Annotated in this window: 101 protein-coding genes and 3 pseudogenes (1 of these 104 cut by a window edge); 59 read left to right on the forward strand and 45 right to left on the reverse strand. The window is 72.1% G+C overall.

All coding sequences use genetic code 11. From position 1 onward, the window contains the following. Positions 1–494 precede the first annotated feature (494 nt). A complete protein-coding gene (locus tag STBA_RS25345; protein WP_077061434.1) occupies positions 495–1,460 on the reverse strand; it encodes an NAD(P)-dependent alcohol dehydrogenase in 966 nt (321 codons plus the stop codon). Between the two features lie 108 nt (positions 1,461–1,568). Between STBA_RS25345 and STBA_RS25350 the strand changes: the two genes are divergently transcribed. Continuing rightward, the gene (locus tag STBA_RS25350; protein WP_077061435.1) at positions 1,569–2,249 is read left to right on the forward strand and encodes a TetR/AcrR family transcriptional regulator; all 681 of its coding nucleotides are present in this window, start codon (positions 1,569–1,571) and stop codon (positions 2,247–2,249) included. Between the two features lie 490 nt (positions 2,250–2,739). On the opposite strand, the gene STBA_RS25355 is transcribed toward STBA_RS25350, so the two are convergent. Together STBA_RS25355 and STBA_RS25360 are read right to left on the reverse strand one after the other, a co-directional pair. Continuing rightward, positions 2,740–3,888: an arabinogalactan endo-1,4-beta-galactosidase gene (locus STBA_RS25355; RefSeq protein ID WP_253194984.1), complete on the reverse strand. Its 1,149-nt coding sequence runs from the start codon at positions 3,886–3,888 to the stop codon at positions 2,740–2,742. A gap of 46 nt (positions 3,889–3,934) precedes the next feature. Next, positions 3,935–5,347 (reverse strand): beta-galactosidase, encoded by a 1,413-nt coding sequence (locus tag STBA_RS25360; protein ID WP_253194985.1) that lies wholly within the window; start codon positions 5,345–5,347, stop codon positions 3,935–3,937. Between the two features lie 286 nt (positions 5,348–5,633). Here STBA_RS25360 and STBA_RS25365 point away from each other — a divergent pair, with 286 nt between their 5' ends. Then, on the forward strand, positions 5,634–6,791 hold the full coding sequence (locus STBA_RS25365; protein WP_366510879.1) for an extracellular solute-binding protein: 1,158 nt from the start codon (positions 5,634–5,636) through the stop codon (positions 6,789–6,791). A gap of 91 nt (positions 6,792–6,882) precedes the next feature. On the opposite strand, the gene STBA_RS25370 is transcribed toward STBA_RS25365, so the two are convergent. The 3 genes and pseudogenes from STBA_RS25370 to STBA_RS36765 form a co-directional block, all read right to left on the reverse strand. Beyond that, a complete protein-coding gene (locus STBA_RS25370; protein ID WP_253194987.1) occupies positions 6,883–7,299 on the reverse strand; it encodes a leucine zipper domain-containing protein in 417 nt (138 codons plus the stop codon). Between the two features lie 23 nt (positions 7,300–7,322). Then, a complete protein-coding gene (locus STBA_RS25375) occupies positions 7,323–9,014 on the reverse strand; it encodes an ABC transporter substrate-binding protein (protein WP_077061437.1) in 1,692 nt (563 codons plus the stop codon). Positions 9,015–9,190: 176 nt separating this feature from the next. Next, a pseudogene (locus tag STBA_RS36765) lies at positions 9,191–9,960 on the reverse strand (IS5 family transposase); the annotation flags it as partial. Positions 9,961–9,981: 21 nt separating this feature from the next. Between STBA_RS36765 and STBA_RS35975 the strand changes: the two are divergent. Then, positions 9,982–10,778, forward strand: a pseudogene (locus STBA_RS35975) (IS5 family transposase). A gap of 6 nt (positions 10,779–10,784) precedes the next feature. Here the strand turns inward: STBA_RS35975 and STBA_RS25400 are convergent. Continuing rightward, complete coding sequence (locus STBA_RS25400) at positions 10,785–11,624, reverse strand: enoyl-CoA hydratase/isomerase family protein (protein ID WP_079252158.1); 840 nt, start codon at positions 11,622–11,624, stop codon at positions 10,785–10,787. 95 nt (positions 11,625–11,719) lie between these two features. Between STBA_RS25400 and STBA_RS25405 the strand changes: the two genes are divergently transcribed. Then, a complete protein-coding gene (locus STBA_RS25405; RefSeq protein WP_079252159.1) occupies positions 11,720–12,079 on the forward strand; it encodes a helix-turn-helix domain-containing protein in 360 nt (119 codons plus the stop codon). 209 nt (positions 12,080–12,288) lie between these two features. Here the strand turns inward: STBA_RS25405 and STBA_RS25410 are convergent, their stop codons facing one another. Both STBA_RS25410 and STBA_RS25415 read right to left on the reverse strand, forming a co-directional pair. Next, entirely contained in the window at positions 12,289–13,035 is a 747-nt protein-coding gene (locus STBA_RS25410; protein WP_077061441.1) for a phosphotransferase, read from the reverse strand. A 152-nt stretch (positions 13,036–13,187) separates the two neighbouring features. Beyond that, a complete protein-coding gene (locus STBA_RS25415; protein ID WP_077061442.1) occupies positions 13,188–13,892 on the reverse strand; it encodes a cytidylate kinase family protein in 705 nt (234 codons plus the stop codon). Between the two features lie 201 nt (positions 13,893–14,093). Between STBA_RS25415 and STBA_RS25420 the strand changes: the two genes are divergently transcribed. The 3 genes from STBA_RS25420 to STBA_RS25430 all read left to right on the forward strand — a co-directional run bounded on the left by STBA_RS25420 (position 14,094) and on the right by STBA_RS25430 (position 15,770). Next, complete coding sequence (locus tag STBA_RS25420; RefSeq protein ID WP_143659572.1) at positions 14,094–14,408, forward strand: hypothetical protein; 315 nt, start codon at positions 14,094–14,096, stop codon at positions 14,406–14,408. Further along, the gene (locus STBA_RS38405; protein WP_216355969.1) at positions 14,374–14,685 is read left to right on the forward strand and encodes a hypothetical protein; all 312 of its coding nucleotides are present in this window, start codon (positions 14,374–14,376) and stop codon (positions 14,683–14,685) included. Before STBA_RS25420 ends, STBA_RS38405 begins: the two co-directional genes overlap by 35 nt. Before the next feature lie 425 nt (positions 14,686–15,110). Further along, positions 15,111–15,770 (forward strand): hydrolase, encoded by a 660-nt coding sequence (locus STBA_RS25430; RefSeq protein WP_077061444.1) that lies wholly within the window; start codon positions 15,111–15,113, stop codon positions 15,768–15,770. Between the two features lie 159 nt (positions 15,771–15,929). Here STBA_RS25430 and STBA_RS25435 read toward each other — a convergent pair whose 3' ends face one another. Together STBA_RS25435 and STBA_RS25440 are read right to left on the reverse strand one after the other, a co-directional pair. Beyond that, positions 15,930–16,520, reverse strand: a complete 591-nt coding sequence (locus STBA_RS25435; RefSeq protein ID WP_077061445.1) for a hypothetical protein — start codon at positions 16,518–16,520, stop codon at positions 15,930–15,932. Between the two features lie 43 nt (positions 16,521–16,563). Then, complete coding sequence (locus tag STBA_RS25440; protein ID WP_143659573.1) at positions 16,564–17,883, reverse strand: hypothetical protein; 1,320 nt, start codon at positions 17,881–17,883, stop codon at positions 16,564–16,566. Positions 17,884–18,907: 1,024 nt separating this feature from the next. Between STBA_RS25440 and STBA_RS38005 the strand changes: the two genes are divergently transcribed. The 3 genes from STBA_RS38005 to STBA_RS25455 all read left to right on the forward strand — a co-directional run bounded on the left by STBA_RS38005 (position 18,908) and on the right by STBA_RS25455 (position 23,538). After that, positions 18,908–19,372, forward strand: coding sequence for a hypothetical protein (locus STBA_RS38005; protein ID WP_077061447.1), 465 nt, complete (start codon positions 18,908–18,910; stop codon positions 19,370–19,372). Next, positions 19,359–22,022 (forward strand): caspase family protein, encoded by a 2,664-nt coding sequence (locus STBA_RS25450; protein WP_171987788.1) that lies wholly within the window; start codon positions 19,359–19,361, stop codon positions 22,020–22,022. Before STBA_RS38005 ends, STBA_RS25450 begins: the two co-directional genes overlap by 14 nt. A gap of 85 nt (positions 22,023–22,107) precedes the next feature. Then, positions 22,108–23,538, forward strand: coding sequence for a serine hydrolase domain-containing protein (locus STBA_RS25455; RefSeq protein ID WP_171987789.1), 1,431 nt, complete (start codon positions 22,108–22,110; stop codon positions 23,536–23,538). A gap of 210 nt (positions 23,539–23,748) precedes the next feature. Here the strand turns inward: STBA_RS25455 and STBA_RS25460 are convergent, their stop codons facing one another. Further along, positions 23,749–24,165, reverse strand: coding sequence for an ester cyclase (locus tag STBA_RS25460; RefSeq protein ID WP_077063585.1), 417 nt, complete (start codon positions 24,163–24,165; stop codon positions 23,749–23,751). Between the two features lie 79 nt (positions 24,166–24,244). On the opposite strand from STBA_RS25460, the gene STBA_RS25465 reads away from it, so the two are divergent. Continuing rightward, on the forward strand, positions 24,245–25,105 hold the full coding sequence (locus tag STBA_RS25465) for a LysR family transcriptional regulator (protein WP_077061449.1): 861 nt from the start codon (positions 24,245–24,247) through the stop codon (positions 25,103–25,105). Between the two features lie 93 nt (positions 25,106–25,198). Here STBA_RS25465 and STBA_RS25470 read toward each other — a convergent pair whose 3' ends face one another. From STBA_RS25470 to STBA_RS25480, 3 genes are read right to left on the reverse strand one after another with little or no spacing between them, the layout of a single operon-like run. After that, on the reverse strand, positions 25,199–25,486 hold the full coding sequence (locus tag STBA_RS25470; RefSeq protein WP_077061450.1) for a hypothetical protein: 288 nt from the start codon (positions 25,484–25,486) through the stop codon (positions 25,199–25,201). Continuing rightward, entirely contained in the window at positions 25,479–26,084 is a 606-nt protein-coding gene (locus STBA_RS25475; RefSeq protein WP_143659574.1) for a hypothetical protein, read from the reverse strand. The genes STBA_RS25470 and STBA_RS25475 overlap by 8 nt, the downstream gene beginning before the upstream one ends. A gap of 31 nt (positions 26,085–26,115) precedes the next feature. Beyond that, positions 26,116–27,273, reverse strand: coding sequence for a WXG100 family type VII secretion target (locus STBA_RS25480; RefSeq protein ID WP_077061452.1), 1,158 nt, complete (start codon positions 27,271–27,273; stop codon positions 26,116–26,118). 409 nt (positions 27,274–27,682) lie between these two features. On the opposite strand from STBA_RS25480, the gene STBA_RS25485 reads away from it, so the two are divergent. Further along, complete coding sequence (locus tag STBA_RS25485; protein WP_077061453.1) at positions 27,683–28,717, forward strand: helix-turn-helix domain-containing protein; 1,035 nt, start codon at positions 27,683–27,685, stop codon at positions 28,715–28,717. Here the strand turns inward: STBA_RS25485 and STBA_RS25490 are convergent. Beyond that, entirely contained in the window at positions 28,689–29,651 is a 963-nt protein-coding gene (locus tag STBA_RS25490; protein WP_077061454.1) for an aminoglycoside phosphotransferase family protein, read from the reverse strand. The genes STBA_RS25485 and STBA_RS25490 overlap by 29 nt on opposite strands. A gap of 167 nt (positions 29,652–29,818) precedes the next feature. Between STBA_RS25490 and STBA_RS25495 the strand changes: the two genes are divergently transcribed. Beyond that, complete coding sequence (locus STBA_RS25495; protein ID WP_077061455.1) at positions 29,819–31,294, forward strand: PepSY domain-containing protein; 1,476 nt, start codon at positions 29,819–29,821, stop codon at positions 31,292–31,294. Positions 31,295–31,410: 116 nt separating this feature from the next. Here the strand turns inward: STBA_RS25495 and STBA_RS25500 are convergent, their stop codons facing one another. The 3 genes from STBA_RS25500 to STBA_RS25510 form a co-directional block, all read right to left on the reverse strand. Further along, entirely contained in the window at positions 31,411–32,877 is a 1,467-nt protein-coding gene (locus STBA_RS25500; RefSeq protein ID WP_077061456.1) for an alpha/beta hydrolase, read from the reverse strand. Between the two features lie 90 nt (positions 32,878–32,967). Further along, positions 32,968–33,210 (reverse strand): hypothetical protein, encoded by a 243-nt coding sequence (locus STBA_RS25505; RefSeq protein WP_077061457.1) that lies wholly within the window; start codon positions 33,208–33,210, stop codon positions 32,968–32,970. A 2-nt stretch (positions 33,211–33,212) separates the two neighbouring features. Further along, positions 33,213–33,515, reverse strand: coding sequence for a hypothetical protein (locus STBA_RS25510; RefSeq protein ID WP_143659575.1), 303 nt, complete (start codon positions 33,513–33,515; stop codon positions 33,213–33,215). 153 nt (positions 33,516–33,668) lie between these two features. Here STBA_RS25510 and STBA_RS25515 point away from each other — a divergent pair, with 153 nt between their 5' ends. The 7 genes from STBA_RS25515 (at position 33,669) to STBA_RS25545 (ending at position 43,491) form a co-directional block, all read left to right on the forward strand. Beyond that, a complete protein-coding gene (locus STBA_RS25515; RefSeq protein ID WP_077061459.1) occupies positions 33,669–34,871 on the forward strand; it encodes a histidine kinase in 1,203 nt (400 codons plus the stop codon). Beyond that, positions 34,872–35,549 (forward strand): response regulator transcription factor, encoded by a 678-nt coding sequence (locus tag STBA_RS25520; protein WP_077061460.1) that lies wholly within the window; start codon positions 34,872–34,874, stop codon positions 35,547–35,549. Positions 35,550–35,690: 141 nt separating this feature from the next. After that, complete coding sequence (locus tag STBA_RS25525) at positions 35,691–37,088, forward strand: hypothetical protein (protein WP_077061461.1); 1,398 nt, start codon at positions 35,691–35,693, stop codon at positions 37,086–37,088. A gap of 59 nt (positions 37,089–37,147) precedes the next feature. Beyond that, positions 37,148–38,425 carry an AAA family ATPase gene (locus STBA_RS25530; RefSeq protein WP_079252161.1) on the forward strand — a complete coding sequence of 426 codons (1,278 nt, stop codon included), beginning with the start codon at positions 37,148–37,150 and terminating at the stop codon, positions 38,423–38,425. After that, positions 38,422–39,639, forward strand: a complete 1,218-nt coding sequence (locus STBA_RS25535; protein ID WP_077061462.1) for a VWA-like domain-containing protein — start codon at positions 38,422–38,424, stop codon at positions 39,637–39,639. Before STBA_RS25530 ends, STBA_RS25535 begins: the two co-directional genes overlap by 4 nt. 66 nt (positions 39,640–39,705) lie before the next feature. Further along, on the forward strand, positions 39,706–40,248 hold the full coding sequence (locus tag STBA_RS25540; RefSeq protein WP_077061463.1) for a GNAT family protein: 543 nt from the start codon (positions 39,706–39,708) through the stop codon (positions 40,246–40,248). 141 nt (positions 40,249–40,389) lie between these two features. Then, the gene (locus STBA_RS25545) at positions 40,390–43,491 is read left to right on the forward strand and encodes an NACHT domain-containing protein (protein WP_077061464.1); all 3,102 of its coding nucleotides are present in this window, start codon (positions 40,390–40,392) and stop codon (positions 43,489–43,491) included. Positions 43,492–43,737: 246 nt separating this feature from the next. On the opposite strand, the gene STBA_RS25550 is transcribed toward STBA_RS25545, so the two are convergent. Then, the gene (locus STBA_RS25550; protein ID WP_077061465.1) at positions 43,738–47,097 is read right to left on the reverse strand and encodes a S8 family serine peptidase; all 3,360 of its coding nucleotides are present in this window, start codon (positions 47,095–47,097) and stop codon (positions 43,738–43,740) included. A 170-nt stretch (positions 47,098–47,267) separates the two neighbouring features. Here STBA_RS25550 and STBA_RS25555 point away from each other — a divergent pair. Further along, positions 47,268–47,750: pseudogene (locus STBA_RS25555) on the forward strand (hydrolase); the annotation flags it as partial. Here the strand turns inward: STBA_RS25555 and STBA_RS25560 are convergent. Then, positions 47,738–48,799: a hypothetical protein gene (locus tag STBA_RS25560; RefSeq protein WP_077063587.1), complete on the reverse strand. Its 1,062-nt coding sequence runs from the start codon at positions 48,797–48,799 to the stop codon at positions 47,738–47,740. The pseudogene STBA_RS25555 and the gene STBA_RS25560 overlap by 13 nt on opposite strands. A 143-nt stretch (positions 48,800–48,942) precedes the next feature. Between STBA_RS25560 and STBA_RS36780 the strand changes: the two genes are divergently transcribed. Both STBA_RS36780 and STBA_RS38410 read left to right on the forward strand, forming a co-directional pair. Then, entirely contained in the window at positions 48,943–49,680 is a 738-nt protein-coding gene (locus STBA_RS36780) for a hypothetical protein (protein WP_077061466.1), read from the forward strand. Positions 49,681–49,810: 130 nt separating this feature from the next. Continuing rightward, positions 49,811–50,665: a lamin tail domain-containing protein gene (locus STBA_RS38410; RefSeq protein WP_216355970.1), complete on the forward strand. Its 855-nt coding sequence runs from the start codon at positions 49,811–49,813 to the stop codon at positions 50,663–50,665. 63 nt (positions 50,666–50,728) lie between these two features. Here STBA_RS38410 and STBA_RS25575 read toward each other — a convergent pair whose 3' ends face one another. Beyond that, positions 50,729–52,765 carry a glycoside hydrolase family 97 protein gene (locus STBA_RS25575; RefSeq protein WP_077061467.1) on the reverse strand — a complete coding sequence of 679 codons (2,037 nt, stop codon included), beginning with the start codon at positions 52,763–52,765 and terminating at the stop codon, positions 50,729–50,731. 123 nt (positions 52,766–52,888) lie between these two features. Next, entirely contained in the window at positions 52,889–55,072 is a 2,184-nt protein-coding gene (gene helR, locus STBA_RS25580) for an RNA polymerase recycling motor ATPase HelR (RefSeq protein WP_077061468.1), read from the reverse strand. 666 nt (positions 55,073–55,738) lie between these two features. Between helR and STBA_RS25585 the strand changes: the two genes are divergently transcribed. Then, positions 55,739–56,848 (forward strand): ferric reductase-like transmembrane domain-containing protein, encoded by a 1,110-nt coding sequence (locus STBA_RS25585; RefSeq protein ID WP_077061469.1) that lies wholly within the window; start codon positions 55,739–55,741, stop codon positions 56,846–56,848. 159 nt (positions 56,849–57,007) lie between these two features. Further along, complete coding sequence (locus STBA_RS25590; protein WP_077061470.1) at positions 57,008–58,231, forward strand: MFS transporter; 1,224 nt, start codon at positions 57,008–57,010, stop codon at positions 58,229–58,231. Positions 58,232–58,288: 57 nt separating this feature from the next. Here the strand turns inward: STBA_RS25590 and STBA_RS25595 are convergent, their stop codons facing one another. From STBA_RS25595 to STBA_RS36785, 3 genes are all read right to left on the reverse strand, one after another. Then, on the reverse strand, positions 58,289–59,044 hold the full coding sequence (locus STBA_RS25595; protein ID WP_077061471.1) for a class I SAM-dependent methyltransferase: 756 nt from the start codon (positions 59,042–59,044) through the stop codon (positions 58,289–58,291). A 183-nt stretch (positions 59,045–59,227) separates the two neighbouring features. After that, entirely contained in the window at positions 59,228–59,563 is a 336-nt protein-coding gene (locus STBA_RS25600; protein WP_077061472.1) for a hypothetical protein, read from the reverse strand. 149 nt (positions 59,564–59,712) lie between these two features. After that, entirely contained in the window at positions 59,713–60,171 is a 459-nt protein-coding gene (locus STBA_RS36785; RefSeq protein WP_077061473.1) for a peptidoglycan-binding domain-containing protein, read from the reverse strand. Between the two features lie 388 nt (positions 60,172–60,559). Here STBA_RS36785 and STBA_RS25610 point away from each other — a divergent pair, with 388 nt between their 5' ends. After that, complete coding sequence (locus STBA_RS25610; RefSeq protein ID WP_171987790.1) at positions 60,560–61,321, forward strand: class I SAM-dependent methyltransferase; 762 nt, start codon at positions 60,560–60,562, stop codon at positions 61,319–61,321. On the opposite strand, the gene STBA_RS25615 is transcribed toward STBA_RS25610, so the two are convergent. Further along, on the reverse strand, positions 61,278–61,964 hold the full coding sequence (locus STBA_RS25615; protein WP_077061474.1) for a response regulator transcription factor: 687 nt from the start codon (positions 61,962–61,964) through the stop codon (positions 61,278–61,280). The two genes, STBA_RS25610 and STBA_RS25615, sit on opposite strands and share 44 nt — an antisense overlap. After that, positions 61,961–63,154 carry a histidine kinase gene (locus STBA_RS25620; protein WP_079252166.1) on the reverse strand — a complete coding sequence of 398 codons (1,194 nt, stop codon included), beginning with the start codon at positions 63,152–63,154 and terminating at the stop codon, positions 61,961–61,963. Before STBA_RS25620 ends, STBA_RS25615 begins: the two co-directional genes overlap by 4 nt. A gap of 142 nt (positions 63,155–63,296) precedes the next feature. On the opposite strand from STBA_RS25620, the gene STBA_RS25625 reads away from it, so the two are divergent. The 5 genes from STBA_RS25625 to STBA_RS25645 all read left to right on the forward strand — a co-directional run bounded on the left by STBA_RS25625 (position 63,297) and on the right by STBA_RS25645 (position 67,053). Continuing rightward, positions 63,297–63,833: a hypothetical protein gene (locus STBA_RS25625; RefSeq protein ID WP_216355971.1), complete on the forward strand. Its 537-nt coding sequence runs from the start codon at positions 63,297–63,299 to the stop codon at positions 63,831–63,833. Between the two features lie 48 nt (positions 63,834–63,881). Continuing rightward, positions 63,882–64,598, forward strand: coding sequence for a hypothetical protein (locus tag STBA_RS25630; RefSeq protein WP_077061475.1), 717 nt, complete (start codon positions 63,882–63,884; stop codon positions 64,596–64,598). An 83-nt stretch (positions 64,599–64,681) separates the two neighbouring features. Beyond that, complete coding sequence (locus STBA_RS25635) at positions 64,682–65,083, forward strand: hypothetical protein (protein ID WP_077061476.1); 402 nt, start codon at positions 64,682–64,684, stop codon at positions 65,081–65,083. 317 nt (positions 65,084–65,400) lie between these two features. Next, on the forward strand, positions 65,401–66,294 hold the full coding sequence (locus STBA_RS25640) for a lysozyme (protein WP_077061477.1): 894 nt from the start codon (positions 65,401–65,403) through the stop codon (positions 66,292–66,294). Positions 66,295–66,402: 108 nt separating this feature from the next. Then, positions 66,403–67,053, forward strand: a complete 651-nt coding sequence (locus STBA_RS25645) for a peptidoglycan recognition family protein (protein ID WP_077061478.1) — start codon at positions 66,403–66,405, stop codon at positions 67,051–67,053. 52 nt (positions 67,054–67,105) lie between these two features. On the opposite strand, the gene STBA_RS25650 is transcribed toward STBA_RS25645, so the two are convergent. Further along, positions 67,106–68,020, reverse strand: a complete 915-nt coding sequence (locus STBA_RS25650; protein ID WP_079252167.1) for a glycerophosphodiester phosphodiesterase family protein — start codon at positions 68,018–68,020, stop codon at positions 67,106–67,108. Between the two features lie 363 nt (positions 68,021–68,383). On the opposite strand from STBA_RS25650, the gene leuS reads away from it, so the two are divergent. The 7 genes from leuS to STBA_RS25685 all read left to right on the forward strand — a co-directional run bounded on the left by leuS (position 68,384) and on the right by STBA_RS25685 (position 78,822). Continuing rightward, the gene (leuS, locus tag STBA_RS25655) at positions 68,384–71,248 is read left to right on the forward strand and encodes a leucine--tRNA ligase (protein ID WP_253194989.1); all 2,865 of its coding nucleotides are present in this window, start codon (positions 68,384–68,386) and stop codon (positions 71,246–71,248) included. Positions 71,249–71,400: 152 nt separating this feature from the next. Further along, the gene (locus STBA_RS38415) at positions 71,401–72,264 is read left to right on the forward strand and encodes a hypothetical protein (protein ID WP_077061480.1); all 864 of its coding nucleotides are present in this window, start codon (positions 71,401–71,403) and stop codon (positions 72,262–72,264) included. A 61-nt stretch (positions 72,265–72,325) separates the two neighbouring features. Continuing rightward, positions 72,326–73,177 (forward strand): DegV family protein, encoded by an 852-nt coding sequence (locus STBA_RS25665; protein WP_077061481.1) that lies wholly within the window; start codon positions 72,326–72,328, stop codon positions 73,175–73,177. Between the two features lie 428 nt (positions 73,178–73,605). Next, entirely contained in the window at positions 73,606–74,388 is a 783-nt protein-coding gene (locus STBA_RS25670; RefSeq protein ID WP_253194991.1) for a ComEA family DNA-binding protein, read from the forward strand. 7 nt (positions 74,389–74,395) lie between these two features. Next, positions 74,396–76,846: a ComEC/Rec2 family competence protein gene (locus tag STBA_RS25675; protein WP_077063593.1), complete on the forward strand. Its 2,451-nt coding sequence runs from the start codon at positions 74,396–74,398 to the stop codon at positions 76,844–76,846. A gap of 72 nt (positions 76,847–76,918) precedes the next feature. Next, positions 76,919–77,554 (forward strand): helix-turn-helix domain-containing protein, encoded by a 636-nt coding sequence (locus tag STBA_RS25680; RefSeq protein WP_079252168.1) that lies wholly within the window; start codon positions 76,919–76,921, stop codon positions 77,552–77,554. Further along, positions 77,551–78,822, forward strand: a complete 1,272-nt coding sequence (locus STBA_RS25685) for an MFS transporter (RefSeq protein ID WP_077061483.1) — start codon at positions 77,551–77,553, stop codon at positions 78,820–78,822. The genes STBA_RS25680 and STBA_RS25685 overlap by 4 nt, the downstream gene beginning before the upstream one ends. 300 nt (positions 78,823–79,122) lie before the next feature. On the opposite strand, the gene STBA_RS25690 is transcribed toward STBA_RS25685, so the two are convergent. Continuing rightward, a complete protein-coding gene (locus tag STBA_RS25690; protein WP_077061484.1) occupies positions 79,123–79,581 on the reverse strand; it encodes a pyridoxamine 5'-phosphate oxidase in 459 nt (152 codons plus the stop codon). A 79-nt stretch (positions 79,582–79,660) separates the two neighbouring features. Here STBA_RS25690 and STBA_RS25695 point away from each other — a divergent pair, with 79 nt between their 5' ends. After that, complete coding sequence (locus STBA_RS25695) at positions 79,661–80,476, forward strand: arylamine N-acetyltransferase (protein WP_077061485.1); 816 nt, start codon at positions 79,661–79,663, stop codon at positions 80,474–80,476. A gap of 13 nt (positions 80,477–80,489) precedes the next feature. Here the strand turns inward: STBA_RS25695 and STBA_RS25700 are convergent, their stop codons facing one another. Next, the gene (locus STBA_RS25700) at positions 80,490–80,960 is read right to left on the reverse strand and encodes a hypothetical protein (protein ID WP_077061486.1); all 471 of its coding nucleotides are present in this window, start codon (positions 80,958–80,960) and stop codon (positions 80,490–80,492) included. A 359-nt stretch (positions 80,961–81,319) separates the two neighbouring features. Then, positions 81,320–81,565 carry a hypothetical protein gene (locus STBA_RS25705; protein WP_077061487.1) on the reverse strand — a complete coding sequence of 82 codons (246 nt, stop codon included), beginning with the start codon at positions 81,563–81,565 and terminating at the stop codon, positions 81,320–81,322. Positions 81,566–81,604: 39 nt separating this feature from the next. Between STBA_RS25705 and holA the strand changes: the two genes are divergently transcribed. Beyond that, entirely contained in the window at positions 81,605–82,594 is a 990-nt protein-coding gene (holA, locus tag STBA_RS25710; RefSeq protein WP_077063595.1) for a DNA polymerase III subunit delta, read from the forward strand. A gap of 48 nt (positions 82,595–82,642) precedes the next feature. Here holA and STBA_RS38010 read toward each other — a convergent pair whose 3' ends face one another. Both STBA_RS38010 and rpsT read right to left on the reverse strand, forming a co-directional pair. After that, on the reverse strand, positions 82,643–83,566 hold the full coding sequence (locus STBA_RS38010) for a hypothetical protein (RefSeq protein WP_077061488.1): 924 nt from the start codon (positions 83,564–83,566) through the stop codon (positions 82,643–82,645). A 245-nt stretch (positions 83,567–83,811) separates the two neighbouring features. Then, entirely contained in the window at positions 83,812–84,078 is a 267-nt protein-coding gene (gene rpsT / locus STBA_RS25720) for a 30S ribosomal protein S20 (protein WP_077061489.1), read from the reverse strand. Positions 84,079–84,243: 165 nt separating this feature from the next. Between rpsT and lepA the strand changes: the two genes are divergently transcribed. Continuing rightward, complete coding sequence (gene lepA / locus STBA_RS25725) at positions 84,244–86,103, forward strand: translation elongation factor 4 (RefSeq protein WP_077061490.1); 1,860 nt, start codon at positions 84,244–84,246, stop codon at positions 86,101–86,103. 112 nt (positions 86,104–86,215) lie between these two features. Next, positions 86,216–88,099 (forward strand): AMP-dependent synthetase/ligase, encoded by a 1,884-nt coding sequence (locus tag STBA_RS25730; RefSeq protein WP_077061491.1) that lies wholly within the window; start codon positions 86,216–86,218, stop codon positions 88,097–88,099. Positions 88,100–88,274: 175 nt separating this feature from the next. On the opposite strand, the gene hemW is transcribed toward STBA_RS25730, so the two are convergent. From hemW to STBA_RS25745, 3 genes are read right to left on the reverse strand one after another with little or no spacing between them, the layout of a single operon-like run. Further along, complete coding sequence (gene hemW / locus STBA_RS25735; protein WP_077061492.1) at positions 88,275–89,507, reverse strand: radical SAM family heme chaperone HemW; 1,233 nt, start codon at positions 89,505–89,507, stop codon at positions 88,275–88,277. 31 nt (positions 89,508–89,538) lie between these two features. Further along, positions 89,539–90,369 carry a DUF3097 domain-containing protein gene (locus STBA_RS25740; protein ID WP_077061493.1) on the reverse strand — a complete coding sequence of 277 codons (831 nt, stop codon included), beginning with the start codon at positions 90,367–90,369 and terminating at the stop codon, positions 89,539–89,541. A gap of 22 nt (positions 90,370–90,391) precedes the next feature. Further along, positions 90,392–91,102 (reverse strand): MBL fold metallo-hydrolase, encoded by a 711-nt coding sequence (locus STBA_RS25745; protein ID WP_077061494.1) that lies wholly within the window; start codon positions 91,100–91,102, stop codon positions 90,392–90,394. A gap of 201 nt (positions 91,103–91,303) precedes the next feature. Here STBA_RS25745 and hrcA point away from each other — a divergent pair, with 201 nt between their 5' ends. From hrcA to STBA_RS25775, 6 genes are all read left to right on the forward strand, one after another. Beyond that, positions 91,304–92,320, forward strand: coding sequence for a heat-inducible transcriptional repressor HrcA (hrcA, locus tag STBA_RS25750; RefSeq protein WP_077061495.1), 1,017 nt, complete (start codon positions 91,304–91,306; stop codon positions 92,318–92,320). Beyond that, positions 92,321–93,454, forward strand: a complete 1,134-nt coding sequence (gene dnaJ / locus STBA_RS25755; protein WP_077061496.1) for a molecular chaperone DnaJ — start codon at positions 92,321–92,323, stop codon at positions 93,452–93,454. It abuts the gene before it with no gap. A 61-nt stretch (positions 93,455–93,515) separates the two neighbouring features. After that, positions 93,516–94,262: a 16S rRNA (uracil(1498)-N(3))-methyltransferase gene (locus tag STBA_RS25760; protein ID WP_077061497.1), complete on the forward strand. Its 747-nt coding sequence runs from the start codon at positions 93,516–93,518 to the stop codon at positions 94,260–94,262. A gap of 121 nt (positions 94,263–94,383) precedes the next feature. Further along, positions 94,384–95,682, forward strand: a complete 1,299-nt coding sequence (locus tag STBA_RS25765) for a hypothetical protein (RefSeq protein WP_077061498.1) — start codon at positions 94,384–94,386, stop codon at positions 95,680–95,682. Further along, positions 95,679–96,188: a hypothetical protein gene (locus tag STBA_RS25770; RefSeq protein WP_077061499.1), complete on the forward strand. Its 510-nt coding sequence runs from the start codon at positions 95,679–95,681 to the stop codon at positions 96,186–96,188. The genes STBA_RS25765 and STBA_RS25770 overlap by 4 nt, the downstream gene beginning before the upstream one ends. Positions 96,189–96,196: 8 nt before the next feature. Then, a complete protein-coding gene (locus STBA_RS25775) occupies positions 96,197–98,251 on the forward strand; it encodes a hypothetical protein (protein ID WP_143659576.1) in 2,055 nt (684 codons plus the stop codon). A 16-nt stretch (positions 98,252–98,267) separates the two neighbouring features. Here the strand turns inward: STBA_RS25775 and STBA_RS25780 are convergent, their stop codons facing one another. The 6 genes from STBA_RS25780 to STBA_RS25805 all read right to left on the reverse strand — a co-directional run bounded on the left by STBA_RS25780 (position 98,268) and on the right by STBA_RS25805 (position 104,722). Continuing rightward, positions 98,268–99,629: a serine/threonine-protein kinase gene (locus STBA_RS25780; RefSeq protein WP_077061501.1), complete on the reverse strand. Its 1,362-nt coding sequence runs from the start codon at positions 99,627–99,629 to the stop codon at positions 98,268–98,270. A gap of 28 nt (positions 99,630–99,657) precedes the next feature. Continuing rightward, a complete protein-coding gene (locus STBA_RS25785) occupies positions 99,658–100,527 on the reverse strand; it encodes a protein phosphatase 2C domain-containing protein (RefSeq protein ID WP_079252170.1) in 870 nt (289 codons plus the stop codon). Positions 100,528–100,701: 174 nt separating this feature from the next. Next, on the reverse strand, positions 100,702–101,370 hold the full coding sequence (locus STBA_RS25790; protein ID WP_079252171.1) for a tellurium resistance protein: 669 nt from the start codon (positions 101,368–101,370) through the stop codon (positions 100,702–100,704). A 47-nt stretch (positions 101,371–101,417) separates the two neighbouring features. Beyond that, positions 101,418–102,923, reverse strand: coding sequence for a hypothetical protein (locus STBA_RS38420; protein ID WP_077061502.1), 1,506 nt, complete (start codon positions 102,921–102,923; stop codon positions 101,418–101,420). Positions 102,924–103,055: 132 nt separating this feature from the next. After that, complete coding sequence (locus STBA_RS25800; protein WP_077061503.1) at positions 103,056–103,172, reverse strand: methionine/alanine import family NSS transporter small subunit; 117 nt, start codon at positions 103,170–103,172, stop codon at positions 103,056–103,058. Next, positions 103,172–104,722, reverse strand: a complete 1,551-nt coding sequence (locus STBA_RS25805; protein ID WP_077061504.1) for a sodium-dependent transporter — start codon at positions 104,720–104,722, stop codon at positions 103,172–103,174. Before STBA_RS25805 ends, STBA_RS25800 begins: the two co-directional genes overlap by 1 nt. Before the next feature lie 173 nt (positions 104,723–104,895). Here STBA_RS25805 and STBA_RS25810 point away from each other — a divergent pair, with 173 nt between their 5' ends. Both STBA_RS25810 and STBA_RS25815 read left to right on the forward strand, forming a co-directional pair. After that, on the forward strand, positions 104,896–105,255 hold the full coding sequence (locus STBA_RS25810) for an HIT domain-containing protein (RefSeq protein ID WP_077061505.1): 360 nt from the start codon (positions 104,896–104,898) through the stop codon (positions 105,253–105,255). Positions 105,256–105,258: 3 nt separating this feature from the next. After that, entirely contained in the window at positions 105,259–106,167 is a 909-nt protein-coding gene (locus STBA_RS25815; protein WP_077061506.1) for a ribonuclease Z, read from the forward strand. A 4-nt stretch (positions 106,168–106,171) separates the two neighbouring features. Here STBA_RS25815 and STBA_RS25820 read toward each other — a convergent pair whose 3' ends face one another. Then, positions 106,172–106,753: a DinB family protein gene (locus tag STBA_RS25820; RefSeq protein WP_077063597.1), complete on the reverse strand. Its 582-nt coding sequence runs from the start codon at positions 106,751–106,753 to the stop codon at positions 106,172–106,174. A 45-nt stretch (positions 106,754–106,798) separates the two neighbouring features. Continuing rightward, on the reverse strand, positions 106,799–108,136 hold the full coding sequence (locus STBA_RS25825; RefSeq protein ID WP_077061507.1) for a 6-phospho-beta-glucosidase: 1,338 nt from the start codon (positions 108,134–108,136) through the stop codon (positions 106,799–106,801). 130 nt (positions 108,137–108,266) lie between these two features. Between STBA_RS25825 and STBA_RS25830 the strand changes: the two genes are divergently transcribed. The 9 genes from STBA_RS25830 to STBA_RS25870 form a co-directional block, all read left to right on the forward strand. After that, complete coding sequence (locus tag STBA_RS25830) at positions 108,267–109,391, forward strand: PfkB family carbohydrate kinase (protein ID WP_077061508.1); 1,125 nt, start codon at positions 108,267–108,269, stop codon at positions 109,389–109,391. Positions 109,392–109,532: 141 nt separating this feature from the next. After that, entirely contained in the window at positions 109,533–110,549 is a 1,017-nt protein-coding gene (locus tag STBA_RS25835; protein WP_077061509.1) for a PhoH family protein, read from the forward strand. 12 nt (positions 110,550–110,561) lie between these two features. Beyond that, positions 110,562–111,059 (forward strand): rRNA maturation RNase YbeY, encoded by a 498-nt coding sequence (gene ybeY, locus STBA_RS25840; RefSeq protein ID WP_077061510.1) that lies wholly within the window; start codon positions 110,562–110,564, stop codon positions 111,057–111,059. Then, positions 111,056–112,375 carry a hemolysin family protein gene (locus tag STBA_RS25845; protein ID WP_077061511.1) on the forward strand — a complete coding sequence of 440 codons (1,320 nt, stop codon included), beginning with the start codon at positions 111,056–111,058 and terminating at the stop codon, positions 112,373–112,375. The genes ybeY and STBA_RS25845 overlap by 4 nt, the downstream gene beginning before the upstream one ends. Positions 112,376–112,453: 78 nt before the next feature. Beyond that, positions 112,454–113,167, forward strand: coding sequence for a hypothetical protein (locus STBA_RS25850; RefSeq protein WP_077061512.1), 714 nt, complete (start codon positions 112,454–112,456; stop codon positions 113,165–113,167). A gap of 28 nt (positions 113,168–113,195) precedes the next feature. Then, the gene (locus tag STBA_RS25855; RefSeq protein WP_077061513.1) at positions 113,196–113,543 is read left to right on the forward strand and encodes a cytidine deaminase; all 348 of its coding nucleotides are present in this window, start codon (positions 113,196–113,198) and stop codon (positions 113,541–113,543) included. Then, the gene (gene era / locus STBA_RS25860) at positions 113,540–114,469 is read left to right on the forward strand and encodes a GTPase Era (RefSeq protein WP_077061514.1); all 930 of its coding nucleotides are present in this window, start codon (positions 113,540–113,542) and stop codon (positions 114,467–114,469) included. The genes STBA_RS25855 and era overlap by 4 nt, the downstream gene beginning before the upstream one ends. 70 nt (positions 114,470–114,539) lie before the next feature. Further along, positions 114,540–115,292 carry an ABC transporter ATP-binding protein gene (locus STBA_RS25865; RefSeq protein WP_077061515.1) on the forward strand — a complete coding sequence of 251 codons (753 nt, stop codon included), beginning with the start codon at positions 114,540–114,542 and terminating at the stop codon, positions 115,290–115,292. Continuing rightward, positions 115,289–115,343 carry the 5' portion of an ABC transporter permease gene (locus tag STBA_RS25870; protein ID WP_077061516.1) on the forward strand. It continues 683 nt past the right edge of the window, so 55 of the gene's 738 nt are visible here — the first part of the coding sequence; the start codon lies at positions 115,289–115,291; the stop codon falls past the right edge of the window. The genes STBA_RS25865 and STBA_RS25870 overlap by 4 nt, the downstream gene beginning before the upstream one ends.

The following is a 115,343-nucleotide window of genomic DNA, read 5'->3' on the forward strand; positions in this document are numbered from 1 at the left end:
GCGCAATCCCGAGCGGGGCACCGGCTTGTCGGCGCACCAGCTGATCACCTGAGTTCCGCCGCGGGGTCCTCGACCTCGTCGACCTCGTCGAGTCCTGCCGATCCGTCGGCGAGGTCGCCAAGCTCCTGGCAGACCACGACGCCGCGGCTACGGTCGCCACGAGGCCGTGCCAGGTGCCTGAGCACAGACGCCGTCGAACAGCGGAGCCGTGGCCCAGGGGCTGTTGCGAAAGCAGGATGGGGGGCGTGGTGATCTGACGAATGGACAGTGGGCCGGCTTGAGCCGTTGTTGCCGCGGGGCATCAAGCCGGGCCGTCCGCCGGTGTGGACGCGACGGCAGCTGATAAACGGCATCCGTCGAGTGCGAGATCAACCGCCTCAAGCGCCACCGGGCCGTGGCCACGAGATACGACAAGCTCGCCGTCCCGCTACGAGGCGACCGTGTTGGTCGCAGTCCTCAACGAGTGGCTGTGACCAGCACCTTCCCAACAAACCCTAGTCGACCCTGACCACGTACTTGCCCCGCACCCCGCCCGCCTCCAGCGCCCGGTGTGCCGCCGCTGTCTCGTCCAGCGGGAAGACCGTGTCCACCGCCGGCCGCAGCTTCCCCTCCGTCACCTGGCGGGCGAGGTCGTCGAAGAGCGCACGTTCGGGGTTGCCGCTGAAGAAGCGCACCCGGCCGCGTCCGTGGACGGCGCTGGCCGCGATGTAGCCCAGCGAGGCGGCGGGCCGCGTCAGGTCGAAGGCGATGGTGACCATGCGTCCGCCGGGCTTCAGCATCCGCCGTACGGTACGCAGGTCGGTGCCCGCCGTGTCGAGGACCACGTCGAACAGTCCCAGTTCCGCAGGGGACACGGCCCGGTGGTCGACGGCGTGGTGGGCACCGAGCGTACGGACGAAGTCGAGGTTGGCAGCGCGGGCCAGGGCCGTGACCTCGGCGCCGTATGCCTGTCCGAGCTGGACGGCGGCGTTGCCGACGCCGCCTGCCGCGCCCCGTACGAGCAGCCGTTCGCCGGGGCGCAGTGCGGCCTTGTCGCGGAGGGCCGTGACGGCCGTGGTGGCCACCGGCAGCGCGGCGGCGGCCACGAGGTCCAGTCCGTCCGGGACCCGGCCGAGCCGCTCGGGCCGTACCGTCACGTACTCGGCAGCGCTGCCGAATCCGGAGCTGCGGCCCAGGACGCCCCACACCTGGTCGCCGACAGCTACGTCGGTCGCGCCGGTGCCGAGTGCGGCGATCTCGCCAGTGAAGTCCAGCCCGATGCGCTGCGGGAACCTTCGGCCGGTGAGGAGGCGGACCCGACCGGAACGGGCCGCCAGTTCGCCGCCGTTCACGCTGAACGCGCGCACGCGCACGAGGACCTCGCCGGGTGCCGGTGCGGGACGTGGCACCCGGCCCACGTACAGCACCTCGGGGCCGCCGAAGCGGTCGAACAGTACGGCTTTCATCGTGCGGTCGTCCATCGTTGCGTTCTCACCTTCGCCACCAGTGGCCGTGCGGGGGATCGTGGCGCTGAGCGTAGGCTGGCAACCGGACGAGATCGTCCACTTGACCGGAGGTGAGAGACAACGGTGGGGGAATCCTCTCGGATCGCGGGGCAGGACAGTCTGCGGGCGGACGCCCGGCGCAACCGGCGGCGCATCCTCTCGGCTGCCCGCGTGGTCTTCGCCGAGCACGGCATCGACGCGCCCATGGCGACCGTGGCCCGACGGGCGGGGGTCGGCGTGGCGACGCTGTACCGGCGTTTCCCGACGCGGGACGCCCTGGTGCGGGCCGCGTTCGCGCACCAGATGGACATCTGTGCTCGGACGCTCACCGAGGCGCTGGCCGACCCCGATCCGTGGCAGGGCTTCCAGCGGCTGGTCGAGACGGTCTGCGAACTACAACGGGCAGAACGGGGCTTCCCGGCCGCGTTCGTCGCGGCCTTTCCGGACAGCACGCGAGAACACGCGCGGGTACGGGAGCAGACCGAGCGGGACTTCATGACCCTGGTCCGCAGGGCTCAGGCGGCGGGCGCGCTGCGGGCCGACTTCCACCCCTCCGACTTTGCCGTGGCCCTGCTGTCCCACTGCGGTCTGGTCACCGCACTGCCGGGTGACCGTGCGGCATCCCGGCGTCTGGTGGCGTACTTGCTCCAGTCGTTCCGCGCCGAGGCGGCCCACGGAGCGCTGCCAGCGCCGAGCGCACTGTCGCTGCGCAGTCTTCCGCTCGCGGCCCACGGCTCCCAGGGACAGCGGCCCTCCAGCGCCTGATACGAAGCGGCGCCTGCCGCCCTTCGGGCGACCGCGCCACTTTCGCGGCAGGCCCTAGGCCCTGTCCGGCCGATCTTGCCGGGCCCGCGACGCCAGCTACGGCACCTCGCTGCGTTACCGAATCGCGCGAATACGGACAGGTATGAGCTGCGATCCGGCGCCTTGCGATGCACCGCATCTGACGCCGCGGGCTTATCCGACAAGATCGACAGGACAGGACCTAGGCGTCGAAGGTGTCCCGGCGCCGCTGGGCGGCCGATTAGAGCCAGCTGCACATGCTCGATCGAGTCATGTCAGCTGTACTTGATACGTCCGTGCAAGACAGCCGGCCGTCGGCCAGGTCCCAGCTTTCGAAATGCGCGCCGGGGTGCGGGGCTCTGCCCCTGCACCCCGGCGCGTTCTGCTGGACGGGGTTCAGTCCACGCGGCAGGATCGGGCAGCGCCGATCAACGCGGCCGGGACCAGCGGAGTCGCGCCGCAACCGGCCCGTTCAGGTCGGCCAGATCATGCCGGGGAGGGCGCGGTCGTCGTAGTCGAACCAAGCCTGGTTCTCCCAGCCATTGCCGGAGGACGGGTCGGTCTCGTCCCAGCCGTTGCCTTCGACTGCGGTCCAGGCGGGCTCCCAGTAGACGACGCCCAGGCCCCGGCCGTCGGGCACGGCGGCGACAACCGAGCAGATGTCCCGCATCCAGGCGGCCTGGCCCTCGGGCGTAGCGGGGTAGCCGGGGACCAGCCGCGACTCATCACCGACGATCTGGCCAGCGGCGTCCTTGCTGTCCAGCCGGAAGGGGTACGCCGCCTCGGCTACGACGACGTCTTTGTCGTACCGGCCGGAGATGTCGTTCAGGTTGGCCTGGAGCTCGTCGAGCGTGCCGTGCCACCAGGGGTAGAACGAGGCTGCGATGACGTCGAACGGCACTCCTTGGTCCACGGCGTTGTCGAACCACTCGCGGTAGAGCCCGTTGTCGCCGCCGTTCGCGAGGTGCAGGGCGATCCGGGTGTCGGGCGAGGCGGCCCGCGCCGCCTCCGCGCCCGCCCTGAGCAGGCCGCCGAGCCCGCCCCAGTTGTCGGTAGAGCCGTCCGGCCACACCATCCCGTTGTGGATCTCATTGCCGATCTGTGCCATGGCGGCCGGGGTGCCCTGGTCGGCGAGGCCGCCGAGGATGTCGGTGGTGTGGTCGGCCAGCGCCTGCTCCAGCGCGTCGCCGGTCAGGCCCTCCCAGGCGGCGGGCTTGTACTGCTTGCCGGGGTCGGCCCAGGTGTCGGAGTAGTGGAAGTCCACCAGCAGGCTCATGCCCTGGTCGGCGACGCGGCGGCCCATGGCGAGGATCTGCTCACGGCCGTGGTACCCGTCGGCCGAGTCGACCCAGACCTTCAGGCGAACCCAGTTGGTGCCCGCCTCGCCCAGGATGGTCAGCGGGTCGCCTTCGGTCCCGTCAGCGTAGCGCCAGACCGCGCCGAGGTCCTCGGCCTTGAGGACGGAGGAGAGGTCCGCCCCCCGAATGGACAGGGCCTGCCGGGGCCGGGCCGCTCCGGCTGCTTGCGCGGCGTTGGCGGGCTTGGCGGTGAGCCCGCCGAACAGGACGGGTGTGGCCAGGGCCGCAGGGCCCAGACGGAGGATGGTGCGTCGTTGCATCATGGTCGTCCTTCCATGAGTGACGGTGGGGGACACGCGGGAAGTCAGGTCAGTCGTCCAGGCGCACCTCCCGTACCGCGCCGGCGGGCACGGCGAAGGGGCCGTCGGCGCGTTCGGCGGTGGGCAGTTCGGTGCCCTGGCGGATGAGCGGGACCTGCGCCCCGGCCCCGGCCCCGGCATCGGCGTCGGCGTCGGGCGGCGAAAAGTTCACGGTGAGATGGCGGTCGAAGAGGCCGGCGTGGTACCCCTCGGCGCACTCGTGCGCGTCCAGGTCCTGGCTGTCGGCGGCGGTGCGGGCGTCCAACACCGGTGCGAGCGCTCGTACGTGGGCGCCGAGTTCGACGACCTCCTGCCAGATACGGCTGTCGGTTCCCGCATGCGGCAGCATCGCGGAGCGAAACTCCTCCGCGCCGAAGCGGGGGGCGCGCCACTGGAAGAACATCGCGCCCCCCGAGTCCGGCGCGACGTGGGCGGCCAGACCGTTGCGCGCCATCTCGCCCGGCGTCTTGGCGAAGTTGCGCGGCTGCCAGTTGACGCCGCTGACGGCATGCTCCAGCAGCAGCCGGAGGCGACCGCCGCCGGCGGAGCGGGCGAGGTCGGCCGCCTTGGGCAGGCCGATATGGTTGCGGTCGTCCTCGGCCACCGCGTAGTGCTCATGGGTGACGGCGTCCACCTCCCGGCCCCGGCACCAGTGGCCGATGGAGTCGCACTGGGTCGGCGAAACCATGAAGTTGGTGGTCACAGGGGTGCCGGATGACAGCTCGCGCAGCAGCTCGCGCTCACGGCGGCCGTTGGCCAGAGTGCTGTCGCCGGCGAAGCGGGCGAAGTCCAGGCGCTGGGAAGAGGCGCAGACGGTGGGGGTGGCACGCGGTGGCTGGATCTCCTTCCAGTCGCCGTACGCCTCCCCCCAAAACACGAGGGTCCAGGGGCCGTTGACCGCCTTCCGGGTGGTGTAGCCCTCGGCGAGCCAGCGCCGGAAGTGGGCGGCGAAGGTCTCGCAGCAGCACTCCGGCACCTGCACCCCGTACTCGTTGTTGCGGAGCCACTTTGCCACCGCAGGGGCGCTGCCGTACCGCTCGCCGAGCGCTGTCGTGATACGAACCGCCGCCTCCCGGCAGGCGGGTGAGCTGTGCCAGATCGCGCCGCGCCAGCCGAACTCCCAGCACACGCCCTCACGGTTGACCGGCAGCACCTCGGGGCGGCCACGGGAGAACCAGGCCGGCGGCACCACGGTCAGGGTGCCAAGGGCGATGCGGATGCCGTTCGCCTGCACCGACTCGATCACCCGGTCCAGCCAGCCGAAGTCGAAGGAACCCTCGCGCGACTCCAGCCATGCCCAGGAGAAGTTCCCGGCGCTGACCAGGTTCACGTCGACCTCCCGCATCAAGGCGACGTCCTCGCGCCACACCTCCTCCGGCCACTGCTCGGGGGTGGAATCATCGCCGCACGCGAGTAGCCCCACGAACATCTCTCCGGGCCGGCCCACCCAAGAGATCTGTGAACGCTCACAGCATTTCCCGGATTGCATAGCCCAACACAAGCGCACAGTCACACTCATTGACAAGACTCAGGTCCATCTCCGTACTGGGAGCGTTCACAGACCAGGCCTTGGCGGAGAGGAACAACCATGAACTCCCTCAGCATCGCGGTAAGCGCCACGGCCGCGCTCGCCGTCGCCGTCGCCGCCACCGCCTGCGGCGCTCACCTACTGGGGCTGGGCGCTGCCAGGATTCGAGCAGGCAGCCGAGGTGTGGAACGAGAGCCACCCGGACATCCAGGTCACGGTGAAGGAGCCGGCCAGCGGCGACGACGTTGTCACCCGGACCATCAACGCTGCCCAGGGGGCCGAGGCCCCCGACCTGATGCAGGCGGAGTACCAGGCGTTGCCCACCCTGGTGAGCAACGACGTGCTCGCCGACATATCCGAGTACGTCTCAGGAGTCGGGGGCGAGTTCAACTCCGGCGCCTGGCAGCAGGTCACCCTCGGCACCGACGGTGTCTACGCGATGCCGCAGGACTCGGGCCCGATGATGCTCCTCTACCGCGAGGACCTCTTCGACGACTTGGGCCTGACCGTCCCCACCACCTGGGAGCAGCTCGCCGACACCGCCCGTGAGGTGCGTGACGTCGCCGCCGACACATATCTGACGACCTTCTCAGCCAACGACGCCGGGCTCTTCGCCGGGCTCGCCCAGCGGGCCGGGGCCCAGTGGTGGACCGCCGAGGGCGAGATGTGGCGCGTGGCCGTCGACGACGAGGCGACGAGGCGGGTCGTCGACTTCTGGGGCGGGCTGGTCGCCGAGGGCGTGATCGACAACAAGCCGATGTATACCCCCGCCTGGAACCGAGCCCTCGACACAGGCGAGCAGATCGCCTGGGTGAGCGCGGTGTGGGCCCCGAACGTACTGGCCTCCTCCGCCGCCGGCACCGCCGGCACCGCCGACACCGCCGGCAAGCGGGCCGCGGCGCCGCTGCCGCAGTGGGAGTGGGGCACGAACGTCACGGGCAGCTGGGGCGGCTCGACCACGGCGGTCACAAACGACTCCGAGCACCCAGAGGAGGCCGCCGAGTTCGACACCTGGCTGAACACCGCTCCCGAGGCGCTGGAAGTGCTGGCGGAGAGCGGGATCCACCCGGCCGCGACCGCCGCCCGGACCGGCGGCGTTTTCGCCGAACCACCGGCGTTCCTGAGCAACCAGCCTGACTTCTACGAGCAGGTCACCACTGTTGCCGAGGGCATGCAGACCGCTGCTTGGGGCCCGAATGTCAATGTCGCCTACAGCGCCTTCAATGACGCCTTCAGCCAGGCGGCCAGGGAACGCTCGGACTTCGGAGCCGCGCTGAGCGAGATGCAGCGAGCCGCCGTCGACGACATGCGCGACCACGGCTTCCAGGTCGTCGAGTAGGACTGAGCAGGCGTCCACCACCGTTGCCAGGCGGCCGCAGTCGGGCCACAGGAGGGGGAGGCAGGGGCCCGGCGGCGTGCCCCGTACCTCCTCAGCGCTGCGAGGTCGGCTGGCGGCCCATGTCCAGGCGGTGGACGATGCGCCAGACGCCGGACTTGCTGATGGTGACGTCGTGGTACCGCCTGAGGCACATGGAGAGCTTCTCGGGGCCGAAGCGGTAGTGCTGCCGCAGGCGGATGATCTCTCCCACGTCCTCGACGTGGGCCGCGTTCGGGGAGGTCCTGGGTGCCTTTGACCGACTGCGCGGGCCTTCGACATCCTCGGCCTGGTAGCCGGGGCACCAGGTGTAGTACGCCTGCCGACTGATCCCGAAGCCGCGGCAGGACATCGGGACGTTCCCGGCGACCTCCTCGACGTGGCGCATCACGGTCAAGCGCCGCTTGACGATCCGGCACGTCACCGCGTGAGCGCGGGCGGCGGTCGCCGCGAGGGCCACCGCCACCCGCACATGGAAATCTTTCTATCGAGAAGTCACTCCCCGCCGGTCGGGCGGATGTTCTTGAACACCTGGGCGCTGTCCGGGCTCTGCCAGAGAGCCGGGAACGCGTACAGGTCGTCTTCGGTCGGCCAGCCGGTGAAACTTTCCGTGTTCCAGATACTCACGGTGCTGTTCAGCAGGACGGGGATGTAGGGCATGTCCTGTTCGATCGCGGTCTGGATGGTGTCGAAGTGAGGCTCCCGCGCCGCCGCGTCGTCCGGGTTGATGAGGCGGAGCTCATCGATCGCCGCGTCCACATCCGGGTTGCTGTACCGGCCCCAGTTGATGTTCGCCGTCTCGCCGACCGGGACGGCGTTCGTCCCGGAAAAGAAGTTGGCGTACTGCCAGTAGGGGTCGGCCGTAGGGCCGGGTGTGAGCGAGTCGATGATCAGCTGGTAGTCGCCGCGGCCACGGGCGTCGGACCACTCGTTCCAGGAGGACTGCTGGGGCGTCAGGGCAATGCCGGCCTCCTGCAACTGCTCCGATATGGTGTTGACGGTCGTGATGTAGTCCGTCCAGCCGGAGACGACCCGGACACCCAGCTCCAGCTGCTCGCCGTCCTTGGCGTAGATGCCGTCACCGTCGCGTTCCCAGCCGGCGTCCTCCAGGATCTGCGTGGCGCGCGCAACATCCGGCTCCATCGGGGCCGTTCCGTTTTCCAGGCCATCGGAGACGTAGTCGCGGTCGGGCAGGCCGAAGCCGGGCGATATCGGGGCGGCGACACCCTGGTAGGCGAGCTGGTTCAGCTGGTCGCGGTTCATCGCGTAGTAGATCGCCTGCCGCACGGCCGGATCGGTCTGGGGACCCTCGCACCCGAGTTCCACGCTGGAGCAGGCACCGAGCACGATCTGGTATGTGTTCGCGATGGTGGCCGAGTAGCCCGGGTACGCCTGCTCGACGTTGTTGAGGTTGGGTACCGGGCTGCTCAGCCAGTCGACTTGGCCGGCGGACAGCGAGTCGGCGCCCGCCTGGTTCCCGGAGAGGGCCAACGAACGGATCGTCCGCACCGCGGGTTCGCCGTCCCAGTAGTCCGGGTTCGCGGTCATGGTGAATGCCTGGGCCTTGAACTCGCCAAGGGTGTACGGGCCCGTGCCGACCGGCTCGGTCATGGTGTCGGTCGAAGGGTCCTCAATGCCGGACCAGATGTGCTCGGGCACGATCCAGATCTTGCCCAGCAGGTTGGCGGCATCCATGAAGGCCGGCTCCTCGAAGGCGACCGTGACGTGGGTCGGGTCGACGATCGTGGTCTCACCGTCGAAGCCGATGCTGTTGATGGCCGGATTCTCCCGCAGCATGTCGAAAGTGAACTTCACGTCGTCCGCCGTGAAGTCCTCACCGTCCGTCCAGGTCACCCCTTCGCGCAGGGTGATCGACAGCTCGGTCCCGTCCTCGTTCCAGGTGTACTCGGTGCCCAGCAGCGGGGCCGGGTCCTCCTGACGTGCGGTATTCAGGAAGAACAGCGATTCGTAGATGGTGCCCGCACCTTCGAGCTTCGTCGGCGAGTACGGGTTGAAGTTCGCTTGGAGGTCACCGGCACCGCTGAATATGACCAGGGTGTCGGAGCCGCCTCCGCCTCCGTCGCCATCGCTGTCACCCGAGCCACCGCAACCGGTTGCCAGCAGGCCGCACACCGCGAATCCCACCGTGGCTGTGCGGACGCGCCGCCATTGAACGTCCAGACGCATGAACGCTTCCTTCCGTGGGGCACCCCTCCCCGGGGGCTTGGGCGAGGTCGCCCGGCGCCGGGATTCTTGGACCTTGCGGAAGCGCGGTCAATGCCGAGGAAAAACTACCGTCACACCGTTACCGCAATGCAACTAATCCGCACAGCTTCACACAGGGCGACTTGGACCGCGTCCTCTGTGGTGAGTCGGTGGAGGCGTTTGTAGCAGGTGAGGGCGGCGGCGAGGCCGAGAAAGGCCAGGTAGTCGCGGGGATCGTGTTCGCAGCGGGGTGAGAGACGGCGGTAGCCGGACAGCCAGGACAGGGGCCGCTCGATCACCCACCGGTGACGGCCCAGCCGCTGGCCGGACTCGGCTCCCTTGCGGGCGATCCGGCACGCGATGCGCTTGCCTCTCATCCGTCTGCGCAGGTCCGGCTGGTCGTATGCCTTGTCGGCATGGACCTTCCCGGGGCGGTGGTGCCGGCCGCGGCCGGGGTCGTGTCTCGATCGGGGACCGGCGAGCAGGGGCTTCAGGCCCCCGGCTGTCGTGGACGTTGCCACCTGAGCCGGCGACCACGACAGGCAGCCCGCCCGCATCGGACAGGATTGCGCATCCTGGAACCGGGTTTACCCCGGTCCACCGGGCTCGGACCTATGTGTTCGCCCCCCTTCTCTCGCCCTGACGTGGGCCGTGTCGAGGATGACGCGGGACAGGTCCACGAAGCCGCGGGCGGCGAGTTCGTCGAGCACAACCCGGTGCAGCCGGCTCCACACACCGGCCCGGGACCAGATCAGGATCTGCGATGGGCGGTCGACTCCGATATCCCGAAGCACGGCGGCAGGTGCCGCCAGGCACACCCGCTGACCAGGACATAGACGATGGCCGCGAACACCGCCTCATCAGGCGTGTTCCGCGTCCCGCCGCCCTGCGGACGCACCCGCGACGGCGGCAGCACGTCCCGTGCGATCTCCCACCGGCCCCCGAAGGCGTGGGAGTTGAGGACGAGTTGTGGGTGGTGGTCGAGCCGCTGTTGCCCCGGGTCGAGCGTCGGGCCCGTCATCCGGGACGCAGGCGGCATCCGGACCGGCTGGTGTTCCAGGGCATCCTGTTTGTGCTGCACACCGGGATCGCCTGGGAACACCTGCCGCAGGAACTCGGCTTCGGCTCGGGCATGACCTGCTGGCGCCGCCTGGCCGAGTGGACCGAGGCCGGCGTGCGGCCCCGGCTCCACGAAGTCCTCCTTGCCAAGCTCCGCGGCGCGAACGCCCTGGACTTCTCCCGTGCTGCGGTCGACGGCTCCCACATCCGGGCGTTAAAGGGGCTCCAAGACCGGACGAAGCCCCGTTGACCGGGGCAGGACGGGCAGCAAGCACCACCTGATTACGGACGCCACGGGCATCCCGCTCGCGGCCACCTTGACCGGCGGCAACCGCAACGACGTCACGCAACTCGTCCCACTCCTCCAGGCCGTGCCGCCAGTACGTGGCAAGCGCGGCCGGCCCCGGCGCCGCCCCGACGCAGTGCTGGCCGACCGCGGATACGACCACGGCAAGTACCGCCGCCTGGTCCGGGATCTCGGTGTGAAGCCGCTGATCGCCCGCCGTGGCACCGAGCACGGCTCCGGTCTTGGCACCCAACGCTGGGTCGTGGAGCGCGCGTTCGCCCACCTGCACTGGCTCCGTCGCCGGCGGATCCGTTGGGAGATACGTGACGACATCCACGAAGCCTTGCTCGCCCCTGGGATGCGCACTCATCTGCTGGCGGCGCCTGAAGGCATCCCGGTAGGAATTTTCAGGTGATGTCGTCGACAAGAGCCTCAAGGTGGCGCTCTCCGTCGCGGGTGTGTGCGCCGGCGGCCAGTGCAGCCTTGGCAAGACGGGCTGCAGCGGGCTCACTGAAGAGTCCGCTGAGATGCTCGTTGGCCTTCCGCAGGCCGTGAGAGGTCGACTCGACCGCGGTGTCGACCGCTTCGGTCGCGGCGCGGGCGACGCCGGGCGGCAGAGCGGCGATGTGGGCGGCGAGGGTGCCGACGACGTGGTCGAGCTCGGTGTCCGGCACGGCCCGGTTCACCCATCCGATTCGTTCCGCGGTCGCGGCATCGATCAGCTGCCCGCCGAGGATGATCTCCAGGGCGCGTGCACGACCCACGAGACCGGGCAGGTATGCAGTGCCTCCCGCGCCCGGGATGATTCCCAGCCGGCACTCCATCTGGGCCATTCCGGCGCGTTCGAGCGATGCGAACCGCATGTCCATCGCGGACAGCAGTTCCGCACCGCCGCCGCGTGCCAGTCCACGCAGCTTCGCGATGGTGATCTGCGGCAGCGACCGGATGCGTTCGTGGAGCCGCATCATCGGGTTGAGGGACTGGTCTTGTTCGGGCGCGACGGGGAGGGCAACGAATCCCGCGGGGTCGTCGGCGGTCGTCATGTCGCCGTGCGCGACGAAGAAGTCCGGATCCGCGCTGTCAAAAACGATCACCCGGATGTCGAGGTCGCCGGACATGGCGTCCGCGAATCGGTCCAGGTCTGTCATCAGGGCGGCGTCGAGCAGGTTGATGGGAGGGTTGTCGATCACGACGTGTGCCACGCCGCTGCTGAGAGAGACCTTGAGGGTCGGGTATGCGTCAGTCATGATTCCCGTCTTCGCGTCCGACTACTAGGTATCTGAGGTATACCTAGTAGTACGGATACACTTCAACGAAATCAGGTATCGCGAGGGAGACCGACGTGCCCGAAGTGGAGCTCAACGGCGACGGCCGGAATCTACTCGACCAACTCTTCGACAAGTGGTCCTTGCTGGTACTGGCCGCATTGTGCGACCGCCCCCGGCGCTTCAACGAACTCCGGCAACACATGCCCACTGTCACCCCGAAGTCACTGACCGCATGCCTGCGGCGACTGGAGCGCAACGGCATGGTCGAGCGAGCGGTCGTGTCCACGGAACCGGTGGCGATCGAATACCGCATCACCCCACTGGGCCGGACCCTTCGGTCCCCCGTGCACGCCATGCTGGAATGGGCCGTCGATCACCTCGACGCGGTCGAAACCGCCCGCTGTCACTACGACGAGCGACGTGTGGACAAGTGACATCCGGCAGGTCTCGCACAGGACGACACCGTTCACCTCAACGGCCACCCAGCCGATCCGGGCCAGTGCCCAGGGCCCATCCACGAACCTGCTCGCCCGGCCCTCACCACACCGTCGCGACACTCTCGGTGAACTGCTGCTCGACAGCCGCTATCGCCTGAGGATATTTCGCGTCAGAAGGCACTCGAAGCAGTCGGGCTCGCGCAGCCTCACATCCGGGATCTCAGCACGTCGACCTCACAGCCCGGTGCGAACGCGTCGAAGCCATGCTCGACCAGCCAGCGAACCCCCAGCAGGCTTCGCAACGACCACCACGCGTGGATCACGTCGAGGTCGACGTCGGCGCCATAACCGGCGATGACGTCGCCCAGGTGTTCCTGGTGTCCGAGCGTGAAGGTGGCGAGGTCGAACAGGGCATCACCCCGGCCCGCTTCGGACCAGTCGATGATGCCGGTGACCTCGTCGCCATCGACGAAGACATGCTCGATTTGCAGGTCGCCGTGCGCGAACACCGGAGTCCACGGCCGGATCGCGGCCTCGGCGACCTGGCGGTTGCGGGTGACGAGGTCGGCGGGCAGGATGCCGTTCGTCACGAGCAACTCGCACTCGCCGTCGAGTTCCGCCGCCAACTCCTCGGGGTTCCGTCGGCGCCGGCCGGGCCAGGGTGGCAACGGCGCCTCGTGCAACTCCCGGATGGCGGCACCCGCCGCAGCCCACGCCGCCGGGGACGCGGTCGACGGCTCACCGAGGCGCCCCAGCGCCGTCCCAGGGAGTGCGGCGATCGCAAGCACAGGCGGCTTGCGCCACAGGACCTCCGGGGTCGGGACCGGCGCCAGGACCATCGCCTCGACCTCGACGTCGATGTGCGCCTGATCGGCGTCCACCTTCAGGAATACGTCGCCGACGCGCAGAGTCGCGCGTTCGGAATGAGCGACGACGACTTTGACTTCATCCATGGGCGACCAGTATCCCGGGGGTGATCGCCCACGTCGCCGGGTTTATCGCGCGCGATTGCACGGCTGACCGCGTCCGGCTCCCCAGCGGCCTCATGCACGACACCGACCGCTTACCAGGTCAAGTCCACCCTTTTTGTCAGGAGCCCTGAATGTCACCTCCTGCGTATCGATGAGTGTGGCCGGATTTCCCAGGTCGGCCGCTGGAGTTGATCGTTGTGCACGATGATGTCGGCGTGGTCGGCCGGGCGGACCGTGGCGAAGTAGAGCTGTTGGGAGGGGATGTAGCGGTTGCGCCAGGACCGTTCGATTTCGGCGGCATCGGGGGTGAGTCCGGTCGGCGCTGTGCCTCGTTCCCTGGCGCGGTCTACCGTCTGCTCGAATGGGACGGACACGAAAATGCGCAGGTCCCAGCGGTCGATGAGTTCTGGGCGCAGGAGGAAGACGCCGTCGAAGAGCAGTAGGGCATCCGCGGGGGCGGTCGTGGCCGGCGGTGAGGATGGGGTGTCGGTGTCTTTGTCGTAGACCGCGTGCTGGAACCTTCGGTCTCCGCCTGGGCCCAGCGGATCGAGCAGGACCCGGCACAGCGCGGCGTGGTTGTGGGCGTCGAAGTAGCAGCCTTCGGCCGAGTACTGGCCGCGTCGGTAGCGCTGTGCACGGGGGAAGAGGAAGTCGTCGATGGTCGCGCGGATGACGTCGCGGTCCTGAGCGCGCAGGACGACGGCGAGCTCGTCGGCCAGCGTGGTCTTGCCGGCGGCGGGCGGCCCGTCGATGGCGACCCGCAGCGGGTGCGTGGTCGTGACGGACCTGATCGCCTGGGCCAGCCGACTGATGAGTTCGCCGCGGGTGCCTTGGTCCATTGCTGCCTCCCTCACGGTGTCTCTGTTGTAGCACCGCATGTCGGGCCGTGGCCGTCGGTTCGCGTTCGACGAGGACGGCTCGTTCGGAACGGGCTCCGGCGGGGGCGAGGCGGCGAGGTGGGGTGCGTTCACGGTCCGGTACCGCTGCTGGGCGGATTCGACGAGCTTGCAGGCCATCGCCAGGGTGCGGCGCGCGAGCCGGTGCCGCTGCGGTTCGGCGCCGCCGACTCCGGCCGCGACGGGCACACGGTGACCTGGAACGCCGCGCGCGGAGCGGCGCCCGTGGTGACCGGTGCCGACCCGGTCACCGGCTGGGAACTGGACGACCTCGCGACGGGCGTCTACAGGGCGGACGTCGGCACCGGTTTCGACACCCGTCAGCTCTACGTCGACGGTGTCCTGGCCCAGCGCGCGCGGATGAGCCTGAACCCGTCGGACATCACGCTCAACGAGGATGGCTTCACCCTCGACAACCCGGACGATGCTGTCGTTCACCAACCGCTTTGCGCCCGTTGAGAGCATCTCCGGCACGACGGTCGTCATCCAGCAGCCGTCCTGGGACAACAACACCTACAGGTACGACACGATCCAGTCATCGTTCCGGGAGCCGACGTTCTGGCTGCTGAACTCCAGGAGTTTCCTCGAACGACTCGGCCGTTATCGGCTCGGCGACGACGTCGCGGTTCAGCCCGAGGACGGCGGCGCTGTATCCGCCGCGCAGTACGCCCTCGGGTTCGTCGACCTGATCGAGAAGGGCGACCACCGCAGGGCACAGGTCAACCTCGGCCACTGAGCCTTTCCTGGCGAGGTAGTGGTCGCCTGCTGTGGTTGGCGCTCTGGACCGGTCGCCTGGACGTACAACTGCCCGTGCGACACGAAAAGTCCGGAGCCCCTGGCAGAAGTCGGTCCTGCCAAGATCAGGCTCCGGCACCAAAGGTTTCGCGTGTCCGGTGTCCCGGACGATCCGATCACCTTCACCTTCACCATGTGGCTCTAGGTCCGTGAAGCGCATCCTCCGTCCGCCCGGCAGGTGCCCGAGAAGTCGCCCCCCTGGCAGCTAGTTGACGGGTCAACGACCTGCGCCTAATCTGGATGATGCATCAACCAAACGGTGCGGGGGCGCCAGGTGGTCAGCCCGCATGTGGGCTCGCTGCGGGCATTGAGCCTTCGGCGTACCGCCTGACGCCCCCGGACGCGAAGCCTCAGAAGGGGAATCCCATGAGCACCGAGAACAAGGCCGGACTCAACGCGCTGCTGACGCCCGAGGAGAGCGTTCTCGTACTGATCGACCACCAGCCGTTCCAGTTCGCCAACCTGAACAGCCACGAACCGACGATGGTTGTCAACAACGTCACCGGACTCGCCAAGGCCGCCAAGGTGTTCGACGTCCCGACGATTCTCACGACCGTTCTGGAGGAACGCGGCGGCCTTCTCATCCAGGGTGTGCAGGACGTGTTCCCGGAGCAGAAGCCGATCAACAGGACCCTCATCAACACCTGGGAGGACGAGCGCGTCGTGGATGCCGTCAAGGCGACCGGACGCAAGAAGCTGATCATCGCCGGTCTCTGGACGGAGGTCTGTGTGGCGATGCCGGCCATACAGGCGGCGGGCGAGGGCTTCGAGGTCTTCGCCGTCACCGACGCCTCGGGCAGTGGCTCGAAGGAGGCGCACGACATGGCCGTGCGGCGCATGGTCCGGGCGGGCGTGGTTCCGATCACCTGGGTGGCCGTGATGAGCGAGTGGCAGCGCGACTGGGCCCGCGAAAAGACCATTCAGGGCGTTACCGAGGTCATGTTGCAGCACACCGGTGCCACCGGTGTGGCGTTCGCCTGGGAGACGCAGCTCCTCGCCGGGGGACGTGCCGGAGACGGCGTCTGACGTGACTGCCGCGCCGGCTCCCATCCGTGTCGGGTACTGCCTGTCGGTGGCCGGTTCCCTCGCGGACAACAGCCGGTCGGCCCGTCTCGCCCATGAAATTCGGCGCGAGGACATCAACAGCCGAGTCGGATTGCTCGGCCGCCCTGTCGAGTTCGTCCGCTACGAGGGTACGTCCCACACCCGGATCGAGTTGTCCGACGTGCTGTGGGTGGCCAGGCGGGTGCCGTCCTCGTTGAACGCCATGAGGTCGATGCCCTCTTCCGGGGCGTGGCCCGTCAGCGGCTCGCCCACGGGATCGCCGCTCTCGGCGTCCCGGAACCGCACGGTGCCGTCGTCATGACCGGTCGCGATGACGCGGCTGTCGGGGCTGAAGGCCAGGCTACCCACGTAGGCGGGCTTTGTGCCCCGGCAGGTGTCGTCGATGTCGATGATCTCCGCCGCCGACTGGACATCCAGCGGGCGTAGACCGCAGTCTGCCAACCCGGTGTGCAGTTCGATGCCCAGAAGGGCGATCAGCGCGCGGTCCGGGCTGAGCACGATGGACACGACGTCCTGCTCGGCGCACAGCTTCGCGTCGAGGGCGGGCGAGGTGGGGACGCGTTCGCCGTCGCCCGCGTCGACGACGTACAACCGATCCATGGCGCAGTCCGTGGCGAGTACCAGCGGATCGTCGCCGGTCAGCGGGAACAGCGGGGGCTCCGCGGGAGCCGGGGTCTCGCCCCGGGGCTCCCAGGGGTAGTCGTGCAGCAAGGCGCCGGTGCGCAGGCCGAAGAGGTAGGTGTACCGCTCGCCCTCAGAGACGGCCGTCAGGAACTCGGCGGGCAGGCCGCTTTCGGGGTCGACGAACTCGGCGCGCGGCGGCGGATTCGTCGTCGCCCGGCCGGTGGCCGCGTCCCACTGGTGCAGATGCCGCCCGTCTGGAGAACTCTGTGACGATGGTGGCCGTCGAGTCGTCGTCGGGGTACGCCAGCAGCGACGGGAGCAGCACCGCGAGCGCCATGACGGCTGCCCCGATCGCCAGGCGCGCGGAGCCGCGCACGCGCCGGGGTGAGCGTAGGGCGGACGCGCCGGACGGGGGTGCGGCGCATGAGGGCCGCTCCACCAGGGCCTCCTGCAACCTGACGTGCCTGAACCGGGGGTTGGGCGTGGCGTACCAGATGAGCATGGTGAATACGGCGAAACACCCGCCGATCATGGCGCAGTCGGCGATCAGGTCGCTGCCGTCCGCTCCGGAGAGCTCCAGAACGATCGCCGTCACCATGGTGAAGAGCGCGCCGAACGCCAGGCCGATGCTCGGTGCCGCCCAGGCGGACAGCAGCCGTCCGCTCATCTGCCACCAGGCGAGGTCGCGTTCGCCGTGCCGGTGGCGGTACAGGGCGAGGAACGACAGCCGCCGCCTGGCCCGTGCTGCCTCCTCGCCAGGCTCGCCGACGGGTGGGGCCCACGGGAACGCGCCCGGCGCGTAGGCGGCGTCGATGAACCGCTCGGTCAGGTAGTCCTCGACGGCGTGCCGGTTGCCGAAGCGCTCCTCGTCGATCAGCTCGGCGGGCCGCCCCGGCAGCCGTTCGTACCCGGTGCGCGCCATGGAGATCATCAGCGGCGTGGACAGCGCGGCGGCCAGTGGTCCGTCCGGCGCGGCGCGCAGCCGTGCGTACACCGGGGTCCAGTCGGTGTCCTCCGGCCAGGAAATGTCTCCCAAGTACCGAATCGCGTCCTCGGCGGCGACGGGCGCGATCTCCACAACGGGGGCGCGGCGCAGCACCGGCGACCCGGCCTTGATCACGTCCTCGTACTCGGCGGCCCGGCAGGTCACGACGATGGGGCGCTCCTGGCCGAGCGCGTGGTTCAGCGCGCGCACGGCGCTGCGGCGGGCAGATTCGGGGATCTCGTCGAGCCCGTCGAGGATCGGCAGCAGCAGGCCGTGCCGGAGCAGCGTGCGAGGGGTGTCATCGCGGCCGGCATAGGAGGACTCGGCGAGCCGGCGCACCAGCCAGTCATCGAGGGATTCGGTGATCGGGTCCCAGGAGGGCGCCGACAGCAGCACCGGCACCGGGCCGCCGGGCCTGGGGTGCGCCTCGTCCAGCAGGCCCAGGGTGAGCAGCAGCGCCAACACGGGTTTCCCGCGCCCGGTTCGCCGAGGACCACCAGGCGTCCGCTGGCTGACTGCCGGTACCCGGCAGCGAGTCCGCCGACGGCCTCGTCGAACCGCCCGTCCAGACGCCCGTCGAGTCGCAGTCGTACCACTCTGCCCCCGACCGGCGACCCGGCAGCGGCCTCGGGGGTCCTCGCCGACCTCGCGCCGCGTGGCGGCCCAAGTCAGCGGCAGCACGCGGGGATCGCGCACTCGGCGGGACTCCGCCTCCGCGAGCCACTGCGCCACCAGCGTCCGCGCCAGGTCGTCCGCGACCTCAGGGAACGCTGGCGGCTTGCGCGCCGTCCACGGCGCAGCGGCACGTGACCGAGCGTTACCCAGGCTGATCCGGGACGTTCTCGGGCGAGGGCGGCATCTGTAGTTGCCCGATCACGAAGTCCCGGCTCCCGCTTTGGCCACCGAACGTCGAATCGAGCACCGCTCCGCTCGCGGAACCACTCGAACAGTCACCCACGTGGCATCCGGAGTGCGCGGCGGTTCGACGACTTCCACATCGCCCGTTCCCACTCCGAACTGGTCGCCCGCCTCTACGCCCTGGCGATCGGGGAGGACTTATCCACACGAGGTGGCCGCTTCCCGTTCGTGCGACTGGCCCCGATGGGGCTGATGGCCGCGCGGCGTCGGCTGCGGCCCGGCCGGCTGCTCGTGGCGGCCGGCTGCGGCGCGGGCGGCATCGGACTGTGGCCGGCCCGCGCCCCGGCCGTCCGTCTGGTCGGCTTCGACACGCGGCAGACCGCGACTGCAAATGAGACGAGCTGTCAGGCACCCCTGCCCCATGCACAACCCGCTGACCTCCTGCCTCCCCGCGAACCCCGCAGGTGAGACAGCACAATCCTGCTGGAGTACCAGCGTCGCTTGCCGGCGCGGCGGGGGCATTCCGCACTTGGCGAACGCGCTCAAGGCCAGTACGGTCGCGGATGGTTCACACCGATAACTCAGTGCGGCCAGACTCCGGTGAGGTCGCTCGTCGGGACAAGGTGGGGGTATGCGGATACGGGTCGGAGACGACGGATCGGCCGGAGAGAACGGAAGCGGCGACGGCGTCGCGGAGTTGACCGGGCGCTTCGCCGACTGGCTTGCCAGGGACCGGAGCGTGGGCAGGCATGTGACGATGACCCGCGAACGGTCGGCCACCGCGGACGGGGGGATGTCCGGAGACCTCCTGGAGTGGATCGGCCTGTCCCTGAGCACGGGCTTCTCGGCCGCCAGCCTGATCTACTCCCACCTGAACTTCCGCGCCTCACTCCCGCCCCGTCAGCGGCCCGGTGCGCGGATGGTGGTCGAGCACAACGGCGTCCGGCTCGTGATCGAGGAAGGCAGCGCGGAGGATGCTGCGCGGCTCGTTCGCCTCCTGGGCACCACGACTGCCACCCCCGGCGGCGGCGCCACCGGCCGCGCGGGGTCGACGGACGGGGAGAACACGGGCGAGGGCGCCGGTGGCGATTCCTGATCCGCGCAAGAGCCGGGCAGTGGTGGTCGGGATCGGCGACTACGCGCACGACGACCTCGCCACCATGCCGGCGGCGGCGACCGGTGCGAGCCACCTGGCTCGTCTCCTGCGTGACCTGTCGGTCTGGGGGCTCCCGCAGGACCACGTGACGGTCCTGGGCGCCGAGACCTCGGGCGTACGGATTCTGACAGCGGTCAAGGACGCCGCGGTGGCCACGGAAGAAACGCTGCTGGTGTACTTCGCCGGGCACGGGCTGCGCGACCTCGGCGGGCACCTGTACCTCGCCCTGGCGGACGCCGATCCTGACTACCCGCAGCTCGGCACCCTGCCGTACCTGCAACTCCGCGACCTGATGCGCCAGAGCGGTCACCGCGCCAGGCACCGCGTGACCGTGCTGGACTGCTGCTACAGCGGCATCGCCGGCGGAATGTCCCCCACCACGGCTCCCAGCCGTGACGAGCTGGCCCACGCGCTGGACGAACGCGCCCACGCGAACGGCGCGGACGAGGGGGAGCATGGGCAGGGCGAGGACAGCCACGGAGACAGCTACGGGGACTGCGTCCTGACCTCGGCGCCGGCCGAGAGCCGCTCTTTCGTGCGCCCCGGTGCGGCGTTTCCCGAGTTCACGGGTGAACTGATCACCACGTTGGAGGCGGGCATCACCGGAGCCGGGCCGCTGATCAGCCTGGAGAGAACCTGGCTGCGCGTTCGTGATCGCATGCGGAGCCGCAACAGCCCAGAACCACAGCACTTCGCACAGAACAACGCCACACGCCACATCCACTTCCACAACCGCGCCACCGACGAACAGCGCGCCTCCGATCCGGGTCCTGGCACGTCCGCCGCGCACCTCGCGGCTCTGGCCGCTGCCGAACGCGCCGCCCGCGAGATCCCGGACGTTTTCGGCAGGATGCGGCTGCTGGCCGAGATCGCGGGCGCGACGGCCACGGTCGACCCCGACCGGGCCAGGCACTTCGCCGACGAGGTCATACGGGCCGGTCGCGAAACCACCGACCCCACCCAACGCGCGCTCCTCATGGCCAAGGCCGCCACCAGCCTGGTCGCCCTCGACCCGCCACGCGCGCGACACCTCGTGGACGAGGCCGAGTCCACCATCAAGGGCCTGGCGGAACTCCCCACGAGGGCGTCAGGTCTGGCGAACCTGGCCGATGCGTTGGCTGCCACCGACCGTGACCGGGCGACCTGGCTCGTGGAGGAGGCGGAGGAGGTCATCCACAGCCTCCCCAACTCCCGCGACAAGGAGGACCTTCTCGATCGGCTGTCCTATTGCGGGGTGCTGGACGACACGCCGGAATGGCGTCAGCGCCTCGTGGAGCAGGCCGAGAACCTCCGCGACGCCGACCGCTACAGCGACGCGTTCGACAAAGCCTCGCGCCGCTCGTCACGGGACGCACTGCGGGCCGACGAAGCCAGGGCCACCGCCGACCAGCAGAAGCGAGTGGAGAAGCTGGTGGGAATCGCGAAGGACCTGGTCGAGCGCAAACACCACCACCAGGCGTTGGAACTGCTGGAGGAAGCCGCGCAGACCATCCCGCAGGTCAGCCACCGGACGAGGGAGATGGCGCTTTACGATCTCACGAGCGCGCTGCCCCATGGTGTCGGCTGGGCGGCGAGGACCAGCCCTGACCGTGTCATCGCCCTGTTGGCACGGGTACGACGCGTCGTCGACGACCTCGACGAGGACGATCGGGCCGACCGGCTGGAGGATCTCGCGAAGGCCCTGAACGATGTCGCGTGGCACCTGGCCGACACGGACCCCCGGCGAGCGGTCGAGCTCATCCGCCAAGCGCAGGGCATCACTTCCCGCCTCGCCGACCTATCGCAACGCGCCCTCGGAGGGACCGTCGCGCGGGCGCTGGTCCAAGTGGGCAAGGGCCTGGCCCCGGTCGACGCCGAGCAAGCGGTGGAACTCGCCCACGAGGCGTGGGGCATCGCCAGCTCACAGAGCGACGGCTTGCAGAAGAAGTGGGCGTCGCGCGACGCCGTGGAGGTGCTGTCGCAGGCCGGTGGTCACCTGGCCGGGGCCGGCCCGGATCGGGCCGAGGCACTCATCCGGGAGGCCGAATCGCTCGCCCACGGCCTTCCCGAGCCGGAGAGGACGCGGGGTCTGCGCGCTGTCGCGGAGGCGCTCGCCAAGGCCGGGGAAGCGGTCGCGGGCACGCATCCCGACCGAGTGGACGCCTTCGTCCGGGAGTCCGAACGCATGGCCCTCGGACTTCCGGGCACAGAGGCGAAATGGCCCCGGTCCGCCATCGTCAAAGCACTGGCCACCGCCGGAAAAGTCGTGGCCGAGAGGGACCCTGACCGGGCGGCGCGGTACGCCCGCGAAGCCGAACGCATCGTCCGCACGTTGCCGGACGAGAAGAAGTACGAGTACCGCGACCTGTCGTGGATCATGGACCTCCAAGTCGAGATCGTCACCCGCCGACCGGCGCACGCGGACAGAGCCAGACGAACCGCGGAACGCTTCACCGACGACACGCGCAGAGCGCACGCCCTGTACAGGCTGGTGAAGGCGCTCGCCCCCGCCGACACCGAGCGTGCCGAGCCCCTTGCCCAGACCATCACGGACCCTGTCTGGAGGGCGCTCGCCCTGGTCGAGATCTTGCGGGCCCGCACCGCGGGCTGACCACCCGGCACGTGCCGGGCGACGTTCACACGAAGCGGTCAGTTAATCGCTGGGGCCCGAGAATGCCTTCGTATACGGTACCCGGATGGCTTCTCGGCCCACCCTGCTGCCGCGCTCGGCCCCGGCTGCCTCAGGGATATCGTCCCGTTCGATCACCGCGCTGCTCGACCGGCTCGAAGCGCAATCCGTCGAGTGTCACTCCATCATGGTCGTACGTCACGGTCACGTCGTCGCCGAAGGCTGGTGGGCGCCGTACTCGGCCGAGCGCCCGCACCTTCTCTACTCGCTGACCAAGTCGTTCACCTCGGTCGCCGTGGGGCTCGCGATCGCCGACGGGCTGCTCTCGCTGGACGATCGGCTGGTGGACGTGTTGCCCGACCACGTTCCGGCCGGCATCTCGGCGCAGGGGCGCCGCCTCACCGTTCACCACCTGCTGTCCATGACGGCCGGACATCGTACGGACAGCCTCGCCGAGGCATGGGAACGGGAACCGGGCGACCTGGTGAAGGGCTTCCTGCGCGTACCGTTCCCCGAGGCCGAGGGGACACGGCACGCCTACGACAATCCGACCACCTTCATCCTGGCCCGGATGGTGGAACGGGTCACGGGCCGCAGCCTCCCGGAACTGCTGGACGAGCGCCTCTTCACGCCGATGGGCGTCGACCACGCCGAATGGGATCGGGTGGCGAGCGGCGCCGCCTTCGGATTCCACGGACTGCACCTCACGACCGAGGCCGTCGCCGCCTTCGGCGAACTGCTGCTGCGCGGAGGGCTTTGGGGCGACCGGCGGCTCGTCCCGCGCGAATGGGTGGAGCTCGCGACCAGACGGCACGTCGACACCCCGCAGATCGAGGACTGGTCGAAGAATCCCGACGCGCTTTGCGGGTACGGCTACCAGTTCTGGATGTCGCGTCACGGTTACCGCGGCGAGGGCGCCTTCGGCCAGCTGTGCGTGGTCGTCCCGTCGTCCGATCTCGTGGTCGCCGTGACCGGCGCCATTATGCAGGGGGAGGCAGTGCTCGACCCCTTGTGGGAGTGCCTGCTGCCCGGCCTGGACCACGCGGGAAGCAGCCGGGACGATGAGATCCTCGCCGATCGGCTGCGGCGGCTGTCACTGGCGTCGGTGCCGGGTTCGGCCGCCCCGGAGCGTTCCGTCAAGGCGAGACTCGACGCCTCCGTCGAGGATTCGGCCCTGCCCGACGGAACGACGGTGACGGTCGAGCCCGTGGACGGTGGATGGCTCCTTCGACTCGGGCCGTTCCTCAACATCGAGGCCGGCCACGGCGAATGGCGGGAGAGTTCGCCGCTCGGCCGCCCTGTCGTCGCGGCCGGCGCATGGCAGGGCGACACGTTCGTCGCCGAGGTCTACGTCATCACCACACCGCACCGGGTTCGGCTGTCGGTCGACGCCGACGCGGGGACAGCGATGGCGACGTGGAACGTCGTGCCCCTGACCAGCCCAAGTCTGGCGTTGCATGTGCGGTCGCCGCTGATGACACGGCCGGACGTCGCGTAGCTGAAGCGCTCTCCTCCGCGATGAGCCTGTTCGTCTTCGGCCGAGATCGTCCGTCGGCGATCGACTTCACGGGGGTCGTCGCGGCCGGTTCGGGCGAGATGGATCGCGCGCGGCGATCGCTCGGGATCTGCGGGGGCGTGTGCGGTCGATGCATCGGTGGCGTTGGTCAGGAAGGGCGGTGCGAGCGTGGCGAGGTGCGACCGGCCCGGCTCACGTGAGCGCGCCGGTCTGCCGCAGCAGGCTCAACGCGTCGGCTACGGCCCAGTGTTCGGCCATCTGGCCATCCCGGTAGCGGACCAGGTCCATCACCCGGAACTCGACCTGGCTGCCCGATGGAGGAACGTTGAACCACGGGCCGGTGTGTCTGGCGCGGAACCTCTTGTGAGTGGCCACAAGGTCTCCATCCCCGACACAGTGCAGGATCTGTACGGTCAGGTCGGAGAACGCCGCGTGCATGGCGACCATGGTCGCCCGGACTCCTTCCCGGTCCTTTCCCTGCCCTGGTTCGGCTGTGTGATTGTGGTAGTCGGCGTGGACCAGCGTGTCGATCAGTTCGAACCGCCCTCCGTGTTGCACCTGCTCGACGAAGAAGCGCATGCGGTCCACGTGGGTTTCCCGTTCAACCATGTCTGTCATGGCGCCAGTCCACCAGCCGCCGGCGAACGGCACCAAGATCAATCGGAGCCTTCACCTATACCCTCACGGTATGGAGTCGCGGGAACTGGCCTACTTCGTCGCGGTCGCCGAGGAGCTGAACTTCAGTCGGGCCGCCGTCCGGCTCGGTATCGCTCAGCCCCCGCTGTCCCGGGCGATACAGCTGCTGGAGCGGCGGATCGGCGTCCGGCTGCTGGAGCGCACCAGCCGCCACGTCTCGGTCACCCGGGCCGGCGAGGTACTGCTGAACGAGGGCCGCAAGGCACTCACCGCACTGGCGACGGCCGAGCGTGCGGCTCGGCGCGCCGGGCACGCGACACGGCAGCTGACGGTGGTGACAAAGCCGGGTGGCGACGCCGGCCTGCTCGGACCTCTGCTGGCCCGTCTCGCCTCCCTGCCCGACGCGGTCGACGTCGAGGTGCTGATCTGCCGCATAGGCGAGGAGAAAGCCCTGCTGCGAGACGGAGTCGCGGACGTCGCGCTGGTGCGGCTGCCGCAGGACGACCTGTCCGGCCTGGCTACCGAGGAACTGCTGACCGAGCGTGAGTTGGTGGTGCTGCCGCGTACCCACCGGCTGGCCGGGCGCGCATCCGTACGCGCGGCCGACCTGGTAGGCGAGACCTTTCCGCGCTGGACCCCGGAGTCGCCGGGCAGCGGCCCGGTGATCAGTGACACCGGGCAGGTGGCCGAGCTGATCGCCCTCGGCCGGATCGTCGCCATGCTGCCCGAGTCCGTGGTCCGTCACCTCGGCCGCGACCTGGTCGCCATCCCCGTCGACGGTCGCCGGACGACCCTGCTCGCTGCCTGGCCCGAGGAACGCCGCGACCGGGCGCTCGCCGTGTTCATCCGCACCGCAGCCGAGATCGCCGCGATGCGTCGGCCATGTCCTGAGCGAAGTCAGGGCCACCGGTGATCCGGTGATCCGGTGCCCAGGTGACAAACCTTGTGATCAGCGGCAGCGGACACACCCCCTGCGGAGCGACGACGGCCTCCGGTGGGGCGGGACTCAGTCGCGCGTCGCGCGTTGGCGCAGTTCTTCCTCCACGCCCTGGAAGTGGCTCAGCACATCGTCCAGCGAGTCCACGGCGCGGTCGAAGACCTGGGCCAGCTGCCCGGTCTCCCGCTCCCACTCCTCGCCCGTGTCGTCCACGACCGATGCCAGCGCGACCACGCCCATGGCGTCACCGTCGAAGCCGCGGGCGGTTCCCGCCACCCCCCGCAACCGGGTGTGCAGTTCGCTGACTTTGTCGCGCATGCCACGGACGGACTGGTATTCCACATACAGGTCAGCCATGCTCAGGCCCCTTCGAGTCGGCTTCGGCAAAGGAGAGGCTGCGCAGCAGCCGCGCGGGGACCTCCATATAGCGCTCCCAGTGCTGCCGTGACGGGGAGCCGAAGTCGACGACCAGGAGCAGCTGTTCCTGCTGATCACTCGTCTCCGGCACCGGCACGAACGCCTGTAGCTTCGTGTAGGCCACCTCGTCGGGCTCGACGTCGGGCGACTGGTAGACGACCGGCCCGGTCAGCACGCAGGCCGGCTGTCCGCACGGCAACTCGTAGAGGCCGCCCGCCCACTGCGGCCCCCGGGCGGCCGAAAGCGACTGTGCCATGCCCTCGGTGGCGAGCCGCGGGTCGTCCCCGTAGGGGAACTCCACGACGTTCACCATCAGCGTGGCCAGCGAGAGCTCGGCATCCAGCTCGCCGAGGAACGAGCCACAGTAGAGGGTGCCCGCCTCTCTCAACCTCTGTGAGTGCTCCAGCACTTCGCGCAACGTCTCGCCGTCGGCGCCGTCGGCGCCGTCACGGAGCCGGGCCGTGGCGTGCGCCCGGACCTCGTCCTCGGTCATCCCGACCGGGGTCCTGGCGAAACTCTCGGGTATGTCAAAGGCCACCTGCAACATCCACGAACCCCCTTCCGGGTCGCTATTTCTTCATTTCTCCGCCGGCCCGCCAGGCGTTCTCGAACGCCACCAGCGCGTGATGGCCGGTGAGCAGCGTGAGCCCCTGCCGCGCGTTGGTCGGTACGAAGTAGCGCAGCGTGGACGGGTCCTCTGCGGTGTTGAGGACGCTGTCGATGGTGCCGATGCGTCCCGACGCTCGGATCTGCCTTGTGTAGCCTCCCGCGAGTCCGCCCACCGTCCCGAACCCCAGCGCCCCCAGGAAGTCCTGTTTGAATGTGCGCCCCGTCACCTCGGCGCCGGCGAGCTTGGCCGTGCCGTGGACCGAGAGCGCGCCCAGCCCCAGTACGGCGGCACCGATGCCCAGCACCGCCTTGGCCGAGGGCGGCATGAAGGGAAGCTCGGAGCCGACCGCCATCACCGTGCTGTAGAGGGCGAGCACGTCGCCCACCTCGCCGATGCGTGCGGCGTTCCCCACGATCCACTCCTGGAGGGGCTCCAGCGGCCCGAGCACCCCGTCCGCCAGGGCCTGGCCGATGCGGGAGAAGAACCCGCCCTCGGTCACCTCGCTGAGCGCGCTGCGCAGCCGGTCGGCGATGTCCTCACCGCGGGAGGCATACGCCCGCGCGAGCAGGCGCGCCTGCTCCAGGATGTTGTCGAGCTGGTCGTTCAGCTGCTCGCGCCGCTCCTCGTCGCGGAGGTAGACCGCGGCCTGTTCCTCGCCGTACAGCTCTCTCAGCTTTTGGGAACGGAAGACCGACGGGTTCCCAATCAACTGGGGTGGGGGAGCCGGCAGGGCGTCCAGCGCCTGCTTGATCTGCCGGGCGCGCTCCTCCAGAGTGCGTGCCGCGCCCTGTTGGCCAGGCATGTAACGGGCCCACTCCTGAAGGGCCCCGGCGGCGCCGTTCATCGACTGGTGGAGAGTCTCGACTTTGGGGCGCAGCTGCGCCCAGGTGTCGCGGAACGCGTCCGCCGCCTTGCCCTCCCACCGTCGTTGGAAGGCGGAGCCGTTCATCTCCGCGAGGGCGTCGCCCAGTTGGGTGGTGACGTTCCGCACCTCGGAGGCCAGGCTCGCGGCGGCGTCGGCGTTCCCCGGGCAGGGGACGAATCCGAGGGTGGGGAACTCGGCCAACTGCCCCGCGGAGAGGTTGGCTTGCGCCACGGCCTGGCCCCGGAACGTCACGACCTCGCCTCCCGTCCGCCGGCCGCGCGGCGTGTACCCGCCACGCCGTCATCCCCGACGCCCTCGTGCGTACTGTCCCCGCGTGTGGTGGCCATAGCCGGCTCGCCTCCCGCCCAACCGTCGTCCCCGATATGACGAAACCCGGCACCGCCCCCGTTGGCCGGCTGAGCCCGTGCCGTGTTCCGTCGCTGTCGACTGTCCCGGCTCACGTCGGCGCGGTCCACAGCTCTCGGCGCCAACCGTTCCGCTTTCCGCGCCACCACTCGGGGGCCGCCCGGCGCCGAAATACCGGGAGACGAAACCGCGCGCGCCGGGTAGGCGTCCCGCACAGGGAGTATGCGTGGGGAGGCCGGGCCTGGCCGGTTCTCCCCGGCCCCCGATGCGGAGTGGAAGCAGAGGTGTTGACGGCGTGATAGTCACCACTCGGTCCACCGAGGACTCACCCGAGGTGGACAGGTTCGCCTGGTGGCACGACATGACCATGACCACGCTGATACCGACCGCGATCCACACGGATCACGCGGACGACTTCCGCGCCTGCCTCACCATGCTGGACTTCGGACTCGCCCAGATCTCGTCCATGTCCTATCCCTCGATCTCCCGCGTCCGCCGCACGCCGGAGCTGATCCGCCGCAGCGACCCGGAGTACCTGCAACTGTCCCTGACCGTCACCGGCCGGATGCGCATCGCCCAGTCCAGGAACGAGACGGAGCTGGAGGACGGCGAACTGGTGCTCTACGACTCGTCCCACCCGTTCGACGGCTCGGCACTGCCGCGACACGGGGACGGCGTGCGCCAGATCGTCGTCCAGTTACCGCGCCGCCTGCTGCCCGTCCCGCCGGACCGGCTCACCCCGCTGCTCTCCACCAGGCTGCCGACCGACCGGGGCTTCGGCGAGGTCCTCAGGCGGTTCCTGATCCAGGTCACCGAACGGCCCCACGAGTACGGGCCCGCCGACGGGCCACGGCTCACCACCGTGCTCGTCGACCTGATCGAGGCCGCCATCGGCCAGCGCGTCGACGAGCGCCCGATGCCCCCGGCCGATCGGCACCCCCAGGCGCTCTACCTGAGCGTCCAGAACTTCATCCTCCGCAACCTTTCCGACCCGGCGCTCGCTCCCGAGACCATCGCCAGCGCCCACCACCTGTCCGCCCGCTCGCTGCACCGGCTGTTCCAGCGGCACGGCGCGACCGTCGCCGGCCTCGTCCGCCACGAGCGGCTGGAACGAGCCCGCCGCGACCTGGCGGACCCCCTGCTGGCCGACGTCACGGTCAGCGCCATCGCGCACCGCCTCGGCTTCCGCCGGCCGGCCGACTTCGGCCGCGCCTTCCGCGCCGCGTACGGCGTGCCACCACGCGACTACCGCAAGGCCGCGCTGGGCGACACCGGGCAGCAGCGCACCCGGGCCCCGGGGCTCAGCCGAGCGTGTCCATCAGGGCGGTGACATAGGCATCCAGCCGCTCCTCCACGGCGCGCGCCGTCAGCTCCGTCCTGCCCGCCTCCCGCCATGGCTGCGATACCGATTCCACTTCTTCCGAGGACGCCAGCGCGTCCCGGACCAGCCAGTACCGCCGCTCGCTCGCGGACGCGGCCAGCACCCCGCCGGCCTCCTCATACGCCTCGGGGAACCGCAGACCCCACGTCGGGCCGTGCAGCAGCGCGAGATTGACGGAGCAGTGCGCCACATCGAGGTCCGCCGGGCCCCAGGAGGTCCCAGCCCAGTCGACGACGCCGGTGATCCGGGCAGCTGCCGGCCCGGCGGGCGGCACGTCGAAGAGCACGTTGCCGGGTTGGAAGTCCCGGTGCAGGTACCGCCCTTCGTAGGGCGGCGCGGGCTCGCGGATCACGTCGATCGCCGCGGTCCATGCCGCCGCGTCGGCGCCGTCCGGGACCACGACGCTGTCGGCGGTCGTCAACGTCCCGTACTTCCGGGGCCGCTCGGCGGGTCGCAACGCGTGGATCGCCACGAGTTGACGGGCCAGCAGCGGAACGCGCGCCTCCAGTCCCTCGTCGTCGAGGACCGTCCGGCCCGCCAGATGTGTCATGAGGAGCGACGGATACTCGCAATGCGCGGCGGTCGGATCAACCGCGACCAGCCCAGGAGCCGGCACCGCGGTCCCCGTGAGCAGGGTCAGGGCGCCGGACTCCCCGGTCAGCGAATCCTCGGCGCGTTCCACGTGGAACGGGTCGACGAAGCTCCGCAGCACCAGGTGCCGGGTCCCTCCGTCCCGCGTGCCAACGGTCAGCCTCCGCATCTCGGCGGTGATGCCGCCGTGCAGCGCCTCGATCCTGGTGATCCGCTCGCCGACCGCCAGGTGCCGGCTCACCCAGGCCAGTGTCAACGGTCGGACAGCCGCCGCCTCGTCGTGCTCGGTCACCGTGCCACCTCACCATCCGGACGGCGGCAGGCGCGAACGTTTTATCGGAGGCGATGCGCCGGCGCATGCTCCGCTCCTGCTCTCACCGCCTGTCGGGTCTGCCCGGGAACGCGGTGGGCCGGCTTCACGACTACCTGAGTGATGCACGGGTGCAAAGGAGACTTGCGATGACCGCACTGTCCGAAGTGGGCGAGCCCGAGGAGGAGCAGGCCGCGGACAGCGGCTCCACCGGCGGTGCGAGCCGTGCGAGCCGTGCGAGCCGTGGGAGCCGTTCGGCCGTGAAACCGCTCGTGCTGCGGCTGCACTTCTACGCCGGGCTCCTGGTGGCGCCGTTCCTTTTCGTCGCCGCGTTCTCCGGCCTGCTCTACGCGGCGTCGGTGCAGTTCGAGAAGATCGTCTACGAACACGAACTGCGGGTGCCCGTCGGTGAGGAGCGGCTCCCGGTCGAGGAGCAGGTGGCGGCCGCCCGCGCGGCGCATCCGGAGGGGACGGTCAACGGGGTGCGCCCGGGCGCGGACGAGGGTGCGACGACGCGCGTCCTCCTCGACGTTCCGGGGCTCGGCCCCAGCCACCGGCTCGCGGTCTTCGTCGATCCGTACACCGCGGAGGTGCGGGGTGCGCTGGAAGCGTACGGTTCCTCGGGCGCGCTCCCCGTGCGCTGGTGGGTCGACGAGCTGCACCGCAACCTGCACCTGGGGGACTTCGGGCGTCACTACAGTGAACTCGCCGCGAGCTGGCTGGCGGTCATCGTCCTCGGGGGCGTGGTGCTGTGGATCGGGCGGCGGCGCGCCGAACGACGGGTCCGCCGCACCCTGCTGCCCGAACGGGGGCTGCGGGGGCGCCGGGCGTCCCTCACCTGGCACGGAACGGTGGGCCTGTGGATCGCGCTCGGGCTCGGCTTCCTCTCGCTGACCGGCCTGACCTGGTCCCAGCACGCGGGAGCCAACATCACGGAGCTGCGCTCGGCACTGTCCTGGGAGACCCCGGCGGTGAGCACCACCGCAGGAGAGCATGCGGACCACGAAGGACACGGCGGGCACGAGGGGCACGAGGGGCACGAAGGGCATGCGGGAGGGGACGGCCACGCCGCCGACGTGGGTCCTGACCGGGTTCTCGCGGCCGCCCGGGACGAAGGGCTCGGCGACGAGGTGGAGATCATCTACCCGGCCGAGCCGGGCGGTGTCTACTCCATCAAGGAGACCCGCAGCCACTGGCCCGTCGCCCAGGACGCGGTGGCGGTGGACTCGGCAACGGGCGAGGTGACCGACACCGTCAGGTTCGAGGACTGGCCGCTGGCGGCCAAACTCGCCCGGTGGGGGGTCGACGCCCACATGGGTCTGCTGTTCGGGCTCGCCAACCAGATCGTGCTCATGGCGCTGGCCTGCGCCCTGATGACGGTCATCGTCCTGGGCTACCGGATGTGGTGGCAGCGGCGGCCCACCGCGGCCCGGCGCATGGCCTGGGGCCGCCCGCCCCCGCGCGGCGCCTGGCGCAGGGCGCCGTGGGCGGTGCTCGTGCCCCTGCTGGCGCTCGCCGCGGTGGTCGGCTACTACGTTCCGCTGCTGGGCCTGTCACTGCTCGCCTTCCTCGCCGTCGACGCGGCGCTCGGGCAGTTCGCCCGCCGCGGCGCCGGACGGCCGTAGCCCGGCGAACGGCGGCGGGACGACCGTTGCCCGGGCGGACGACCGTGGCGGTTGTCCGCCCGGGCGGGCGTGCTGTGCTTCGTTCCCGCTACTTGCTACTTGCTACTTGCTACTCGCTACTCGCTCGGCTCCGCCGGGCAGGCTCGGTCCTGCGACGGGAGCTGCCCGGTGGTCAGGAACGCCGTCACCGCGTCGTTCGCGCACGTGTTGCGGCCGAACGGATAGACGCCGTGCCCGCCCTGGTCGGCCGTCACCATCGTGGCCCGGTCCCCGAACGCCCGCCGCAGCTCCTGGGCACCGGCCAGCGGCGTCCCCGGGTCGCGCTCGTTCTGCACCATGAGCACGTTCGACGGGCCCCGGTCACCGATGTGCACCGGCGGCTCGACCCGCTCGGCCGGCCAGAACGCGCACGGTCCGATATTGGCCGCGATCCCGCCCAGCATCGGGTACCTCTGCCGGTCGGCCGCGACGTTCCGCTGATACTCCTGGACCGTCCCCGGCCAGCGCGAATCACTACAGATCACGTACAAACGGGCGGCCATCGAGTTCTCCGGGTCCGCAGGTGGCGGCGGCATGGGCGGTAGGGGCCGGTCCGTGTCGAGCGCCTGCCAGGTTTCGGCCAGCAAGGGCATGAGCGCGTCGCTGTAGAGGCGTTCGAACGTGATCCCGCGGAACGCCGTCCCGTCGACGCCCTGGACCGGTGCCGCCTCCAACCGTTCCGCGAGATCGAAGAACTTCGCGGTGACCTGCTCCGGTGTGGTGCCCAGACCGTACTCGGGGCGGGCGGCGGCGAAGGCGGCGAAGTCCGGGAACCGGTCCTCAAGTCCAGGGGCGAACATCCGCATGGCCGTGACGTCGTAACCGCCGGGGCCCAGGGCGCTGTCGAGCACGACCCGGTCGCTGCGGTCCGGGAACATCGTCGTGTACACCGCACCGAGGTGGGTGCCGTAGGAGCCGCCGAGATACGAGAGCCGCGGTTCGCCCAGCGCCGCCCGGACCCGGTCCATGTCGCGCGCGGTGTTCGCGGTGGTGGTGTGCGGCAGCATCCACGCGGTCGGCGAGGCGGCGCACTGCTCGGCGATGGTCCGCGCGTACTCCGCCTCCTGCGCCACATCGGCCGCGGTGTGCGCGTATGGCGCGAAGGCGCCGCGCTTCTGCTGCTCCGGCGTCAGATCGCAGGTCACCGGCGTGCTGTTGCTGACGCCGCGTGGATCGAAGCCGATCAGGTCGTAGGAGTCCAGCACCTCCTGCGGCAGCCCCGAGCCGGCGAGCACGGCCGGGTAGTCGAGCCCCGTGGCGCCGGGGCCGCCGGGGTTGGTCAGCAGCACGCCGCGGCGCTGCGACGGTTCCTCGCTCGCCAGCCGGGAGATCGCGATGTCTATCTGCCGGCCGTCCGGGTCCCGGTAGTCCAGCGGGACTTCGAGCGTCGAGCACTCGAGGCGGGGTGAGGCGACCTCCTCCGGGCACGGCCCCCACCGTACGGTGTCCGGCGTTGCCGCCGCCGGCACTCCCGGGGTCAGAGTCGCAGCCGCCGCTGCCGCGGTGGCGGTGAGGGCGAGGGCGAGGGGCAGAGTTCGGTGCATCTGATGTCCTCCTGCGGGACGGCGCGGGGTCTTTGGCGTGGTCGGCGAGGTCGGCGTGGCTGACGTGGCCGGCGTGGTGGCGGCGTGCGATCAGCGTCCGGTGCGGGACGCCCGTGGCGCACCGAAGTTCGCCACCAGAGCGATCAGCAGGCCGACGAACGCGATCGTGCCGATCACGGTCATCTGGCCGTTCCAGCCGCCCGGAGCCCAGCCGAAAGCGCCTCCCAGCAACTGCTCGCCCTGGTCGAACAGGCCACGCCACACCGCCTGGCCGAATCCGACCATGACGATCAGTCCCAGACCTTGCAGCAAGGACCGTCCACGCTTGTCCATGACTATTTCTCCATATTCTTGCGGTATTTCCGTCGAATTCCCCCGGGATTACCGGCCCGCTCGGTGCCCGGTTCCTGGCGGATATGTGCCCAGCCGCCGAAAAGCGTTCCCGCGAGCGCCATGAAGGCGAGGAGAATCATCTGGCCGGAAAAGCCGCCGGGAACCCTGCTGAAGATGCCCTGAATCGGCTCGTATTCCGAATTGAAGAAACCACGGATCACCGCTTGGGCGGACAGGGATGTGATCACCATTCCGACCGCCTCAAGGGCCAGATAGCCACCCCTGTTCTCCGGTTTTTTCGGCACGTGAACGATTCTGTCCCGGCATCGGCGCCGGCACATCAGCCCGGCGGCTCGAATCGCCTACGACCAGCGACCAGGTGGTGCTTCGACCTTGGTCGAGGGCACATCAGACCCCGGTCCGCTGCACCGGCCGCACCGTTTCGCGATAATGACCAGGTGAACACAGACGTCGCGCCACGGCTCGGGGCGTGGCAGCAGATATGGCGGCTGCTTGCGGCCGCGGCACTGGGCATACCGATCTGGCTCTCCATGGGGGTGGTGCTCGATCGGGAGCAGACGGACGAGACGTACTCCTGGTTCTTCACCGGTGATCCGCTGGTGGCTTCCGGCTGCCTGATGGCGCTCCTGTGGCGGCGGCGGTTCCCGCTCGCCGTCGCCATGACGGTCGCGATCGCCTCGACCGCGTCGACGCTCGCCTCCGGCGCCGCGCTTCTGGCACTGGGCTCGATCTCCGCTCGTCGCCGTCCGGTGGAGATCGTGGTTGTCGGGCTGGCCTACGTGACCGCGACACAATTCACCGGCGGGTTCTACCCGATCGAGAGTCCGCCCGGCTCGATCTGGCTCCAACTCGCGCTCCCGGCACTGACCGCGGGCATCGCGGCGGCCGCGGGCATGGCCGTCGGGGCGCGGCGCGTCGAAGTACGTTCCCTGCGGGACCGGGCGGAAAGCGCGGAACGGGAGCAGAGCGCGCGGGCGGCACAGGCACGGGCCCTGGAACGGAACCGGATCGCCCGCGAGATGCACGACGTGCTCGCGCACCGGATCTCCCTGGTCGCTATGCAAGCCGGAGTGCTGGACCACCGCGGCGACCTCCCCGCCGAGGAAATGCGCGTGCTGATCCGCGGCATCGCCGACGGCTCCCACCAGGCACTGGAAGAACTACGCGACGTCCTCGGTGTGCTCCGAGCCGACCAGGGCCGCCCGGGCCGTCCGGGTCGCCTGGAACCGCCACAACCTTCCTTCGACCGAATCCCCGAACTGGTAGCCGACGCCCGCGCCTCCGGGCTGGATGTCACGCTCACCACCACCGTGACGGGAAAACCGTCCGACGTCGTCGGACGAACCTGCTATCGGATCGTCCAGGAAGGACTGACCAACGCCGCCAAACACGCCCCGGGCGCACACGTACACGTCATCCTCGAAGGAGCAGCCGGCGAGAAGCTGCACGTGAGCGTCCATAACTCCGCGGCCACCACGACGTCCGCGAAACCGCCGGCATCAGGATTCGGCCTGCTCGGTCTCACCGAACGCGTCGTCCTCGCCGGCGGAAAACTCGACCATCACGCAACACCCGGCAACGGATACCTCCTCACCGCGCAACTACCCTGGCCGGGAAGCAATCATGAAAAGAGGAGATGAGTGGATACCGAGCGGGAGCCGGTGCGAGTCGTCATCGTCGACGACGACCAACTGGTGCGGATGGCGCTGCGGCTCATCATCGACGGCGAACCGGACCTGACCGTCGTCGCCGAGGCGGCCGACGGGGACGCCGCGATCACGGTGGTGGACGAGCAGCGGCCGGATGTCGTTCTGATGGACGTGCGCATGCCCGGCCGGGACGGTCTCAGCGCGACCCGGGAACTCCTCACCCGGGCGGCGCCGCCGCGGGTGCTCGTGCTGACCACGTTCGACTCCGACGATCTGGTGCTCGGCGCGCTGCGCGCCGGAGCGCTCGGGTTCGTTCTCAAGGACACCCAGCCGCCGCGGATCATCGACGCGGTGCGGACAGTCGCGGACGGGAACCCCGTGCTGTCCCCGGCGGCCACGGCACGGGTGATCGCCGCGGCGACCGGGCCGCAGTCCTCCGATGCTCGCGACTCGGCCCGCGAAGCCGCGCGGAAACAGCTGTCCGTACTGACCGAACGGGAACTCGCCACCGCCCGGGCCATCGCGGACGGGCTTGGCAACCCGGAGATCGCCGAGCGGCTGCACATCAGCGTCGCGACCGTCAAGGCGCACACGGGCAACCTGTTCGCCAAGCTGGCGGTCGAGAACCGGGTGCAGATCGCACTCCTGGTCCGCGACGCGGAGGAATGACCCCCTCGCGCGGAACGCGCGGGCCGGCCGTGGTCGTTGCCGCACGGCTGGCGGATCACCGGCCGGGGGCGCTACGCTGCGTGCGATGACGACTGACTCTCTCAGCAGATTGGGGGACCCGTCCGCGCAAGGTGAGTGCTGATGCTCACTCACACCGCGAACGAGGATTCCCGCCTCTCCCTGTGGCTGCGTGTGCGCGAGTTCGCCGTGCCGCCCTCCATGATCGACACCGCGACCGCCCGCCGCCGCGCCGGCGACTGGGCCGGGGCATGCGCCGCCGCGGGCTTCGATGTCGACCTCAGCCTCCGTTCGGTGGCCCGCGTTCACGGCCAGGAGCTCGCCGCCCGAGTCCGGGCCGATCTCCGCCTGTTGGCCCCCGACCTGTTGCGCTGGCACATGCCGAGGATCGCCCCCGACGGGCTGCTGCGCCCGGGCCTGACCCTCACGCTGGCCCGGTATGACACCGGCGGCGACGGCCCGGGCGCGGTGCACCTGGTGGTCAGGACCCCGCCCGCCTGGGCGGCCGCCGGCCAGCGGATCAGCCTCGCCCTGTGGAACGGGTCCCGCTCCGGGACCGGCGGCCACCGGCACCCTCGGCCCCGCCCGCACCCCCGGTACCGTCTCGACCTGCACCGTCACCTGTGGGACGCGCACCGGACCGGTGAGCTGCGCATCCGCGCCGGCGCCGACCGGCCGCCCGGCGCCGAAGGACCCGCTCCTGACCTGGAGCCGCTTCGGCTGATGCCGCGCGAGCGCCGCTGTGCCGTGGACCGTTGGCCGGCCGAGGCGGGCATCCTGCTCCGCGCCGAGGGGCGCGCGGCCAACGCCGTCACCGTTCGGCTCGGGGCCCGGCACCGGCTGCTCCTGGAGCTCGCCGCGCGAAACGGCACCGGGCCGCCCGCACCGCGGATCACCGCGGCGGCCCTGGAACGCCGCGCGTCCGCGCTGCCGGTGCTGCCCGACGCGGCGACCTGGGCCCTGCCCGATCTGGAGCTGATCCGCGCCGGGCTGATCAGGCCCGACCAGCTGCACCCGCTGGTCGCCCGGGCCCTGGCACCGGACGCGCCGCCGCCCCCCGGCTCCGGGCCGCGAGGGGCGGGCGGGCCGCACCTGGTGGAGTGCCGGGGCGCGCGGCACCGGATCGGCCTCGTCGACGGCGTGCTGTCCGCGCTGGACCACGACCCCGACGAGATCCGGCGCGAGGAACTGCTGGCCGCCCTGACCGGTACCGCGTTGCCCTGTCTGCGGGAGATCGGCCGGGCGCACCGGGAGCCGGACGCCCTCACCGGAGTCCGCGAACGCCTGGACCACGGCGACATCGACGGCGCGCTGGCCGTCGTCGAGGGGCTGCTGGGCCGCAACTCGACGCTGCCCGGCGGCGCCCTGCGGGACGAGCTGGAGGCCGCCGCGCGAGGGCGCGTCGCCCACGGCCTGTTCCGGGCGGGCCTCGCCGGGCCAGACCCGGCCCCGGGCACCCACCCGCGCGACCGCCGCGCCCGCGACCACCGCGCCCGCCCGCGGCACGCCACCACCCGCTGATCCGGGCCCATCCCCGCCGCGCATCCGCGGCCCACCACGAACCCGACAGGTGATCACTCATGCCCTCAAGCACCCCAAGCACCCCGTACGCCACCGCGCCCACCCCGGCCGACGCCGCCGTCCGGCCCGCGGCCTCCCAACTCGACGTCGCGGGCGAGCTGCTGGCGCTGCTGCGCGACGCCACCACGGAACCGCGCCCGGATATCCAGCTGGAGGCCCTGACCCTGGCCGTCGCCGCCGACCTGCCGGTGCTCCTGTGGGGCGAGCCGGGGATCGGCAAGACCGCGGCCCTCACCCAGCTCGCCGCCGCCCTCGACCTCCCGCTGACCACCGTGATCGCCAGCGTGCACGAGCCGTCCGACTTCGCGGGCCTGCCGATCGTCGGGGACGACCCGGCGGAACGCGGCGTCCCGATGGCCCCGCCGGACTGGGCGGTACGGCTGGCCCGGGCCGGCCGCGGACTGCTGTTCCTTGACGAACTGTCCACCGCCGCACCGGCGGTCCAGGCCGCCCTGCTCCGCCTCGTACTCGAACGGCGGGTCGGCGCCCTGCGGCTGCCGCCCGGGGTCCGGATCGTCGCCGCCGCCAATCCGCGTTCATCGGCCGCCGACGGCTGGGAGCTGAGCCCGCCCCTGGCCAACCGGTTCGTACACCTCCAGTGGACCCACGACCACGAGGTCGTGGTGCGCGGCCTCGGCGGCACCTGGCCGCGCGCCACCCTGCCCCGGCTGGACCCGCAACGGCTTGCGAGCGCCGTGGACTTCGCCCGCCGAGCGGTCTGCGGGCTGCTCGCCGCCCGGCCCGGCCTCGTGCACCGGCTGCCCAGCGGGGAAACCGGCCGGGGCGGTGCCTGGCCGTCCCCCCGCAGCTGGGAGATGAGCCTGGGCCTGGTCGCCTTCGCGACCGCGGCCGGCTCGTCCAGAGAAGTGCTCTCCCTGCTGGTGAGGGGAGCCGTCGGGGACGGCCCCGGCCTTGAACTCCTGGCCAGTATCGACCGGATGGACCTCCCCGACCCCGAGGACCTGCTCGCCGACCCGGCGGGCGCCGCCCTCCCCGAACGGGGAGACCTGCGCCAGGCCGCGCTCGACGCGGTGGTGGCGGCGGTCCGGGCGCGGCCGGACAAGTCCCGCTGGGACGCCGCCTGGGCGCTGCTGGCCCGCGCGGTGGAGACGGGAGCCCCGGACCTGGTCGTCGTTCCCGCCACCACGCTGGCCACCCTGCGCCGCGAGGGCTGGGAGGTCCCGGCGACCATCGAACGGCTCGCCGGAGCGGTGTCCCTGTCCCGGCGCGCCGACCTGGCCGCGGCCCGCTCCACCGCCGGGCGGGGCGGCCGTTGACCGGCGGTGAGCCGGGGACGCTGGACCTCGGCAAACTCTTCGCCGCCCGGCTGCACGCCGTCCGGGCCAGGCCCTACCTGGCGTCGGCGCTGTTCGCCCTGCACGTCGTGGAGTCGCGGCGGGTGCCGACGATGGCCGTCGACCGGCACTGGCGGGCCTACGCCTCCCCGGCGTTCGTGGACAGGACACCCGTGGAGGAGCTGGCCGGGGTGTGGGTGCACGAGGTGTCGCACCTGCTGCGTGACCACCACGGGCGCGGCGACCGGTTCGCCCGGGAGCACGGGCTCACCGGCCCCGCGGAACGGCTGCGCATGAACATCGCCGCGGACTGCGAGATCAACGACGACGTGTTCGGCGACGGGCTGCTGCGGCCGGCGGGCGCGGTCACCCCGGCCATCCTGGGCCTGCGCGAAGGCGAGTTGATGGAGGACTACCTGCGCCAGTTCCGTCTCGGGGCGCGCACCCAGGACTTCGCCTGGCTGGAGTGCGGCAGCGGCGCCGACGGACTTGAGCGGGAGTGGGACCTCGGACCCGGCGGCGCGCACGGACTGAGCGACCAGGAGCGGGACGCCGTCCGCTTCCGCGTGGCGCAGGGCATCATCGGCAGCCCGGGCGACACCCCCAAGGGGTGGCGGCGCTGGGCGGAGGAAGCGTTCCATCCGCCGCAGCCCTGGCGGGAGTTGCTGGGCGCGGCGGTCCGTTCGGCGGCCTCGGGCCCCGGGGCCGGCGAGGACTACAGCTACGGCCGGCCCTCGCGGCGTTCGGCCGGAGTGCCCGGCGCCCTGCTGCCGAGCCTCCGGCGCAGGCCGCCCCGGGTCTCGGTGATCATCGACACCTCCGGGTCGGTCAGCGACGCCGAACTGGGCAGCGCGCTCCACGAGGTCACCGCGATCTCCCGGGCCGTGGGCGGTCGCCGGGACCTGGTCACCGTGCTGTCCTGCGACGCCGCGGCCCACCTCGCCGGTCCGCTGTGCCGGGCCGAGGGGATCACGCTGACCGGAGGCGGCGGCACGGATCTGCGCACGGGCTTCACCAGGGCACTGCGGACCCGGCCAGGGCCGGACGTCATCGTCGTCCTGACCGACGGCCAGACCCCCTGGCCGGGCAGCCGGCCACTGTGCCGGACGGTGGTCGGGCTGTTCCGCCGCGAACACGCGGGCCACTACCGGCGGCCCGAACCGCCCACCTGGGCCCGCGTGGTGCCCATCGGCTAGCACCGGGTGAACGGTCGGTGCCTTAATGGTTTGCCGCCGGTCGGGCCGGTCGGATAGGAAGCGTGCATGTTAAGGGGCAGCAAGGTCGGGCTCAGGGCCCGGCACGAGGAGGACGTTCCGGTCCTTCGGACCGAGCTCTACGACGACGTGGTGAACGCCTCGCGAGCCGATGGCGGGCCGTGGCGGCCGATCACGCCCGGCTCGAAGGACCGGCGGCTCGTGGTGGACGACGAGGAGCAGCGGATCGTCCCGTTCTCCGTGGTGGAGCTGGAGGGCGACTCGCTGGTCGGCATCGCGTCGCTGTGGGACATCGACAACCACCACCGGTCCGCGCACATCGGGATCGGGCTGGTGCCGTCCGCCCGCGGCAAGGGCTACGGCACCGACGTGGTCGCGGTGCTGTGCGACTACGGTTTCGTCGTGCGCGGCTTGCAGCGGCTGCAAATCGAGACGCTGTCGGACAACGGCGCGATGCTGCGCTCCGCCGAGCGCAACGGCTTCGTCCGCGAGGGCGTGCTGCGTTCCGCGGCCTGGGTGATGGGCGAGTTCATGGACGAGGTGGTGCTCGGGCTCCTCGCCCGGGACTGGAAGCGGGACTCCAAGGGCTGAAACGGCGACGTTGTGTCCCGCGGGGCCCCGAACCCTGGGCGCCGGCCGACCACTTGCCGGGCAGGTCGCCCGCCGGCAGCCGGTGTGGTGTGATCCCGCCGGATGTGCGGGTACGCTCCCGCTGCCGGGAGGGGGTGGGGCATGGACCCGATGTACCTGGGGGGCCGGGTGGCCGCCGCAGCGGTGGGGCCTGTGGTGCGGAAGCTGTTCCGCAGCCAGCCAGCGGGCGCCGGCCTGGTGGACAGGCCCGTTCGCCTGGACGCGCTGCTCGCTTTCCGCGGGGAGAAGCGCGAGCTGTCCGGCAAGGATGTGCACAGGCTGGCGGGCGAGATCGTGGATCGGGCACTGCGCTCGATGGGTCCGGAGGCCGGCGAGCTGGCCGACCACCGGGAGTTCCTGCGTTCCGCACTGGCCGACCGGCTGCTGGCGTTCGGCGCGCTGGGAATGAACGACGTGCACGCGGTGGCGCTGGGCGCGGACGGGCTGGCGCGGGCCCTGGCGAAGGCGGCCGGGGCCGGGCCCGCGCCGGATTCGGAGGCGGCGGAGTTCCTGGACTCCCTGACGCGACTGGCCTGTGTCCACATCATCGACTTCTTCACCCGGCGCTCGACGTTCATCGCCAGGACCCTGGTGGAGCAGACACGCCAGAACCAGGAGATTGCCGACCGGCTGAAGGCCCTGGCCGAACGGGCCCCGGGGCAGACCGCGACGGATACCGAGTTCGAAGACCGCTACCGGCGGTATGTGGCCGGTCGGCACGGCCAGCTGACCATTTTCGGTCTGGAACTGGACACGCAGTGGCCGCTGGATGACGCCTACCTGCATCTGGAGCTGACCCGTACCGTCGAGGAACGCGAGGTGCCCCGCCCTCCGGAACGGGCGGAGCGGGCCCTGGACGGACTGCGGCGGGTGCTGCTGCGCGGGGTGGCCGGGTCGGGGAAGACGACGCTGGTGCAGTGGCTTGCGGTCACCGCGGCCGAGCGGCAGTTCGGGGCGCACCTCGGGCATTTCGTGGTCCGGGTGCCGTTCGTGCTGCCGATGCGCACGCTCACCCGGTCCGGGCAGCAGCTGCCGACGCCGGCCGACTTCCTGTCGGCGGTCGGCTGCCCGCATTCCCCGCCGGCCGGCTGGTGCGAGCGCGTGCTTGCGGACGGCCGCGGGCTGCTGCTGGTCGACGGCCTCGACGAGATCCCCGAGGAACGGCGCCCCGCGGCCCGCGAGTGGCTGCGCGAACTGATGCGGGAGTTCCCCCTCACCGCGCTGGTGGTGACCAGCCGGCCCTCGGCCGTGGGAGCCGGCTGGCTGCACACGGACGGCTTCGCCGACTTCTCCCTGACCCCGATGAGCCAGCAGGACGTCGCGACGTTCGTGCACCGCTGGCACCGGGCCGCCGGCGCCGGCCAGGAGGCGGCCGGTGCGCTGCTGACGGCCGTGCGCAGCCGGCAGGATCTGGCGCTGCTGGCCACCAACCCGCTCATGTGCGCGGTGATGTGCGCGCTGCACCGGTCCAGCCACGGCTACCTTCCCCGTGGCCGGACCGCGCTGTACGAGGCGGCGCTGCGCATGCTGCTGGAACGCCGGGACCGGCAGCGTGGCGTGGAGACCGGCATCGCCCTGGACGCGCAGACCCAGACCCTGCTGCTGCAGAAGATCGCGTACTGGCTGATCCGCAACGGCCACTCCGAGATCGAACAGGACGACGCCGAGGACGTGATCGAGAAGGCGATGCCGCTGATGCCCCACGTGGCCGCCGCGGGAACGCCGCAGACGGTGTGCCGCTACCTGGTGGAACGCTCGGGCCTCCTGCGGGAGCCGGCCGAAGGGCTCGTCGACTTTGTCCACCGCACGTTCCAGGACTACCTGGCCGCCCGCGAGGCGATCGAGGCCAGGGACATCCCGCTGATCGTGCGCAACGCGCACCGTGACCAGTGGGAAGACGTGGTCCGCATGGCCGTCGCCCACGGCCGCCCCCAGGAACGCGCGCGGCTGCTGAAGGGCCTGGTCAAACGCGGCGACGACGTCAAGCGTCACCGCATCCGGCTGCACCTGCTCGCCGCGGCCTGCCTGGAGCACGCCCCCGAACTCGACCCCGCCGTCCGCGAACAGGTCACCGCCCGCACCGCGGCGCTGCTGCCACCCAGAACGACTACCGAGGCGTCCGCACTGGCCAGGGCCGGACAGGTACTCGTCGAACTGCTGCCCGGCCCAGAAGATTTGGCGGACCACGAGGCCCTCGCGGTGATCCACGCGCTGCGCGAGTTGGGCGGACCGGCCGCGCTCACCCGGCTGGCCGCCTTCTGCGGGCATCCCGACGACCGGGTCGAAGCGTGGCTCACCACGGCCTGGAGCCATTTCGACGCCGCCGCATACGCCGAGACCATCCTGCCCGCGCTGCGTCCCAGCAGCGGGGTGCTGCTGAACTCGGCCGCACAGATCCCGCACTTGGCCGCCTCTCCTCGCTCCTACTCCGCGGTGATCGGCGACCCGCGGAAGCTTCTGGACGCCGGTATCGCCGACAAGTGCGAGGCGCTGACGTGCTTCGAAGACGTGGACTTCAGCCTCCTGCACAGCTTCTCTCAATTACGAGAAATGACGGTGCACTCGCCAGGGGCCCGCTTGGACCTGACTCTCCTGGCGGACCTGCCGCTCACCTCCGTGAGCATCTACTTTCCCCCTCAGCACGTACCACGCGGGCTCCAGCGGCTTGCCCACATCGAAGAAGTCGTATTGGGCGGGGTAGGTCGGGAACACCCGCTGACTCTCATCCCGCCGGGGACTCCGATGACCTGGCTCGTCTGGCAGGACGACCCGCACGACTTCTCCGGTCTGGCGGAGTGGCCACGGCTGCGTACTCTCACCCTGCGCGGCCCCGCCCCCAAGCTCCACGCGGCGGACTGGCAGGCACTCGCTGCTTCCGAGATCAACCGGCTCTACGTCTCGGTGCACAGCGCCGCGTCCCTCCTCGCCCACGGCACCGTCCTGCCGAACGTCACCCGCCTGAGCCTGGCCGAACCCCCCCGCGATTTCGACCTCGTCCGCCTCGCCGAAGCTGTGCCCCACCTCGAAGAACTCACCCTGCACCGCATCACCGGCCAGAACCTCCGGCCGCTCCGGCGGCTGCCCCGCCTGCGCACCGTCCAACTCTGGGAGCCCCACGACGTCACCGGAGCCGACGACCTGCCCGGGGTGGCGGTGAGCACAGAGCCGACGTCCCGGTACGGCTACAGCGAACGCCACTGGTAGTCCGTGGGGAAGGCACCCCGATCCTCGCTTGCGCTGGAGGGCTGGAGGGCTGGAGGGCTGGAGGGCTGGAGGGCTGGAGGCGTTCCTGGAAGCGAGCGCATCACCGGGTGTATGTGGGCCTCGGCAGCATCGCCTCGTACGTTCCGCAGGACTTCGCCCGGGTGGCCGGCGGGCCGCGGTCGTCAGCGGGTCCGGTGGGAGACGCGAGGCGTCTCCCACCGGACCCTGCCGCATCCCTTCGTTCCCCTACCGGGTCAGGTAGGCGTCGAGGATCGTCTGGCGCGTCGTGTTGCCGTCCGCGTCGGAGACCTCGGCCCGGAAGGAGACGGTGCCGTCGGCCGCGGGGTTCTGCACCGTTATCCGACCGTCCTCGACCGGGAGTTCACTCCAGCTCTCCCCGCGGTCGTAGGAGACCTCGACGGACAGCGCCCCGAGGTTCCCGTCGGCCGCCGTGCCCTCGACGGTCACCGGGACCGGGAAGGTCTCGCCCGCCGGGGCCGAGTTGTCCAGCGCAAGCTCGGGCGTGAAGCGCACGACCGAGACCGGCAGCTTCTGGTGCTCCTCGCCGGGGGAGTGGGCCGAGGTGAAGGAGAGCGAGGTGGTGACCTCCGTGCTGACATCCGCCCACGAAGCGCGGTTGACGCTGGTGACCCACTCGTACGCGGCCTCGTCCGGCGGAACGTCGAAGCGCACACACGACTGGATGTACGGGGGGAGGAGCTGCCAGTTCCCGCAGGTGCGTCCGTCCTCCGCGGTCCGGAAGACCTCGCCGTTCCGGTACAGCGTGATCGACAATTCGTCGTAGAAGCCATTGTAAAAGCGGTTGCCCTGGCCGTCGGCGAAGAGATCTACATCGGTGAACAGGCGGTCGCCCCGGCGGGTCAGGTCGGTCTCCATGTTCAGGTAGGGGCCGAAAACGCCGACGCCCATGGTCAACTCGTAGCTTTCACCGGGCGTGTACTGCTCGACTTCGGTCTGGTAGGTGCCTTCCGACCGGTCGTCGGGGGTGGGGTGGTCCGCGCCGATGGCCCAGCCCATACCGTCGGCCCTGACGAACTCCGTGGAGGTGCTCGGCAGATCCTCGCCGGGGCTCCCCCAGTCGGACATACCGGTGGCCGGGCCGCTCTCCGGCCAGACGAGCGTGGCCCCCTGGTGGTGCTCGGCCCACTGCCCCTGGTGGACGGTCAGCTCGGCCACGTCCTCCTCGCCGACATGGTCGGTGACGCCGGTGAAGAAGCTGCCGTTGCGGTCGTACGAGGTGTGGTACCGGCCCGCCGCGCCCGTCCAGCCGGCGCTGACGAAGGAGTAGAAGTCGTCTTCCGGCACTTCGGGACCCAGATGCCTGGTGCGGAAGCCCGCGGGCAACTCACCCGGCAGGATGGCCGTGCGGCCGTACCCGGCGCGGTTGGTGTATCCGACGATCAGGCTGGTGCGGACGGCGTCCTCCGCGAACACCGACAAGTCGATATCCCGGCCCTCCCGTGCGTCGAAGGTGAGCGTCGTGTCCCCGGTGATCTCCAGCACCGGCTGCATGAACGACTCGCCGCCGAGCAGGTTGAGATCCTCGTCCAGGATGAACCCGTCGAGCCGGGCGTAGTAGTCGCCCGGGGGCACGCGCAGGGTCGTCGTCCCGGCGCTGTCGCGAGCACCGTGCGAGAGGGTGCTGACCGTATCGTCGCCGAGGCTCTCCAAGAAGAAGCTCCACTCGGGGTGCGGTTGGCCGTCGCGGCCGATGGCCTCGATCGTCAGCTCGTGATGTTCGTCCTCGCGGTGCACTGCGCCGGCCGTGTGCACCGACTGGCCGTCACCGTCCGCGGTGACGAGCACGCTGTAGTCGCCGTTGACCTCGCCGCCGAGACGGGTGTCGACGGTGACCTCGACCGTGGCGGTGCCGCCGGCGGGGACGGTGACCTGCTCGGCGTCCAGGGTGAACATGCCGTCCGGTGCCGCGTCCCCGGCCGGGCCGCTGCTCGTCAGGCCGAGGTCCAGGGTGACGTCGTCCTCGCCGAGGTTGCGGTAGGTCAGCTCCCGGCCGAACGGCGTATCGTCCTCGTGAGGCCACAGCGCGGAGCCGAAGCCGAGGGAGACCGGCTCGGCGATCACCGACTGCTCGACGGCACTCGCCACGTCGACGCGGCCGGAGCCCTGCTCGAACGCCCCGTGGTCCGGGTTCCATTCGGCGGAGCCGACCAGCGCCGCCCTCACCTGCTCCCCGGTCAGGCCCGGGTTCCGCTGGAGCAACAGCGCCGCCGCGCCCGCCACATGGGGTGCCGCCATCGAGGTGCCGTCGATGGCGATGTAGCCATCGGCCACCGGCTCGTTCTCACCGGCCAGGACACTGCCCTCGGCCGCGGCCGCGCCGATGGCGACACCGGGAGCCGTCAGGTCGGGTTTCACCGCGAAATCGCCCTGGCGGGGGCCGGTGCCGGAGAAGCCGGCCAGTGCGTCCTCGTCGTCCACCGCACCGACCGCCAGCGCCGCGTCGGCCGTGGCCGGGGAGCCGACCGTGCCCGGGCCTGCGTTTCCCGCCGCGACCACGAACAGCGCGCCGGACTCGGCCGAGAGCCGGTTGACGGCCTCCTCCACCACATCGACGCCGGGTGTGTCGGAGCTGCCCAGGCTCAGGTTGACGATCTGGGCGTCCTCCTCGACCGCCCACTCCATGCCCTGGACGATCCCGGAGTCGAAACCGAAACCGAAGTCGTCCAGGACCTTGGCGTTCAACAACTCGGCCCCGGGAGCGACACCGGCGTAGGCCCCGTCCGAGTGGGCTCCGGTGCCGGCGGCGATCGACGCCACATGCGTTCCGTGCCCGAAGTGGTCGTGGGCGTCGGGCGTGCCGGCGAAGTTGGCCTGGGCGACGACCTTGCTGCCGGCCAGGTCCGGGTGTGACGTGTCGATGCCGGTGTCCAGTACCGCGATGGTCACGCCATCGCCCTCGTAACCCGCCTCCCACACCTCCGGGGCCCCGATCTGACCGGTGCTGGTGTCGAGTTGGGCGCGGTTGAGTCCGTCGAGGGCAAGCGTGGCGACGGCGGAGGACGCGGAGCCGAGTGTGCCGGGGCCGGTCAGCGCCGCCCAGACGCCGGCGGCATCCTGGTCGGCCACGGTGAGGGCCTCGCCGTTGATGCTTTCCAACTCGGCCCGCACCTGTGGGGCCGATCCGTCGAAGAGCCGTGCGGGGCGTTCTCCTTCGTAGGTGATGATGACCGGGGTGCCCTCACCGGCCAGCCGCTGGTACTGCGGGCGGCTCAGTTCCGATACGTTGAAAAGCTGCTGGTCGACGATTCCCTGCCGGATGAGCGGCTCGGCGTCACTCGGCACGACGAGGAGTCCCTCCTCGGTGCGGCGCACCGAGAAGGCAATCTGCTCGCGGCCCTCGCCCCGGACCACGGACGCCACCTCGCCGTCGGACCGGAGCAGCACCCGGTCGCCCGTGATCAGGGTGACCTCCCCGGTGGCCCCCGGGGCTACGGGAGCCACCGGGGCCGCCACGGCCACGGGTGCGGGTGCGGGTGCGGACTGTGTGGCGGCGGCCGGGGGGACGGTGATCAGACCCGCCGCCATGGTGAACAGAGCGGCTGTGACCTGCGTCTGTCTCTTCATAGCGCGGCAGCCTAGGACGGGGAAACGTGCCGTGGGCGGCGGAGCGGGAAGAAGTGATTCCGATGGCCAGGATCAGGTCAAGTTCGCTCATCCCCCGCCCGGTCGGCCCGGCCGGCCCGGCTGGTTACCGGAACGGGCCGGGCGCCGACGGGCGGCACACGGTGGCCACCGACGGCAGCCCGGACTCCGGCACCCCGCCGGCGCAGGGCGCGACGCAGGACCTGCCGTCCGGCGACCCGGGGTCGGGCAACTACTGGATCAACGACGACGGCCGGTCGAGCGGCGACGGCACGGTCACGTACCAGGGCACCTGGAACTCCGGCAGCGGCTGCGCGGCCCGGTGCCTCTGGAGCGACGACCACTGGAGCGATCAGGCCGGGAACACCGCGACGTTCCGCTTCACCGGCACCGGGACCGCGCTGCTCTCCGTGCAGGACACCGGCAACGGCATCGCCGCGATCAGCGTCCACGGGGGCCCGGAGGAACGTGTCGACTTCCACGGCCCGATCCGGACGGGCGAGACCCTCCAGTACCTCAGCCCGCGGCTGCCGTACGGCGAGCACACCCTCCAGATCCGGGTCACCGGCGAGCACAACCCCGAGCCGGGGGCGGCGTTCGTGAGCGTGGACCGCGCCGAGGTCTACACCGACTGAGATCCGGCACCGGAAAGGGCGGCGGCTCGGCCGGCCGGCGTGCGTTCGCGCCAGGCGTCCAGCAGGCGGTCGGCCGAGCCGTCGACCGGGCCCACCGCGTCGGACAGCGTGGCCGGGTCGGGGAGTTCGGCGGCGTCCACCGCGTCCGGCGCCTCGGCCGGGTCGGTGATCGTCGCGGAGCAGACGGACAACAGGTAGTCGGGGACGGACAGTTCCCGGTCCACGCAGCCGACGAGCGGGGTGCCGACGGCGGCGACCAGGGGGAAGACGGTGCCGGGTATGCCGATCGCCGCCTCGGCGCGCGCCGAGGCGATCACGGAAGGAACGGTGCTGATCTCGTACCGCTCCCACAGCGAACGGTCCTCGCGCGGGTGCAGGCCGACCAGGACGCGCTTGCCCGCCGCAGCCAGCCGTTCGGCCGACCGGAGCAGCAACTCGGTGCCGGGCGCCGCGTCCCCGGTCAGGTCGGGGCGGGTGACGCTGGTCAGCACGAGCACCAGGTCCCGTTCGGGGCGGCGCTGGGGGAGGTCGTCGGTCTGCGGCGAGCCCACCACCCGCACCGGGCGCCTGGTGCCGAAGCAGTCGGCGAACGCCCGCCCCTCCGCCGGGGACGAGGCGGTGAACAGGCGGACGCGACGCCGCAGTTCGCGCGCCCGCGGCGCCTCGACCGGCAGTTGGTAGGCCAGCGCGGAGGCGTTGAGGGGCAGCCGGCGGAACCGCGCGGCGCAGTCCGCGGGCCAGTCGCCCGCGCCGGTGACCACGAGCAGGTCCGCCTCGGGCGCGTCGGCGGGGGTGGCGACCTGGACGGGGTCGCCGGGGTCGACGCCCGCGTAGTCGGGGACGAGTTGGGTGAGGTCCCAGCGGCGGCGCAGGGCCTCGTCGAGGAGCGGGGCGACATGGTAGGTGCCCCAGGGCTCGTTGGTGGCGATCAGCGCACGGAGCGGCCGGGGCCGGCGCGCCCAGGCGGCCGAACCGGCGAGGCCGGCCCCGGCGGTTCCGCCCAGGAGCCCGCCCAGCACGGAACGGCGCGACAGTTGCGTATCGATCATGAACGCCAACGTAGTGTCCGAGTTCGACCGTTGTGTGAACAGATTGTTCCGCTCAGAAGGCCACCCCACGGCGACCGGTGCGGCGTACCCTGAGGTGAGCGCGCCGTCACGGTCGGTCGGCGCGGGTCGGGGGGTGGAGTCCGGTGGGACAGGAGCTGGTGCCGTGGGGTCCCTGGGGCCCCCACGACCGGGACGGGCCGGGCGACGAGCCCGCCCCCGAGCCGCCCTGGGGCTCTCTCGACCAGTACCTCTGGTACACGTGCGACATCCTCCGAGACCACCTCGCGGGCACGCTCGACCAGCGCCCCGTGATCGCCACCACCGCCCGACTCCGGCCGGGTGAGCGGCCGTTGGCCGTCGGCCCGGCGGTCTTCCTCAGCTGGCGCGCGGTCGGCGACGGAAGCTGGACGCACAGCAGCGTCGTGGCGTTCGGTCACCCGGCGCTGGTCGCGGGCACGCTGCTCGGCTCGGCAATGGGAAACCACGCGCGGCGCCGCGCCGCGCAGGCCGCCGCCCAGCCGCGCTGGGTGCCCGAGGCGTCGGGCGAGGTGGTGATCACCGACCTCGGCTTCCACTTCCTCAACCCCGTGGCCGCCGCCTACAGCTGGAACTGGGACATGCTCAACTCCGTGGAGCTGGTCGGCCCCGAGCGGCTTCAGTGCGGCTTCACCGGCGGACACGGACAGCACGTCGCGGCCCAACTGCACACGTCCTGGGCGTCGTTGATCTTCGTGCTGGCGGCGCTGCACGCGTTCCCCGCCCATCCGCGGCTGCTGGCCTGCGCGTGGCTGCCCCCGGGTTTCGAGCAGCGGTGCACGCGGCTGGGCTATCCCCTCCGCCTCCCCGACCGCCTCAGACCCGCGGGACCGGCGCCCTCCTGAGCAGGGGCGGCGGCGGCCGTGCGGCGGCACGCCGGCCACTGGAGTTGTCCGTTTTTCGTATTCAAGTCGCCCGGCTCCGCTTCTAGATTCGGTCGCGGGCATCTTCGCCCAGGGAGGGAGCAGGTCGTCCATGGGGAACATTGAAACCAGCGGTGCCTGGCACGCCAGGGACTACGCGTCGATGTTTGTCGGTCTGAAAACGAATCACGTCAGATGGGGCAACGTCCCGGACAGCAGGAGAAGCGGTTACCGCTTCGGGGGTAATCCCCGGGCCGAGGCAGTGCTCGACGGTTCCGAGTTCGTGCTGGGTACCCTTACACACCACAATTTCCGCATTCCCCCGCTGCCGCACTCGCAGTTCTACGTGTATCTCGACGTCAAGGTGACCTTCAAGGACAACGGGACCACGATTCCCCTGCCTTCCTTGAGATTCCACCACCACGAGACGCCCAACATCGGCGGTGACCGGGACGATGTGGTCCACCTGCCGACAGTCGACATGCACCCGACGGTGCAGATCGGCTCCGAGCTCTACCGGATGAACATCACCGGATTCTCGACGACCACAGAACGCCACGCGGAATGGTTCCACAGCCCCGAGAACGACCGCAGCCACGCGCAGCTCAAGGCCCAGCTCGCCCGCGTCGGGGAGGAGAACAGCTACATCTCGCACGTGGAGGTGGGCGGTGACAGGTCGAGGCAGGAAGCCGACGAATACGTCGAGATCCTGAACGGCGGCGCCGAACAGGTCGACATCTCCGGCTGGACGCTCCGGGCCGACGAGGCCGGCCACGCCTTCACCTTCCCGCCCGGCTCGACCGTCGGACCCGGCCGCCGGGTCCGGGTCTACACCAACGAGGTCAACCGCGAATACGGCGGCTATTCCTACGGAATCGGGCAGCAGGTCTGGAACGAGGAGGGCGACACCGCGCTCCTTGAGGACGCCAACGGGAACATGGTCTCGGCCTTTCCCTACGGCGGCTAGGTCCGGGTTCCCGAATGCCGGGGACCGGAGCCGGTCCCCGGCATTCGGGAACGTCCGTCCAGGTCAGGAACGTGTCGGGCGGAACCGGATCGCCGTGCCGCCACCGGCGACGAGCCGCAGGGTGAGCACGGTGGCCGACCGCACCGTCCGGGTGTGAACGTCGATCGGGAGCGGGTTGTCGTGCCAGCTGGTGTCCACGGCGTCGCGGTAGATCTCGGCGCTGTGCCGCCCCGGCCCCAGGAACCGCAGCGGCACGCGCAATGTCCGGTCGTGTTCGTCGGTGATCGCGCCGAGATACCAGGTGTCACCTTTCCGGCGGGCCGCGACCGTGTAGTCGCCGATCACGCAGTCCAGGAACCGGGTCTCGTCCCAGCTGGCCGGCATGTCCTTCAGGTACGCGAACCCCGGGTGGGAGCGGTAGTTCTCCGGGGTATCGGCCAGCATCTGCGTCGGGCTGTGGAACACCGAGTACAGCGCGAGTTGCGCGGCCGAGGTCGTCTGCACCCGGGTACCGAGCCCGGCCGGGTCCCACGTCACGTTGAGCACGCCCGGGGTGTAGTCGGCCGGCCCGCCCATGAATCTGGTGAACGGCAGGATCGTGGCCTGCTCCGGCGGGTTCCCCCGCGGCCCCATGTAGTTGTGCTGCTCCATCCCGGCAACTCCCTCGCCGGTCATCATGTTGGGGTAGGTGCGCGCCAAGCCGGTCGGTTTGATGGCCTCGTGCGCGTTGATCATGATTTTGTGGCGGGCCGCCGCGTCGATGACCCGCTGGTAGTGGCGCACGGCTTCCTGGTCGTAGTGGCTGCGGTTCACCCCGCCCAGCTCGAACCTGGTCGCATAGCCGGTCTTTATCGAGTGAATGCCGAGTTCGGCGTACCGGGCGAAGATTGTGTCCAGGTGCTGTTCGTAATAGTCGACGAAGCCGCGGGTTTCGTTATGCGCGACGAACCCGATGCCGTTGGCCCGCGCGTAGCGCAGCACCTCGGGCAGATCGAAGTCGGGTTGCGGCGTGAGGAAGTCCTGGCCGGTCCACTCACCGCCGGCGTTGGTGTTCCACCCCTCGGCGAGCACATGGCTCGCGCCCGCCTCCCTGGCGAGATCTATGTACTGCTTGACCCGCTCGGTCGTCGCCCCGTGCCGCGGCCCCTCGGTCCAGGTGGTGTGCCGCCGTTGCAGCTCCCACCACACACCGACGTACGTGCCGGGCGAGATCCACGACGTGTCGGTGAGCGCGCACGGTTCGTTCAGGTTCTCGATCAAATGCGATTCGGCGAGATCACCGGGACGGTCGCCGATGGTCAGCGTGCGCCACGGAGTGGAGAACTCACCCGACAGCCGGGCCTTCGTGCCGTCGGGAAGGCTGATCAGCTCGCTGGTGAACGTGCCCGGCCGCCCGCTCCCGGCGGCGAGGGTCATGCTCGGATAGTCGATCAGCGCCGCCTCGTGCACCACGATGTGCTGACCGTCCGGTGTGGCCAGCGTCAGCGGGGTCTGCGCGGTGTCCACGTCCGACAGCCGGGCTTGCCGGTAATGCCGTTCGTCGGCGTTCCAGTCGGTACCCGCCGCGAGTGACCAGCTGGTGGCGGTCGGCGGCAGCGCGAACTCCGTGCGTTCGGCGGTGACGGTGTAGGTGCCGAGCCCGGCCTGGGCAGGCAGGTGATAGCGGAAACCGACGCCGTCGTCGAAGACCCGGACGATCAGGTCGAGCCGTGTTCCCGTCGACGACTGCACGGTCCGCAGCACGCACTCCCTGGCGTGGTTGCGGACGAGCGCGTCGGGGCCCCACAGCGGCTGCCACGACTCGTCGATCGTCCTGCGCTCGACGGACTCCACCACCAGGCCGCCGGTGAGCAACGGTCGCTCCGCCAGGTCGAGCCCGAGCCCCGAGGAGGCCACCAGGACCCGGCCGCGGCGCACGACCCCGTACCGGAGACGCCCGTTCGCCACGGAAACGGTCACCCGCAGCAGGCCGTTCGGCGAGGGGACCGTGACGTGGCCGGGCCTTGCGGCGGATGCGGTGGCGGGGGCGGCGAGCCCTCCGGCGAGCACGGCGCCGGCACTGGCGCCCAGGACTGTACGACGGTTCGGCTTGCTGACCATCTCACGCTCCATGACAACTGCCCGGGTACTGGACGGACGGGCACATGCTGTCCTCGCCCGTGGCCGCCGGGCAAGAGCCGCGCAGCCACGCACCCGTACGGTCACGTGGCGCCGCGGCCGGAGTCAGGAGCTCGTGAGGATGACGAGCTGCCGCGTCGCCCGGGTCATCGCGACGTAGCGGTCGACCGTTCCTTCGATGCCCGTGCCGAACGCCTCCGGGTCGATGAGGACGACCAGGTCGAACTCGAGCCCCTTCGACAGCTCCGGGGTCAGCGACCGGACGCGGGAGGCCGCCCGGGGCGTCGCCGGGAACGTCGCCTCGAACGTCGCCCCGAACGCCGGATCGCTGATGACGCAGGCGGTCCCTTCCGCGTGCGCGGCGAGCCAGGCGTCGAGGATCGCCTCCAGGTCCGCCACAGCTCCGTGGACGACGGGAACGTCGCCGCCGCGGACGGAGACCGGCACGTTGGCGTCCGGGAGCACGGTCCGGATGACCAGTTCGGCTTCCGTCATGACCTCCTTCGGCGTCCGGTAGTTGATGCTCAGGGAGGCCACATCGATCCGGTCGAGCCCGATCCGCTCCAGCCGTTCCCGCCACGACTCCGTGAACCCGTGCCTGGCCTGGGCGCGGTCCCCGACGATGGTGAAACTCCGGGACGGGCAGCGGAGCAGCAGCATGTGCCACTCCGCGTCGGTCAGTTCCTGGGCCTCGTCCACGACGATGTGCGCGAACGGGCCGGCCAGCGGCTCCGGGCCGGTGCCGGGCAGCGCGGTCTCGTCGACCAGGCTCTCCTGGAGGTCCTGCCCGCGCAGCATCGTCACCGCGCCTTCGCCGTCGTCGTCGGCCCGGAGCAGGTGGTCGATGACGCCGGCCATGCGCTCGCGTTCCGCGGCGACGGAGGCGCTGTGCCGGCGCTTGCGCCGCGCCGCCTCCGGGTCGCCGAGCCGCTGCCGTGCCGCGTCGAGCAGCGGCAGGTCGGACACCGTCCAGGCCTGGGCGTCCGCGCGCCTGAGCTTCCGCGCGTCCTCGGGGCTGAGCCAGGGGGCGCACATCCGCAGGTAGGCGGGCACCGACCACAGATCCCCGACGAGGTCAGCCGCCTCCAGCAGCGGCCACGCGCGGTTGAGGGTGCCGACCAGCTCTTCGTCGTGCGCCAGCGACCTTCGGAACTGGTCGGGCGGCACGTCGCCGCCGTGCTTCTCCAGCAGGATCGTGACCAGTTCCGCCCAGATCTGCTCGCGCGCCTCGTTGTGCGGGGTGCCCGGTTCCGGTGCGTCGAACGCCTCGGCCCAGTCGTCGGCGCTCAGCCAGACGTCGGACCAGTCGGTCGTGACCGTCATCCCCTTCGCGGGCGGCTCCTCGTAGAGCCTGACGGCCGGCTCGATCGCCTTCACCATGTCCGCGGACGACTTGAGCAGGGCCACGTCCGGGTCGGCCTCGATCACCGCACCGGCCCCCTCGGCCACGAGGTCCCGCAGGGTGCAGGTCTGCACGCCCTCCTCCCCGAGGCTGGGCAGAACGTCGGAGACGTAACCCAGGTAGGGCTGGTGCGGACCGACGAACAGCACGCCGCCCCGGCGGTGGCCGAGGCGCGGGTCGGAGTAGAGGAGGTAGGCGGAACGGTGCAGTGCGACGACGGTCTTCCCCGTGCCGGGGCCGCCGTCGACGACGAGGGCGCCGCGGGAGCCCGCCCGGATGATGGCGTCCTGGTCGGCCTGGATGGTGGCGAGCACGTCGCGCATCCGGGACGACCGGCTGCCGCCCAGGCCGGCGATGAAGGCGGACTGGTCGTCGAGCGCGGCGTGCCCTTCCAGCCCGTCGGCGGTGAACACTTCGTCCCAGTAGTCGCTGATCCGGCCGCGGGTCCAGCGATACCTGCGGCGGCTCGCCAGACCCATCGGGTTGGCGTGGGTCGCCGCGAAGAACGGCTCGGCCGCGGGCGAGCGCCAGTCGAGCAGCAGCCGCTGCCCCGTGCTGTCGGTGAGCCCGAGCCGTCCGACGTACAGGGGCTCGGGGTGGTCCGCGCGGACGATGCGCCCGAGGCACAGGTCCAGGCCGAAGCGCCGCAGGGCGCGCAGGCGACCGGTCAGCCGGTGGATCTCCGTGTCCCGGTCCATCGCTGCCCTGCCGACGCCGCCGGGCGCCTTGCGCTCGGCATCGAGGCGGCCGGACAGTTCGGCGATCGCCTGCCCGAGGCTCTCCGCGACGGCCGCGAAGTGCCGCTCGTCGTCGGCGATCAGCGCCGGGTCGGCCTTGGGGGAGAGGCGCTCGGGCAGGTCGAACGCGCTGGTGGTCGAGGCGCTCATGTCAGCGACTCCGATCCGGGGACGCTCCGGCACGGTCCGGCGGCGGACATCCCCGCGCCTCGGCGCCCGGCTCGACGTCCCGGCACGCTCCATGTCCCGACAACAGCACACACACTTCGTGAATCTCCTATTTCCGCAGGTTCCGGCCTCGGCGAGCGATTCTCCGGCATGACCCGGGTCTTGCCGCAAGCCCCCCGATGCGCTATACGTTGAGAGTGGCAAGAGGTGGGGACTCCCTCGCGCCCTTCTGGCCCACCGCGCACGGACAAACCCGCGGTGCTCGGCCGGCCATCGGATAGTTGACGGCGATGCCCCGTGCCGGGAATTCCCTGGTTGTGCGGGCGGCCGGCCGGCGGAGCAGGTCGGCGGGTCATCCGCAGTTTCGCGCGCTTTCTGTGATTCCGCACATGCGCCGTTTCGCGGAGAACACCACCGAATCCCGGGTCGTTCAACCGGGCCGATTGGTTCCCGGGCGGGGCCGCTTTTTTCTGTCCGACGCGTAAATGCTCATTGCCCGCGGCCGAAATCCGGAACCGGATCGATGTCTTCCGTGGCGAAGAAAACGCCGTTATCCTTCATGGCTGGGAGCGCGGGACCGACGATGTCGCCGCGGGCCGTCCCTCATCGGCGACCCGTTGGCACGCCATAGGAAAGCGGAGTTGTGTCATGGCAGAGGTCTCGGAAACGGTGACGCCCTCCTCACGCAAGGAGAAGGAACGCCGCGCTCGTTTCGACTGGGCCGGTCTGCGCGCGGACCTGCGGGCCGCGGTGCCCGACGCCTCGCTGGCCCTGGCGATCACCGTGTTGATCTACTGGCTGCTCTATGTCCGCGTGGAGAACGGCAGTTCGGCGACCATTCAGATCATGCCGATGCTCGCGGACGCCGACGAGTTCTGGATGTACTGGATGTGCCAGGCGTTCGGCTGGTCGGCGATGCTGTGGGCCTACATCACCGTGATATTCGGTCTGATGCGTTCCGGTCCGCGGCCCCGCTGGGGCTGGCTGCCGGCCGCCCGGCTGGAGAGGTGGCACCGCACCACGAGCCTGACCACCATCGGGCTGATGTTCATGCACATGTTCTTCTTCTTCACCGACCAGCTCAGGACCAACCAGCACAACTGGTCGTTCGGGCGCAGCCTGTGGACCGCGTTCGTCGATGTCTTCGTGCCCGGCGGTTACGCCACCGGCACCGGGCGGGTCGCCATCCTGGTGGGCCTGCTGGCCTTCTACCTGGCCATCCCGCTCGGCCTGGCGTTCTACCTGCGGCACAGGACCGGCCCGCGGATGTGGCTGGCCCTGCACCGCTTCGTCATCGTGGTCTACGTGCTCAGCGCGTGGCACACGCTGCTCTACAGCAGCCAGGCATGGTATGACGGCGCGTTCCGCACGTTGCTGTGGGCGTTGCAGATACCGGTCGCCGTTCTGCTCCTGGTGCGGCTGATGGCACCGGCCCGCCCGGGGGAACGCCTCCGGGCGCGCGGCCCGGGCCGCCGCGAGCACGCGCTGCCGTTCAGCGCGCGGCTGGCCGGCCGGATCGTCGTGGTGGCGACGATCCTGGGACTCGTCGCGGTCATCGTCACCGGGGTGGACGGCGGGCGCACCCCCGAGGGCAGCTCCCCGCCGCCCTGGCCGGAGAAGTGGGTGATCTGGGTCGGCCTGCTGCTGTTCACGCTGGCCATCGTCGCCGTCATCCTCCGGCTCCGGTCCAGGGCCGCCGCCGCGGCGCGGCCCGCCACCCCCGCGGAAAGCCGCGTGGCGAGCCCCGACGGTCGCTGAGTCCTCTCCTGGCGTCGAGTTCGTGGCTCGGCCCGCTCCGACGGGAGCAGCAGATCGGAGGTCACGCATGGGCTGGCGGGCAGGGCCCGGCCGCGCCGCGGGATCGTTGCGGACACGGTCCGGCCGGGCGCCGGGCGGCAGTTCCTGGCACGCCGGTCGATGAGCACCCGGGCAGCGCCCGAAGCGGGCGCCAGGGCGCGCCGCTTTCCGCCCGCCCGGCTGTGGCGAACGCTCACGGGTGCCCAACTCGCGCTGCTGATCGGTGGTTGCCTGGTCAACATCGGTACCTTCGCGGTCTACCCGTACCTTGCCGTCCTGCTGCGTGATCGCGTGGGCATCGGGATGGCGCAGGTCGGCGTCGTCCTCGGGGTCGCCACGCTGATGCAGTTCGCCAGCGCGCCGTTCACCGCCGCGTTCGCCGAACGTGTCGGGCTGAAACGGACTTTGGTGCTCGCCACGTGTCTCTACACCCTCGGTGCGCTGACGTACCTGGGCGGGGTGGGCGAGCCCGTACTGATGGTGCTCGCCCTCTTCGTCAACTGCGGCGCGGGAGCGCTCTACTCGCCCGCGTACCGCGGCTATCTGGTGCACTCGGCGACCGCCGAGCAGCGACCGCGGCTGGTGTCCTCGGGGAACGCAGCAGGCAATCTCGGCATCGCCCTCGGCCCTGTGGTCGGGGCGCTGTTCCTCCGCGAACCGGGCCTGCTGTTCGCCATGAGCACGGTGCTCTACTCCGTGCTGGCGGTCGGCCACGTGTTCCTGCGCCCCGAGCGGCCGGCCGAGGGCGGGAGCGCCGCCGAGCCGTTCCGGCGGGTGCTTCGCGGCCTGGCGGGGGTGCCGTTCACGGTGACCGTGCTCACCCATTACCTGTACATGCAGTTCTACCAATACCTGGCGATCTTCGTGGAGGGGCGCATCGCCACGGCCGTCTTCGGCGTGATCATGATGGGCTATTCGTTCGGCTTGGTGGTGCTGCAACCGCTGCTGGCGGAATGGGTGGGGCGGACCCGTCACTCGGTGGTGATGGCAATCGGCTTCTCCTGCATGGCCGTTGGCATGGCGGCGTTCGCCAGCGGCCGACCGGCCGGGGTGGCGGGCGGCGCCATGGCGATGAGCGCGGGCAACGCGGTGCTGTTCCTGAAGAACGAGCTGGAGGCGCTGGCGCAGTCACGGAGATCGGCCACCGTGACGTTCGGCCAGCAGCGGCTGGCGGTCGGCGTGGGCGCGCTGTTCAGCGGGGTGATCGGCGGCGCCGTGTACGGGCTGTTCGAGCGGGCGGATCTGCTGCCCGGGTTCTGGTTGGCCGTTGCCGCGCAGTGCGTTCTGCTTCCGCCGCTGGTCCTCGTGACGGGACGCCGACTGCGCAGGGCAAACCGGCCTTGAGCCACCGCACCCGCCCCGCGCCGCGCCGCGCCGCGGGGCGGGGCGGCCCGGGTGCGGTCAGGAGGCGGGCGCGGCCGGTTTTTCGTAGACCGTCACGTAGTTGCCCTCGCCGCGGAACGGCTCACGACGCCAGCCGCCCCACCGATCGCGGCATTCCAGCCCGGCGAGACGGGCCATCAGGTCGAGTTCGCTGGGCCAGGCGTAGCGCATGAACGCCGGCGCCAGCCGGATCCCGCCGTTGGTGATCAGCACGTGGTGGCCTTCGAAACGCTGCGCCACGGGGTCGTGGCGGACGGCGGTGAGCCGTACCTGGTCGAGGCCCACATGGTGCGCTTCCACGCGCTGGTCGCGGTCGTAGCGCGCCACGTCCGGCATCGGGCACTCGAGGACGAACCGACCGCCCGGAAGGAGGCGTTGGGCGACGTTGGCGAAGCAGCGCACCTGCTCCTCCTGGGTCATCAGGAAGAAGAAGGTGGAGAACACGACGAAGACCATGGCGAACTGCTCGTCGCTGTCCGGGGCGACATCCGCCATGTCGCCGATGGTGACCGGAATCCGCTCGCCGCCGGGCTTGGCGCGCATGCGGGCCACCATCGCCTCCGAGGCGTCGATGCCCCGCAGGTCGACGCCCTGTGCGGCCAGGGGAATCGTCACCCGGCCGGTGCCCACGGCCAGTTCGAGCACCGGTCCCGCGGGCCCTTCCTTGATCAGTTCGGCCAGGAACCGAACGGCTTCCGTGGGGTCGATTGCGTGCCACTCGTCGTAGACGTCGGCGTTCAGCTCGCCGTAGGTCTCCGGTCCGTAGTCATCCATGAAGCTTCCTCCGCGAAGGTCGGTTCAGCGGCCAACGTGCGGTACGCGTGTCTCGCCCGGTGCGACTCGTGAACGTGCCCAGCGGGCACAGCGGGAGCCGACGGCACACTCAACTGGTCGGGCGGCCGGCCGGGAAAGTTCCCCGGCCGGCCGCGCCAGGCCCCGCGGACTCCGTGAACCGGCTCAGGCGGCGAACCACGGAACGCGGCAGGCGTGGGGCGCCGCGCCTTCCGGGCACAGGGTCCTGATCACCGTCTTGCGGAGCGCGCGCCAGGTCCGCAAGGAACACACCACGCGGACCCGCAGCTCGACGGGCCGCCGCGCGCCACTGCTCCGGCCGGGATGCTCCCAGGCCCACTGTTCCGCCAGGCCGCCGAAAAGGTCGGTGGCGGCCGGTTCGGCGGTCCGTGCGACGACCCGGGCGCTCCTGGCCGCCACAGCCTCGTCGACGAGACCCCGGACCCATGCCAGCCCCTGCTCGTCCGCATACAGGCCGAACCTCAGGGTGCGTGTCCTCATTGCCTCAAGCCTTCTGGTCTTCCGGGTTTTCCGGGTCTTCCGGTGCGTGACGTGCTGGCACCGTAGCCGCTGGCCGAACCGGACGCGTACCGGGACCGGTGCCGTCACCCGCGATGCCGCAGCTCCGCGGGGCGGTAGGACACCGAGCCTCAGGACAACACCAGGACGCACCTGCCGTTCCAGCTGCCGTTGCGGTCGTTGTGGCTGGGCCAGCCCATCGCCCGCCGCGTCTCGGGTCCGTACTCGCCGTCCACGGGGATGTCTTCCGCGCGCTGTTCGGCGGCGACGGCGTCCGCGGTGGCCCGGCCGTACTGCCCGTCGACCGCGAGGGACGCGTCGTTGCAGCGGTTGAGAGCGCGTTGCAGGGCGCGGACCCCGTCACCCGATGCGCCGATGCCCATATAGCAGTTACGGCTTCCGGTCGCGCCGTTGACGGGCGGGCGGGTGTGGACGAGGAAGCCGGTCGGCGTCCGGTACTCCTTCCAGGTGGTGCACTGCCCGGCCTGGACGCCCACGCCCACGCCCGCGTCCGAGGCGGCGGCGGTGTGGGGGGAGGCGACGGCCAGCAGGCCGGCCATGGCGGCGACGAACGCCAACTGTGCGCGCATAGGGATTCCTCCGTGTTGCATCTGTGCCGGGAACGGCCTTCGAGTCGCCATGGTCCCGGTGCCGTCCCCGGCCTGGGAGGGGTCCGGCGGAACCCCCCGGGAACGCGAGGACGGCGCGGGCCCGCGATGGCCACGAGCGCGGAACTGCCGCCGCCGCGAAGTCGGCTCCGCGGCGGACGAGGACGGTGAGCACGCTCGGCATGAGGCTCCTGAGCAGGACCTCGTCCTAAGCCGTTCCGCCGGGAGTTGCGTGACGGCCTGGTCGGGTGCGGGATAACGAGTGCGGCGCCGCGGCGTCACGGCGGGGCTATGATCCCGGTCGGGGCGTCTGCTGTGCCGTCGGCGGCGTTCACGGGCACGGGTACCGGCGGCGGAAGATCGGGTTGATGTGACGACTGCCGGTCCGGCCGCGCGGCTGTACGGGGATCTCGCCCGCTGGTGGCCGCTCATTTCCCCGGTCGAGGTGTACGAGGACGACGCGCGGGCCGCCGTCGAACTGTTCGGGCTGGCCGGGCATCCCGTTCGCCACGTGCTCGAACTGGGCAGCGGCGGCGGGCATCTCGCCCACCATCTGCTGCCCCGCTGCACGATGACGCTCGTCGACCTCTCGCCCGGCATGCTGGCCGTCTCCCGCCAACTGAACCCGGCGGCCTCGCACGTGCTCGGGGACATGCGCGACGTGCGGCTGGGCCGCACGTTCGACGCGGTGCTGGTGCACGACGCGGTCGACTACATGACCACGCCGCGGGACCTGTCGGCCGCCTTCCGCACGGCGTTCGAGCACTGCCGCCCCGGCGGCGTCGCCGTCTTCTTCCCCGACCACGTCGCCGACACCTTCGAGCCGGTGACCGACTGCGGCGGCAGCGATGCCGAGGACGGCAGCGGCGTCCGGTACCTGGAGTGGCGCCTGCCGCGCGAGCCGGGCGCGACGACGGCGCGCACCGAGTACACGTTCACCCTGCGGGACGCCGACGGCACCATTCGCACGGTGCACGAGACGCACGTCACCGGCCTGTTCACGGTCGCGGAGTGGCAACGGCTGCTCGGCGCGGCCGGGTTCGAGGTCTCCACCGCGCGCGAGAGCGGCGGGCAGGAACGCACCATGTTCATCGGCCACCGGCCCGCGGACCCGGCGGGCCCTCGGGGGTGACCAGGCCGGAGCGGTGGGCGAGAACCGCCAGCGCGGTGCGGTCGCGGGCGTGCAGCTTGGCCAGGATGCGGCTGACGTAGGTGCGCGCGGTCGCCGGGCTGATGTGGAGCGCGGCGGCGATCTCGTCGTTCGCGTCGCCGTGGCCGATCCGCGTCAGCACGGCGCGTTCCCGTTCGGTCAGCGCGGCCAGCCGCGGATCGGGGGCGGGGGGCCGCGGGGCGCGGGCGAGGTGTTCCATGACGCGCCGCGCGATCGGGGGCGACAGGAGATTGCCGCCGGCCGCGGCCGTGTGCACGGCGCGGCGCAGTTCGTCGGACGGCGTGTCCTTCAGCAGGTAGCCGGCGGCGCCGAGGCCGATCGCTTCGAGAATGTCCTCGTCGTCGTCGAACGTCGTCAGGATCAGCACCCGGGTGCCGGCCAGGCCCGGGTCGGCGCGGAGCGCCGCGGTGGCCGCGAGCCCGTCCATGCCCGGCATCCTGATGTCCATGAGCACGACGTCGGGGCGCATCCGGCGCACGAGGGGGAGCGCGGCCGCACCGTCCGCCGCCTCGCCCACGACCCTGATCCGCGGGTCATTGCCCAGCAGGACGCGCAGGCCCGCGCGCACCAGGTCCTGGTCGTCCACGACGACGACGTCGGTCATGCCGGCCGCCCCGCGGGCCGCTCCAGGGGCAGCACGGCCCGCACCACGAAGCCGGCGTCCTCGGGCCCGGCCGTCAGGGTGCCGCCGAGGGCCTCGGCCCGTTCGCGCATGCCCGCGATGCCGTGGCCCCGCCCGGCCGCGCCGGCCGGCCCGCCCGGCCCTGGCGGCCCGTCGTCGGACACGGTCAGGCGCAGCACGTCGCCGTCGGCGCGCACACTGATCCGCGCACGGCTGCCGCGGGAGTGCCGCACGATGTTGGTGACCGCCTCCTGCACGATGCGGAACGCGGAGGCGTTCACCGTGGCGGGCAGTCCGTCGCGGGCGCCGTCGAGGTCGACGTGCAGGTCGACGTCGACGCCGGCGGCCGAGGCGGACGCGCGCAGGCTCTCGACGTTGGACAGGGAGACGACCGTGCGCCCGCCCTCGCCCGGCGCGCGCAGCAGGGCGACGGTCCGCCGCAGCTCGGTCATGGTGTGCGTGGTGGCCGACTTGATGAGGCCGAGCGCCGCGCGGGTCTGCGCCTCGTCGCGCCCGAGTGATTCGCGCGCGACGTCGGCGTGGAGGGAGATGACGGACGTGGTGTGGCCGATGGAGTCGTGCAACTCGCGGGCGATGGCGAGGCGTTCGGCGTGGAGGCGCGCGTCCGCGTCCTGCCGGGACCGTTCGGCGGCGAGGTCGGCGATCCGCCGGGCCCCGGCCTGCACCGAGCGGCGCGACCTGAGGCTGTCCCCGAGGGCGATGGCCGCGGCCATGAGCAGCACGTGCCCGGCAAGCTCGTAGCCGACGACGAACGAGAAGTCCTGGCCCTCGAGCAGGCGGAAGAACAGCGACACCGCGAGCACGGCCGCCGTGGTGGCGACGGCGAGGGCCAGCCGCCCGAACTCGGCGGCGGAGAACAGCGCGGCGGCGACCGGAACGGCGACCCCGACGGCCGGGTAGCCCGCGGCGTAGTACGCGAACAGCCCGAGCGCGGTGACGGCGAGTACGATCCCGGGGTGGCGGCGGCGCGCGAGCATCAGGGCTCCGAGCCCCGCCGCCCACAGGTAGGCCGGCGCGTCCGGACCGTGCCGCCCGCCTTGGTCGGCGGAGATGACGAGCGAGAGAACGAGGCAGACCGCCGCGCCGAGCAGGGCATCGACCGCCCAGGGCGGCAGTGCCGCGCCCCGCCGTTCACGCCGCTCGTTGACCACGGCTTCACCCTACGGCGGGCCCGGCGGGCCGCGGCAGCGACGGAAAGCGACAGAAAGCGACACCGGATGTCGCCCGGGAACGTACCGGTCTCGCGCCGTGCTGCGGACGCGGCGCGGGCGGTGCCGTTCCTAGCGTGGCGCCATGCCCTCCCCGGACCAGCCACCGCATCAGCCGCATCAGCGGTATCAGCCGTATCAGCCGCACCAGCCGCCGCGTCGCCCGGCCGCCGGGCGCGGCCGGGCCCTCGGCCTGCCGCCGGTGGCCGTGATCGGCCTCGCGCTGATCGCGGCGCCGCGCGTCGTGCTGCACGATCTGGACATCATCGAGGAAGGGACGCCGGTCAACGCCCTGCTCGTCTTCGGACCTCCGGTGATCTGGGTCGCGGTCGCGTGGTGGAGACGCGTGGCCAACCCGTTCCTCACCCTTCTGGCGGTCGGACTCGCCTACGGGATGCTGCTGGCGCTGGGGCACCAGCTGTTCTGGGAGCGGAGTTTCGGCGACGATCCGCCCGCTCTCGGCGGGAACCTGAGCGACCTCGACCCCACGGCGCAGACCGTCATCCTGCGCGTCTTCGCCGTGTCGAGCAGCCTGTTCACCGGCGTCCTGGTCGGGGCGGTCAGCGGCCTCGTCGCCCGGGGCCTCGCGCAGCTCACCGCGTCCGTGTCGCGAACGCGGTGAGTCGGCCCGCGGTGAAGCCGGCCCGCGGAGCCGGGATACGCTGCGCGCATGCCGGTGTTCGCATTGTGGAGCGCGCCCCGGGCCCGCTCGACGGCCTTCTTCCGTGCCATGCTCGAACGAGGCGACCTGATCGCTCTCCACGAGCCCTTCTGCAATCTGGCGGGCTTCGGTGAAACGGACGTCGACGGCCGGATGTTCACCTCGCCCCGGTCGCTCCTCGCCTGGCTGCGTGACGAGACGGACGGCGTCACCGTCTTCCTCAAGGACACGACCGACTACCGGCACCGGGAAGTCCTCGCCGACCGGCGGTTCCTCGCCGAGGGCCGGCACACCTTCCTCATCCGCCGTCCCGAGGAGATCGCGGCGTCCTACTACGCGCTGTACCCCGACATGAGCATCAACGCGATCGGGCTCCAGGCGCTGCACGAGCTGTACACCGCGGTGCGTGACGCCGCCGGGGACCCGCCGGTCGTCATCGACTCCGACGACCTCGTGGCACGGCCCGAAGCGACGATGGCGGCCTACTGCGCGGCCGTCGGGCTGCCGTTCATCCCGCGGGCGCTGAGCTGGGAGCCCGGCGAACGCCCCGAATGGCGGAGGTCCGCGCGTTGGCACTCCGACGTGAGTGCCAGCTCCGGCCTGGAACGGCGCGCACGCGTGTATACGCGCACCGTCGAGAACTCTGCCGAGCTGGCCCGGTTCGCCGCTCACCACCAGCCCTTCTACGAGCAGCTGTACGCGGAGCGACTCGACGTTCCCCTGTGAGTCCCCCTCGGCTCGGCTCGGCTCGGCTCAGCTCGGTTCGGCTCAGCTCCGCCGTTGTCAGTGGCCGGTGCGAGGATGCCCGTATGACGACACCGTTGCTTCTCGCCGATATCGAACGGGCCGTGCGCAGCAGCTGGGGGGCCGACACCGCGACGCCCGACCACCGGCCGCACTGGAGCCAGGACAATCCGGCGCGGGACCAGTGCGGGGTGACCGCCATGGTGATCAACGACCTGCTCGGGGGCGAGCTGCTGCGCGGCGAGGTCCTGGTGAACGGTGAGCGCACGGACTACCACTGGTGGAACCGGCTGGGTCTCGGAGTCGAAATAGACCTGACCCGCGAGCAGTTCGGCCCGGAGGAGATCGTCACGGAGGGCGTGGTCGTGCCGAGGCCGCCGACCATCGTGCGGCTCCGGGAGGAGTACGAGCTGCTCAGGGACCGGGTGCTGCACAAGCTCGGCGGGCCCCCGGTCCCCGGCGCGTAGCGCGGGCCCGCTGCGCCGCCGGGCCGGAGGCGGGCGGTGGGTACCCGGGTACGGCGGCCGGGTGGCGTTACGGCGGTTCGGGTGGCGTTACGGCGGTCGAGTGGCGGTGCGGCAGGGGGGTGCGGCCCTTCAGTGGGTGAAAGTTCTCCTCTCCCGCGTGTCATCACCGCAGGCGCATCTCTTTTTCACAGGGTTAGACCATAGAGATCCCCCGAAGGCCCTTCCCGTCAGCGGGGTCTACGTGCGTCACTAATGACGTGACCGCGTCAAAGCACTGCTGATCCGTCCCCCCGTCCGCGACGTACCAGGAGTCAGTCATGCTTACCCTCAGTTCCCCCCTGCCGAAGCTCAGGTGGCGTGCCGCCACCGCGGCCGGCGTCTTCACGGCAGTTTTCGCCATGCTGCTGACCGCGCCCTCCGCGGCCGCGGCCACCCCGGCCGACGCGACCCCGGCGCCCGCCTTCGGCTCCATCGAGCCGGGCGAGGCGTTCATGGGCGCGGGCGCCCTCATCCACGAGGGCGAGGACCCGACCGGCGGCGAGCCTGTGCTCCCGCTCGACACCACAGGCGTCCAGGGCATCGACATCTCGCACTGGCAAGGTGCGATCAACTGGGGCTCCGTGCGCAACGCGGGCATCCAGTTCGCCTGGATGAAGGCCACCGAGGGCACCAACTTCAAGGACTCGCGCTTCAACACCAACTACCCGGCGGCTCACGCCGCGGGTGTCATCCGCGGCGCCTACCACTTCGCGCGCCCCAACGTCTCCAACGGAGCCACCCAGGCGAACTACTTCGCTTCCAACGGGGGCGCCTGGTCGCGCGACAACCTCACCCTGCCCGGCGTGCTGGACATCGAGCACAACCCGTACGGGGCGATGTGCTACGGCCTGTCCACCACGCAGATGCGCACCTGGATCAACGACTTCTACAACACCTACAAGGCGCGCACCAGCCGTGACATCGTCATCTACACGACGGCGAGCTGGTGGAACACCTGCACCGGGAGCTGGACCGGCATGGCCGCCAAGTCCCCGCTGTGGGTCGCCCACTGGACCACGGGCAGCCCCACCATCCCCGCCGGGTTCCCCACGTGGACGGTGTGGCAGTACACCGCCACCGGCAGGGTCGGCGGCGTCTCGGGTGACGTCGACCGCAACAAGTTCAACGGGTCGAGGGAACGGCTGCTGGCCCTGGCCAACAACACGGCCTGACACGGCGGCCTGACCCGGTCCGACATTGGTAACACGCCCTGAGAAACCCCCACGCTCGCGGTGGAGCCGGCTCCCACCCGGCTCCACCCCGTTCTCGAAGGAGCACCCGTGGTCCGCGACTTTTCGATCCGGCGCCGGCTGCTGTTCGCCGCCGCGGCGGGCACCGCCGCCGCCGTCGCCCTGCCAGGCGCCGCGGCGGCGGCCCAGGCCGTCGAGCCCGACATCGACGGCACGGCGCAGTGGAACGCGCGGCCACCGGGCGGCAACATCTCCGTTCTGCCGTACCGGCCGAGCATGATCGTCGTCCACCACACCGTGAGCGACAACACCTCCGACTTCTCGCGCGCCCAGGCCCACTCCCACGCGCACTGGGTCCAGGACCTGCACATGGACGGCAACGGCTGGGTGGACACCGGGTACAACTTCCTGGTCAGCCGTGGCGGTTGGATCACCGAGGGCCGGCACCGGAGCCTTGAGGCACTGAACGGCGGCACCGGCTTCGTATTCGGCGCGCACACCTCGGGGCAGAACGACCGGGGCATCGGCATCGCCAACGAGGGCGCCTACCACGACGGCGCGACGCCGCCGGCCGCGCAGTGGGACGTGCTGGTGGGCCTGTGCGCGTACGTGTGCCAGCAGTACGCCGTCCCGCCGACCGAGATCTACGGCCACAAGGACTTCGGGAACACGCTGTGCCCCGGCGTCCTCCACGACATGCTGCCGCAGCTGCGTGAAGAGGTGGCGGGCGCGCTCGGCTGACCATGCGCCGGGAGGCGGCCCCGCGGGGCCGCCTCCCGTGAGTCGTGCCCGTTCAGCGCTGGGTCAGCGACTGCGGGTAGTCGGTGATGATGCCGTCCACGCCGAGGCCCGCCATCGTGCGCATGGCCCCCGGCTCGTTGACAGTCCATACGTTGATGGCCATGCCCAGCTCGTGGACGCGGTCCACCAGCTCCTGGTCGGTGACCGTGTACTGCGGGTTGACCTGGTCGGCCCACGTGCCGAGGCTCACCAGCTCCTCCTCGGTGGGCCGTTCGGCGGTGAGGAAGCCGATCGGCACCTCGGGCATCAGGCCGTGGAACGCCTGGGCGTCGTCCAGTTCGAAGGACTGCACGCCCAGCCGCCCGGCGGCCAGCGCCCGTTCGGTGAAGCGCGGCTTCCCCCACAGCGTCTCGGCCAGGTCGTCCGCAAGCCCCTCGTAGTGCGCACAGGGGCTGATCTCGGCCAGCAGCCCGGTCGCGCCGTTGCTGCGGTCGACGCGGCGGATCACGTCGTTCACCGTGATGATGCGTTCCCCCGCGAAGTCCTCGTGGAACCAGGAGCCCGCGTCCAGCCGGCGCAGCTGCGCCCAGGTGAAGTCCGAGACGCGGTAGCTGGAACGGCCCGGGTACACCTCCTCCACGTTGGTGGTGCGCTCCATCGTGCAGTCGTGGAAGTTGACCAGCCGGCCGTCCTTCGTGCGCTGGACGTCGATCTCGACGAAGTCGGCGCCCTGCGCGATGGCGAGGTCCATGGCCGCCGCGGTGTTCTCCGGCGCCATGCCGGACGAGCCGCGGTGGGCGAGGACGGCGGGCCCTTCGTTCCCCGCCGCCCCGGCGCTCCCGTCGGCCCGTTGGCCGGCCCGTTCGCCGGCCCGTTCGTCCGCCTGCGCGGCCGCCGGTGCCAGGGTCAGCGCGAGGCAGCCGAAAGCCGCCACCGCCGTCGCCCGCCAGACCTGCGTCCTGCGCATGGGGCTCTTCACTCGGGTAGCTCGGGTAACTCGGGACACTCCGGAAACTCGGGTCACTGCTCTCACTGCGGCCTCCGCCCTTTCATGGAACGGCTGCGAGCGTTTCCGGCCGACATGACGAGAAGCGGACGCCGGTCTGGACCGTTTCCGATCAGCATGTGACACGGCCCACCGAACCGGGCATTACGGGCTGTCCGTGCCCGGCCGGGTTTCACCGAGTGCGCTACCCTGTCGCCATGCGTGCTGTACGCCTTCTGCTTATGCAGCCGCGCTGACCACGATCGACGTCGGCGCGGCCACCCCTCCTGAGCGGGGGGTTTTTTCATGGCATGGCAGATGACGACCGATGGAGCTTCGAGGACGATGAGCGAGACACACAGGTACGACGCCGCCCTGGCCGCGGACATCGAGGCACGCTGGCAGGACTACTGGGAGCGGCACGGCACCTACGAGACGCCCAACCCGACGGGTGAGCTGGCGGACGGCACGGGCCGGGCGGACCGGCCCAAGAAGTTCATCATGGACATGTTCCCTTACCCCTCGGGCGCGGGACTGCACGTCGGCCACCCGCTGGGCTACATCGCCACCGATGTCTACGCCCGCTTCCAGCGGATGAACGGGCACAATGTGCTGCACACCCTGGGCTTCGACGCCTTCGGGCTGCCCGCGGAGCAGTACGCGGTGCAGACCGGCACCCATCCGCGGGTGTCCACCGAGGCCAATATGAAGACCTACCGCACGCAGCTGCGCCGTCTGGGCCTGGGCTACGACCTGCGGCGTTCGTTCGCCACGATCGACCCGGACTACTACCGCTGGACCCAGTGGATCTTCGTCCAGATCTTCAACTCCTGGTACGACCGCGACGCGGGCCGGGCGCGGCCGATCGAGGTGCTGGTGGCGCAGTTCGCCGCGGGCGAGCGCGCCACCCCGGACGGCAGGCCCTGGGCCGAGCTGACCGCCGCCGAGCGCGCGGACGTGCTGAGCGGCCACCGCCTGGCCTACGCCTCCGACGCCCCGGTGAACTGGTGCCCCGGCCTGGGCACGGTGCTGGCGAACGAGGAGGTGACCGCGGACGGCCGTTCCGAACGCGGCAACTTCCCCGTCTTCAAGGCCAAGCTGCGCCAGTGGAACATGCGGATCACCGCCTACGCGGACCGGCTGATCGACGATCTGGACACGGTCGACTGGCCGGCCGCCATCAAGATCCAGCAGCGGAACTGGATCGGCCGTTCCGAGGGCGCCCGGCTGGACTTCCCGCTGGCGCACGCGGCGGGCGGGGTCCGCGAGGAGACGGTCACCGTCTTCACCACGCGGCAGGACACGCTGTTCGGCGCGACCTACATGGTCCTGGCGCCCGAACACCCGCTGATCGACGCGGTCGTCCCCGAGTCCTGGCCCGCGGACACGCGGCAGGCGTGGACCGGCGGGCACGCCACGCCGCGCGACGCGGTCGCGGCCTACCGCAAGCAGGCGGCCGCCAAGTCCGACCTGGAGCGGCAGGCCGAGGCGCGGGAGAAGACGGGCGTCTTCACCGGCGCCTTCGCCGTCAACCCGGCCACCGGGGAGCGCATCCCCGTCTTCATCGCGGACTACGTGCTGCTGGGGTACGGCACCGGCGCGATCATGGCCGTTCCCGCGCACGACAGCCGGGACTTCGCGTTCGCCCGCGCCTTCGAGCTGCCGATGCGCTGCGTCGTCGAGCCGACGGACGGGCGCGGTACCGACCCGGCCGCGTGGGACGACTCGTTCAACGCCAAGGACGCCCGCATCGTCAACTCGGCGGCGGGCGAGCTGTCCCTGGACGGCCTGGACGTCGCCTCGGCCAAGGCGCGGGTCAACGCCTGGCTGGCGGAGCGCGGTCTGGGCGAGGGGACCGTCAACTTCCGGCTGCGCGACTGGCTGTTCAGCCGCCAGCGGTACTGGGGCGAGCCGTTCCCCGTCGTCTACGACGAGGACGGCGTGGCCCACGCGCTGCCGGAGTCGATGCTGCCGCTGGAGCTGCCGGAGGTCGACGACTACGCGCCGCGCACGTTCGACCCGGACGACGCGGACACCCGGCCGGAGACGCCGCTGTCGCGCAACGAGGAGTGGGTGAACGTCACCCTGGACCTGGGCGACGGGCCGAAGAAGTACCGCAGGGAGACCAACACCATGCCCAACTGGGCGGGTTCCTGCTGGTACCAGCTGCGCTACCTGGACCCGTTCAACGCCGAGAAGCTGGTCGACCCGGAGATCGAGCGCTACTGGATGGGCCCGCGCGAGGGCATGCCCACCGGCGGCGTCGACCTGTACGTCGGCGGCGCCGAGCACGCGGTGCTGCACCTGCTGTACGCGCGCTTCTGGCAGAAGGTGCTGTTCGACCTGGGGCACGTGTCGTCCCCCGAGCCCTACCACAAGCTGTACAACCAGGGCATGATCCAGGCGTACGTCTACCGGGACAGCCGCGGCTTCCCGGTGCCCGCGGCCGAGGTCGAGGTCGAGGAGCACGACGGCGGCTGGGTCCACGCGGGCGAGCCGGTGACGCGCGAGCTGGGCAAGATCGGCAAGTCGCTGAAGAACGTGGTCTCGCCGGACGAGATCTTCGCCGCGTACGGGGCGGACACGCTGCGGCTGTACGAGATGGCGATGGGCCCGCTGGACGTGTCGAGGCCGTGGGAGACCCGGGCGGTCGTCGGCCAGTACCGGCTGCTGCAACGCCTGTGGCGCAACGTGCTGGACGAGGCCACCGGCGAGCCGGCGGTGGCCGAGGAGGCGCCGGACGAGGCGACGCTGCGGGCCATGCACAAGGCGATCGACGGGGTGCGGCAGGATCTGGAGCAGCTGCGGTTCAACACGGCCATCGCCAAGATCACCGAGCTGAACAACCACGTCACCAAGGCCGGCGGCCGGGTGCCGCGGGAGGCGGCCGAGACGCTGGTGCTGCTGATCGCCCCGCTGGCGCCGCACGTCGCCGAGGAGCTGTGGCACCGGCTGGGGCACGAGGACAGCGTGACGGCCGCGGACTTCCCCGTGGCCGACCCGGCGTTCGTGGTCGACGAGACGGTCACGTGCGTGGTGCAGATCAGGGGCAAGGTGCGGGCCAGGCTGGAGGTGGCGCCGACGGTGTCCGAGGCCGACCTGGAGGCGCTGGCGCTGGGCGCGCCCGCGATCGTCGACGCGCTGGGCGGCGACGCGGTCCGGAAGGTGATCGTCCGCGCGCCGAAGCTGGTCAACATCGTTCCGGCGTGAGTCGGTCCGTTTCCTTCTCCGTTTCCTTCTCCGTTTTCTGGCTCGCTGACCTGGTGTGACGGGCGGGCCGGGCCCGGAGGAGGGAACGTTCGGGGGCGGGTATCGGCTCGTTCCGGTTCGAAGGGCCCGAAGGCGTCTTACTCTGGGGACTTATGGAGATAGCTTTCGCCCTGCTGGCGCTGTTGCTCCTGTCCGTCGTGATGTGCGTGGTCGCGGTGGTACGAGGGGTGCGCGCCGCCAAACGCGGCATCCAGCGCGCCGGGCGGGAAGTGCGCCGCACGGTCAGCGACGCCACGCTCGCCGCGCGCGCGGCGCAGCCCGGCATGGTGGGCGAGCTGGCGCGCACGCGCAAGGAGCTGCGGGCCTGTATCGAGGGCACCCGGAACACCCTGCGGCTCGGCACCGAGGACGACCCGGCGCTGGGCGAGGCGCTGGCGCTCCTCGGCCGGCTCGACGGCCACTACCGGCAGCTGGACGGCGAGTTGAGCGCGTTGATGTCCGGGGAGCCGGACCGGGCACGGATCGCCGCCAGGATGCCGGAGCTGCGCAAGCGCGCCGAGGACATCAAGCGGTCCGCGGACGCGCTGCGCTTCGCCGCGCAGGAACGGGCCGGGCGGCACGACGCGGAGGCCCTCGACGCCCTCCACCAGCAGATCGACATGGAGGCGAGCGCGCTGCGCCACTGGGACCCGGTGGAGGGCGCGGACGGCCTGCGGGGCGCGCAGGGCGCGCAGGGCACCGGGGCGGCGATGCCGGGGCCGGGAGCCACGGCGGGGCCCTCGGGGCTGCGTAAGCCGCCGGACGCCACGCGGGAGCTGCGGGACGTGCCGGGTGCTTCGGGTACTTCGGGTGCTTCGGGCGTTCTGGGTGCCTCCGGTCTTTTGGGGGCCTCGGACGTGCCGAAGGGCGCGAAGGGCGAGGAGGTCCCCGAATCTCCGGGTGCCCGCGGCGGCGGGGGTTCCTCCCGGCCTTCGCGGCTCTCCCGGCGCTTCCGGAAGGCGGAGGAGGAGGCGTAGCCGCCGGGGCAGGACCCGGGCGACCGGGGCCGTTCCGCCGCGCTCCGCTAGTCTCCGGTCTATGTCCCGCTCCCTCGCCATCGTCACCGATTCCACGGCCTACCTGCCGCGGGCGGCCGTCGCGCGCCACGGGATCACCGTCGTTCCGCTGACGGTGGTGCTCGGCGGCACCGCGCACGAGGACGGCACGGGGGATGCCGCGCGGCGGCTCACGCGGGCGTTGCAGCAGCGGCAGCCGGTGACGACGTCGAGGCCGGGCCCCGAGACGTTCGCCGCGGCCTACCGGGCGGCGGCCGAGGCGGGCGCGAACGGCGTGGTCTCGCTGCACCTGTCCTCGGAGATCTCCGGCACGCACGACGCGGCGGTGCTCGCGGCGCGGGAGGCGCCGGTCCCGGTGCGCGTCGTGGACAGCGGCATGATCGCGATGGCGCTCGGCTTCAGCGTGCTCGCCGCGGCGGAGGCGGCAGCGGCGGGCGGCTCGGCGGACGAGGCGGTCGCGGCGGCCGTCAAACGCGCCGAGGCCACCCGCGCCTACTTCTATGTCGACACCCTGGAACACCTGCGGCGCGGCGGCCGGATCGGCACGGCGCAGGCGCTGTTCGGCTCGGCGCTCGCGGTGAAGCCGCTGCTGCAACTGGCCGACGGGCGCATCGAGCCGCTGGAGCGGGTCAGGACGGCGTCGCGGGCGATCGCCCGGCTGGAAGAGCTGGCCGTCGAGCACGCGGGGGCGGGGGCGGGGCCGGTGGACGTGGCCGTGCACCACTTGGCGGCGGAGGAACGGGCGACGCAGCTGGCGGAGCGGCTGCGTGGCCGGCTGCCCGGGCTGGCCGAGCTGCACGTGAGCGAGGTCGGCGCGGTGCTCGGCGCGCACACGGGCCCAGGCCTGCTCGGCGCGGTCGTCGCCCCGCGCTGAGGCGCGGCTGGCTGAGGCGCCCTGCGCTGAGGCTCGGCGGGGGGTGGTCACTCGGGCGGGTGACGGAGTTTTCCACATGCCAGTGGTTATCCACAGATTCTGGGGTGGGTCTGGCGGCGGGCCACCTGCGGTGATTACTCTCTGTAGTCATGGAGATGACGCGAGTACGCGGCTTGGGGGCCGGTCGTGCGCCGGGCGGTCGGGGCGGGAGCGGCCCGGGCCGCAGGGCGATGCGCGGCCGTGCGGCCCGGGACGAGGCGGCGCGCGGCCGCGCGGCAGTGCTGTTCGCGGCCGGTCCCGGTCCCGGTCCCGGTCCCGGTCGGGGCCCCGGTCTGGGTCGGGGTCCGGGGCCCGAGCCCGAAGCGCCGTCGCCGTCACCGTCGTCGGCCGGACGGGCGGGGCCCGACGGGTCGGCTGTTGTTGACGCGGTGCCGCCCGCGGCTCCGCTGCCATGGCGCGCACGGGTCCGGCTCGCCGTGGGCGAGCGGCTGCCGGGGTGGGCGCGGTTGCGCTGCGGGGTCGAGCCGAGGACCGTCGCCGCGCTGTGCCTGGTGCTCGTCGTCGCCGCGGGGTTCGCCGTGCACCACTACTGGACGGGGCGTCCGCGCGCGGTGACGGCGGTGGAGCAGGCGGCGGCGCCGCCCGGCGCCCCGCCTTCCGCCGGTTCCGGTCCCGGTTCCGGTGCCGCGGCTCCCCCGGCGGAGTCCGCGGCGGAGGCGGCAGGGCCCGCGGCCGACGCCGCCGCGGCGCCGTCCGGGGCGCCCGCCGCCGGGTCCGTCGTGGTCGACGTGGCGGGCGAGGTCCGCGAGCCCGGCGTGTACACGCTGCCCGCGGGCTCCCGCGTCGCCGACGCGATCGAGGCCGCGGGCGGGGCGCCGGGCGATGCCGCCGACGGGCTCAACCGGGCCCGGGTGCTGGTCGACGGCGAGCAGGTCCTCGTCGACGGCGAGCAGCCGGCCGCGCCCGCCGCGCCCGCCGCGCCCGCCGGGGGCGCGCCACCGCCCGGCGGCGGCCCCGCGGCCCCCCTCCGGCTGAACACGGCGACGGTCGAGCAGTTGCAGGAGTTGCCGGGTATCGGCCCGGTGCTGGCGGGGCGCCTGGTCGCGTTCCGCACCGAGCACGGGGGCTTCACCTCCGTCGAGCAGTTGGGCGAGGTCACCGGGATCGGTGAGCGGCGCCTGGCGGATCTGAGGGACCGTGTCACGCTCTGACGCCGCGATCCCGGCCGCACGGGCCGGGCGGCCGGGGCGCGCGGGGGAGCGGCGGGCGGCACCGGCGGATCTGCGTCTCGTTCCGGCCGCCGCCGCGGCCTGGGTGGCCGCCGCCCTGGCCCTCGACGCCCCGGGACGGCCGGTCGCCCTCGGCGTCGTGGGCTGCCTGCTCGTCGCGGGATCAGCTCTGCTGTGGCGGCTGCACCGGCCGGGCCGTCGGCTCGCGGCGGCCGTGGCGATGGCGCTGCTGTGCGCCGCCGCGGGCGGTGCGGTCGCGGGGCTGCACGCGGCGGCGGCCAGGGCCGGGCCGCTGCCCGGCCTGGCCGGGCAGCGGGTCGACGTGGAGGTCGAGGTCACCGGCGATCCGGTCCTGGCCGCGCGGCGGGCAGGCGTCGCGGAAGACGCACCGCGCCCGGTGCTGCTGCCGGCTCAGGTCGTGCGGCTGCACGCGGCCGACGGCGGGGTGCGGAGCCTGCGCAGCCGGGTCCTGGTCGTCGTCCAGGGCGAACGGGCGGCGCCATGGCTGTCGTTGCTGCCCTCGACACGCCTGCGGACCACCGCGCGCGCCGCGCCGCCGATGCCGGGACGCGCCTGGGAGCTGGCGTCCGTGCTGCGGGTGCGGGATGAGGGGCTGCCCGCGGTGACGGGCGGGCCGAGTGCGGTCCAGCGGTTCGCCGGGCGGCTGCGGGCCGGGCTGCGCGAGGCCGCGGCGGGTCTGCCGGGCGATGCCCGGGTGCTGTTGCCCGCGCTCGTCATCGGCGACGACTCCGGCGTACCGGCCGACCTGGAGGAGGCTGTCCAGGCCACCGGGCTGACGCACCTCGTCGCGGTCAGCGGCAGTCAGGTGGCCATCGTGCTCGGCCTGCTCATCGGCAGCCCCGGCACCGCGTCCCGGGCCGAGCGGGGCGGGCTCGCGGCCCGGCTCGGCATACCGCTGCGGAGCACGGCGCTGGCCGGCGGGGTGCTCGTGGTGGGCTTCGTCCTGGTGTGCCGCCCCGATCCCAGCGTCCTGCGCGCCGCCGTCTGCGCTGGCATTCTGCTGCTCGCCCTGGCCACCGGGCGACGCCGTTCGCTGCTGCCCGCCCTGGCCGCCGCGGCGCTCCTGCTGATCCTGTACGACCCGTCCCTGGCGCGGTCGTTCGGCTTCCTGCTGTCGGTGCTGGCGACGGGTGCGCTGCTGACCGTCGCCCCGGTCTGGAGCCTGGCGCTGTGCCGCCGCGGAGTGCCGCGGTGGCCGGCCGAGGCGCTGGCCGCCGCGGGGGCGGCCCAGTTGGTGTGCGCCCCGGTGGTCACCGTGTTCGCGGAGACCACCAGCCTGGTCGCCATCCCGTGCAACCTGCTGGCGGGGTTCGCCGTCGCCCCCGTCATCGTGCTCGGCTGGGCGGCGATGGCCCTGGCGCTGCCGGCGCCGGGCGTGGCCGAAGTGCTGGTCCTGATCGCGAGCTGGCCGGTGCGCTGGATCGCGGCCGTGGCCCGCACCGGCGCGGCGCTGCCCGGGGCCGAGCTGGACTGGCCGGGCGGCTGGTGGGGGGCTGCGCTGCTCGCGGGCGCCACCGTCGCCGCGGTGACGCTGGCGCGGCGGCTGCCCGGCCGTCCGGTCACGGCGGCGGTCTGCGTGCTGCTGCTCCTGCTCGCCGTGCTGCGCCCGCCGCCGTTGGTGCGGGTGCTGACCGGCTGGCCGCCGCCGGGCTGGCGGGTCGTGGCGTGTGACGTGGGCCAGGGTGACGCGCTGGTGCTTGCGGCGGGTCCCGGCCGGGCGCTGGTGGTCGACGCGGGCCCCGAGCCGGCGGCCGTGGACCGGTGCCTGCGGGATCTCGGGGTGCGGGAAGTGCCGCTGGTGATCCTGAGCCACTACCACGCCGATCATGTCTCGGGACTGTCCGGCGTGCTGCGGGGGCGTTCGGTCGGCGCCGTCCAGACCACGGCCGTGCGGGACCCGCCGGAGCAGGCGGAGTTCGTGGCGCGGGCGGCCGCCGACGCGGGGGTGCCGGTGCTCACCGCGGTGCCGGGGGAGCGGCGCCGCCTCGGGGAGGGGCTGAGCTGGGAGGTGTTGTGGCCGCCCGCGGGCGCGAGCGCCGCCGGGCTCGGGGCCAACGACGCGAGCGTCACGCTGCTGGTGCGGGCCGGGAAGCTGACGGTGTTCCTGCCGGGTGATCTGGAGCCACCGGCGCAGGAGCGGCTACTGGCCGAGCGCCCCGGTCTGCCGCGGGTGGACGTGCTGAAGGTGGCGCACCACGGGTCGGCGGCGCAGCACCAGCCGCTGCTCGACCGGCTGCGACCGCGGATCGCCCTGGTCAGCTGCGGCGCGGACAACCGGTACGGCCACCCCGCTCCGCGCACCCTCGCGGCCCTGTCCCGAGCCGGGGCGGCGGTGCTGCGGACGGACGCGCACGGCGCGCTGGCCGTCGCCTCGACGGCCGAGGGGCCGCGCGGTACCGCCCGTGAGGCGCCCATGTAAAGCCAATTTGCTAAAGGAAGGTTGCTAAAGATACCTTGCTAAAGCTTTCTTGTTATAGCTATCGTCGCGGGCATGGAGAACGACAACGAGCCCGCCGCCCCGGAGCCGAGTGCCGGGCCGTTCGCGCAGTCACACGTCCGTCTCACCGACCCGAAGGCGTTGCGCGCCTACAGCCATCCCACCCGCATGCAGTTGGTGGGGCTGCTCCGCCTGCGGGGGCCGCTGACCGCGACCGAGGCCGCCCAGCTCACCGGCCAGTCCGTGGCCAGCTGCTCCTACCACCTGCGGATGCTGGCCAAGCACGGACTGGTGGAGGAGGACGAGAGCGGCACCGGTCGGCAGAAGCCGTGGCGGGCCACGGCCCGTTACACCTCGTGGCCCGACCACTCGGACGATCCCGCCGTCGCCGAGGCGAGCACCGCGCTGAGCACCATGGTGGCCGAAACGTGGTTCGAGCGTGTCCTCCGGGCCATCGAGACGCGCGGCACGCTGCCGCGCGAATGGCAGGAGGCCGAGGAGTTCAGCGACGAGGTGCTCTTCCTGCTGCCCGCCGAGCTGAAGGAGCTGCGGACGGACATCACGGCGCTCCTCGACAAGTACGCCGACCGGGCCGATCCCGCGCGGCGGCCCGAGGGGGCGCTGCCGGTCGAGTTCCTGCGCATTGCCTACGCCCGTCAGGAGGGCGACTACGGCGGGGACCCCAGGTGAGCCGGTTCGGTCGGCACGTGCCCGGGCTGCTGCGGGGGCGGCCGTTCCGCCGCTACTGGACGGGCCAGTCCATCTCGCTGGCCGGCGATCAGATATCCCTCATCGCGCTGCCGCTCGCCGCCGTCCTCATCCTGGACGCCGACGCCGCGCAGATGGGGCTGCTCAAGACCGTGGAGCTGCTGCCCGCCCTGCTGCTCTCCCTGCCCGCCGGGGCCTGGGCCGACCGCAGGACCAGGCGCCGCCACGTCATGATCGCCACCGACCTCGGCCGCGCCGCGCTGATCGCCTCCGTGCCGCTCGCCCACCTCCTGGGGGTGCTGACCCTCGCGCAGATGTACTGCGTCGCCGCGGGCATCGGGGCGCTGACGGTGTTGTTCGACGTCTGCAACGTGACGCTCTTCGTCTCGCTCGTCCCCGCCGACCGTTTCGTACAGGGCCAGTCGCTGCTGAACGGGAGCCGTGCCATGGCCAACGTCGGCGGGCCGAGCGCCGGCGGCATCCTCGTTCAGATCCTGACCGCCCCGATCGCGCTGATCGCCACCGGCCTGGCCTACCTGGCGTCCGCCGGTTTCCTCGCCCGCGTCCACCCGGTGGAGCCGCCGCCCGCCGCGCCCGCCAAGGGCTACTTCACCGAGGGCCTGCGCTGGGTGCTGAACAACCCGTACATGCGGTCGATGTTCGCCGCGTCCGGCACCCTCCAGTTCTTCAACTTCATCTTCCACACCCTGTTCGTGCTCTACGCCACCACGGAACTCGGCCTCAGCCCCGGTGTTCTGGGTCTCGTGCTCGGCCTCGGCGCCGTCGGCGGCCTGCTGGGCGCCGCCCTCACCGGCCGCGTGGTGCGGCGCCTGGGGGTCGGACCCACCGCGGTCCTCGGCGCCGCCGGTTTCACCGTGCCGCTGATGCTCATACCGCTCGCCGACGGCCCGCAGCCCCTGGTGATCGCGATGCTCGGCACGGCCGAATTCCTGTCCTGCTTCGGCGTGATGCTCGTCGACATCACCCTCGGCTCTCTCCAGATGGCCCTGATCCCGCACGAGTTGCGCGCCCGCGTCACCGGCGCCTACCGCATGCTCAACCACGGCTTCCGCCCGCTCGGCGCCCTCGCGGGCGGCGCACTCGGCACCGCCATCGGACTGCGCCCGAGCCTGTGGATCGGCACCGCCGGCGCCGTACTCGGCCTGCTGTGGATACTCCCCTCCCCGATCCCCCGCCTGCGCGAACTGCCCACCACCGAACCGGCGGCCCACGTCGAGTCAGCGGTCTGAACGGAAGTGTCACTTCCGATCCCGCCGCGCCCACCCGCCCTCCTGTGCACCCCCGGACGCGGCTGTCCCGCTGGGCACACGCCGGAAGGCCGACGGGCCGCAAGCTCCGGTAGCCGTTCCGCCACGCGTGTCAGTCACGGTAGGTAAGGTAGCGAACACGGGTCCACAGGAGATCCGGGAATGGGGGACAGACGCTTTTCAAGCCGGGGGAGTTGGGACAGCAAGACGCCCGGCTCGGTAGTGGTCGTATCCGCTCATGCGTGGCGGGTGTTCCTGGGCGCGGCCGTCGGGTAGGGGCGGTCAGACGAGCCAGGTGCCGTCTCGCATCAGGTGGCGGTCCGGGATCTCGTTGACCTCGCGCCAGGCGCGTACCGTGCGCGGGTGGAAGCGGATGAACGTCCAGGCGGGTCGGCCCCTGACGTCCCAGGAGAGCTTCTCCGCGAAGTGGTCGCCTTCCTCGGCGCCGATCCGGTCGTTCGCCACGACCTCGGCCTCCGCGTCGATGATCACCACGTCCCTGGTGTGGCCGAGGGCAAGCGTCGCGCGGCCGGTCCTGCGGGCGTTGACCGTTGTCGGGTTGGTCTCCCGCGTGGTGACCACGAGAACGCCCTCGTGCCACACGAACGACAGCGGCACCAGGCACGTGTCGCCGTCCGGGCCCGAGGTGGACACCCACAGGTCGATGTCCTCCGCCAGCCGCGCCAGCACGTCCTGTTTGCGTTGCGCGCCGTCGCGCGCCGCGGCCTTCTCGCTCGCCATGCACGTCACGCTAGTACCAGGCCGCTGACCAGGCCATAGGCCGCACGACCTAGGTCCACACCCGTGTCACGATTGACTGATGAACGACGGACGCATCGCCGCCTACCTCCGCCGCATCCGGGCCGGACACCCCGCGGTCGCCGACGCGGAGGCCCTGCGGGGGCTTCAGATGCGGCACCTGCACGCGGTGCCCTTCGAAAACCTGTCGATTCACCTCGGCGAGGAGATGGCCCTCACCGACGCGGCCGTCCACGAGCAGGTGGTCGACCGGCGGCGCGGCGGCATCTGCTATCAGCTCAACGGCGCGTTCGCCGCGCTCCTGCGCGGCCTCGGCTTCGCCGTGACGCCGCTCAGCGGCCGGGTCGTCGCGGACGGGGGCCCGGGGCTGCCCTACGACCACCTCGTGCTCCTCGTCACCGGCGCGGGGCTGACCGAGCCGTGGCTCGCGGACGTCGGCTTCGGCGACCACGCGCACCACCCGCTGCGCTACGACAGCCGGGACGAACAGACCGATCCGGCGGGAACGTTCCGGCTGGCGGAGACGGCGGACGGCGACCTGGAGCTGCTGCGGGACGGCAAGCCGCAGCTGGTCATCGAACAACGGCCGCGTGTGCTCGCCGATTTCGAGGCCACCTGCTGGTACCACAGGACCTCGCCGCTCTCGCATTTCACCCGCTCCCTTGTGTGCTCCCGGCTCACCGAGGAGGGCCGGGTCACGCTCAGCGGGCGAACGCTGAAGGTGACGACCGCGGGCGGGCGCGAGGCGACGGAGCTGCCGGACGAGGCCGCCGTTCTGGACGCCTACCGCACCCACTTCGGGATCGAGCTGGACGCGGAGCCACGCCTGAGTGCGCTGAACGCCGGTGCGGCGGCCATCCGGCCGCCGCACCCCTGACATCCGTCCGCCGTCAGAACTCGAACGGTCCCGGCGACTGCGGCGAGGTCGCGGTGCAGTTCACCGTGATGAGCCCCAGGGCCGTGAACTCCAGGGATTCCACTTCGAGCACGTCGCCCGCGGCGACCGTCCCGCTCAGCGGGCCGGTCGTCACATCGTCACCGGCCGCCATCGCCGGGTTGTCGTTCCCGGTGAACGTCGTCGTCCCGCTGCCGTTCAGCGTCAGCGTGAGCGTGGAGTCGACCGTGCCCGCCGGGACGGCGATGGGCGCCGTGACGGCCGAGGAGGTCACGGTGATGGTCGCCGACGTGCCGTCCTGCGTGGCCACGAGCGTGGCCTCGCCGGAGCCGTACGAACCACAGTCGGCCGATACCGTCGCGGTCGTCGGCTCCACCGCGATGGCGGTGGGGGCCAGGGCGAGCGCGCCCGTGGCCAGGGCCGCGGTGGTCGTCACGAGACCGATTCCGAGCTTGCTGCGTCGCATGGGAACTGCCTTTCGGTGTGGGGGAGTCGTCTTACTTCCGCTCGCCGCTGTGCACGGGTGCACGGGTGGACCGGGGCGTGGCGGAGCTCCACCGTGCCCCGGGGGCGGTGCTGGGGGGACTGCGGCGCGCGGGGGTGCGCCCGTGTGCGTGCGATGCCGGGTGCCCGCGGCGGCCGGATCGCGTACGGGCGTGCACGTCCCGTACCGGCCTCCGCCGGCATGTCGAACTCTGCTCGAACTTGCTGCTTATCGCGCGATGTTCATTGACCCGCGAGGAGGCGCGGAACGCAAGAAGGGGCGTCCATGATTTTTACCTGGCAGTAGGAATGCGCCACGCCCGGTCGCCCCCGCGGAACGCCTCAGGCGCGTTCGAGCCAGCCCTCGTACTCCTCGGCCAGGGCGGCCAGTGCGGCGAGGGTGGCCGGGGGCCAGCCGGCCGGTGGGGTGTCGAGAACCACGAGCCACTGGGCGTCCTCGGCGTCGTCCTCGCCCGCCAGGGCGTCCCGGACCGGCCGCGGCTCCTCGGGCAGGCCGAGGCGGTCGGCCACTTCCGCCGCCACGTCGTCCGCGGCCTCGCGGTCGGGCAGCACCAGAACGTGTTGCATGGGGCCAGGCTGTCACAGGCGCGTGGGATGCTGGTGCGCATGGCTGCCACAACCACCGTGTCCGACGGCGGGCCCCCCGGGGCGTTCGCCCTGGCCGTGGGGCAGGAGGAGCTGCTGCTCGACCGCGCCGTGCAGCAGGTGATCGCTGCCGCGCGGGCCGCGGACCCGGACACCGACGTACGCGATCTGGCGCCCGGCGCGCTCCAGCCCGGCACGCTGGCCGAGCTGACCAGCCCCTCGTTGTTCGCCGAGCGCAAGGTGGTGGTCGTGCGGGCCGCGCAGGATCTGCCCGCCGACATCGTCAAGGAGATCAAGGCGTATCTGGCCGCGCCCGCGGAGGAGATCACGCTGGTGCTGCTGCATGCGGGCGGCGCGAAGGGCAAGGGGCTGCTCGACGCGGCGCGCAAGGCGGGGGCGAGCGAGTACGCCTGCCCGAAGATGACCAAGCCGGCGGAGCGGCTGGCGTTCGTGCGGGCCGAGTTCCGCGCGGCGGGACGCAGCGCCACGCCCGCCGCCTGCCAGGCGCTGGTCGACGCGATCGGCAGCGACCTGCGCGAGCTGGCCTCGGCCTGCACGCAGCTGGCCGCCGACGTGCCGGAGGCCATCGACGAGGCGGTGGTGGCCCGTTACTACACGGGTCGTGCGGAGGCGTCCAGCTTCACCGTCGCCGACCGGGCCGTCGAGGGCCGCACCGCGGACGCGCTGGAGGCGCTGCGCTGGGCGCTCGCCACGGGGGTCGCGCCGGTGCTCGTCACGAGTGCGCTGGCGCAGGGCGTGCGTGCCATCGGCAAGCTGGCCTCGGCGCCCGGCGGGATGCGGCCGGGCGACCTGGCAAGGGAGCTGGGCATGCCGCCGTGGAAGATCGACCGGGTCAGGCAGCAGATGCGCGGCTGGTCGGCGAACGGTGTGGCGCTCGCGCTGCGCGCCGTGGCGGACGCGGACGCGGCCGTCAAGGGCGGCGGCGACGACCCGGCGTACGCGCTGGAGAAGGCCGTGGTCGCCATCGCGGGGGCGGCGCGCTCCCGTTGACGTGAGGGCGCGCGGCGGTTGCCGACGGCGGCAGCCGGCCTCCCGCGCTCAGACCGCTTCTGGCTCTCCCGGGCCGCCCCGGCTTCCGCCGTCGTCGTCCGGCTCCTCGGTGCCGCCGTCATCGTTGCCGTCCTGCCCGCCGTCGACACCGCCATCGACACCGCCGTCTGGACCGCCGCCCTCGCCGGTCCCGTCGCGCAGGGCAGCCAGCGTCTCCTCGGTGGCGTCGCGCAGCATGTCCCGCACCCGGTCCTCCTCGGCGAGGCCGTCGGGATCGTCGCCGAGGTAGGCGTTCCAGGTCAGTGAGTACTCGAACCAGCCGTCCCGCACGATGACGCGGGCCCAGGTCAGGTCGCCGCTGAGGGCGTCCTCGCCGAAGATGATGAACGCTTCTTCGCCCAGGTCCGCCAGTGGCTCCGTCCGGTAGTCGTAGTAGCCGTCGGCCTCGTTGTACTGCTCGTACGCCTCGGCCCTCGCCGCGAACTCGGGGGCCGGGTCCGTTCCCTTGTGCCAGCTCAGCTCGTACATCATGTAGGCGCTGTAGTAGCTGTCCGAGCCGGCGCCGGCCGGCTCCAGGGTGAACTCGCACTTGCTTAGGTCGAGGACCTCGGTCTGCGCGGCCTGCGAGGTCGGCTCGTCGTCCTCGTACGGCTGGTAGTCCGCCTCGAAGGCGGCCATGTCCGCCGTGCCGCACAGGTCGGCCTCGAACCGGTATCCGGCCAGGTCGGCCGCGTCGTCGGAGCCGATCGCCCCGGTCGCGAACAGGACACCGCCCCAGGCCGCCGAGGTCACCAGCACCCCGCCGACGCCGTAGAGCCAGCCGGGCATCCCGCCGCCGCGCGGCGGCGGGCCAGGCTGCGGCGGCACCATCGGTCCGAACCCGGCCGGGCCCTGCGCGTATCCGTAGGCCGCGGGGGCCGCCCCGTAGGGCGGCTGCTGGTAGGGGTTCGACGACCCCCCCGGTATCGACATGCCGTTAACCTACCGTCTCCGACCGGCCGCCCCCAGTCGCTTTCGGGTCGCCGGGCGCACAGAAAAGCCAGCGCACGCACCGGAAAAGGCAGAACCCCCGGCCGCCGGGGAGGCGGCCAGGGGCCCTGGACGTATGGTCAGGCACCGCACCCGTCGTGGCGAACGTTGGGATCAGCGCGGTGCCCGTGCCGTACCGGCCGGTGCGGAGAGAGGGGCCGCGGGAGCCGGGCCGGGTACGGGAGTGGTCAGCCCTTGAGCGCGTTGACCTGGGCGGCCAGCGCGGACTTCTTGTTCGCCGCGTTGTTGCGGTGCAGCACGCCCTTGCTCACGGCCTTGTCGAGCTTGCGGGCCGCGGCCGAGCGGGCGGCCTCGGCCTGCTCGTAGTCACCGGCGGCAGCGGCCTCGCGGGCGCGCCGGACGGCGGTCTTGACCTCGGACTTGATGGCCTGGTTACGCTGCCTGGCCTTCTCGTTGGTCTTGATCCGCTTGATCTGGGACTTGATGTTCGCCACGAATGAGCCTTCTCAGTGCGGTTGAGATGATGGGTGTCCGAACGGGACACAGTGGGCCAGCGTACCAGCGGCCCGCGCCCTGCTCCCAATCGGGGAGCGGGGCCGTCCGCATGGGACCATGGGGGCGACCAAGCGACCCACCGCCATGACCCGACAGGACCACGCGTGCCCGCGATCTCTTCGAACGCGCCGGAGCCGAGCCGCACCGAGCCGGCTCTCATCCGCAACTTCTGCATCATCGCGCACATCGACCACGGCAAGTCGACGCTCGCCGACCGGATGCTTCAGCTGACCGGCGTGGTCGAGCAGCGCCAGATGCGTGCCCAGTATCTCGACCGCATGGACATCGAGCGCGAGCGGGGCATCACGATCAAGTCCCAGGCGGTCCGGATGCCGTGGGCGTCCGACGGGACCCCGCACGTGCTCAACATGATCGATACGCCGGGGCACGTCGACTTCACCTACGAGGTCTCCCGGTCCCTCGCCGCGTGCGAGGGCTGCATCCTCCTCGTCGACGCGGCCCAGGGCATCGAGGCGCAGACCCTCGCCAATCTCTACCTGGCGATGGAGAACGACCTGACGATCATCCCCGTGCTCAACAAGATCGACCTGCCCGCCGCCCAGCCCGACAAGTTCGCCGCGGAGCTGGCGCACCTCATCGGCTGCGATCCGGACGACGTGCTGCGCGTCTCCGCCAAGACCGGGGACGGCGTTCCCGAGCTGCTCGACGAGGTGATCCGCCAGGTTCCGGCGCCGGTCGGCGACGCGGACGCGCCCGCCCGCGCCATGATCTTCGACTCCGTGTACGACGCGTACCGCGGCGTCGTCACCTACGTGAAGGTCGTCGACGGGCGGCTCGGCCGGCGCGAGCGCATTCAGATGATGTCCACGGGCGCCACCCACGAGCTGCTGGAGATCGGCGTCAACTCCCCGGAGATGACGCCCTCCGACGGCATCGCCGTCGGCGAGGTCGGCTACCTCATCACGGGCGTGAAGGACGTGCGGCAGTCGAAGGTGGGCGACACGGTCACCTGGCAGCGGAACGGCGCGACCGAGCCGCTGGGCGGCTACAAGGACCCGCGGCCCATGGTGTTCTCCGGCCTGTATCCCATCGACGGCTCGGACTACCCGGCGCTGCGCGACGCGCTGGAGAAGCTCCAGCTGAACGACGCGGCGCTGGTCTACGAGCCGGAGACCTCGGTGGCGCTCGGCTTCGGCTTCCGCGTCGGCTTCCTGGGGCTGCTGCACCTGGAGGTCATCCGTGAACGTCTGGAGCGCGAGTTCGGTCTCGATCTGATCGCCACCGCGCCCAATGTGGTCTACCAGGTGACCATGGAGGACGGCTCGGAGCACACGGTGACGAACCCGAGCGAGTTCCCCGTGGGGAAGATCGCGGAGGTCCGCGAGCCGGTGGTCAGGGCCACGCTCATCGCCCCCACCGAGTTCATCGGCGCGATCATGGAGCTGTGCCAGGCCAGGCGCGGGGCCATGCAGGGGATGGACTACCTCTCGGAGGAGCGGGTCGAGCTGCGCTACACGCTGCCGCTCGCGGAGATCGTCTTCGACTTCTTCGACGCGCTGAAGTCCAAGACCCGCGGCTACGCCTCGCTCGACTACGAGCCGACCGGCGAACAGGCCGCCGCGCTGGTGAAGGTCGACATCCTGCTGCACGGCGACAAGGTCGACGCGTTCTCGGCGATCGTCCACAAGGACAAGGCGTACGCGTACGGCGTGAAGATGGCCGGGAAGCTGAGGGAGCTGATTCCACGGCAGCAGTTCGAGGTGCCGATCCAGGCCGCGATCGGCTCACGGGTGATCGCCAGGGAGACGGTGCGTGCGATCCGCAAGGACGTGCTGTCCAAGTGCTACGGGGGCGACATCTCCCGCAAGCGGAAGCTGCTGGAGAAGCAGAAGGAGGGAAAGAAGCGCATGAAGATGGTGGGGCGGGTCGAGGTGCCCCAGGAGGCGTTCATCGCGGCACTTTCCTCCGACTCCGACGGCGGCGAGGCGAAGAACAAGAAATAGGCCCCTTACGTGCGAGGGCCGGGCCCTTTAGTCTGATCGCCACCCGGCGGTTACTGACGAGTTACCCCGGTGACCCCTGACCCCCGTTGCAGTGCGGCACCCGGAGGAAGTCGTGAGCGAGAAGCAGACCCCGACCCGCTCGATCGCGGAACGCCCGCCGTCCGTGGCCAACCTGTTCCTCGACCGGGTCGCCGCCACCCCGGACCGCGAGGCGTTCCGCTACCCGGTGCCCTCCGCGGGGGACGGTCCCGACGACTGGCGCAGCTACACGTGGGCGCAGTCCGCGCAGCGCGTCTACGCCATAGCGGCGGGACTGATGGACCTCGGGGTGCGGCCGGAGGAGCGGGTGGCGATCGCGTCCACGACGCGTGTGGACTGGATACTCGCCGACCTCGGCATCATCTGCGCGGGCGCGGCCACCACCACGGTGTACCCGCAGACCAACGCCGAGGAGACCGCGTACATCCTCGCCGACTCCGGCAGCCGCGTCCTGATCGCCGAGGACGCGGCGCAGCTGGCCAAGGCCCGCGAACGGCGGGCCGAGCTGCCCGGCCTCGCGCACGTGGTGGTGATCGAGGCGGCGGACGCGGTGCCCGCCGAGGGCGACCCGGAGGGCTGGGTCCTCTCGCTCGCCGACCTGGCGGAACGCGGGGCCGCCCACCTGGAGAAGAACCCGGACTGCGTCACCGACACCGTCGCGGCGCTGCGTCCCGACCAGCTGGCCACGCTCATCTACACCTCGGGCACCACCGGCCGCCCCAAGGGCGTGCGGCTCAGCCAGGACACCTGGTCGTACATGGGCCTGGCGATAGAGGCCATCGACCTGGAACGGCCGGACGGCGTGCAGTACCTGTGGCTGCCGCTCGCGCACGTCTTCGGGAAGGTACTGCTCGCCGCGCACGTCCAGATCGGGCACGTGATGGCCGTCGACGGGCGCATCGACAAGATCATCGAGAACCTGCCGGTCGTGCGGCCGAGCCTGATGTGCGGGGTGCCGCGCATTTACGAGCGCGTCTACAACGGCGTCGCGGCCAAGGCCAAGGCGGGCGGCGCGCTGCGCTTCAAGATCTTCAACTGGGCGGCCGGCATCGCCCGCGAGTACGCCCAGGTCTCCCAGGAGAACTTCCGGCGCACCGGCAAGGCCACCGTCCCCGCCGGGCTCGCGGCGCGCCACCGCGTCGCCGACCGGCTGGTGTACGCCAAGCTGCGCGCCGCCTTCGGCGGGCGCATGCAGGTGTGCGTGTCCGGCTCCGCGGCGCTCACCCCGGAGATCGGCTACTTCTTCTGCGGCGCGGGCATCCCGATCCTGGAGGGCTACGGCCTGACGGAGTCCGCGGCGGCCAGCTTCTGCAACCCGCGCGCCGCCTACCGCACCGGGACCGTCGGCAAGTCCCTGCCGGGCAACGAGGTCAAGATCGCCGACGACGGCGAGATCCTGCTGCGCGGCCCCGGCATCATGCAGGGCTATCACGGGCTGCCGGAGCAGACCGAGGCGGTCCTCGGGACCGACGGCTGGTTCCACACCGGCGACATCGGCGAGCTGTCGGACGACGGCTACCTGCGCATCACGGACCGGAAGAAGGACCTGTTCAAGACCTCGGGCGGCAAGTACGTGGCGCCCACGGAGATCGAGGGCCGTTTCAAGGCGGTGTGCCCCTATGCCTCGACGATGATCGTGATCGGCGCGGGCCGTAAGTACTGTTCCGCGCTGATCGCGCTGGACGAGGCGGCGATCCTCGGCTGGGCCGAGGAGGCGGGCATCGGCGGCGGCTACGCCGAGGTGGTGGCGCACGAGCGCACGCGGCAGCTGATCGACGGGTACGTGCAGGAGCTGAACGGGACGCTCCAGCGCTGGCAGACGGTGAAGAAGTTCCAGCTGCTGCCGCGCGAGCTGGACGTGGAGCACGGCGACCTCACGCCCAGCCTGAAGCTGAAGCGGCCCGTGGTGGAGCGCGAGTTCGACGGGCTGATCGGCTCGATGTACGAGAACGCCTGAGCGGCGAGCCTGCCGACGGCGACGGCGACGGCGACGGCGACGGCGACGGCGACGGCGACGGCGTTCGGGCCGGAACGGCGGCAGCGTTGCGCCGGCGAGGCCGGGAGGGAACTCCTGAGCGCCGGTGGTCGGGCCGGCAACGCCGGGGCCGCGTGGCGCCGCCGTCGGAGAGCCGTCAGTCCACGAGGTCCCGGGTCAGGGCGTCCGCGAGGAGCCGGCCGCGCAGCGTCAGCGCCGCGCGCCCCGCGGTGAACGCACCGGGGCGCAGCAGGCCGTCGGCCAGGGCACGGCGGGCCGCCGCGAGGCCGTCGGGGCGCAGCAGGGACAGCTCGCAGCCGGCGCCGAGGCGCAGCCGGAGCAGGATGTGCTCCACCCGGCGGTCCTCCGCCGTCAGTACCTCGCGGCCCGCGCCGGGGGAGCGGCCCTCGGCGAGCGCCTGGGCGTACGCGCCGGGGTGCTTCACGTTCCACCAGCGGACGCCGCCGACATGGCTGTGCGCGCCGGGTCCCGCGCCCCACCAGTCCGCGCCGGTCCAGTACAGCTCGTTGTGCCGGCAGCGGGCGGCGGGGGAGGTGGCCCAGTTGGAGACCTCGTACCAGGCGAACCCGGCCGCGGCGAGCGCCTCCTCGGCGATCAGGTAGCGGTCGGCGTGCACGTCGTCGTCGGGTGCGGCCACCTCGCCGCGGCGGACGCGGCCCGCCAGGCGCGTGCCGTCCTCGACGATCAGCGAGTACGCCGAGACGTGGTCGGGGCCCGCGCCGATGGCCGCCGCCAGCGAGGCCCGCCAGTCCGCGTCGGTCTCGCCCGGGGTGCCGTAGATCAGGTCGAGGCTGACGTGCTCGAAGCCGGCGGCGCGCGCCTCGGCGACGCAGGCCTCCGGGCGCCCCGGCGTGTGGGTGCGTTCCAGAACGGCGAGCACGTGCCGGCGTGCGCTCTGCATGCCGAACGAGACCCGGGTGAAGCCCGCCGCGCGCAGCGCGGCGAGCGACTCGGGACCGACCGAGTCCGGGTTGGCCTCGGTGGTGACCTCGGCGTCGGCGGCGAGGCCGAACTCGGCGCGCACCGCGTCCAGCATGCGCGCGAGGTCGGCGGGCGGCAGCAGGGTCGGGGTGCCGCCGCCGACGAACACCGTGCTGACCCGGCGCGGGTCGTCGCCCAGCACCTTGCGCGCGAGCCGGACCTCCTGCTCCAGGACCTCCGCGTAGTTCTCCCGGGAGGCCAGCGCCCCGCCGGAACCGCGCAGCTCGCCCGCCGTGTAGGTGTTGAAGTCGCAGTACCCGCAACGGGTCGCGCAGTACGGCACGTGCAGGTAGAAGGCGAGTGGCCGGCCGGCGGCGCCGGCGCGCGCGGTGGCGGGCAGCGCGCCGTCCGCGGGCACGGGCTCGCCGTCCAGGGGTGCGGAGGGCATGCTCCCATTGTCCCCCGTCCCGCGGGCCCGCCTACGCCGGTCCGCCGGGTCCGCCGACGGTCACGTGGTCGATCAGGTGCTCGACGGGGCCGAGCAGTGCGGGGTCGAGGTCGCGGAAGCTGTGCACGCGGCCGAGGATGCGCTGCCAGGCCGCGCCGGTGTGCTCGGGCCAGCCGAGCGCGCGGCACACGCCGGTCTTCCAGTCCTGCCCGCGCGGCACGTCCGGCCAGGCCGGGATGCCCACGGCGGCGGGCTTGACCGCCGCCCAGATGTCGATGAACGGGTGCCCGACGACCAGCACGTGCGGGTCGTCGATCCCGGCGGCGATCCTGGACTCCTTGGAGCCCGGCACCAGATGGTCCACCAGGACCCCGAGCCTGGCCCCGGGGGTGGGGCCGAAGGCCCGGACGACCTCGGGAAGGTCGTCGATGCCCGCGAGGTACTCCACGACGACGCCCTCGATCCGCAGGTCGTCGCCCCACACCTTCTCGACCAGCTCCGCGTCGTGGCGCCCCTCCACATAGATGCGCCCGGCGCGCGCCACCCGGGCGCGGGCGCCCGGCACGGCGAGTGAGCCGGAGGCGGTGCGGGCCGGCCCGTCGGCGGCGGCCCGCGGACGCGGCCTGACCAGGGTCACCGGGTCCCCCTCGAAGAGGAACGCGGCCGGAGCGAGCGGAAAGTCCCGGTGGGTGCCGAAACGGTCCTCCAGCGTCACGGCCGTCTTGTCGCAGCGGATCACCGCACCGCAGAAGCCGGTGGTGACCTCCTCGACGACGAGCCCGGGGTCGGCCGCCAGCTCGGGAACGGGCTTGCGCCGCTTCCACGGCGGCGTCAGATCGGGGCCGTACTGTCTGCTGCGCATGGGCCCATTCGACCACGTCGCCTCATGCGGGCACACCGAACCTGCGGGCCAGCACGGCCCGCTGCGCCCGCACGAACTCCGCGTCCACCACGGCCCCGTGGCCCGGCACGTAGCGCGCGTTCCGGCCGCCGAGGGCGAGCAGCCGGTCCAGGGCCGCGGGCCAGCGTTCCGGTCGTGCGTCGGGTCCGGCCTGCGGCTCGCCCGACTCCTCGACCAGGTCGCCGCAGAACACCACGGGCACCGGGCCCGGAACGACCACCACCACGTCATGCCCCGAGTGCGCGGGCCCCAGGTCGGCGAGCACCGCCGTCCTGCCGCCGAGGCCGACGGCCGTCTCGCCGCGCACCTCGTGCCACGGGCGCCGCAGCGCCGCGGCGTCCGCCTCCGCGGCCTCGCGCGCGATGCCGTACCGCACGGCGGCGGCCGCGACTTCCGCCCGCCCGCCGCGGTCCAGGTGGGCGGGCAGCCCGGCCGCGCCGTGCGTGGCGATCCCGGGCAGGCCCGCGAGACCGAGCACGTGGTCGAAGTGCGGGTGAGTGATCACCACGCGGGTGACGGGCGCCCCCAGCAGCCCGGCCGCCTCCCCGGCCAGGGCGGCACCCGCGGCGGCCGAGGGCCCGGCGTCCACCAGCAGGACGCCGTCCGCCCCGGCCACGGCCCCGACCGTCTCGTCCCAGCCGGCCAGCCGGCACCTGATCACACCGGGTGCGAGCCGTTCCCACGTGTATTCCATGCCACGACGTTAGGCCCTGTCCTGGCCGCGTCCTGGCCGCGCGGACGGGCATGAACGGCCGGGGTGGTGGGCACCTTCTGCCCGCTGCTCGTTCCCTGGCCGTGCTACCCGGCCGTACACTGGAACAGGGCTTGGCACTCCTCGCAGATGAGTGCCAGGGCGGCCGACCAGCGACGGACAGCCGGACGGGAGGTGTGCGACATGCTCAGTGAGCGCAGGCTGGAAGTGTTGCGCGCCATCGTCCAGGACTACGTGGGTACCGAGGAGCCGGTCGGTTCCAAGGCGCTGACCGAGCGGCACAATCTGCACGTCTCCCCGGCGACCGTGCGCAACGACATGGCCGCGCTGGAGGAGGAGGGGTACATCGCCCAGCCCCACACCAGCGCGGGGCGAGTGCCGACGGACAAGGGGTACCGGCTGTTCGTCGACAAGCTCGCCGACGTCAAGCCGCTCTCGACCGCCGAGCGCCGCGCCATTCAGAACTTTTTGGCCAACGCGGTGGACCTGGACGACGTCGTCGGCCGCACGGTCCGGCTGCTCGCGCAGCTGACCCGGCAGGTCGCCGTCGTGCAGTACCCCTCGCTCAGCCGCTCGACGGTGCGCCACGTCGAGCTGCTCTCGCTCGCTCCGGCCCGCCTGATGCTGGTGCTGATCACGGACACCGGACGGGTCGAGCAGCGCGTCGTCGACTGCCCCGCACCCTTCGGCGAGACCTCGCTCGCCGATCTGCGCGCCCGGCTGAACAGCAGGATCGTCGGCGAGCGCTTCTCCGAGGTGCCGCGCCTGGTCGCGGATCTGCCGGATTCCTTCGACCAGGAAGAGCGCGGCACGGTCTCGACGGTGCTGTCCTCTTTGCTGGAGACTCTGGTGGAGGAGACCGAGGAGCGGCTGATGATCGGTGGCACCGCCAATCTGACCCGCTTCGGGCAGGACTTCCCGCTCACCATCCGGCCGGTGCTGGAGGCACTGGAGGAGCAGGTGGTGCTCCTGAAGCTGCTGGGGGAGGCGAAGGACTCGGGCGTGACCGTGCGCATCGGCCATGAGAACGCTCACGAGGGCCTGACGTCCACCTCGGTGGTCTCGGTCGGTTACGGTTCAGGAGACGAGGCGGTCGCCAAGCTCGGCGTGGTCGGACCGACCCGCATGGACTACCCCGGAACGATGGGAGCAGTGCGCGCAGTGGCACGTTACGTCGGACAGATCCTCGCGGAGAACTAGGTGGCGGCGGACTACTACGCGATCCTTGGCGTGCAGCGCGATGCCTCGCAGGACGAGATCAAGAAGGCCTTTCGCAGGCTGGCTCGCGAGCTGCACCCGGACGTGAACCCGGACCCGAAGACCCAGGAGCGGTTCAAGGAGATCAACACCGCGTACGAGGTGCTCTCCGATCCGCAGAAGAAACAGATGTACGACCTCGGCGGCGACCCGATGGGCGGCGCCTCGGCCGGGGCGGGTGCCGGTTTCGGCGCCGGCTTCGGCAATTTCTCGGACATCATGGACGCCTTCTTCGGCACCGCGTCCCAGCGCGGCCCGAAGTCGCGCACCCGGCGCGGGCAGGACGCCATGATCCGCCTGGAGATCGATCTCAACGAGGCGGCGTTCGGCACCACCAAGGAGATCCAGGTCGACACCGCCACCGTCTGCACCTCGTGCAGCGGCGAGGGCGCGGCCCCCGGTACCTCCGCGCAGACCTGCGACATGTGCCGCGGGCGCGGCGAGGTCTCGCAGGTCACGCGGTCGTTCCTGGGGCAGGTCATGACCTCGCGGCCCTGCCCGCAGTGCCAGGGCTTCGGCACCGTCGTGCCGACCCCGTGCCCGGAGTGCGCGGGCGACGGCCGGGTCCGCAGCCGCCGCACGCTGACCGTGAAGATCCCGGCCGGCGTGGACAACGGCACCCGCATCCAGCTCGCGGGCGAGGGCGAGGTCGGCCCCGGCGGCGGCCCCGCCGGCGACCTCTACGTGGAGATCCGCGAGAAGCCGCACCCGACCTTCCAGCGCCGCGGCGACGACCTGCACTGCACGGTCACCGTCCCCATGACGGCCGCCGCGCTCGGCACCAAGGTGCCGCTGGAGACGCTGGACGGCATGGAGGAGGTGGACATCAGGCCCGGCACGCAGTCGGGGCAGTCCATCCCGCTGCACGGCCGCGGCGTGTCCCACCTGCGCAGCAACGGCCGGGGCGACCTCATCGTGCACGTCGAGGTGCAGACCCCGGGCAAGCTGGACCCGGAGCAGGAGGAGCTGCTGCGCAGGCTGGCGAAGCTGCGCGGTGAGGAGCGTCCCCTCGGGCAGTTCCAGCCGGGGCAGCAGGGCCTGTTCTCGCGGCTGAAGGACGCGTTCAACGGCCGTTAGCGGCCGGGGCGGCAGGCGGCAGGATTCGCAGCAACGGAACGGACGGCAGGAGTCGAACGGCATGGCGACGGCGCCCGTCTTCGTGCACGACGGCCTCACGGGCAGGGGCCCGGGGCCGCTGACCCTGGCGGGCCCCGAGGGCAGGCACGCCGTGTCGGTGCGGCGCCTGCGGGTCGGCGAGGCCGTGGTCCTCACCGACGGCGAGGGCACCGGCGCCTCCGGAACGGTGGCTGCGGTGGACGGCCGGGACCGGCTCACGATCGACGTGACCGAGGTCAGCCGGGAGGAGTCGCCGCGCCCGTGGCTCACCGTGGTGCAGGCCCTGGCCAAGGGCGACCGCGGCGAGCTGGCGGTGGCCGCCATGACCGAGACGGGCGTGGACGCCATCGTCCCCTGGTCGGCGGCCCGGTGCGTCACCCAGTGGCACGGCGAACGAGGGGCCAGGTCGCTGGAGAAGTGGCGCGCCACCGCCCGCGAGGCGGGCAAGCAGGCGCGCCGCGTGTGGTTCCCGCGGGTCCCCGGGCCGATGACGACGCGTCAGGTGGCCGAAGGCCCGGTCGCCGAGGCCACGTTCGTGGCCGTTCTGCACGAGTCGGCCGACCAGCCGCTTGCGACGGCGCCGCTGCCGGAGCAGGGCGACATCGTGCTGATCGTCGGCCCCGAAGGTGGTGTCACACCCGAGGAGCTGGACGCGTTCGCCGCCGCCGGGGCCCGCGCCTACCGCCTGGGGCCGACCGTGCTGCGCACCTCGACCGCGGGCACGGCCGCCGCCGCCCTCCTGATGGGCCGCACCGGCCGCTGGGCCTGAGCGACCGGACGGGCCCCGACCGCAACCGGTCAACAGCGGTCCGGCGTCCTGTGATTGGGGACCGGTCCCAGCCGCGGTGGGGTAGGGTCCTGCGTACTTCGGCCCAGGGGGGAACGCGACAGTGCAGCACGCGCCGCTGACGGACACGACGGAGCTGGCCAGGGAACTCAGGCTTCTTTCCGACGAGGAGCTGCTCGCGCTCAGACGAGCCGAGCTCCGCGGGCTCGCGGACGACTTGGAGCACGACCGCAATCTGGCCGAGTGGGCCGAGATCGACCTGCTCCAGGCGTTCGCCCGCCAGGAGAGCATGGCCCCGGCCGCGCCGGCCCCGGCCCGCCGCGGCGCCCTCGGCACCCTGCGCCACCTGCTGAGCCCCGCGTTCCGGCAGGGCCTGAAGGGGCGGCCCGCCGGGCAGCTGCTGCGCGACGCGGTGGCGGCCGTGCGGCGGCGCCGCGTCCGCGACGACCTGCTGGAAGCCGCGCTCGGCATCCTCGTGTTCGTGCCGCTGCTGATCACCTGGTACGGCCTGCGGGAGGCGGGGCGCGCCTACGACGAGCTGGCCGGCGAGGACCCGGAGGAGGCGACCCGGCCGTTCCTCCAGCTGTGGCAGTCCGGCTTCGACGGGCGGGTCTCCACGCTCGGCGAGTTCGACAATGTCGCGCTGATGGCGGTGCTGCTGATCTCCCTGCTCGTGCTGCTCGCGATCTGGCACGCCCGCGTCAGGAGCCGCACCGAGCGGGAGTGGGACGCGCAGCAGACCGAGCGGGAACGGCTCATGGGCCGCCTCACCTCGGTGCTCACCCGCACCCAGCTGGCCCTGTCCGGGCAACGCCTGTCCACGCCACGGCAGTTCACCGGCGAGCTGTCCAAGGCCGCCGGACGGCTCGGCACCCTGGTGCGCCGCGCCACCGACGGGCAGCAGGCGCTCGCCACGGCCACCACGGCCGCGCACGACGCCACCACGGAACTGCGCGCCGCCGCACAGCGCATCGTCGACGCGGCCACGCCGCTCGGCGCCGCCACCGTCCGCCTCGAAGCGGCCGTGCAGTCCGGGCAGGCCGAGACCACCCGCGTCAGCTCGGCCAACGCCGCCGAGGTCCGCGACGTCGGCGAGCGCATCACCAGGATGGGGCAGCAGATCGAGGCCGCCCTGACCGAACTCACCACCGTGCAGCGGGAGCTGACCGCCACCACCCAGGCCGCGGCGCAGGCGTCCCACGAGGCCGCGGAGGCCGTCACGCACAGCGCCGCCCGCACCGACGACGCGGTGCTCGGCATGCGCGAGGCCGCGGAACGGTGGGACGTGGCGGCGGCGCACTGGCAGGACGCCGCGGCCCGCGTCGACACCGGAGTCCGTGAACTGACCGGCCGGCCGCCCGGGTTCGGTGGTGTGCCGAGCCAGCAGGGCGCGGGCCGGTGACCGCCGTCCGCCCCGGGCGCCCTCGGCGGCCGCGGCGCCGCATCGGCCTCGTGGCGCTCGCGGGCTGGCTGTTTGCCGACCTGCTGCTGGTGCTGGCGCTGGTGTCGATGAGCGGCCAGGAGGACCCGCTCGCGGCACCCGAGCCGACGCCGACCGGGCCCGCCGAGCCGACGGACGAGCCCACCGAGCCGCCCGAGGAGCCCGACATCCCGCGCGGGGTGGAGCAGGAGCCCGTCATGTTCGACGTCGAGGGCCGGGACACGGGGTGGCTGCGGGAGCAGATCGCGGCGGCGACCGAGGAGTGGGCCGGCCAGGAGGCCGCGTTCGTGCTGACCTTCGGCGGCACGCTGAACGGCACCGGCTACGCCCGCCTCGTCAACGATCAGCTGCACGAGGCCCGCCCCGACATGTTTGCCGAGGAGATCACCGCGGAGGACTTCCTCCAGGTCAACGAGCCCGCCAACACCGCGCGGCTCTGGGTCTACTTCTACACCTCGCCGAGGTGACCGCCGCCGTGGACACCGCAACCGCCGGGGCCTGGCGCCCCGGCCGCCGGGCCGACGCGGACGGGCCGCCGCCGCCCTGGCTGCCGCTGTTCCCGGCCGTGCCCCGGTACGGGGAGCTGTGCCGCCACCTCGCCGACGGCGGTTTCCGGCACGCCGCCGACACCCTGCTGCCGCCCGGCGGCGGCTCCGCCTACCGGCCGAAGGGACTGGCGGGCGACGACACGGCCGGGCCCGGCCTCCGCGTCCTCGACGGGCTGTGGCTGCCCCCGGAACGCGGCCACGACCTGCGCCGCGCCGACGCCGCCGAGTGCCGCCGCGCCGCGGAGCGGTGGGAGGCGTCGGGCGACCCGCGCGCGGGCGCCGCCCGGCACGTCCTCGACCGGCTCGCCGAGGCGGCGGACGACGACCCCATGGCGCTGCGGCGCCTCGTGCTGTACCAGCTGGCCTGCCTGCTGACCGACGGCGGGCCCACCGAGGACGCGGCCGTCGCACTGGGTGTCGACCCCGCCGAGGCCGCCGTCCTCGCCGCCGCCGTCGCGGCCGGATTCCCCGCCGCGGGCCGGATGCGGAAGGCGGCGGAAGATCTGGACGACGCCTGGCGCGCGCACCGCCTGCACCGGGCGCGGCAGCTCGCGCAGGAGCTTCCGCCGGACGCGGCCGACCCCGGTCTTGCCCGGCTGCGCGCCGATATCGAGGCCCGGCTCGCCGACGTGGCACGGGAGTTGACGGACGCCGGCCGGCACGGCGAGGCGGGCCTGCACCGGGCCGCCGCCACCGCCTGCCTGCGCGCCGTGCGGCTCGCCGTGGACGACGAGGGGGCGCGCGCCGCGCTGCTCGCCGCCGCGGTGGCGGGCGGCGACAGCGGTGCGACGTCCCGCGTGGCCGCCGCCGTCGAGTCAGGCACGGCCCGGCTGACGTGGCCGGCGCCCGGCCGTTCCGTCCGCTTCCAGGTGCTGCGCTGGGCCGAGACGGAAGGCCCCGGCACGGCCGTCGAGGTCGCCGCCTCCGCCGCGGGCGGCGCCGGGCACGAGGCTTGGGACGCCGACCCGCCGACCGGGCGGACGCTGCGTTACGCCGTCGTGCCCTGGCAGGACGGCCGCATCGCGGGCACGGCCCGCGCCACCGCGCCGCTGCGCGTGACGCCCGACGTCACGGGCGCGCGGGCCGAGGTGGTGCCCGACGGGCTGCGGCTGCGGTGGCGGGCGCATCCGGCGGCGGCCGAGGTGTGCGTGGTGCGGACCGCGGGGCCGGGCACGGACGCCGGAACGCCGGTGCCCTGCGGTCCCGACGGGCTGACCGACCGGCCGCTGCCGCCCGGCCCTCACAGCTACCTGCTGCGGTGCGCCTACCCGGGCGAGGACGGCGAGACGGTGTGGTCGGCCGGGGAACGGGTCACCGGAGTCGCCGAGGAGTGGCCCGCGCCGGTGCCGGGCGACATCGCGCTCGCCGCCGCGGCCGACGGCCGGGTCACCTTGGGCTGGCAGGCCCCGGAGCGGGGCGAGTCCCGCCTCGTGCAGTGGCGGGAGCGCATGCCCGAGCCCGGCGACGACGTGTCCGCGGCGCTGCCTGGCCTGTCCGCGCTCCAGGGCGAGGGGCGGGAACGCACCGTCACCGTGCTGCCGCCGCCGCGCGCCGCGCTGCGGCTGACCGCTGTCAGCGTGCTGGGCCCGCGGGCCGTGGCCGGGCCCTCGGTGCTGCTGGAGACCCTGGGCGCGGTGCGGGACCTGTCGGCGAGGAGGCGGGGGCCGGGCAGCGCGGAGATCGCGTTCACCTGGCCGGAGCCCGCCGTGCTCGTCCTGGTGACGTGGGAGGGCGGCGGGCGGCGCGAGGAGCGGCGCGTGCCCCGCAGCCTGCACCGTGCCGGGCCGGTCCAACTGCCCGTCGGCCGCGCCGCGTACACGATCACGGCCGTGCCCCTGGCCCGCCCGGACGCCACGCACGCCACCAGCGAACCCGCGGTGACCCGCCTGCCCGCGCTGCCGTTCCCGCGGCTCGCGCTGTACTACGCCCGCGAGACCGTGGGCAGGACCGTCAGCCAGGCGAGCCGGCTGGTCCGCCGGTAGCGGGCGCCCGGCGCGTTCACCGTTCCCGTACGACCGCCTCGGCGCCGTCGCCCAGTTCGAGGAGCAGACCCGGGCGCAGCGCCGCGGTGCGGCCCGGCGGGACCTCCAGCTGGCTGCCGTCCGCGCGCCGCACCCGCCACGACCAGGTGGAGCGGTTCGTCAGTCCGAACCGGCCCGGCGTCGTCGGGTGCGGGGTGACCTCGCCGATGGGCGTGCCGAAGTCGTGCCGCTCGGGGTCCTCGTGCAGGTGGTGCGGGTACAGCTCGGCGCCGCGGTTCAGCCGGATGTGGCGCTGGGGACGCCGTTTGCCCTTGCCCGCGGTCAGCTCAAGGCGCATCGGCAGATCCACCGGGCGGCGGCACTTCCAGCATGCGGGCGCGGCGCCGTCCGGCTGGGTCATGTTCTCCTTGCCGCAGGTCGCGCACGGCACGATCGCGTCGCGCACGGCGCTCAGCGCGTCGCGCCACTCCGACTCGCGCGCCCGCTCCCCTGGCCTCGTCAGGCCCTCGGTGAACGTCTTGATGAACAGGTCGCGCAGCACCTGCGGAAGAACGCCCCAGGTCGCGATGACGGTGTCCTGCTCGCCCGGGACGGGCCGGTTGGCGGTGCGCACCGGGTCGTAGACGAACACCGGCTCGGTGCCGTACAGCTTCCGCTGCGCCTTCTCGTCCAGGCAGTGAATCCGCAGTTCGAGGGCGCCGTCGAAGGGGTGATGATTCATCAGCAGGTAGAACAGCAGCACCGCCAGCGAGTGCAGGTCCGTCTGGATGCCCGGCTTGACGCCCTGGTCGCGGCGGACGAGCTCGGGCGCCATGAAGTTCATGGTGCCCTCGATGCCGGCGGACTCGCCTTCGACGACCGCGTTGTCGTTGTCGCACACCAGGACATCGCCGTTGTCCGGGTCGAAGAAGACGTTCCCCCAGCTGATGTCGCGGTAGGCGATGCCCTGTTCGTGCAGGGTCTTGTACGCCTCGACCGTGTTGAGGGCCGTGGTGATCAGCGAACGCGGCGTCGCCGCGGCCACCGCCTTGTCGCGGCGCAGCAGCGCCGGCAGATCGTGGAAACGCTCGGGGCGCAGGTCCATCACGTAGCCGAAGCTCTCGCGCGAGGGGTCGGCGACGATCGTGCGCGGCCACAGGAAGCGGTCGTCGCCCCAGGCCCGGTCCACCAGCGCCTCCAGAATGCGCCACCGGTGGACGTCCGCGAGCTGCGGGAAGTACCACTTCAGGGCCGCGGGCCCGCCCGGGGTGTCGACCTCGTACACCTCGCCCTGCCCACCGAAGCCCAGCAGGCTCTTGACGGTGACCTGCTCGTCCCGTTCCGTCGTCAGCCGGGTCCCCGCATCCAGCATGCCGCCGGTGCCCTGCGTACTGCTCATCCGGTGTTCCCCCTCGTCACTCAGGTCGTCACTCAGGTCGTTCTGTCGTGCGTTCCAGGGGGACGGGAATGGCACCCACCAAGGTGGTGTCGTCCCCCGAATGTGTCGCCGCATGGCCGAGCCAGCCGGCGAGTTTGTCCTGCACCTGCGCGCGCCCCTCCGACTCGACGCGGTCGCGCACGCCACGCGCGAATCCGAGGAACCCGTCGTGGTCCTCGAAGCTCTTCGACAGGCCGTCGGTCGACAGCAGCACGGCCGGCGGCGGGCCCTTGCCGGTCAGCGGCCGCCAGTGCATGCGGGCGCGCAGCCACGCCTCCGGCTGGCACAGCGACTCCGTCTCGTCGCCGAGATCCTGGCCCGCGTACAGCGGGGCCTCGGGCGGCCCCTCGTTCCACACCAGCGTGATGTCGCCGTCCCCGAGCTGCCAGCACACCAGCAGTTCGCGGGTGAGGACCACGCCGAGCAGGGTGCTGCCGTAGGCGTCGAACGCGGGGGCCTCGCCCGCCCGGCCGTGCGCGGGCGAGCTGGCCTCGTGCCGGGCGACGCGCAGCCGCCAGCCGTGCACGAGACGCCGCGGCAGGTCCCGCGCCATCTCCCGCCGCACCGGCCACCCGGGCGGCTCCTCCCCGGACAGGGCACCGGCCACGAAGCGGCGGGCGCAGGCGGCGAACTCCTCGGCGGCCCAGCGGGCGCCGAGGTCGCTGCGGAAGTGGGCGGCGGCCCCGTGCCCGTCCGCGACGGTGAGGACCGCGGCGCGCCCGCCCGCGGCGAGAAACGCCAGGTGACTGTCCTGGCTGTACTCCTTGCCCCGCCCCGTCACGTCCTGCCCGAGCAGCCGGAAGGCGGCATGCGCGGACCCGGCGAGGTGCGGCCCGGCAGCCGCGTGGGCGTCGCTCACTGTGTCTCCTCGTTCGCTTCTCCGCCCACGCGGCGTAGTGCGTGGTGGGTGACGAGGTGCGGCTCGGTGGCCGCGTGGGCGTCGCTCACTGTGTCTCCTCGTTCGCTTCTCCGCCCACGCGGCGTAGTGCGTGGTGGGTGACGAGGTGCGGCTCGGTGGCCGCGTGGGCGTCGCTCACCAGACGTCGTCGTCGCTCGCGCCGGCCGTGATGGTGGGCGTGCGGTCCATCGGCGTGGCCAGCTGCTTGTCGCCCTCGACGGCCGGGGTGGAGGCGGTGGCCACGGCGACGGTGGAGGCCCAGCGGATCGCGGCGACCAGCTGCTTGGGGTTCTTCACGCGCAGCGGCTCCTGCTCCGGGTTGGCCAGGAACTCCTTGAGCATCTCGCGGTCCGCGTCCTCGCCGATGCCGATGGCGACGCGTACCGCGCGCTTGCCCCAAGGGGTGGCGTCGATGTCGCGCAGCCCGGAGCGCCAGTCGTCGGTGGGCAGTCCGTCCGAGACCAGCGCGAGCACCGGGCGCAGCGCGCGGCCCGGCATCGGCGGCGTCTTCAGCGCCTCCGAGGTCAGGCGCAGCGCGGCGCCGAGGTCGGTGGTGCTGTGGGCGTAGACGTCCTCCCACGTGAAGTCCTGGATGGCGGTGGGTGCGGCCAGGTGCCAGGAGGCGCCGGAGCTGAACGTGACGGCCCGGACGAGAAGTTCGGCGCCGGGGTTGTCGTCGGCGGCCTTGCGCATCTCGGGGATGGCCTCGCGGATGGCGTAGTTGAGCTGTGTGATCTTGCCATTGATCCCCATGGAGCCCGAGCAGTCGAGCAGCCAGATGAAGTGGAGGGGACGGCTGGCCATGGGGCCACCGGGGATGTCGCTCACGGGATACCTCTCCGAAGGGACGGTCAGGTCCGGTCAGTTGGCGGAATGTGGGGCGGCCGGCGCACCGGAGGCGGCGGCTGCGGGGGTGGCGGCTGCGCGGGCGGCGCCCGGAAGGGCGGCGGCTGCCGGGGCGGCGGGGGCGGGGGTGCCGTCCGCGGCGGCGGGGGCGGGGGCAGCGCGGTGCTCTCCTCGTACTGGCGCAGCTGGCGCCGCGCCCAGATCAGCACTTCGGGCCGCACCATGGAGTCGCTGCGGTTCAGCTCGCGGCGCAGGTGCTGCTCGGCGTCGGCGGCCCCGGGGCCGCCCGCGTTCAGCTCCTGCCCCCGCACCAGCAGCCGGGCTGTTTCGCGCCCGCTGGAGGTGAACGGGTAGGCGTCCTCGTGACGCAGCAGTTCGCGGGCCAGCTCGCAGCGCTTGTCGTTGACGGTGCCGCCGCGGGTGATCCAGTTCAGCAGGCGCAGGTGGATGCCGGTGCTGACGAGCAGCGGGAGCGGGCAGGTCCTGGCCAGTTCGAGGGCGCCGGCCAGGTCGGGGTCCGACTTGTCCCAGACCAGCTCGTAGATGAGCCTGAGGGTCTTCTCGTTCAGCTCCTCGCTCTCGCCGAGCCGGCCGCGCAGCATCCGGAACAGGCCCACGCCGTGCAGGTGGTGCGGGCCGCCGCGCAGGTTTTTCGCCGACTCGCGCAGCCGTTCCTGAACGGCGGCGGGCGCCGCGGGCGGCAGCGGCGGCGGGGGGCCTGACGCGCCGGGCAGCCGCGGCAGCCAGTCCCGGACGGCCTGGGTCACCCACGGGTCGACGCGTGGCGGGCTGCCCTCGCCGCCGAGTCCGTCGTGCACGCGGTAGCGGTGCCGCAGGACGTCGGGGTCCTTGCGGTCGAACGCGGCGTCGGGGCCGATGCCGATGATCTGCTGCGGGGCGTCGAGCGGGCAGGCGGTGCCGGTGGTGAACGTCAGCGCCCTGGCCTGCCCCGCGGTGCCGTACCGGTCGAGGAACCAGGTGGCGAGCCCGATCCACCGGGCCACGGTGGCCTGTTCCTCCTCGGCGAGCACGAGCTGACGGCCGGCGGGGGAGGTGAACAGGGCGCGCACATCGCTGAGGAACGGGACCAGGCGGTCGGACCGCGCCCTGGCGAAGTCGGCCAGCTCCTCGGCGGTCAGCTCGGTGCCCGGCTCCGGCTCCGGCGCCGGAGCGGCGTCCGGCTCGTGCGGGCGGTCCCACAGCGGGGAGCGCCACAGGTCGACGGGCAGGATGTCGCCGAGGGCGCGCTCCGGCCCGTGCGGCAGGTACAGCGCGTCGACGGTGCCGTCGGCGGCACCGCGGCACAGGAGGAGGCTGCCGCCGCCCGGCAGCCCGGCGTGGGCCAGGCAGCCGCCGCCGCGCACGGGCGGGGCGGGCGCCGCGGCGGCGACCAGGGGCGGCAGGTGCTCGGGCAGGCGGCCGGTGCCGTCCGCGGCGGCCGTGACCCGTTCGGTGACCTCATCGGTGCTCAGGGTGAACCGCAGCCTGCGGATGACGTGCCCGCTCTGCATCTGCCGTCCCCCTCGGAATGCCGTTGCCCCGTCGTGCCCCGTTCGGCACGGTCCGGATGTCGGCATGGACGTTCCGTCGCCCGGGGTTGGTTGGAGGATATCCGGCCAGACCCGTGACCGGTCCCGGAACGGTCAGGCTTCCGGGGTCGGTTCGTCGGGGTGGCGGCGCAGCCACACGATCGCGGCGACGAGGCCGCCCCACACGATGGTCATGGCAATGATCATCATGACGATGGCCGAGGCCGACATCAGCTGCTCCTTCGCGCGGTCGCGTCCTGGGTGTCCTCGGTGTCCTCGGTGTCCTGGGAACCGGTCGGATTACGCCGCCACCGCACCAGCGAGAGCAGGACGCCGACGACGAGGGCGGCGGCGGCGACCCCCCAGCCGGACCAGAGCAGGAACGAGGTGTCGTAGCCCGCGTAGTTCTCGTCGAACTCGTCGGTGAGGCTGTCGACCATCATCCAGATGAGCACCAGCGGGGTGATGATGCCCAGGCAGATCCGCCACCAGATCCGCAGTGGCACGGAGGAGGTCGCGTCGGCGTGCCGCTGGAGGGCGGGCAGTCTGCGCAGGCCCCAGCTGACGGTGATCACCAGGACGAGCCCGGCCAGGACGATGCCGTACTGGTTGATGAAGTGGTCGGAGACGTCCAGGAAGTGCAGCCCGCTGTCGCTGGAGAACAGCACGGTGGACACCACGGCCACCGCGCCGCAGACGGCCAGCACGGCCGGCACGCGCCGCAGGCCCATGCGGTCCTCGACGGTGGCGACGATCACCTGCACGATGCTGATGAGGGAAGTGAGCCCGGCGAGCACCAGGGAGCCGAAGAACAGCACGCCGAAGAACGCGCCCATCGGCATCTCGGAGATGATCTGCGGGAACGCGACGAACGCGAGGCCGACGCCGCTGCTGGTCACCTCGCTGACGGCGAGCCCCGACTCGGCGGCCATGAATCCGAGGGTGGCGAAGACGGCCAGGCCGGCCAGGATCTCGAAGGAGCTGTTGGCGAAGCCGGCCACGAGCGCGGAGCCGGTGAGGTCGGACTTGCGGCGCAGGTACGAGGCGTAGGTGATCATGATGCCGAAGCCGACGGACAGCGAGAAAAAGATCTGCCCGTAGGCGGCGACCCACACGCCGCCGTCGCCGAGCGCGCCCCAGTCGGGCGCGAAGAGCGCGTCGAGGCCGAGGTCCGCGCCGTCCAGCGTGAGCGCCCTGACCACCAGGATCAGGAAGAACACCACGAGCAGCGGGATGAAGACGGTGTTGGCGCGTTCGATTCCGCGCCGCACGCCCAGGACGAGGATGACGAGCACGACCAGCCACACGGCGATCAGCGGCCAGACCACGCCCGGCACGAACGTCGAGATCTCGCCCGGACTGTCGGAGACCTTGAGGAAGTCGCCCATCAGGAAGCCCTCGGGGTCGTCGCCCCAGGACTGGTCGAACGAGAAGCCGACGTAACGGACCGCCCAGGCCAGGATCGCCGCGTAGTAGGTGGCGACGACGAAGCAGATCGCCACCTGCCACCAGCCGATCGCCTCGGCGGGCCGGGACAGCTGGCGCAGGGCGCCCGGGGGCGAGGACCGGTACTTGCGGCCGATCGTGTATTCGAGGATCAGCAGCGGAATGCCCGCGGTGAGCAGGGCGAGCAGGTACGGCACCATGAACGCGCCGCCGCCGTTCTCGTATGTCACCGCGGGGAAGCGCCAGATGTTGCCGAGGCCGACGGCCGAGCCGATGGCGGCCATGAGAAAGCCGGCGCGGGTGCCCCACTGTTCCCGTTGCGGTTCCTGGGTCATGGTCGAGCGTCCTTGATCGTCCGGGCTGTTCGTATACAAGCCCGCCGCACGTTACCAGCCGGTTCCGCCGGCGGGCAGGGCCTGAATCGGGTACGGCGGCCCGTTTCCGTACCGCCCCGGCGGTAGCATCCGTGCGTACGCGTTGACGAGGGCCGCGAGGAGAGTGCCAGGCGATGGCGGGAGAACCCGAGGCGGACTGCCTGTTCTGCAAGATCGTGGCGGGCGACGTGCCCGCGACGGTGGTCAGGGAGACGGCCACCACGGTCGCGTTCCAGGACATCAACCCGCAGGCGCCCTGCCACGTGCTGATCATTCCCAAGGCGCACCACCGGGACGCCGCGGCCCTCGCCGCCGCCGACCCCGCGCTGGCCGCCGACGTGCTGCGCGAGGCGGGGCACGTCGCGGCCGACCAGAAGGTGGACGGCAGCGGCTACCGCGTCGTGTTCAACACCGGCACCGGCGCCGGGCAGACCGTCTTCCACGCGCACGCCCACGTGCTGGGCGGCCGCGGCCTGGAATGGCCCCCCGGGTAGGCCGTGACCGCACGCGAACTGGTGGTCCTCGGCACCGCCAGCCAGGTGCCCACCCGGCACCGCAACCACAACGGCTACGTGCTGCGCTGGGACGCGGAGACCATCCTCTTCGACCCCGGCGAGGGAACGCAGCGGCAGCTGCTGCTCGCCGGGATCGGCGCCACCGCGCTCACCCGGATCTGCGTCACGCACTTCCACGGCGACCACTCCCTGGGGCTCGCCGGCGTGTTCCAGCGCATCAGCCTGGACCGGGTCCCGCACCCGGTCACCGCGCACTACCCGGCGGGCGGGCAGGAGTTCTTCGACCGGCTGCGGTACGCCACCGCCTACCACGACACCGCACAGATCCTGCCGCGCCCCGTGACCGGCCCCGGAGTCCTTGAACGCACCGCGGAGTTCACCCTCACCGCGCGCGGACTGTCCCACCCCGTCGAGACGTTCGGCTACCGGCTGACGGAGCCCGACGGCCGCCGCGTGCTGCCCGAGCGGCTCGCGGCGCACGGCATCGAGGGCCCGGACGTCGGACGGCTCCTGCGCGCGGGCACGCTGCGCGGCGTGACGGCGGACGACGTCACCGCGCCGCGGCCCGGGCAGTCCTTCGCGTTCGTCATGGACACCCGGCTGTGCGACGGCGTCTTCGCGCTCGCGGACGGGTGCGACCTGCTGGTCATCGAGTCGACCTTCCTCGACCGGGACGCCGCGCTCGCCCGTGAGTACGGCCACCTCACCGCCGGGCAGGCGGGCCGCGTCGCCGCCGAGTGCGGGGTGCGGCACCTGGTGCTGACGCACTTCTCGCAGCGCTACCAGGACCCGGCGGACTTCGCCGCCGAGGCGCGGGCCGCCGGATTCGCCGGCACGCTGACGGTCGCCGAGGACCTGATGCGCGTCCCGGTGCCGCGCCGCGGGACCTGACGCGCTACTGCCCGACCCGGCCGTCGATCCGCTCGCGCAGCAGATCCGCGTGCCCGTTGTGCCGGGCGTACTCCTCGATCATGTGCACCATGACCTCCCGCAGCTCGACCGGCTCGCCGTCCCTGGCCCGGCGTCCGGTGACGCCCAGGTCCGGTGCCTCGGCCACGAACCGTTCCGCGAAGGCGATTTCGGCGCGCCAGGCGGCGAACGCCTCCTCGACCGCCCGCGGGTCGGCGACCGCGCCGTTGAAGTCCGCGTCGGGGTCCTCCGCGGTGCGGAACGGCCGCGGCACGTCCTGCCCGGCCAGCACCTGCCGGAACCAGCCCAGTTCGACATCGGCCATGTGCCGGACCAGACCGAGCAACGACATGGGGGACGGCGGAACGGAGCGGCGCGCAAGCGCCTCGGCGTCGAGCCCCTCGCACTTCAGGGCCAGGGTCAGGCGCTGGTCGGCCAGGTAACCGACGAGGTTGTCGCGTTCGCCGCGGAAACGGCCGTCGGAGCGGGGGTCCTCGTCGGGATGGACAAACATGTCGGACCAGCCGAAGGCGGGTGCGGGCGTGGCGTCAGGGGATGCGGGAGACATGTCCCGAAGCATCGGCGCCCGGCGCCGCGGCGCGCCACGTGTTTTTCACCCGTGCCCGGCGTGCTGGGCGTGTTCGGCCAGGATGCGGGTGGCGACCGCGGGCGAGTCCACCAGCGGGTGCAGTGCCAGGGCGCGCAGCGCCGCGCGGCGCGAGCCGGTCGCCGCCGCCTCGATCGTGGCCCGTTCCACCGCCTTGACCTGGAGCATGAGACCCAGCTCCGCCGCTCCGGGCGACAGGCACGGCACCGGGCGCGCGCCCTGCGCCGTCACCTCGCAGACCGTCTCGACGATCGCGTCGGCCGGCAGCTCCGGCACCGTCCCGCCGTTGCGGACGTTCAGGATCAGCCGGGAACGCCGGTCGCCCGTGATGGCCGCCATCAGGTCGAGCGCGACGCGTTCGTAGCCACCGCCGGCCAGATCGCAGCTGTCCCGCTGCCAGCCGCCCGACGCCGCGCGCCCCTCCGCGCCGTACGTCTCCTCCCGCTCCCGGCGCGTGCGTTCCCACAGCTCGGGCGCGCGGCCCGGCTCGCGCGCCGCGTCCGAAAAGAACGCGCCCTGCTGCGCGTTCAGGAACTCGCCCCTGGTGGCCTCCGCCGCCCGCGCCGCGGCCAGCGTCTCCCGCCGGAAGTAGTAGTAGTGCAGGTACTCGTTGGGCAGCGCCCCCAGCGCGCGCAGCCACGCACCGCCGAACAGCCGGCCCTCCTCGAACGACGCCAGCGCCTCGTCGTCCGCCAGCAGCCCCGGCAGCAGGTCACGGCCCCGGTGGGTCAGCGAGCGCAGCCAGCCGAGGTGGTTGAGTCCCAGGTAGCCGAAACCGACCGCCGCCGGATCGACCCCCGCCGCCCGCGCCGCCCGCCGCACGAGCCCCACCGGCGAGTCGCAGATGCCGATGACGCGGTGGCCGAGCTGCGTGGCCATCGCCTCGGTCACCATGCCCGCCGGGTTGGTGAAGTTGATCAGCCACGCCTCCGGTGCCAGTGCCCGGACGCGGGCCGCGATCTCCAGCGCCACCGGCACCGTGCGCAGCCCGTACAGCACCCCGCCCGCGCCCGTCGTCTCCTGCCCCAGCACGCCGTGCCCCAGCGGCACGCGCTCGTCGCGGACGCGGCCCGCCGTGCCGCCGACCCGGACCGCGCAGAACACGAAGTCGGCGCCCCGCACCGCCTCGTCCAACGACCCGGCCACCCGCACCTCGGGCGCCCCAGGCACCCCCGCGGCCAGCCCGGCCAGCACCGAGGCGATGACGCGGACCCGGTCCTGGTCGGTGTCGTGCAGCGTGACCCGCGTACACCGATCGGGTGAATCGCGTGCGGCGTCCGACAGCAGCGCCCGGTATACCAGGGGGACGCGGAAGCCACCCCCGCCGATGATCGTGAGCCTCATGGCCCGGAACGTACCGTAGAAGTGACCGGGAACGTCGGCGGGATCGGACGGGGACGGGACGGGGACGGATGACCACGGGGACGAGCGGGACGAGGGGCGGGACGAGGCGCGGAACGAGGGGGAGCGGCCGGTGAGCACGAAGACCCAGGACCCGCTCGCCGGCATCCGCGCGCCCGGCGACCCGCCCGTGGACGTGTTCCTGACCGGCACCGTCTTCCTCGACATCATCTTCACCGGCCTCGACTCCGCCCCGGTGCGCGGCACCGAGTCCTGGGCCCGCGGCATGGGCTCCAGCCCCGGCGGCGTGGCCAACATGGCCACCGCGCTGGCCCGCCTCGGCCTGCACACCAGCCTCGCCGCCGCGTTCGGCGACGACATGTACGGCGAGTACTGCTGGGAGACGCTGGAGCGCGGCGAGGGCATCGACCTGACGTCCTCGCGGACCGTCCCCGGCTGGCACTCGCCCGTGACCGTGTCCATGGCGTACGAGGGCGAGCGGACGATGGTCTCCCACGGCCACGAGGCGTCCGTTCACGAGGCGCTGCCAGGACCGCCGCCCGCCCGCTCCTGCATCGCGTCGCTCACCCCCGGGCAGCCGCAGGGCTGGGTGGCCGAGGCGGCGCGGGCGGGCAGCGTGGTCTTCGCCGACACCGGCTGGGACGACACCGGGACCTGGGACCTGGCGGCGCTGCCGGACCTGGCGTACTGCGAGGCGTTCCTGCCGAACGCGGCGGAGGCCATGCGCTACACCGGCACCGGCTGCCCGCGCGCCGCGGCCCGCGCCCTGACGAAGACGGTGCCGCTCGCCGTCGTCACGATGGGGGCCGAGGGGGCGTACGCGGCCGACGGCCGCACGGGGGAGACCGCGGAGGTGCCCGCCATCCTCGTTGAGGCGCTGGACACCACCGGCGCGGGGGACGTGTTCATGGCCGGGTTCGTGACCGGCACGCTCGCGGGCTGGCCGCTCGCCGACCGGCTGGCCCTCGCCGGCCTGACCGCGGCCCTGTCCGTGCAGGAGTTCGGCGGCTCCCTGTCCGCACCCGGCTGGGGCGAGGTGGCCGCGTGGTGGCAGCGGGTCCGCGAGGTGACCCCGGCCGAGGGCCCGCCGGGGGCGGCCCTGGACCGGTACGCGTTCCTCTCCGGCCTGCTGCCCGGCGCGACCCGCCCCTGGCCGCTGCGCCGCGCCGTCCCGACCCTCGGCTTCCGCCCCCGCTCGGCGAACGGCCCAGGCCCAGCCCCCCGCCCCGGCCACTGAACGCGCGGCGGGGGCCGGCCGTGGCCGCCGTCGGCGATCGCACCCGGTAATGCCCTACGGCTCTGTCGGTCCCTCGTCGTACCCTGGGACTTCAGGCACTCCAGCGCAGAGAGGGATGAGCAGGTCCGCAGCGGGCCGCCCATGACACAGACACCCACACACCAGCCAGCGGCCCCGGCTCCTGAGGCGACCGCCCGGTTCACCGTCCCGGCCAAGCATCCGATGGTGACGGTGCTGGGTTCTGGAGACGCGCTGCTCCGCGTGATCGAAAGCGCCTTTCCCGGGACCGACATCCACGTCCGGGGCAATGAGATCAGGGCCACCGGCGAGCCGGACGACGTCCAGCTCGTGCAGCGTCTCTTCGACGAGATGATGCTCGTGCTGCGGACCGGTCAGCCCCTGACGGAGGACGCCGTCGAGCGGTCGATCGCGATGCTGCGCGGCACGGACGGGACGGGTGGCGACACCAGCCCCGCGCAGGTGCTCACGCAGAACATCCTGTCCAACCGCGGCAAGACGATCCGGCCCAAGACGCTGAACCAGAAGCGTTACGTCGACGCCATCGACCACCACACCATCGTCTTCGGGATCGGCCCGGCCGGTACCGGCAAGACGTACCTGGCCATGGCCAAGGCCGTGCAGGCGCTCCAGTCCAAGCAGGTCAACCGCATCATCCTCACCCGGCCCGCGGTCGAGGCAGGGGAGCGCCTCGGCTTCCTGCCGGGCACGCTCTACGAGAAGATCGACCCCTACCTGCGGCCGCTCTACGACGCCCTGCACGACATGCTCGACCCCGACTCGATCCCGCGGCTGCTCAGCGCGGGCACGATCGAGGTCGCGCCCCTGGCGTACATGCGCGGCCGGACGCTCAACGACGCGTTCATCATCCTGGACGAGGCGCAGAATACGAACCCGGAACAGATGAAGATGTTCCTCACCCGGCTCGGGTTCGAGTCCAAGATCGTGATCACCGGCGACGTGACGCAGGTCGACCTGCCCGGCGGCACCAAGAGCGGTCTGCGGCAGGTGCAGGACATCCTCGACGGCGTGGACGATGTGCACTTCTCCCGGCTCACCAGCCAGGACGTGGTGCGGCACAAGCTCGTCGGCCGCATCGTGGACGCCTATGACCGCTTCGACGACCGGAACGGAAAGTAGCCGCCCCGCATCATGGCGATCGAGGTCAACAACGAATCCGGCCTGGACATCGATGAACGGGCCATCCTCGACATCGCCCGCTACGCCCTCGGCCGGATGCGGATTCACCCGCTTTCCGAGCTGTCGGTGATCGCGGTCGACGTAGCGGCGATGGAGCAGCTCCATCTCCAGTGGATGGAGCTGTCCGGGCCCACCGACGTGATGTCGTTCCCGATGGACGAGCTGCGTCCGCCCTCCCGCGAGGAGGAGGAGCCCGTGCAGGGGCTCCTCGGGGACGTGGTGCTGTGCCCGGAGGTGGCGAGGCTCCAGGGCGAGCAGGCCCCGACCCATCACTCCATGGACGCGGAGCTTCAGTTGCTCACCGTCCACGGGGTGCTGCACCTGCTGGGCTACGACCACGAGGAGCCCGTCGAGAAGGCCGAGATGTTCGGCCTCCAGAAGGCCATCGTCGACGGCTGGCGCGACGAGCGCGGGCTGCCGGGCCCGTCCCCCGCCCCCACGACGACATGACCGGCACTCTGCTGCTCGCCGTGTTCGGGCTCCTGATGGTGGCCTGGCTCTCCTCCTGCGCCGAGGCGGGCCTCGCGGTGATCACCGGTTACCGGGCCGAGGAGGCGGTGCGCGCCGGGCGCCGGGGCGCGGCCCGGCTCGCCGCGGTGGCCGCCGACCCCACCCGCTACCTCAATCTCGCGCTGCTGCTGCGCGTCGCGGGCGAGATGGGCGCCGGGGTCCTGGTGGCGTACGCCTGCCTCAAGGAGTTCGACGAGGTCTGGCAGGCGCTCGCCGTGGCGTTCGGCGTGATGGTGCTGCTGTCGTTCGTCGCCGCCGGGGTGTCCCCGCGCACGATCGGCCGGCAGCACCCGCTGGCGACCACGACCGCGGCGGCCTACGTGCTGGTGCCGCTGGCCCGCGTGCTCGGCCCGCTGACGCAGGCGCTGATCATCCTCGGCAACGCGCTGACGCCGGGGAAGGGCTTCCGCAAGGGGCCGTTCGCCTCGGAGGCGGAGCTGCGGGCGATGGTGGACCTGGCCGAGCGCGAGTCGCTGATCGAGGACGAGGAGCGCCGGATGGTGCACTCCGTCTTCGAGTTGGGCGACACGCTGGTCCGCGAGGTGATGGTGCCGCGCACCGACCTGGTGTCGATCGACCGCCACAAGACGGTCCGGCAGGCCCTGACGCTCGCGCTGCGCTCGGGTTTCTCCCGGATTCCGGTCACGGGGGAGAGCGATGACGACGTCGTCGGCATCGTCTACCTGAAGGACCTGGTGCGGCGCGTGCACGTCAGCAGGGAGGCGGAGGCGGACCAGGTGGAGGCGGTGATGCGCGCGGCCTCGTTCGTGCCCGACACCAAGAACGCCGGGGATCTGCTGCGCGAGATGCAGCGCGACCACATCCACGTGTCGGTGGTGATCGACGAATACGGCGGCACGGCCGGTCTGGTCACCATCGAGGACATCCTGGAGGAGATCGTCGGCGAGATCACCGACGAGTACGACCGGGAGCTGCCGCCGGTGGAGGAGCTGGGCGACGGCGCCCACCGGGTCACCGCGCGCCTCGACCTGGGGGCGCTGGGCGAGTTGTACGGGCTGCGGCTGGACGACGAGGACGTGGAGACCGTCGGCGGCCTGCTGGCCAAGGCGCTCGGGCGGGTGCCGATCGCGGGCGCGCACGCCGTGGTGGACGTGTCCGAGGAGCAGGGCCGCAGCGCGCTCGCGGACGGCATCGCGGGGCTGCGCCTGACCGCGGAGTCACCGGCCGGCCGCCGCAACCGGATCGACCGCATCCTGGTCGAGCCGGTCCCGGTCCCCGCGGAGCCCACGGACTGACGGGCGCCCGGAAGGGGCGCTCACTCCAATGGGCGTGCGACGGTGGCCGTACGGGCGGCCGGCTGGCGCCATGGAAGCATGTACGCGCACCTACGCACGGCCGTCGTCGCGGGGGCGGCCGCACTGAGTCTGGGGCTCGCGCCCGGCCAGCCCGCCGCCGCCGACGTGCTCGGCGAGCGGCAGCTGCGCGAGGCGCTGCTCGACGCGGTGGACCTGCCCGCGGGGTGGGCCGGGGACAGTGAACGGTCCGCCGCCGAGCGGGGCTTCGGCGTTCCGCGGCCGGCGGAGCCCGCCTGCGGCGAGCTGTTCGACAGCACATCGGACACCGCCGCGCGGGCCGGGTTCGCCCGCACCCGCAGCGGCCCGTTCGTCACCACTGTCGCCGCCGCGCACGGCGACGCGGCCGCGGCCGGGCGGGTGCTGGCCGCGGTGGAGGGCGCGGTCCGCGGCGCGTGCGCCACCGTTCACACCCAGGAGCGCGCCGGGGAGGGCACGGTCACCGTGTCCTACGACGCCGCCGCACTGGAAGCCGAGCGGCTGGGCGACGAGAGCGTGGCCGTCCGGTACCAGCGGCGCCCGTCGGGTCCCGGCGCGGCGACGCCGGTCGTGGCCGATCTGGTGGTGGTGCGGGTCGGCGCGCACACCGTCCGCGTCGCGCAGGCCGGGCGGGAGGACGAGGGCACCGAGGAGATGGCGGCCATCGCGGAACGCGCGGCGGAGAAACTGCGGCAGGTCGCCGAGGGCCGCACCCCGGCCCCGCCGCCGGATCAGCCGGGCACCACGGATCTGTGACCCGCCGGCACCGCATAAGCTCGGACCCATGAATGACGCCGTTGACCCCGAGGACCGCAAGATCATTACGCTGGCGCGGAGTGCCCGCGCCCGCAACGGCGTTCCGGAGGGGGCCGCGGTGCGGGACGAGACGGGCCGCACCTACGTGGCCGCCACCGTCGCGCTCGCCTCGCTGCACCTGAGCGCGCTGCGGACCGCCGTGGCCATGGCCGTGGCCAGCGGCGCCGGGTCGCTCGAGGCCGCCGCGGTGGTGTCCGAGGCCGACGCGCTGCCGGACGGCGACCTGGCCGCGGTGCGCGACCTCGGCGGGCCCGGCGTTCCCGTGCTGCTGGCAGGGCCCGACGGACGGCTCCGCGAGACGATCGCCGCCTCATGAGCACGCCGCCGCCGGACCACCGTTCCGGATTCGCCTGTTTCGTGGGCCGCCCCAACGCGGGCAAGTCCACCCTCACCAACGCCCTGGTGGGCACCAAGGTCGCCATCACCTCGAACCGCCCGCAGACCACCCGGCACACCGTCCGCGGCATCGTGCACCGGCCGGAGGCGCAGCTGGTGCTCGTGGACACCCCGGGCCTGCACAAGCCGCGGACGCTGCTCGGTCAGCGGCTGAACGACGTGGTCCGCGCCACGTGGGCCGAGGTCGACGTGATCGGTTTCTGCCTGCCCGCGAACGAAAAGGTCGGCCCCGGCGACCGGTTCATCGCCAAGGAGCTGGCCCAGATCACCCGCACCCCGAAGGTCGCGATCGTCACGAAGACGGACCTGATGGCGGGCGATGCCCTGGCCGAGCAGCTGATCGCGGTGGACCGGCTGGGCAAGGAGTCGGGCTTCGAATGGGCGGAGATCGTCCCGGTCTCCGCCGTCGAGGGCCGGCAGGTCGAGCTGCTGGCCGAGCTGCTGGTGCCGTTGCTGCCCGAGGGGCCGCCGCTGTACCCGGAGGGCGACCTCACCGACGAGCCCGAGCTGGTCATGATCGCGGAGCTGATCAGGGAGGCCGCCCTCGAAGGCGTCAGGGACGAGCTGCCGCACTCCATCGCGGTGGTGGTGGAGGAGATGCTGCCCCGGGAGGACCGCCCGGCGGACCGGCCGCTGCTGGACATCCACGCCAACCTCTTCATCGAGCGGCCCAGCCAGAAGGGCATCGTCATCGGCCCCAAGGGCAAGCGGCTGAAGGAGGTCGGCACCACCTCCAGGCGGCAGATCGAGGCCCTGCTCGGCACGCCGGTCTTCCTCGACCTGCACGTGAAGGTCGCGAAGGACTGGCAGCGCGACCCCAAGCAGCTGCGCCGCCTCGGCTTCTGAGGCCCGGCGACCGTCCCCCGATTGCCGCCGCCCGCGCGCGGCGGCAGCCGGGGCGGGGTGCAATGGCGGCATGAACGACACGTCCCGGCCGGCCGTTCTGGCACGTCGCCTCGAGGTCGTGCGCGGCGGGGCGCCGGTGCTGAAGGAGCTGGAGTTCTCGGTGCCGCGTGGCACCGTGACCGGGCTGCTCGGGCCTTCCGGCTGCGGCAAGACGACGCTGATGCGGGCGGTCGTGGGGGCGCAGGCTCGGGTGACGGGGCGCCTCGATGTGCTGGGCGAGCCGGCCGGCAGCGCCGCGCTGCGCCACCGCCTCGGCTATCTCACCCAGGCCCCGTCCGTCTACCTCGACCTGACGGCCACGCAGAATCTGGACTACTGGGCCGCCGTCCTCGGCGTCGGGCGGGCCGACCGTTCCGAGCACGTCCGTTCCGTGCTCGCGGACGTCGATCTGACCGAGCACGCGGGTGCGTTGGCCGGGCGGCTGTCCAGCGGCCAGCGGGCCAGGGTGTCGCTGGCGGTGGCGCTGCTGGGCGCGCCGGAGCTGCTGGTGCTCGACGAGCCGACGGTGGGTCTCGATCCGGTGCTGCGCCGCAGCCTGTGGGATCTGTTCCACCGGCTGGCGGCGGAACGGGGGGCCACGCTGCTGATCTCCTCGCACGTGATGGACGAGGCCGACCGCTGCGACCGGCTGATGCTGATGCGCGAGGGCCGCGTCCTCGCCGAGGGCACCCCCGAGGAGCTGCGGGCCCGTACCGGCACCGACTCCGTCGAGCACGCCTTCCTGCACCTCGTCGAGGCCGACCGCAAGGCGCGCACGCCGTGAGCGTGGGCCGCACGCTCGCCACAGCGCGCCGTGTGCTGCGCCAACTCGGCC

Origin of the sequence: Streptomyces sp. MP131-18 (assembly GCF_001984575.1) — a bacterium.
GTDB lineage: Bacteria > Actinomycetota > Actinomycetes > Streptomycetales > Streptomycetaceae > Streptomyces > Streptomyces johnsoniae.

Bases quoted from the DNA above. Each gene is read 5' to 3' on its own strand.
- STBA_RS25745 (WP_077061494.1), bottom strand. From the start codon at position 91,102: ATGGAATACACGTGGGAACGGCTCGCACCCGGTGTGATCAGGTGCCGG.
- STBA_RS25865 (WP_077061515.1), top strand. From the start codon at position 114,540: ATGAACGACACGTCCCGGCCGGCCGTTCTGGCACGTCGCCTCGAGGTC.
- STBA_RS25410 (WP_077061441.1), bottom strand. From the start codon at position 13,035: ATGGATGAAGTCAAAGTCGTCGTCGCTCATTCCGAACGCGCGACTCTG.
- STBA_RS25850 (WP_077061512.1), top strand. From the start codon at position 112,454: ATGTACGCGCACCTACGCACGGCCGTCGTCGCGGGGGCGGCCGCACTG.
- STBA_RS25560 (WP_077063587.1), bottom strand. From the start codon at position 48,799: ATGATCGATACGCAACTGTCGCGCCGTTCCGTGCTGGGCGGGCTCCTG.
- STBA_RS25495 (WP_077061455.1), top strand. From the start codon at position 29,819: ATGACCGCACTGTCCGAAGTGGGCGAGCCCGAGGAGGAGCAGGCCGCG.
- STBA_RS25800 (WP_077061503.1), bottom strand. From the start codon at position 103,172: ATGTCGGCCTCGGCCATCGTCATGATGATCATTGCCATGACCATCGTG.
- STBA_RS25855 (WP_077061513.1), top strand. From the start codon at position 113,196: ATGAATGACGCCGTTGACCCCGAGGACCGCAAGATCATTACGCTGGCG.
- STBA_RS38415 (WP_077061480.1), top strand. From the start codon at position 71,401: ATGGAGATAGCTTTCGCCCTGCTGGCGCTGTTGCTCCTGTCCGTCGTG.
- STBA_RS25415 (WP_077061442.1), bottom strand. From the start codon at position 13,892: ATGGACCAAGGCACCCGCGGCGAACTCATCAGTCGGCTGGCCCAGGCG.
- STBA_RS25680 (WP_079252168.1), top strand. From the start codon at position 76,919: ATGGAGAACGACAACGAGCCCGCCGCCCCGGAGCCGAGTGCCGGGCCG.
- STBA_RS25665 (WP_077061481.1), top strand. From the start codon at position 72,326: ATGTCCCGCTCCCTCGCCATCGTCACCGATTCCACGGCCTACCTGCCG.
- STBA_RS25825 (WP_077061507.1), bottom strand. From the start codon at position 108,136: ATGAGGCTCACGATCATCGGCGGGGGTGGCTTCCGCGTCCCCCTGGTA.
- STBA_RS25635 (WP_077061476.1), top strand. From the start codon at position 64,682: ATGACGACACCGTTGCTTCTCGCCGATATCGAACGGGCCGTGCGCAGC.
- STBA_RS25455 (WP_171987789.1), top strand. From the start codon at position 22,108: ATGGCTTCTCGGCCCACCCTGCTGCCGCGCTCGGCCCCGGCTGCCTCA.
- STBA_RS25810 (WP_077061505.1), top strand. From the start codon at position 104,896: ATGGCGGGAGAACCCGAGGCGGACTGCCTGTTCTGCAAGATCGTGGCG.
- STBA_RS25790 (WP_079252171.1), bottom strand. From the start codon at position 101,370: ATGGCCAGCCGTCCCCTCCACTTCATCTGGCTGCTCGACTGCTCGGGC.
- STBA_RS25740 (WP_077061493.1), bottom strand. From the start codon at position 90,369: ATGCGCAGCAGACAGTACGGCCCCGATCTGACGCCGCCGTGGAAGCGG.
- STBA_RS25705 (WP_077061487.1), bottom strand. From the start codon at position 81,565: ATGCAACACGTTCTGGTGCTGCCCGACCGCGAGGCCGCGGACGACGTG.
- STBA_RS38410 (WP_216355970.1), top strand. From the start codon at position 49,811: ATGGGGAACATTGAAACCAGCGGTGCCTGGCACGCCAGGGACTACGCG.
- leuS (WP_253194989.1), top strand. From the start codon at position 68,384: ATGAGCGAGACACACAGGTACGACGCCGCCCTGGCCGCGGACATCGAG.
- STBA_RS25545 (WP_077061464.1), top strand. From the start codon at position 40,390: ATGGACCCGATGTACCTGGGGGGCCGGGTGGCCGCCGCAGCGGTGGGG.
- helR (WP_077061468.1), bottom strand. From the start codon at position 55,072: ATGAGCGCCTCGACCACCAGCGCGTTCGACCTGCCCGAGCGCCTCTCC.
- STBA_RS25355 (WP_253194984.1), bottom strand. From the start codon at position 3,888: ATGATGCAACGACGCACCATCCTCCGTCTGGGCCCTGCGGCCCTGGCC.
- STBA_RS25430 (WP_077061444.1), top strand. From the start codon at position 15,111: ATGAGCACCGAGAACAAGGCCGGACTCAACGCGCTGCTGACGCCCGAG.
- STBA_RS38405 (WP_216355969.1), top strand. From the start codon at position 14,374: ATGCTGTCGTTCACCAACCGCTTTGCGCCCGTTGAGAGCATCTCCGGC.
- STBA_RS25700 (WP_077061486.1), bottom strand. From the start codon at position 80,960: ATGCGACGCAGCAAGCTCGGAATCGGTCTCGTGACGACCACCGCGGCC.
- STBA_RS25760 (WP_077061497.1), top strand. From the start codon at position 93,516: ATGGCGACGGCGCCCGTCTTCGTGCACGACGGCCTCACGGGCAGGGGC.
- STBA_RS25530 (WP_079252161.1), top strand. From the start codon at position 37,148: ATGCCCTCAAGCACCCCAAGCACCCCGTACGCCACCGCGCCCACCCCG.
- STBA_RS25805 (WP_077061504.1), bottom strand. From the start codon at position 104,722: ATGACCCAGGAACCGCAACGGGAACAGTGGGGCACCCGCGCCGGCTTT.
- STBA_RS38005 (WP_077061447.1), top strand. From the start codon at position 18,908: ATGCGGATACGGGTCGGAGACGACGGATCGGCCGGAGAGAACGGAAGC.
- STBA_RS25470 (WP_077061450.1), bottom strand. From the start codon at position 25,486: ATGGCTGACCTGTATGTGGAATACCAGTCCGTCCGTGGCATGCGCGAC.
- STBA_RS25590 (WP_077061470.1), top strand. From the start codon at position 57,008: ATGAGCACCCGGGCAGCGCCCGAAGCGGGCGCCAGGGCGCGCCGCTTT.
- STBA_RS25585 (WP_077061469.1), top strand. From the start codon at position 55,739: ATGGCAGAGGTCTCGGAAACGGTGACGCCCTCCTCACGCAAGGAGAAG.
- hrcA (WP_077061495.1), top strand. From the start codon at position 91,304: ATGCTCAGTGAGCGCAGGCTGGAAGTGTTGCGCGCCATCGTCCAGGAC.
- STBA_RS25465 (WP_077061449.1), top strand. From the start codon at position 24,245: ATGGAGTCGCGGGAACTGGCCTACTTCGTCGCGGTCGCCGAGGAGCTG.
- STBA_RS38420 (WP_077061502.1), bottom strand. From the start codon at position 102,923: ATGCAGAGCGGGCACGTCATCCGCAGGCTGCGGTTCACCCTGAGCACC.
- STBA_RS25780 (WP_077061501.1), bottom strand. From the start codon at position 99,629: ATGAGCAGTACGCAGGGCACCGGCGGCATGCTGGATGCGGGGACCCGG.
- STBA_RS38010 (WP_077061488.1), bottom strand. From the start codon at position 83,566: ATGTCGATACCGGGGGGGTCGTCGAACCCCTACCAGCAGCCGCCCTAC.
- STBA_RS25695 (WP_077061485.1), top strand. From the start codon at position 79,661: ATGAACGACGGACGCATCGCCGCCTACCTCCGCCGCATCCGGGCCGGA.
- STBA_RS25375 (WP_077061437.1), bottom strand. From the start codon at position 9,014: ATGCGTCTGGACGTTCAATGGCGGCGCGTCCGCACAGCCACGGTGGGA.
- STBA_RS25690 (WP_077061484.1), bottom strand. From the start codon at position 79,581: ATGGCGAGCGAGAAGGCCGCGGCGCGCGACGGCGCGCAACGCAAACAG.
- STBA_RS25540 (WP_077061463.1), top strand. From the start codon at position 39,706: ATGTTAAGGGGCAGCAAGGTCGGGCTCAGGGCCCGGCACGAGGAGGAC.
- ybeY (WP_077061510.1), top strand. From the start codon at position 110,562: ATGGCGATCGAGGTCAACAACGAATCCGGCCTGGACATCGATGAACGG.
- holA (WP_077063595.1), top strand. From the start codon at position 81,605: ATGGCTGCCACAACCACCGTGTCCGACGGCGGGCCCCCCGGGGCGTTC.
- STBA_RS25500 (WP_077061456.1), bottom strand. From the start codon at position 32,877: ATGCACCGAACTCTGCCCCTCGCCCTCGCCCTCACCGCCACCGCGGCA.
- STBA_RS25550 (WP_077061465.1), bottom strand. From the start codon at position 47,097: ATGAAGAGACAGACGCAGGTCACAGCCGCTCTGTTCACCATGGCGGCG.
- STBA_RS25835 (WP_077061509.1), top strand. From the start codon at position 109,533: ATGACACAGACACCCACACACCAGCCAGCGGCCCCGGCTCCTGAGGCG.
- STBA_RS25505 (WP_077061457.1), bottom strand. From the start codon at position 33,210: ATGGACAAGCGTGGACGGTCCTTGCTGCAAGGTCTGGGACTGATCGTC.
- STBA_RS25525 (WP_077061461.1), top strand. From the start codon at position 35,691: ATGCTCACTCACACCGCGAACGAGGATTCCCGCCTCTCCCTGTGGCTG.
- STBA_RS25650 (WP_079252167.1), bottom strand. From the start codon at position 68,020: ATGCGCAGGACGCAGGTCTGGCGGGCGACGGCGGTGGCGGCTTTCGGC.
- STBA_RS25595 (WP_077061471.1), bottom strand. From the start codon at position 59,044: ATGGATGACTACGGACCGGAGACCTACGGCGAGCTGAACGCCGACGTC.
- STBA_RS25625 (WP_216355971.1), top strand. From the start codon at position 63,297: ATGCCCTCCCCGGACCAGCCACCGCATCAGCCGCATCAGCGGTATCAG.
- STBA_RS25600 (WP_077061472.1), bottom strand. From the start codon at position 59,563: ATGAGGACACGCACCCTGAGGTTCGGCCTGTATGCGGACGAGCAGGGG.
- STBA_RS25820 (WP_077063597.1), bottom strand. From the start codon at position 106,753: ATGTCTCCCGCATCCCCTGACGCCACGCCCGCACCCGCCTTCGGCTGG.
- STBA_RS25400 (WP_079252158.1), bottom strand. From the start codon at position 11,624: ATGACTGACGCATACCCGACCCTCAAGGTCTCTCTCAGCAGCGGCGTG.
- era (WP_077061514.1), top strand. From the start codon at position 113,540: ATGAGCACGCCGCCGCCGGACCACCGTTCCGGATTCGCCTGTTTCGTG.
- STBA_RS36785 (WP_077061473.1), bottom strand. From the start codon at position 60,171: ATGCGCGCACAGTTGGCGTTCGTCGCCGCCATGGCCGGCCTGCTGGCC.
- STBA_RS25460 (WP_077063585.1), bottom strand. From the start codon at position 24,165: ATGGTTGAACGGGAAACCCACGTGGACCGCATGCGCTTCTTCGTCGAG.
- STBA_RS25615 (WP_077061474.1), bottom strand. From the start codon at position 61,964: ATGACCGACGTCGTCGTCGTGGACGACCAGGACCTGGTGCGCGCGGGC.
- hemW (WP_077061492.1), bottom strand. From the start codon at position 89,507: ATGCCCTCCGCACCCCTGGACGGCGAGCCCGTGCCCGCGGACGGCGCG.
- STBA_RS25630 (WP_077061475.1), top strand. From the start codon at position 63,882: ATGCCGGTGTTCGCATTGTGGAGCGCGCCCCGGGCCCGCTCGACGGCC.
- STBA_RS25575 (WP_077061467.1), bottom strand. From the start codon at position 52,765: ATGGTCAGCAAGCCGAACCGTCGTACAGTCCTGGGCGCCAGTGCCGGC.
- STBA_RS25345 (WP_077061434.1), bottom strand. From the start codon at position 1,460: ATGGACGACCGCACGATGAAAGCCGTACTGTTCGACCGCTTCGGCGGC.
- STBA_RS25845 (WP_077061511.1), top strand. From the start codon at position 111,056: ATGACCGGCACTCTGCTGCTCGCCGTGTTCGGGCTCCTGATGGTGGCC.
- STBA_RS25640 (WP_077061477.1), top strand. From the start codon at position 65,401: ATGCTTACCCTCAGTTCCCCCCTGCCGAAGCTCAGGTGGCGTGCCGCC.